This window comes from Lunatimonas sp. (genome assembly GCF_020832325.1).
In the GTDB taxonomy this organism is placed as follows: Bacteria; Bacteroidota; Bacteroidia; order Cytophagales; family Cyclobacteriaceae; genus Lunatimonas.
In genome coordinates this window covers 1-111,242 of sequence record NZ_JAFIEU010000010.1, presented here as the reverse complement: position 1 = coordinate 111,242, position 111,242 = coordinate 1, and the positions used below count along the sequence as shown (strand labels likewise).

Below are 111,242 nucleotides of genomic sequence, written 5' to 3'. Positions count from 1 at the left end.
GCAAGCAGGATATGTGTTCTTATCAGATTACTACCAAAAGGTTAGAGTCAAAACTTAAAGAACCGCCCTGTACCGAACGGTACGCAGGGTGGTGTGAGAGGACAGATAGGGAACTAATCCCTATCTTCCTACTCGATTGCTTAGAACCTTCGTTTGTTTGGGTTCAATACCGTGTAGCCGATGAGTTCATCGTAGCGCGAGCCCATGTCCCGGTAATAGAAGAAAATTTCGTACTCATTTTCCGTTTGAAAATGCGAACCTTCAAAAGGCTCCGTGTTCCAACCGTCCGCGGACTTCAACCCAAACTGATAGTCGTACCATCCCTGTTTGAGAAAAAGCGTTGCTTGGTAGTGCTGTTTTTGCCGATCATACGCCATCTGGGCATCCGGACTTGCACCCCACTGTGTCAATGCCCCCAAAATGTAAGGAGGCTGGGGTAATTCTGGTGATTTTAAGTGGAAGGTGACTAAAATGTATTCACTCTCCAAATGATGGTTTTGGCGCTCCACATTCATGATGACGAATTGACCATTTAGATCCAAATACTCCAAGTATCCCTGCCCCTTTCGGCTTTCGTCGACACCTGCCTCCGCAAATACCACGTCTTCCTCCATTTTAACCGAGGCGATGTTGCGTCCTCGTGTTCTGACATACCGTAGGTCTACGAACCGAAATTCATTTCCGGCCTGAAAAGTGTTGCTTCCGTCAAAAAGGCGGTAATCGATTTGCCTCAGGTCTTCCCGGATAAAGGTGGGCTTCAGCCCGTAGATAGCTTGGTCCCAGCGTTGGTTTTGACGGATCACGATCTTGGTATTGTTGGTCGGGTCCAAAAGTTCCCGATTAGAATAATTGACTACCACGTCGATTTGCTGGGAAGACTGTCTATCCGCAGTATTACTGGGTGGCACCACGCTGGCCCCGATATTTACCTGATTTTGAAAAACCATAAACCTTCTGGTAATTACGGTGTTTGACTCGTTTCGTCCGCGATACACTTTGACGATGTAATTGCCTGTCTTGGTTACGCGGGGTAACAGGAAGGTATAGTGGATGTAGGGAATGCGGGTATTGATCCCGTACTCGTATTCGTTTACGTTAAATTCATTGAACTGTGAGAGGTAGTCGGCCTCCCGGAGCCTGGACGGTGTCCAATCCACGTTGCAGTGAATGATCTTTGCGGAGTATAGATCGGCTTCATAGGCGATATCGTCAAAGGTCAACACCAAAGGTGCCGGTGCATTTAGGGAGATAACCGGTGGATTGGTTTGACTGGACACGTCAGCAGAGGCGGGGAAGAGCCTTACGGTCTGAATATTTTCGTCGAAGGTCTTGTCTTCAAAGGGTGTCTGCGCAACCGCACTGGCCTGTATCAGCAATACAATCAAATGAAGCATGAGGGCGCGTAGGACCATAGGTTTGTTGTTTTAGGTGGATTTAGGGTATGGTAGCCTCAAACGAGTTCAGCTTGTAATTTTTCAACCTCGCCGGCCAATTCTTCCCACGCATCGTTGAGGGTGGATTCTTTATCCAATAACGCCTGATACTCCTTGTTTAGTTTTTCGAGTTCGGTCGTTTTTTCGTAAATCTCAGGATCTGCCAGACGGCTTTCCAGTTTTACCTTGAGATTTTCCAGCGAACTGATGTTGGATTCTAGGGCCTCCAGTTCCTTTTCTTTCTGTTTCAGCGTTTTTTTCAGCTGATTTTGAACTACCTGATCGACGGTTTTTACCGGCTGAACTTCTTTTTTCTCTTTCTTGGGGGATTCTGTGGTGTTGGCAGGTTTGGAGGCCTGCTGTTCTGACCAGTAGATGTACTCGTCGTAGGATCCAGGATAGACCTTGATTTCCTGATCTTCTATGTACCAGATCTTGTTGGCTACACCCTTGATAAAGTGCCTGTCGTGAGATACGGTGACGAAAGTGCCCTCGTATTGCTGTAGTGCCTGTATCAGAATATTTACTGACTGCATGTCCAAGTGGTTGGTAGGTTCATCCAACAGCAGGAAATTAGCTTCTGAGATCATCGTCTTCGCCAATGCAACGCGGGATTTTTCACCACCGGAAAGGACTTTGATTTTTTTGAAGACGTCGTCGTTGGTGAAAAGAAAACAGCCCAATACGTTTCTTAGCTCGGTTTCTGATTTTTTGCTGCCGGACTGAGCCAGTTCCTGCAGGATCTCGTTGTTAATGTCAAGGGCCTCTAACTGATGCTGAGCGAAGAACGATTTGATGACGTTGTACCCTTCCTCTCGATCACCTTCGATTTTTTCGGATCCATCGATGATCCGCAATAGCGTAGATTTACCCTTCCCATTTGCTCCTATCAACGCAATCTTGTCGCCACGCTCGATTCTTGCGCTGGTGTTTTTCAGGATTTGTATGGCTCCGTAAGCCTTGGATACATTGTCCAAAACCACCACGTCCCTGCCGGATCGCTGGGTGAATTTGAATTTGAAATTTACCGAAACCTCATCACTTACTACTTCCGATACCCGGTCCATGCGTTCAAGGGCTTTGATACGGGACTGAACCTGGTTGGACTTGGTAGCTTTTGCCCGGAAGCGTTCGATAAACTTCTCGGTTTGCTTGATCATCTGTTGCTGATTCTCAAAGGCATTTTGCTGGATTTCTTCGCGTCCAGCCTTTTCCCTTTTATAATAGTCGTAATTGCCAGCGTAGCTTGTAAGGGTTTCCCTGGATACTTCGACGGTGATTTCCGTTGCATTGTTCAAAAAAGTACGGTCGTGAGAAACCACTACGACGGCCCCTTCGTAGTTTTTCAGGTAGTTTTCTACCCATTGAATGGACGGCAAGTCAAGGTGGTTGGTTGGTTCATCCAGCATCAGCAGTGCGGGTTTCTCCAAAAGCAGCTTTGCCAGCATCACCCGCATGCGCCAGCCTCCGGAAAAGGTTTTTAAGGGGCGGGACAAGTCGGATGTTGAAAAACCGATGCCTTCCAGTACCTCTTCCGCCTTGGCTTTGATCGTGTACCCCTCATGTGCTTCAAACCGATCTTGTAGGTTTGCTAACTTTTCAATGATCGCGTCCGAGTGGTCTGTTTCCATCTGCTCCAATACCCTATCTATTTCAGCTTGTAGGGCAAGTGTCTCCTTGAACGCTTCCAAGGCTACATCCAGGATGCTGTCCTCGGATTGATAGGACAGCAGGTCTTGGTTTAGGAAGCCGATGGTACAGTCATTGGATTTTTGTACTTCACCGCTGCTAGGGGCCAAATCCCCGTTAATGATCTTTAGGAGAGTGGATTTTCCGGTACCATTCTGGCCCACCAAGGCAATTTTGTCTTTTGGCCGGATATGTAGCGAGGCATTTTCGTACAGGGCTCGTCCTCCTATGAAATAGGACAGGTTGTTGATTGAAAGCATAGTGCAAATTTAGAAAAATCCAGTCATATATCCTTCCACCGCACCGTACACCATTCGGTCTGTATTGAAAAGTGGTTTTGATACGTTATTTTTGCATGGTGTTTTTGTTAAATAATGCTATAAAATTTTTGAATGAGGATTTTTATGTTAGAAAAATCTTATTCCATGGATAGATCAAGCTTTTTTCCGAATTTTATTCTTACTTTTGCACCTTAATAAAAAATCAACATGCAGAGTATCCGTAACATAGCGATCATCGCTCACGTAGACCACGGCAAAACAACACTCGTGGATAAGATCATCCACGCATCTAAGATCTTTCGGGAAAACCAGCAATTTGAGGACCTGATACTGGACAACAACGATCTGGAAAGAGAAAGGGGAATCACCATTCTTTCCAAGAACGTATCGGTCAGGTATAAAGACGTAAAAATCAACATCATCGATACTCCTGGTCACGCCGACTTTGGCGGAGAAGTGGAACGTGTACTGAAGATGGCGGATGGCGTAATTCTGCTTGTTGACGCATTCGAGGGTCCTATGCCACAGACGCGCTTTGTACTTGGCAAAGCCTTGGCACTTGGTTTGACCCCTATTGTGGTCGTGAATAAGGTTGACAAAGAAAACTGCCGTCCCGATGAAGTTCATGAGGCGGTGTTTGACCTGATGTTTAACTTGGACGCCACAGAGGAGCAACTGGATTTCCATACGCTGTATGGTTCGGCCAAGCAAAACTGGATGGGACCTGATTGGCAAAACCCTACGGATTCTATCCTTCCGCTCCTCGATGCCATTGTGGAGTGTATACCGGAGCCAAAGATTGAAGAAGGTACCCTACAGATGCAGATCACTTCCTTGGATTTTTCCAACTTTGTAGGCAGGATTGCCATCGGTAGAGTAAAAAGGGGTACGATAAAAGAAAATGCCCAACTGACACTGTGTAAATCAGACGGCAGCCTGAAAAAGGTGAAAGTGAAGGAATTACACGTGTTTGAAGGGCTGGGTAAGGTGAAGGTTTCCGAAGTGATGGCCGGAGATATCTGCGCTGTTACAGGTATCGATGATTTTGAAATCGGCGATACCTTGGCCGACTTGGAAAACCCGGAACCATTGCCGCGTATTTCCATTGATGAGCCAACCATGAACATGCTATTTACCATCAATAATTCGCCGTTTTTTGGCAAAGAAGGTAAGTTTGTAACTTCGAGGCACCTTAGGGATAGGTTGTTTAAAGAGACGGAAAAAAACCTGGCATTGAAAGTAGAGACTACCGACTCCGAGGATAAGTTTTTGGTGTACGGAAGGGGAATCCTTCATTTGTCCATATTAATAGAAACCATGCGGCGCGAGGGATACGAGCTACAAGTAGGGCAGCCGCAGGTGATTTTTAAAACCATCGACGGCCAGCGCCACGAGCCCATCGAAACCCTTTCGGTAGATGTTCCGGAGACCACCGCAGGAAAAGTAATCGAGTTGGCAACTCAGCGTAAGGGGGAATTGCTGGTAATGGAACCAAAGGGAGACTTGCAGCATTTAGAGTTCAAGATACCTTCCAGAGGATTGATCGGGCTGCGAAACAACGTGCTAACGGCTACGCAGGGGGAGGCGATTATGAATCACCGATTCACTGCCTACGAACCATACAAAGGAACGATACCAGGCAGAATCAACGGTTCTTTGATTTCTATGGAGGGAGGCGCATGTACCGCCTACGCGATTGATAAATTGCAGGATAGGGGTATATTCTTCGTCGATCCAGGAGAGGAACTTTACGGAGGTCAGGTAATTGGTGAGCATACCCGTGACAATGACATCGTGGTGAACGTTCAAAAAGGCAAAAAGCTGACGAACATGCGGGCTTCTGGCTCGGACGAAAATACCAAGATCGCCCCGGCGAAAAAGTTTTCACTGGAGGAGGCGATGGAATATATCCAAAAAGATGAATATCTGGAGATAACGCCCAAAAGTATCCGGATGAGAAAGATCTATCTGGATGAAAATGAACGAAACCGGAAATCGAAAGAGCAACAAGCCGTTTGACAACTGAAAGGATGATTTTAACCAATCATCCTTTTTTTGACGGCATGGGCGATTAACTAGCCTCCATTTTACGATCAAACCTAACTTAATTATGAAGAGAATAGCAGTTTTTACTTCAGGCGGAGATTCACCAGGCATGAATGCCTGTATTAGGTCCGTTGTACGTACAGGTATCTATCACGGGCTAGACGTGTTTGGAATATTATATGGGTACGACGGGATGATTGGTGGAAACATCAAGAAAATGGCTTCCCACTCGGTTAGTAATATCGTACAGAGAGGAGGCACCATTCTTAAGTCGGCGCGTAGTGAGGGATTTAGGACGAAAGAGGGGCGAAAGAAGGCCTTCGAGGAATTATCCAAGCACGGCATAGAGGGATTGGTGGCGATAGGTGGTGACGGCACCTTTACCGGAGCCAAGCTTTTTTTTGAGGAATACGGTATTCCGACCGTAGGATGTCCCGGTACCATAGACAACGACATCTATGGTACGGATTATACCATTGGGTTTGATACGGCGGTAAACACGGCCATGGAGGCCATTGACAAGATACGGGATACGGCAGCCGCGCACGATCGGATTTTTTTTATTGAGGTAATGGGTAGGGACAGCGGATATATAGGGATTGAATGCGGAATAGGTGGAGGCGCAGAACTGGTGATGGTCCCCGAAACCAAGACGACTATCGAAGATGTGGTCAAGTCGCTGAAAGGACTCCGAAAGTCAAAGACTTCCAGTATCATTATCGTTGCCGAAGGGCTTCCATGCGGCGACGCAGCTCAAATCATGGAAAGAGTAAAAGCTAGTTTTAACGACGAAGAAAAGGAGTTTAAAGTAACTACCCTGGGGCACATCCAACGCGGAGGTAACCCTACTGCCAAAGACAGGCTGCTAGGTAGCAGGATGGGGCTGGCTGCGGTAGAGGGCTTGTTGAAAGGGGAATCCAATTGTATGGCTGGAGTCATCAATGATCAGGTGGTGTATACGCCATTTGCTGACTGCATCTCTAAGGACAAGCCCCTTAAAAACGATTACCTGAGGTTGCAGGAAATATTGAGTATTTAAAAGATAGATTATGGGATTTGTGCCGATTTTCATTACACTGGGAGGATTCGTTTCGCTGTTTGCCCTACTTGTGCACTACAATATGGGGGTGAAAAAAAAGCGTTACTTGGCCATATTGGCAGATTTACACGTGCTGCTTGGCCATTCGCCAACCACACCGCTGCCCTTAGATCTTAAAGCGTTAGAAGGCCATTACCAGCGAATGAGAGTCGGTACAGCAATCCGTTCCGAGGATCTGGAGAAAGTAAGGTTGCTCCTACAGGACGCAAAACGGGAGCGCCACAACTATATGCAACTCATTCAGACGAAGCCCTATGCGTTTGTGGCAAAATTATTCGGTCACCGGGCTATCTGATTCAGGATAAATGACTCTATTTCATTCAATGCATCGGGGTGAAACCAATGGTAGTCCGGATCTTTTCTAAGCCAAGTGAGCTGCCGCTTGGCATACCTTCTGGAATTTCTTTTCAGTAATCGGATGGCTTCTTCCCGATCGTACAGCCCATCCATATATCCGAATATTTCGGTGTAGCCTACAGTTTGCAGCGCATTGAGGTGTCGGTAGGGATACAGTTCTTTTGCTTCTTCAAAAAGTCCTTCGTCTATCATTTGATCCATCCGCAGGTTAATCCGCTGATACAGTTCATCCCGGTCTCTAATCAGGGCTATTTTAAGGATATGAAAGGGACGTTCAGCGCTTTTTTTTATACGGAAGCTACTGTAGGGCTTGCCGGTTCCCATACAAACTTCTAGAGCCCTAATCACCCGTTGTGGGTTCTGAAGGTCCACGATGGCGTAGTAGTCTGGATCCATTGACTTCAGTTGATTTTGCAGGACAGATAATCCTTCCTTGCGAAACAAGTCGTTTAGCTCCTCTCTCCACTTGGGATCGATATCCGGCATCACGTCCAGTCCATAGACCACCGCATCGACGTAAAGGCCCGATCCTCCCGTTAAAATAATGGGATTGTAGGTGGGGAATTCCTGTTTCAGTAGTTCTAGAACCTCCGTTTCATAGCGCCGAACATCGTAGGAATCGTGAATAGAGTGGCTATTGATGAAATGGTGCGGTACCATTTCCAGCAGATTTGGGGCTGGTTTGGCAGTCCCTATATTCATTTCCCTAAAAAATTGTCTGCTGTCTGCGGATATGATAAAAGTATTAAATTTTTTGGCTAAATTTATGCATAAATCGGTTTTGCCTACTGCGGTTGGACCCGAAATGATCAAAAGTGTGTTTGTTTGCTGCTTCAAGCGGAAGGAATTATTAGGAGAAGTGCGGCTAAATTAATAAATTTTAGACATGAAAAATAAAATAGTCCTCATAGTAGATGATAATGCGTTGAATAGGAAGGTTTTTGAAAATATTCTCATGCATAATTATTCATTTGATTCTGCTGTAGACGGATTAGAAGCAATCGAGAAACTGAAGGCAGGCAAATACGACTTGGTGTTGATGGATATACAAATGCCGCGTTTGGACGGTATATCAGCCCTCAAGCAGATACGGGAAGATAACCTCACCCAAAAGCCGGTCATAGCGGTTTCGGCGTATTCAAACCAAGCTGATAGGGAGTATTTTTTGTCTACGGGCTTTGACGATTTCATTGCCAAACCTGTAAAGCCCAAAGATTTGTTGGAAACGATTCGCTTTCATTTAGAAGCGCAGGAACCCAGCGATTCCCTGACCGAAATGACACCTCAGACGACGGGTAGTTTGGACGACTCTGTGATTCGGCAATTGTTGAAATTTAATTCTTTGGAAAATATCCGTTCTGTTTACGTAGATTTCATAGAAGAAGCAGATAATTTAGTCGGAGAAATAAAAAAATTGCTAATTTTAAAGAATTTTAATGAAATTGGAGAAAAGTTACATATCATCAAAGGAAATTCGGGCACTTTGGGTATCAACGATGTTTTTGAGATATCAGCCAACTTTGAATCAGACATAAAGAGTTCGCGTTATGAAAACGCCGAGGAACATTATTTTTCCTTGGAGAAGAGTCTAGAGCGTTTTCGGGAAAAATTGTTAAACAATAAACTATTCGATAAATATGAGTGAATCCAAAAGAGTGTTGGTGGCGGAGGACAGTTCAGTAATCATCAATCTGACAAAGAATGTGTTGGCATTTGATAATTACATCATAACGTCCGTAAAGAACGGGAAGCAGGTCTTGGAAAAACTTCAGAACGAAGATTTCGATGTGATTTTAATGGATATCAACATGCCCGTCATGGACGGCATTACCTGCACCCAAGCGATTAGAGCGCTTCCAGATAAGAAGAAGTCCAAAATTCCTATTATTGCCATCACAGGCAACTACAAGAACTTCACGCTGGACGACTTTATCCAAGTGGGTATGGACGATTATGTGCAAAAGCCGCTAGATTATGATTTGCTGCTATCTACAGTAAGGAAATATGCCTATAAATAGGGTATGGCCATAAAGTATACCAAAACTTACTTGGACAAGATCGAAAACCTTTTCGCACAATCTGCCTATCACCTCAGATACGAAAAAGGTAATTTTAAGTCCGGCTATTGCATTTTAAAAAACACCAAAGTAGTCATCGTAAACAAATACTTCACCTTAGAGGGCAAGATCAATGCGCTGCTGGATATTATTAAAGAGTTGCAATTGAACCCTAAGTCATTTGAAGACAAAAAGGCCCAGGAATTCTTGGCAGAATTACAACAAACCGAATTAAAGCTTTGAAGGTTACTTTTCTTGGAACAGGGACTTCTCAGGGGGTTCCGGTGATCGGCTGTGACTGTGAGGTATGTAAATCACTTGATTTTAGAGACAAACGACTACGATCGTCCATTCATTTGGAGGTGCAGGGTCGCAGTTTTGTCATTGACACCGGGCCGGACTTTCGGGCCCAGATGCTGCGCGAATCAATCAGAAGGCTAGATGCGGTCATTTATACCCACGAACACAAAGATCACACGGCAGGTATGGATGATATACGTCCATTCAATTACAAGCAGGAAGGCGATATTCCCATCTATGGGACCGCCAAGGTAATCAATCAATTGAAAGAGGAGTTTTCCTACGTGTTTGCGGCTAAGAAATACCCCGGTGTACCAGGAGTACTGGTACATGAAATTACCAATCAGCCTTTCGACGTACAGGGGGTACGTATTACTCCGGTAGAAGTCATGCACCATCGGATCCCCGTCTTTGGCTACCGAATTCGGGATTTTGTGTATATTACTGATGCCAATAAAATAGCACCCACGGAGATTGAAAAGGTAAGGGGATGCAGGGTGCTTGTTCTAAATGCTCTTCAGATTCAGCCTCATATTTCACACTTTAACTTGGAAGAAGCTCTTCAAATGGTAGCGCTCATTCAGCCAGAGCGCACCTATTTTACCCATATCAGCCATCGACTGGGGACGGTGGGGCAAATCGAGAAAATGTTGCCAAGGGATATCTCTCTCGCTTACGATGGGCTTCAACTCACTCTTTGATTATGCACCTAAATTACCACTTTTTTAAGTTCCTCTGTCCTGCGCTTCATGCTCGGTTGGAGGGTTTACGGCTGACTGCCTGTTTTAGCCAAAACAAAGATGAGTTGGTGTTATCGTTTGAGGGAGCGGAGGTTCCGCCTTTCTACATGGTAGCACATCAATTGCCATCGGCTACCTGTATTTATTTTCCGATAGACTTTAAAAGGAGTAAGCGGAATAATGTGACATTATTTCCTGAGATTTTGGGACAGGAAGTTTCTTCGGTTCACCTCTTTGCTTTTGAGCGGTCGTTTGCGATACGATTTGAAGGAGAATCACAGTTGGTATTCAAGATGCACGGGAGTAGGAGCAATGTGCTTTATTATCCGACCGGGGCAAGCCTGCCGGCATCTTTGTTTAGAAACGCACTGAGAGACGATGCTACATTGGATGTAAGGACCTTGGATCAGTCACTTGCTTTAACCAAGGAGCGGTTTGACCAACTACAAGGCAACGCCGCCCAGTTTTTGCCGACCTTGGGAAAGCTGCCCAGAGCATGGCTGAAAGATAGGGGGTATCTGGAACTGGAGCAGGACCAGCGGTATCGGTTGATGCAAGAGGTAATAGACCTGCTGGAGGCTCCCTTATTTTCCATTTTTAGACAGGAAGAAAAGTACCTTCTTACGCTGCTGCCCTGTCCCGATGCGGAGTTTTCATCGGAGGATCCCTTAGCAGCCTGCAATGCCTATTTTCAGAAAGCGGTCATCCGGCAGGGCTTTGAAATGGAGAAACGGCAGCTCGTGAAAACGCTGCGGGACCACCTACAAAAGACTGAAAACTATCTTCGAAAGACCTATGATAAGTTGGGTGAGTTGGAGTCAGAAACCTCGCCTGGACAGTTGGCGGATATCATTATGGCCAATCTGCATCAGATTCCAGCTGGCACAGAACAGGTGGAGCTATATGATTTTTATCAAGATAAAACCATCATCATACATCTAAAGAGAGATCTTTCACCCCAGAGGCAGGCGGAAAACCTGTACCGCAAAGCAAAGAATAGGAAAATCGAGCTGCGGCAACTCGAGAAAAACCTGCAGGAAAAGGAGGCGTTGTTGGAAGTTTTAACCAAGGATTTAGGGGAGGCGTTGAAACTGGATCATCACAAAGCTCTGCGAGTGTTTATGAAGGAAAAGGGATTGCTGGCAGAATCAAAGCAACAGCAGGAGCCAATGCCTTTTAAGCGCTTTTCTGTGGAAGGCTATGACATATTGGTAGGGAAATCCTCCAAAGCCAACGACGAGATGTTGAGGAGGTTTGCTTGGAAGGATGATTTATGGCTTCATGCGAAGGGTGTATCCGGCTCGCACGTGATAGTAAAGCATCGGGCAGGGGCAGTTTTTCCCAAGTCGGTCATCGAGCGAGCAGCCGCATTGGCTGCATATTATTCTAAGAGCCGAACGGACAGTCTTTGTCCTGTCATCTATACACCCGTGAAGTTTGTGAGAAAAGTAAAGGGATCTGCACCGGGAGCGGTCATGGTCGACCGGGAGAAGGTGTTAATGGTACAGCCCCAAGGGCCAGAATCTGAGATATAAAAAAGGCAGCCCGATAAGAGGCTGCCTAGTAGCACAATACTTGGGAATGTGCATCAGGTTACTTGATGAATTTTTAGCATGTTGGTTCTACCCTTCGACTTCAATGGCATACTGGCTGTATTAATGATAATATCCCCTTCGGACACGTGATTGTTATCCTTTAGGATATCCTGAATATCCTGGAAGGTGGCATCCGTGGATATCTGGTTGTCGTAGAAAAAGGCCCGCACACCCCACACCAGGCTGAGCTGGGTGATCAGTGATGCATTGCTGGTAAAGATGAAGATATTGGCCGAGGGGCGATGCGAGGAAAGCCGGAACCCTGTGAACCCCGACGTAGTGATTCCTACGATAGCCTTTGCTTTTACGTTTCTGGAAAGCCTACTGGCCATCAGCAATAGGTTATTGCTTAGAAAGCTATCTGTGTCTTCCGGTATCTTGTAGAGGTTGTGGTAGATGTCTCCATTTTCTTCAATGTAACCGATTACGCTGGTCATGGCTTTCACCGCTGCAATGGGGTATTTTCCGGAGGCTGTTTCCGCGGAGAGCATCACCGCATCTGCACCGTCCAATACTGCGGTAGCGACATCGTTGGTCTCTGCACGGGTAGGACGAGGGTTGACGATCATACTTTCCATCATCTGGGTAGCTATGATTACCGGCTTGCTTGCTTGCTTGCATTTCTCTACCATGGTCTTTTGCCAAAGTGGCACGACTTCCATAGGTACTTCTACGCCCAAATCTCCCCGAGCTACCATGATCGCATCTGTCGCCGCAATAATGGCATCGATATTTTCCAGCGCCTCTGGTTTTTCGATTTTTGCTACAATCTTACAGTTTTTGCCCGCGCGCTCGATTCGCTCTCTCAAGTCTGTAATATCATCTGCAGATCGCACGAACGAAAGGGCTATCCAATCCACGTTGTTTTCCAGCCCAAATTCCAAGTCTTCCAAGTCTTTTTCCGTCAGTGAGGGGGCGCTGACTCTGGTGTTGGGCAGGTTGATTCCTTTTCTGGATTTCAAAATCCCACCATGCACCACGGTGCACATGACGTTTTTTCCATCGGTACTCAGTACGACTAGTTCCAGATTTCCATCATCGATCAGGATCCGGTCTCCAGGCACCACATCATTGGGGAGGTTTTGATAGACGGTACTTACTAGGCTGGGGGTTCCTATCACCGGGTCATTCGTGATGGTGATCTGCTCTCCCGGTTTGATAACTACGCCGTTATTTTCCACTTCGCCTACACGGATCTTGGGGCCTTGAAGGTCTTGTAGAATACCGATGGTCAGGTTGTGTTCTTTATTTATCTTGCGGATGATTTCTACGACATTTTTGTGTCCTTCGTGGTTGCCGTGCGAAAAGTTCAGCCTAAATACGTCGGCACCGGCCATAGCCAGCTCGGTCAACACTTCTTCATTATTACTCGCAGGCCCTACCGTGGCCAAAATTTTTGTTTTGTTGTAGATAGGTACTCTCATTTTACTTTTTTTAGTGTTTAATAAGTTAGTAGGTTATCCCTTGATTTCAGTTTGGTGATATCCAGTTTTACGACATTCTGAACGCCCCTTAATTTTGAAAGGCGCTCAATATACATATTTAGGTCCAACCCATCCGCCTTATCCTGAAATAACAGGAAGTAATCCATGATTTTCAGTTCCGGGACCAGAAATCGGGCCTGTCCTGCCAACGGATATGACTTATTTCGCAACAATTGGATAAAGCCGAAATCTTTTTCCAGTAGGTATTGAGAAATAATCAGCGTAGGCTGGTTGGTAAATTCCATGGTGTAATCCGCACTTTTTTTCAACTCCAAACCGAGGCAGTTATTGATCATCCAAGCCATCTTATAGTCCTTCAAGGGAGCTACAAGGCCTAAAAGATCAAAATCGTATGTTGACTCAATCAGGAGTTTGCTTTTCTTCATTTAGGAAGAATTTAAAAAAACAAAGTTAGAAATTTTATCTCAACTTCTATCTTTGCGGGGAAGTTCTTAAATTTAGTCTGTCTTTTTTTTTGACATTAAGGTTTTAAATAATTTTCTTTGCGGAGTGTTTTAACTAAACTGATCACAAAATGTCTGAAATTGCACAAAAAGTAAAAGCCATTATCGTTGATAAATTGGGCGTAGAAGAGTCTGAAGTTACTCCTGAGGCTAGCTTCACCAATGATCTGGGCGCTGATTCCCTAGACACGGTAGAACTTATCATGGAGTTCGAAAAGGAGTTCAACATTTCTATTCCCGATGACCAAGCTGAGCAAATCGGTACTGTGGGTCAGGCGGTTAGCTATTTGGAGGCTAACGTAAAATAATCCATACTTAAAATCATTCTATGAATTTAAGAAGAGTAGTTGTAACAGGTTTAGGTGCCCTCACACCTATCGGTAATACCGTTCCTGAATTTTGGAAGGGTTTGTCGTCAGGGGTGAGTGGTGCTGCGCCTATTACCAGGTTTGACGCCAGCTTGTTCAAGACGCAGTTTGCCTGTGAGGTGAAAAACCTTCATGTGGAGGACCATCTTGACCGAAAGGAAGCCAGGAAAATTGACCCATACGCTCAGTATGCGATGATTGCAGTGGATGAAGCCATGCAGGATTCAGCAATTGACTTGGAAAAAATCAACCTGGTGAGAGCCGGAGTGATTTGGGGTTCCGGAATCGGGGGACTGAAGACGTTTCAGGACGAAGTAACTTCGTTTGCCACCGGAGATGGAACACCGAGATTTAACCCTTATTTTATCCCTAAGATGATTGCAGATATCGCCGCAGGCTTTATCTCTATCAAGTACGGGTTTCAAGGGCCAAACTTCGCTACGGTATCTGCCTGTGCATCTGCTACCAATGCGCTAATTGATGCCTTCAACTACATCCGCTTGGGAAAAGCGGATATTTTCATCACAGGTGGGTCGGAAGCGGCCGTTACGGAAGCGGGAGTTGGTGGGTTCAACGCGCTCAAGGCGCTCTCCCAACGAAATGATTCTCCCGAAACTGCTTCCAGACCTTTTGACAAGGACAGAGATGGATTTGTGTTAGGGGAGGGTGCAGGAGCCATTATCCTGGAGGAATATGAACATGCTAAAGCCAGAGGTGCCAAAATCTACGCTGAACTCGTAGGAGGCGGTATGACAGGAGATGCTTATCACATGACCGCTCCCCATCCAGAAGGGAGAGGTGCGGCGAATGTGATGAAATTTGCCCTGGAAGATGCAGGGATGAATCCAGAGGATATTGATTATATAAATGTACATGGAACTTCTACTCCACTTGGAGACCTAAGCGAAGTAAGGGCTATACAGCAGGTTTTTGGCGAGCATGCTTACAACTTGAACATTAGCAGTACCAAGTCCATGACTGGACACTTGCTAGGTGCCGCAGGGGCTGTAGAGGCTATAGCAAGTATCCTTGCCATGAACAATAGTTTGGTACCCCCAACTATTAATCACTTCACCGACGACGACGAGCTGGATAACCAATTGAATTTAACCTTTAATAAAGCCCAAGAGCGCGTTATTAATGCTGCATTGAGCAACACGTTTGGATTTGGAGGGCACAATTGCTCGATCATCTTTAAAAAACTAACCGAGTAAATTTGAGGGTTTTACGTTTACTGCGGATTCACGAGCTTGGATATAGTAAACAAGATAAAAGGCTTGCTTCCGCTATCAAATTGATAGTGGGGAGCAAGCCTTTAAACTTATCCCTGTATCGGCTTGCACTCAGGCACGCTTCGGCGGCCGAAGAGCTGAAAAATGGTATAAAGATCTCTAACGAGCGCCTAGAGTATCTGGGAGATGCGGTATTGGGTACCATTGTAGCCGAGTATCTTTTTATGAAATTCCCGTACCGGGACGAGGGGTTTTTGACCGAGACACGGTCCCGGATCGTGAACAGGGAGTCTCTAAACCATGTGGGAATGAAGCTGGGCCTCCCTAGCCTTGTAGAATCAGGATCTGCGTCCAGAAATCCATTTGCATTTAAATCCATGTACGGAGATACATTAGAGGCATTGATCGGCGCCATTTATTTAGACCGAGGATATCGCTTTTGCCGTACTTTTGTCTGCCGCAGGCTGATATTGCCTCACTTTGACATCGATAATATCATCAACACCACTACCAATTTTAAGAGTAAAATCATCGAGTGGTCACAGCGCGACAACAAAGAAGTTGATTTTAAGCTAATTTCAGTGTCCGGCGCACAACGATTTAAGGAGTTTATTGTTGAATTACAGGTGGATGGGCAGTCGTTTGCGGAGGGCAAAGGCCCTACAAAGAAGAAAGCGGAGCAGGAGGCTGCTAAACTAGCCTGTGAGAAACTTCAAATGCCCATCTAACCTGCATTACCTATCCTAACTACCCATTACTTACCCCTATGGCATCTATCAAACTTGGCGGTGCGACAGTTAATCAAACGCCCTTGGACTGGGAAGGAAACCTGGGGAACTTGGTGTCCGCCATCCGAGAGGCCAATGAACACCAGGTGCGTTTACTTTGTTTACCAGAGCTCAGTATAACAGGATACGGCAGCGAAGATCTTTTTTTGAGCTACTGGTACCCTAAAAAGGCGCTTTCCAGCCTACGGAAGCTATTGCCCTACACGAAGGGCATTACCGTCTGTGTGGGCCTTCCTGTACGGGTAGGACAGCAGGTGTACAACTGTGTGGCAATAGTAGAAGACCAACAACTGATGGGGTTCGTTGCCAAACAATTCTTGGCCATAGATGGCGTACACTATGAGTATCGGTGGTTTACGCCTTGGAAGGCCGGAGAGGTTATTACTTTCGATTTTTTCGGGGAGGAAGTGCCTTTGGGTGACCTGGTGTTTACCGTGGATGGTTTTAAAGTCGGTTTGGAAATCTGTGAAGACGCTTGGCGTGGAGATCAACGTCCTGGGTTTCGTCTTAAGGATAGGAAAGTAGACATCATTCTCAATCCCAGTGCCAGCCATTTTGCTATGGGAAAAAGCCGGCAGCGGGAAACCTTGGTGAAGGAGAGTTCCCAAGCGCTGGATGTTATCTATTTTTATGTGAACTTACTGGGTAATGAATCCGGGAGAATGATTTTTGACGGAGAGGTTTTACTGGCTCAGAACGGTAAGTTGCTAATGAAAAATGAGCTCCTTTCCTTTTCTAGTCATCAACTGCTTACCTATCGGATTGAAAAAGGGCAAATGCCTAATGGCGGTTTAAAGCCCGCCCACCATAAGAACGAAGAATTCACCAGGGCTGCTGCCCTTGCGTTGTTTGATTATTTGAGAAAGAGCCGCAGTGGAGGGTTTGTTCTTTCCCTCAGTGGCGGGGCAGACTCCTCGTCCATTGCGGTACTGGTGGCAGAAATGGTCCGAAGGGGCGTGGCGGAATTGGGCATGGAGCGTTTCCTCCAAAAACTTCGTCTAGGGGCCCCATTAAATGCAAATAGTTCGATCCGGGAAGTGGTAAGCGTGCTGTTTACGGTAGCCTACCAGGGAACGGAAAACTCTTCCGAGGCCACACTGGCAAGTGCGCGGATGTTGGCGGAAAGCATTGGTGCAGTGTTTCATCAGTGGAGTATTTCCGAGGAGGTAGCCTCCTACACCCGAAAGATCGAGCATGCCCTAGGGCGCAAACTTACTTGGGAGGCAGATGATCTGGCCCTCCAAAATATACAGGCGAGGGCCAGATCGCCCATTATCTGGATGCTTGCCAATATCAAAAATGCACTTCTGCTGACCACATCCAATAGAAGCGAGGGAGATGTGGGCTATGCAACGATGGATGGCGATACCAGCGGTAGCATTTCCCCTATTGCAGCCGTAGATAAGCATTTCATCCTTCAGTGGCTTCAGTGGGCGGAAAAGGACTTAGGTTATGAGGGATTAATGGGCGTGAATGGGCTGCAGCCTTCCGCCGAACTTCGACCCTTGGAGAACAAGCAGACCGATGAGGATGACCTCATGCCCTATGCTGTAATCGTTGCGATAGAGCGGCTTGCGATCCGTGACAGACGCAGTCCCTTGGATGTGTACCTAATACTCAGCGAAGAGCTGGAGTTGGATTCCGCCCTGTTGAAAAGCTATGTAGCCAAGTTTTTCCGGCTCTGGTCCAGAAATCAATGGAAAAGAGAGCGGTTGGCCCCTTCGTTCCACTTGGATGAGTTTAACGTAGATCCAAAGACATGGTATCGCTTCCCAATTCTATCCGGAGGTTATGAGGAGGAATTGAAGGAATTGGACGGTTTAGACTGATAATAGTGTTATTTTAGCCAAAATTTAATGATCATGATGGAGTCGGTTTTATCGTATGTGGTGTGGAGTCCCCATCCCGCCGTTTTTTCTGGTTTTGAGCGTCTGAGGTGGTACAGCCTGCTTTTTGCGTTGGGATTTATTATATCCCAGCAGATTATGATGTATATCTACCGTAAGGAGGGACACGATGAGCGATTGGTAGACCGACTCACGATTTACATGGTCTTGGCTACAATTTTGGGTGCTAGGTTGGGCCATGTACTTTTTTATGAACCAGACAAGTATTTGAGTAATCCGATTGATATCCTGAAGGTATGGGAAGGAGGACTTGCCAGTCACGGGGCAGCTTTAGGGATCCTTTTTGCGCTTTGGCTATATGCCCGCAAGACCCCCGGGCAAAACTATCTCTGGGTGGTGGACAGGATTGTGATCGTTGTGGCGATGACGGGAGCAATGATCCGTGTCGGCAACCTAATGAACTCAGAAATTGGTGGTAAAGCAACCGGTACTGACAGTGGTTTTGTGTTTGCCCGTGATGCAGAGGAAATACTAGAGACACTAAAGCTTCCACTACAGGAAGTGAAGGCGTATAAGCCAACGGATCGTACCGATGAGCTACAAGGCAACGGGATCGTACCGGTAAATTTCGACCTTCGTGTGGCGAAGGGAGGATATGAGGAGGTTGAGTTGAATGAAGCGATCGCCCGGGACGTGAAATATGCCCTGACGCGCTTTAGAAGCTCGCAGAAATACTTGGCTGAGGATAGTGCTTCACCGTTGGATTTTTCGGTAGCCGACAAAGGGGATCATTACTTGGTGACCGTGCGGACTTTTGGAATAGCCAAATATCCCACGCAGATTTATGAGTCAATTTCTTATTTCGTCATATTCTTAGCCTTGTATTTCGGTTGGAGAAAGTATCAGGCCAGAATCCCGGAAGGGCTGTATCTAGGGATATTTTTGGTGTCCGTTTTTGGGATGCGGTTTATCTGGGAATTCATGAAGGAGGTTCAGGTTGATTTTGAAGAATCGCTCACTTTTAACATGGGGCAGGCCTTAAGTATCCCGCTGGTGTTGGCAGGCATCGCTTTGATCATTTACTCCATAAAAAAGGGTACACCTCCGTATGCCAAACCATCCGGCAGGGTAGAGAGTTAACAGGAAGATTCCGGATTCAGGGTACGGGGTCGTGCCCGTGTCCGCCCCAAGGGTGGCATTTGGCTATGCGCTTAATGCCCAACCAGCCTCCTTTGCGGACTCCATGTCTGGAAATGGCTTCCTTCATGTAATGAGAGCAGGTGGGCGTGAACCTACAGGAGGGTGGAAAAAGCGGGGAGATGAGGTATTGGTATACCAGTATCGGAAAGATGGCGATTTTCTTGATTACTTCTTTCAACTTTTGGCCGTTTGTATACTAAATCCTTTATTTGATGGTTTAGTTCTAGTATGTCCATAAAATAGGGATACGATTGAAATTTTATGCAGACCATATGTTGCTGAAGATCATTTGCCTGTTTGGCTTGGTTTCATTCCTTCCCCTGAGTGCGGCAGCCCAAATTCAGTCAGATTTGGAGGAGATAGACATTACTGTGCCCAAGCAGGTGACAGTAAATGCCATCTTTATCGTGGGCAACGAGAAGACCCGGAAAAACATCATTTCACGTGAGATGGACATAACCGAGGGAGTTACCTACGACTGGGAGGAGTTTGTGGCGATGCTCACAGCGGATCAAAAGAAAATTTACAACCTGTTGCTGTTCAATACAGTGGATATCAAGCCGTATTTTGTGGCAGACAATCAGGTAGAGGTGCTGGTGTCTGTTACAGAGCGTTGGTATATTCTGCCCAGTGTGATTTTTACGTTGGCCGACCGTAACTTTTCAGAGTGGTGGATCAACCAAAACAGGGATTTTTCCCGCGTCAACTACGGCATCAAGCTGGACCACAATAACGTGGGAGGAAGGAACGAAAAGCTGAGGTTGGTGGGGCAATTGGGGTTTACACAAGCCTTTGATATTCAGTATAGCAAACCATACATAGACAGAAAGCAGTTGCATGGGCTTTCTGCTCGTTTCAATTATTTCACCAATAAGACCATTGCCGTACGCTCCAGTGACAATCGACAGGTGTTTTACACCAACGATAACGAAGACGTACTCCGGAGAGCCATGAATTCGTTGCTGAGTTATTCCTATAGAGGCAGCTACTATAATTTTCATTCGGCAGCATTTGGATACCACCAAAGCACGATCCACGAAGACGTGCTGCTGCAAAACCCCTTCTATTTTCCCCAAAACGGAACCCGGCTCAGCTATTTTTTCGCTTCGTACAACTACCGTCACGATAAGCGGGACAACAATGCCTACGCCACAGATGGGGAATACTTGAGCATGGGTGTAAACAAATACGGACTCTTCTCCCGTGACAACATCAATGAGACGGAATTCACGTTAATCGCAAACCGGTATTTGCCGCTAGGAGGGAAGTTTCATCTGGCGAGCGGCCTTTCAGCCTCTGCTTTTTTGAGTCCACGGCAGCCTTACACGTTGGTTCGGGGTGTGGGTTACAAGCCCGATTTTATCCGGGGGTATGAGGTGAATGTGATAGAGGGACAACAGCTCGCTGTACATAAAAACAGCCTGCGTTTTGAACTACTCAACGTGGCATTTGACATTTCTTCCTACATGCCCATCGATGAGTTTGCCGTATTTCCCTTCAAAGCCTATATAAGTGCCAATTTTGACCATGGATATGTCAACGATCGGAATAGACTCCCAGAGAATCTTCGCCTCACCAACCGGTACCTGTATGGCTATGGGGTAGGACTTGACCTCGTGACGCTTTACGATACTGTAATACGTTTTGAATACTCCATCAATGACCAAGGTATGGGTAATTTCTTTATTAACATGAAGGCCCCCTTTTAATTTTCTCTTTTTTGGTTTTGTAAGCTATTTTTTTGTATTATATTTCATCTGGGTTTCCTTTTTTGACCAAACTTCATTTTTATGGGAAGTTTAAAGCTGGTAATATTTGGGTTGCTCTTAACTATACCGCTGGCTACCAACGGACAAAACGGGACTGAGGTGCTCCCGAGGGGTGCCAGGAGTCTAGGTATGGGCCATGCCCATGTGACACTGACCGACGCTTGGTCAGTATTTAACAATATTGGAGCTTTGGCGCAAGTGGACGATTCTCAGGTTTTTGTGGGATATGATCACCGCTTGGGATTGGAAGAGCTTACTACTTTGGGTGCGGGAGGTGTATGGAAGACCAATTCCGGCGCTTGGGGAATTGGATTAGGAACCTACGGGGCAGCGCACTTTAACCAGCAGATTATTGGCTTGGGTTATTCCAATACGTTGGGAATCGCTAGCTTGGGAGCGAAGCTTACGTATTTTCAAACCAACATTGAGGGTTTTGGCCGAGGCGCGGCGCCATTGATTGAGATGGGAGGAGTGGCAGAACTGGGACCTCAGGTGCTGTTTGGCGCACACATTTACAATCTTGGCAGGGCTAGATTAAGCAGGATCACCCAGGAATACCTCCCCACTATCGTGAAGGCAGGTATATCCTATCGTCCAACGGACTTTTTGACTATCAATGCGGAGACAGAAAAGGAAATCTATTTGGATCCGTTGATAAAGATTGGGTTGGAATACTCCATACAGGAGCGTCTTGATCTCCGTACAGGGGTGCACACCCATCCGGGACAGTTGTTTTTTGGTATTGGTTTTCGACCAGGGAGGTACCGCTTCGATTATGCGGTGAATCAGCATCATCAGTTGGGTTTTACCCATCATTTTTCCGTTAACTTACTGTGGAACGAACCATGAGAAGAGTTCTCTTGGGAATGGGCTGGCTGCTTCTGATCCTTCCATGCAGTCCGAAGGGGTATACGCAGCAGGTTTTCAGACCGGAAATTGATATGGAGGCTTTTGTGGAGGAGCTCTTTGCCATGCAGGAGGATGATATGGACTACGAAGACCTCTACGAAAATCTTCTCCAATTGTATTTGAACCCCATCTCGCTAAATAGGACTTATGCCGAAGAGCTCAGTTCCCTGTTTATTCTAAGTCCCCTGCAGATAGCCCGTTTTTTGGAATACAGAGAGCAGGTAGGCCCCTTGGTTTCCCTGTACGAGTTACAGACTATCCCGGATTGGGATCTCGAGACGGTGCAAAAGATGCTTCCCTTTGTGACCTTGGATCAAAGTGGGGTCAGCCGTGGAGGACCGCTATGGCAGCGCATTAAAAGCGAGCGGGATGCCTACCTGATCGTTCGGCACAGACGGGTTTGGGAGACCCGACGGGGTTTTACTCCTCCCGATACCCTGAGTGGGGGCAGGTTGAGCACGAGGTATTTGGGTGATCCAAACGATCTCTATTTGAGGTTTAGAGTGCAACATGCCAAAGATTTCAGCTTGGGCTTTACAGCGGATAAGGATGCTGGGGAATCCTTTGTCTGGGATCCAAACACAAAAAGGTACGGGTTCAACTTTCTTTCTTATCATTTCACTCGCTATCAATGGGGTAGATGGAAGACCCTGACATTTGGGGATTATCAATTGCAGTTTGGGCAGGGGTTAGTATTCGGTGCGGGTTTTGGTGTTGGCAAAGGGGCAGAGACTATCACGACCGTGCGCCGGAGTTCACTGGGTGTGCGACCGTATACTTCCGCTCTGGAGTTTGGTTTTTTCCGAGGTGCTGCGGCGACCTATCAGACGGGGCTTTGGGAGTGGACCGTCATGGTTGGCGACACGCCCCGGGATGCCAGACTTCAGATTCAAACGGATAGTTTGGACATGGAAACGGGTTTTTTCTCTTCTCTGCTACGAAGTGGGCTGCACCGGACACCCTCCGAAATAGCCGCAAAGGCGCAGGGAAGAGAGCGTAACTTGGGAGGGAATGTGCAGTACCGCAGCTTGGATCGCAACTTCCAGTGGGGGGTCAATGCCCTTCACACCAGCTACAGCCAGCCCTTTTTGCCCAATCCCAGGATTTACAATTCCTTTGAATTTCGTGGCCGTGAGAATCACGTGCATAGCACCTACTTTTCCTACAATTACCAGAATTACTTTTTCTTTGGTGAAACAGCCCTGTCCAAAAGTGGCGGAACAGGGTCCGTGCTGGGGCTGATGGCAAGCTTAAGCAGCAAGATGGATGCATCTTTTCTTTGGCGGAAGTATGAACGGCATTTTCACAGCTTTTATGGAAATGCCTTCGCCGAGGGGTCCCGCCCCATCAACGAATCGGGTATGTACCTTGGTCTACAGTACCGCCCCAGCCGGTTGTGGTCTTGGTCCTTTTACTATGACGCTTTCCGGTTTCCATGGATGCGATTTAGAGTCTATGCGCCCTCCAGCGGGCACGAGTGGCTGACACGGGTGAGCTTTAGGCCCGACCGGAATACCCAGGTGTTCCTGCAGTGGAGAGAGGAAGTGAAGGACCGAAACCTCCTGTCGGGAGATCAGGAAGAAAATCATTACCGGCTTATGGCCGGCACCAAACGAAACGGAGTGGTCAGTCTAGACCGACAGTTTAGTCGGGTATGGGGCATGAAGTCTAGGGTGCAGTTCAGCACCTTTGATTTTGCCGGGCGTAAGACAAACGGCTTTGTGGTGATGCAGGACATACAGGCTTCTTGGGAGCGATTCAGTCTTAGCGGGCGATTTGCACTCTTCGATACCGATGATTTTGACAACCGGCAGTATGTATACGAAAAGAACGTGCTCTGGGCATTTTCGGCACCCAATTATTTTGGTCAGGGGATGCGGTATTACCTGCTGGGGCAATGTCGCATCAACCGGCAGTTGACGGTATGGGGGCGATGGGCAAGAACAGCCTATACCGATAGAAGTCGTATCGGTACAGGCCTTCAGGAAATCGATGGAAACACCCTTTCAGAAACTACGCTGCAACTCAGGTATCAGTTTAACCGTTGAGTGCTGCCGGTGAATCCTTAGGAAGGGTTTTTGCTGGTTTTTAGCAAGTCGCGGATTTCCTCCAGTAAGACTTCTGTTTTGTTTACGGTTGGTGGCGGAGGCGTTGTGGCTTTCTCCTCTCTTCGCTTGAGGTTATTGATGAGTTTTACGATCATAAAAATCGCAAAGGCGATGATAGCGAAATCAATGATAACCTGAATAAAGGCGCCATAGCCCATGGTCACGGCAGCAACGGCTTCGCCATCCGCTCCTACCGTTGCTTCTTTGAGCACAATGGCCAAATCGGAAAAATCTACGCCGCCTACCAGCAGTCCGATTGGCGGCATGATGATGTCATTGACCAAAGATGTGACGATTCTGCCAAACGCACCGCCGATCACAACGGCAACTGCGAGGTCTACCACATTGCCACGGACGGCAAAATCTCTAAATTCTTTTAAAAGGCTCATATTTGCGGGCTTTTGGATTTCAATAAAGAATAAACTGACAGGTTTACCCAACAATATAGTGAAATCTCGCTTTTACTGGAGAGAATGGATGAAAATTTAATTTCTTTGTGGCTAGGAAAGCTAACCAAGTAAGAGCGATGATGACAGAAAACCACCCTATACCCCCAATAGCGAAAAAACAGGAGAAGCCCCTTGAGGTCCACGGCCACCTGCGGGTAGACGATTATTATTGGATGAACGACCGGGACAATCCCGAAGTGATCGACTACCTAAATGCCGAAAACGACTACCTCAAGGCGGTGATGGCACCGACTGAAACACTGCAAAATCAACTTTTTGAGGAGATGAAGGGCAGGGTCAAAGAAGACGATGAGTCCGTGCCCTACTTTAAAAATGGGTACTTTTATTATAATCGCTTCGAAAAAGGCTCGGAATATCCCATCTATTGCAGAAAGCAGGGACATTTGGACGCCGAAGAGGAAATTATGTTGGATGTCAACGAGCTGGGCAAAGACAGTGCCTACTACCAAGTGGGTAGTTTGGGTATTTCTCAAAACCAGCAGTTGTTGTGCTATTCCTACGATGCGGTGGGTAGGAGGATTTATAATCTGGCATTTAAAGATCTGGTTCGTGAGCAATTATTGGAGGACCAGCTTCAGGCGGTCACTGGAAACTTTTCTTGGGCCAATGACAATCAGACAATATTCTATGCCCAGCAGGACCCGGAAACCCTACGCTCATTTCGTATTTATAAGCACCGGTTGGGTACTTTTCAGGAGGATGATCTATTGGTGTACGAGGAGACAGACGACACATTTACCTGCCATGTACGTAAGTCGAAATCCCAAAAGTACCTGTACATCGTTTCCCAAAGCACGGTTTCCACTGAATACCGGGTATTGCCGGCTGATCAGCCAGAGGCGCAGTGGCTCTTGGTACAGGCTAGAGAAAGGGATTTGGAATATGAGTTGGAGCATGTGGAGGAGTATTTTTATATTTTGACCAATGCCTTTGGTGCTAAAAATTTCCAATTGATGCGGGCACTTGTGGGAGACTGTGCCAAATCGTCTTGGGAGGAGTATATTCCCCATCGTGAAAATGTGCTGCTGGAGGGAATGGAGGTTTTTAAGAATCATCTAGTGCTGGAAGAGCGATTTTTTGGACTGGGACGGTTGCAGATCAGGTCTTGGGATGGCTTGCAAAAGCATCACATCAAAATGGATGAGCCGGTCTATACCGTTTGGATTGGGCAAAATGCGGAGTATTACACAAATATTCTTCGGTTTGGGTACAACTCGCTGTGCACGCCCAGTTCCATATACGATTACGACATGGATTCGAAATCCAAGGTGTTAATGAAGCAGCAGGAAGTGGTGGGCGGATACAATGCGGCGGACTACCTGTCCGAGCGTTGTTGGGGTGTTGCCCCAGATGGAACAGAGATCCCTATTTCGCTGGTATACAAAAGGGAACTCTTTCGAAAAGATGGATCCAATCCTTTGCTGCTCTATGCCTACGGTTCCTATGGGTATAGTACCGATCCCACCTTCAGCAGTAATCGCCTAAGTCTACTGGATAGGGGGTTTGTCTATGCGATCGCCCATATCCGTGGCGGTCAGGAGATGGGGCGCTACTGGTACGAAGACGGTAAGATGCTAAAGAAGAAAAATACATTCAGCGATTTCATTGCCTGTGCGGAGTATTTGAAACGGGAGCAATACAGCGCCTCTGACCGTCTGTTTGCCATGGGTGGGAGTGCTGGAGGTTTGCTGATGGGTGCGGTAATCAATACAAGGCCTGAGTTGTTCAGGGGAGTTGTTGCTGCGGTTCCTTTTGTAGATGTGGTCACCACCATGTTAGATGAAAGTATTCCCTTAACCACAGGTGAATTTGACGAGTGGGGAAATCCCAAGGACAAAACCTACTACGACTATATGTTGTCCTATTCTCCATACGACAACGTAGCACGGCAAGCCTATCCAAATTTATTGGTTACTTCCGGTCTACACGATAGTCAGGTGCAGTACTGGGAACCCACTAAGTGGGTAGCGAAGCTAAGGGAATACAAAATAAATGACAACCTGCTGTTGCTCCATACCAACATGGTAGCAGGTCATGGAGGAGCTTCAGGTCGCTTTCGAGCACTCCGGGAGCTGGCAATGGAATATGCTTTCATGATTAGTTTGGTGGGGTCAAAGTGATCGGTCTATGCTAGGATCTTTTGATACCTTGTCACTTGCGCGAACATCCGGTTTCGTGCCGTATAGGGTATTGTATTGTCGAACGTTGAAACTATTGATTCGATTTGCTGAAATAGTTGCTTGGAGTGAATTGACCCGGCAGAGTTTTGGTTTTTTTGCGATTGGCAAAGGCACAATGACCAAATTTTGTTTTTGTCCTCGAAAAATGGCCTATGGGGTCTCTTTTCTTGGTCAAATCCATCAGGCGGTTGGGGAGTTGGGGCTATTAGATTTCGTTTTCATAAACATATTTCAGAATCAGAACCTAATCAAGACAATTCCTATAATGACAATTTCCATCCGTGCTATTTCTAACGGTAGGTGCTAGCGAAGTTGGTTTTTTGACAATATTTTGCTATGTTGGAGGTAGTCTAAGGTGTAGCTTAGACAAACGAGGCTTAAACCCAATTGGCCTGACCTAAAGAGCGATAAGGAAGAAGCCGCTGGCGTCTGTAAATGGTGCGTTCATTTACCTTTTTTGCTTTTTGATAACCATTACCAACCAAAAATTGACCCTATGAAGTTTGATTATGCGTATCCCGCGGATTTTTACGATGAGATGTATTTCCCTGATGGCACGCCCCGGCAGCAAGGTGCTGCTTTTCATGAATTGCTTGAAGCTACCCCTCAAAAGAAACTTTCCCGGTTACAGTTTTCTGCAGACAAGGCGCAGATGGCCATGGGCATGACGTTTAACGTCTACCACGACAAACAAGGCGTAGAAAAGATTCTTCACCTGGACATTATCCCAAGAATCATTTCAGCAAAGGAATGGGCACACTTGGACCGTGGTCTGAAGCAGCGCATTGAGGCCCTCAATCTATTTCTGCAAGATATTTACAACGAGGGCAGGATCATCAAAGACAAAATTGTGCCGGAGGATCTAATCTATGGGAGTAAAGATTACTTGCATGCATGTAAGGGATTGACTCCCCCGAAGGGAATATGGTGCCATATCACGGGTACCGACTTGGTGAGGGATCAATCCGGAGATTATTTTATTTTGGAAGATAACCTACGCTGTCCTTCCGGGGTGTCCTACATGTTGGAAAGCCGCGAAATTATCAAGCGAGCCTTTCCCACGTTGTTCAACAGGCTGGGTGTACGTCCTGTTTCCGATTATTCCGCCAAGCTGCTTTCCATGTTACAAAACCTCTCGGATAAAGCCAAGCCTGTAATTGGTGTGTTGACTCCCGGTATTTACAATTCGGCCTATTTTGAGCATTCCTATCTGGCCCAACAGATGGGGGTGGAGCTGGTATCCGGTATGGACTTGGTCGTAAAGGATAAAAAGGTATTTATGCGTACGACCAAGGGTCTGGAGCAAATCGATGTCATCTATCGCCGGATTGACGATGTGTTTATGGATCCTTTGGTCTTTAATCCAGACTCACTGCTAGGTGTCCCAGGCCTGTTTGAGGCGTACAAGGCAGGGAACATCGCACTTGCCAACGCGCCTGGCACCGGTGTGGCTGATGATAAGGCGGTATATGCCTACGTTCCCCGAATTATCAAATATTACCTCGGAGAGGAACCCATTCTGAACAACGTGCCCACTTATCTATGTAGAGAGGAGGCAGACAGAAAGTTTGTATTGGAAAACATCGCTGACCTGGTAGTGAAGGAAACGAATGCTGCCGGAGGCTATGGCATGTTGATTGGTCCGAAGGCCACGACAGAGGAGCACGAGAAGTTCCGGCAGTTGATTCAGGCCAATCCGAAAAACTACATCGCACAGCCCACCCTTTCCCTGTCTACAGTTCCTACCATCATCGAAAATAAGACCATAGAGCCTAGGCATGTGGATTTGAGGCCCTACATTCTGTACGGCAAAGAGATCCAAGTGATTCCCGGTGCCCTCACCCGTGTGGCGCTGAAAAAAGGTTCCTTGGTGGTCAATAGCTCCCAAGGCGGCGGAAGCAAAGATACTTGGGTATTATTTAACGACTAAACCACAACAACATGTTAAGTAGAGTAGCAGATTCGATTTACTGGCTGGGACGGTATCTGGAGAGAGCCGAAAATTATGCCCGGTTTATAGATGTTAATTTTAACCTCATGCTGGACCTACCCGGTGATCTAGAGGAGCAGTGGGAGCCTTTGGTGATGGCCACGGGTGACGATGCCCTATACCGGTCAAAACACGCTGCGTTTAACAAGAAGGAAGTGATGCACTTTCTGGCGTTTGATACCGACAATCCCAATTCGCTCATTTCATCGGTGACTTTTGCTCGGGAGAATGCCCGCATTATTAGGGAGAATCTCAGCAAGGAAACCTGGGAGAAGCTCAATGAGACGTACCATTTTGTGAAACGGGGAGCTGAAAAAAGGGAGTGGATGAAAGAGGATCCACGGGGTTTTTTCGAAAGTGTAAAATGCCAAATCCTCCTTTTGTATGGATTGGCAGACAATACTGTCGCCAGGACCGAAGGATGGTATTTTCGCCAACTGGGTCAGTTTCTCGAACGGGCCGATAAAACTGCCCGGATATTGGATGTGAAATACCACATTCTATTGCCCTCTACCGACGAGGTGGGCACTCCCTTAGATTTTCTCCACTGGATGGCCCTGTTAAAGTCCGTAACTGCATTCAACACCTATCGACGGCTTTACGGAAATATAGACCCGGCCCGTGTGGTAGAGTTTTTGCTACTCAACAAATACTTTCCCCGTTCGGTGTTTTATTGCTTAAAAGAGGCTGAGTCCTGCCTGAAAAAAATCACCGGCTCCAATGGTTCGGGGTATTCCAACAGCTCCGAAAAAGCGATCGGTGAGCTGCGCTCTAGGTTGGAATACGACGATGTCACCGAGATCATTCAGCGTGGCCTGCACGAATACCTCGAGCACCTGTTGGTTAAAACTAATTTCATTTCAGATCGTATCAATGAGAATTTTTTTCAAATAAAGGATACCTTTGCGAATCAAATAAGCACGCAAGGATGACATTTTGCATAGGAATCAAAACCAGGTATGGAATAGTAGGATTGGCAGATACGCGCATAACCTCGGGCAGCGATACGACCACATCCAAAAAGCTGTACACGGTGAATAGAAAGAAACACTCGTTCTTCATCATGACTTCTGGCCTTCGCTCGGTTAGGGATAAGGCGATCACCTATTTTGCCGAACTTATCGAAAAGGAAGACGCCTCCTTTGACAAAATGTACAAAGCAGTCAACGGCTTCGCCGATCAGGTAAAGCGTGTCGCTAAGGAGGACAAGGCTTCTTTGGCTGAATCAGGACTGGCGTTTAACCTGTATTCCATCATCGGCGGCCAATTGGAAGAAGACAAGGAGCCCAAATTATTCATGTTGTATCCAGAGGGCAACTGGATTGAAATACGTCAAGGTACGCCTTTTGTGATTATCGGAAACACGGGGTTTGGAAACCCCGTGTTAAGGCGATCCTTAAAGTTTGACGAGCCCTTGGATTTTGCACTCAAGAGCGCATTCCTCGCCTTCGATGCCACACGGATTTCAGCGAACGATGTGGACTATCCCATAGATACTGTTATCTTGGAGAATGACAGCTACAATATCATCGAAAACCGGTTTGAACAACACGAATTGAACCACATTTCTGAATTCTGGAATAACTGCTTGAAAGAAGCGATCAACCGACTCCCCTCCGAGGGATTGAAAAAGGCCTTTTCCCATGCGGAAATTGAGGATGGGGAATAAAATACGCCACTAAACTATGGACATCCGGATATACCACGAGACGATATACGCATACAGTTCACCGGTGTTCCTGAACCCCCACCAATTGTATTTGAAACCCCTGCAACGGGATTACCTAAGTATCCAGGATTACCGGATAGATGTGTTTCCCGAACCTATGGGGATCAGTGAGCGGTTTAGCTTGGAAGGAAATCCGCACTTTCAGGTCTGGTTTGGGGCACCCACAGCGGAACTTCGGATCATCCTGCACGCCCAGGTAGAGAGCAGGCCCTTTAATCCCTATGCGTTTGTGATGGAGTCTAGGTTTTTGAAAGCAGTAGATTTGGCGAGGGATATTCCCTTTCTTTACGAAGCAGAAGAAAGTCTTCTCCTTGCGCCATACCTCAGCTATACCCATTTCCCCGAGCTGACGGCCTTTGCCAAAGCTCACCTGAGATCAGTAGACCCCTTGCAGTTTATCAGTTTACTGAATGCCTCTCTTTACACAGACTGGGAACACTTGGTCCGACTAGAGGAGAATGTGTGGGACCCGGCATACACATTCGCGAAGAAGCAGGCATCCTGTAGGGACCTGGCTTGGATGATGATGGGCATGCTTCGGAACATGGGCATTGCTGCGCGCTTTGTCAGCGGATACGCTTTCAATCCCGAGCTGGACGAGGGCCATGAATTACATGCTTGGGTGGAAGCCTATCTCCCTGGTGCAGGTTGGGTTGGTTTGGATCCCAACTTGGGATTGCTCGCCGATAATCATTATATCCCACTAGCCACCGGCTACCACCCTTCCCGAACGTTGCCGGTACACGGATCGGTAGGAGGAGACCATTTGGTAGAATCTACCCTTACCAACCGCGTAGAGCTGGTACAAACGGGGCTAAATTAGGGTTTAGCTAAACCTTTTCTGGATTTTTTCGATTATTAAACAGCAAAAGCGTTATTCTATGAACAATCTCGGACCCATTATTTTTATCACTACCGTATTTTTATTTAGTTGTTTTTTAAACTGGTACACCTTTCAAGGCTTTAAGGCTCTCTTCCAAGGATGGGATCATCCGCGCGGGAAACTCCTGATTTTCGGAGCCTATTGGTTCGTGATGGTTGCTATCACGTTGTGGTTTCTGTACACCTTTATCAGGATATCCAGAGAAGGGGAAATTAGCAGAGATTCCCAGCAGGTGCTGAATGTGTTTTTGACCGTAACGGTCACCCAGATTACGACTATTCTTTTTCTTTTTGGCGAGGATATTTGTCGGGTGCTGATGAGTGGCTGGAACTATTTCTGGGGGGAGGCCACGGGTACAGGGGGATACCTACCCGATAGGCGGAAATTTGTCAGTCAAATCGCATTTGCTGTTGCTGCGATTCCCTTTGCCGGTTTCGTATACGGCATCACGCGGGGGAAGTACAATTTCCGGGTTATTCGTCAGGCGGTTTATTTCAAGGACCTTCCCGAGGCCTTTGACGGGTTCACCATCACGCAACTTTCAGATATCCATGCGGGTAGTTTTACGGATTACGATGCCGTTCAGCGTGGCATAGACCTAGCTGTAAAACAGCAGTCTGACCTCTTTGTGTTTACGGGAGACTTGGTAAACCACAAGGCGGAGGAAATTAGTCCGATGGCTGCGGGATTTGCCCAGATCAAAGCCCCCTATGGTCAGTTTTCAATTTTGGGAAATCACGACTACGGAGACTATGTCTCCTGGTCAAGTAAAGAAGAGAAAGCGCGGAATTTTCAACGCCTGAAGGAAATGCACGGAGAGATGGGCTATCGCCTACTGTTGGACGAAAGTGTCGTACTGGAAAAGGATGGGCAACACATCCGCCTGTTAGGTGTGGAAAACTGGGGCGTGGGTTTTCACGCGAAGGGCGACTTGGAAAAAGCGCTGAAAGACTGCGGACAGGAGGAGTTTAAGATACTCCTTTCCCACGATCCTTCCCACTGGGACGAGGAAGTCAAAAACCACCCCAAGCAGGTTCACCTGACGCTGAGTGGCCACACCCACGGCATGCAGTTTGGAATTGAGACTCCCCTGATTCGGTGGAGCCCCGCGCAGTTTCGCTATCCCAACTGGGCGGGACTGGCCGAGTATGCCGGAAAATACCTCTATGTAAACCGCGGTTTTGGTTTTCACGCATTCTCTGGCAGGGTAGGCATCTGGCCTGAAATCACCGTGCTAGAGCTTCGAAAGGGGTAGATGGAGAGGAGGTTTAGATTTTAGATCTATCTTAAATCTAATACTAATTTTCTCCTAGTTATAGCCTCCTGATCTTGATATTTCGGAAATAAACCTGATCTCCGTGGTCGGTAAGCAGGATATGACCACTTTCTAATTCTCCATAATTCAGGTCGTGCTTGAATTTGGTTTCCGCTTTTCGCTTTAAAAAGTCCTTGCTGCCTCTTTTGTAAGAAACCACTTTTACGCCATTGAGCCAATGCTCTACCTTTTTTCCTTTCGCTACTATCTTTCCGCTGTTCCACTGACCGTGGGGATATAGCGTTTTGTTCTTTGGCTTGTACAGGAGGTAGCCAGACGCGGTGGAACTCAAGCCATTCGGATCTTTTTTTATCTCCGGGTGGTTGAAATCGTCGATGATCTGATATTCCGGCCCATTGATCATGGTCGCTCCCGTTTCCTCATTCAGAATGGTGCCTACAAAATACTTGATACCGCTGTTAGCTTTCTCGGTTAGGTTAAACTCAAATACCAGTTCGAAATCGCCGTAGGTGTCCTTGGTGATGATATCCCCTCCTTTTCCCTCCAAATAGAGTATGTCGTCTTTGAATTTCCACGCATGACTGGGGAAAGCCGGGTCTGTTTTTCCGCGCCACTTATCCATGTTGGTTCCATCGAAAAGCACCTCCCACGCTTCTTGGGCTTGGACAGGTACGGCGGTTGACACGTACAAAATTCCTGCTAGGATGTAAAGTAGGGTGTTGGATTGTAATAGGTTGTTCATCTGAAAGTTATTGGTGTTTCAACAATTTAATGTTCCTCCGTTGTTAGGGGAGTCTCTTCGAAATTTACAAGATAATCTAACCGGTTTATGCCGAGTTCCTGCCCGATTGCAGACTTGTACCAGTCGTTTAGTCTGCTGAACGGGCGGGAACCATGCCTAGTTCCTCAGCCAGCCGGTCAAATGCACCCAGAATATGTTGTTCGATGCCTTTTTCCCAGGTACTGGGCAGCCCATAAACCATCTGAGAGGAATAGCCTTCGTATCCACCCTCATCCAAAATGATCTCTGACGGGATGTAGCCCATCACATCGTTGGAATAAGCCATCACGAAGCTGTCTTGCCCATAGGCTGCCTTCAGCTCATTGGCATAGGCCACGGTCACCTCTCCTCCCATGTTGAAAATCCGTTGATCACCGAGCTGCCAGATTTGCAGGGGGTAGGGGTACGAGGACAACGGCGTTTTTCCCATGGTTTGTTCGGTAAGCATGCGCTCCGCCCACCGCTGCATGTATCCCGACTGTTCGTTTGCCATTCGCGTAAGTTCGGCTTTGCTTGGCGGTGCTGCCAGTGCAAGGGGAATCTCCGTATAGGCGGTATGTATCGTTGCTTCCAGTGGTTTCATCTCTTCGTCCAGCACCCGCTCCACTGCGGCGGCTAAGGATTTACCGTATTGTTTGGCTAAGGGAAGGCTGCGGCGGGGGATGGGATTTTGGTCTCCGGACGCCCCTTGAAAGAAAAGAGCAACTGTCCCCGGGTACATTCTTTCCAGCTCAATCTGCGCAAAACCCGGATAGTCTCCCGACCACGAATAGTGATCCAGCACGGTGGGATGGCAGGCATACCCAAACACGATACCCAGCAGGTCTCCTTGTGGACTTTCGATCTTTATCACCGGAACGGCATGGTCATTGGGTCCAGCCAGCTCTATTTGATGCACGATATCTCGTTCCGAGTTATTTCTTCGGTTTACTTGAAAACGGGCCACTCCATTGGCGGAGGATAATCTCGCAGGTTCCATGGCTGCTTTTGCTTCATCGATAAGGGCTACCACTGTAGCTTCCAGCCAGCGGGAATAACTCTTGACCAAGCTGAGCTGCTCTTCATCCAATGGATAAATATCGTAAAGTGCCTCCTCTAAGACAGGGCCCGAATGGGTATGACTTCCGTTAAGGATAATTTGGCTATTTTCCCACCCGTATTTTTCTCGCAGCGCCTGGCGGATGCGGTCTGCCATCTTTTTGGGAAATCCCAAAATGTCTGCCGTTACCAAAACCGATTGCTTGCCGGATTGGTCTTCGAGCACGACTGCTTTGGCCCAGAGATCGTGGTACGTACCTGTGGCGGGCGTGGAACGGGCAGCATATCCCGCCATCCACATGGGTTTATCCGGCGTAATGACGGTCTTGCTAATGCCCGCTTTCCAAATCATCTTGGTTTGTGCAAAACTATGTGTGCCCATAAGCAGTAGGATGAAAATAACTACATGGATTTTATTCATTGGATAATCGGTTGGGTTTTAATGGCCAAATGGGTGTCAATAGGTAATTAGATGCGATTAATGTATCGTCCAATCAATGGCTTGATACAGCAATTGGATAAAAGGTGTTTTCGAAAAGTCCGTGGGGAAACCTAGCGAGGTATAAAAAACCTTGCTTTTCCCAGCACTTCGAATGAATGCCACCGGTTCCTGATGTTGGCCCGAAACACCCGCTAAAAGGATGTCGGTTTTAGGGTCAAGCATTGGGTTTACCAAGTAAATATTTCCCTGACTGATCCATTGGGTTACTGCCAGGTTTTTCACGATCGGATGTCGGCGGTTTTTACGATTCACGGTCACCTTTGTGGGGCTTTCGGCAGGACCATATCCTCGATTTTCATGCCCTAACACCTCTGGGACAAAATCCCACCAGGCCTCGTGCCCTTCTTCCAGGCTTTCGGGAGGGATAGAAAAGGCGTGATTTGCGGTACGAATTCCCAAGATGGGCTTTCCAGCTTTCAGGTGATTTTTGATCATTTCCAACTGTGCCTCGGGCAAGCCTACCCGACGGATAAATACTACGAGCAGATCCGCGTCGGGGATGATTTCGGTATTCGGGAGTTCGTAGCTTTCCCTTGGGCCGTTGCCTAGGAGTACCTGCGTACGATAGCCTCTGTTATCTTCTAATTGTTTGGCAAAGGCGGGGATGGTCCATGTTGCCTCGTAATTGTTCGGATCTTCACTGATAAGAAAGGTAACCAGCTTGCTTCGGTTTCCTACCTTTTCTTTTTCCGATAGATACGGAGGCTGCATACGAACCCGGCCTACTACGTTTAGCTGATAGTCTTTGTAGGTGGTGTAGCGTCCGCTAAGCCAAAGGACCACTTCCTTTTCCTGATCAGCCAGTACGATGGGACGAATGTTATCCGCGTTAGACTGATAGGTCACCGGTATCCACTCCCACTGTAGGTCTGTAGTGCGGATCCCCCGAAAGATCTCGTATCTGCGTTTCCCGTTTACTTCCAGTGGTTTCCCGTTTTTGGGGTCTACGTCCGAGGAGATATAGACGATATCTGCACGCAGCGGATGCAGGCTCACCAATCCAGTATATTCATTCTCGCCTGGATACAGACGGCTGCCCGCATAGGCAATTTCCTGTTCCACCCACCGGCTTCCATCCCAATAGGCGTGGTGATAGCGATGGTCAAAGCCTCCTAACGAGGTATTCCGGGTTTCCCCCCTGGTGATGGGGTCTTTGGTCACCGAAAAAACGATAAAAGGCCGTCCCTGTCCATCCAGCTTGATGTCGCTGGTCCAAGCTACATCGGCACGTGTAGAGGCATCTCCATCATAGACTTTGGTGAAATCGCTCGGTTTGTAGGGACTGTTTGCATTTCGGCTGATGGGGCCCACGTAGGTTCCATCGCTCTGATAGAGGTTCCCGCTTTCGTAATACCCGTGGTAAATGCTGTTATTGTAGTGGCGGGGGTGTTCTTCGGTTGTGATAAAATGAATCCGCTTCTTCCCGTCTGAGGCATACCGCAGGTAAGCCCTTCCGAAATCCTCAAAGAGCCTACCGCCAAACTCCCAACTGCTCCCGTCATTTTGGGAAACCAGGAAATGGGGGTTATTTTGATTCCCACGGTAAAAGTTAAAGGTTTCTCCCGTATCGCTAAGTCGGTACACATTCGAGTAACAGACCCGTCCGTTGGTTGCGACTGTTTGTTCTGGAGTCCAGGAACGAATGTCGCCGGGCTTTTCAGAAATGCGAAAGCGGACCAGTGAATCGATGGAGTGGCCTGCATAAACTGCCAGAAATCTCCCATCCGGGCGCTGCATCAAGGCACTTACGTTGTGATCATCTGCGGGAAGCAACCCCTCCGTAAGCTTGGCGGACTGGGTTTGGTTGGTCTTGAGGTCCCATTCCGTCACGGTATTATCTCCTGTAGACGTCACACCGGAAAAGATCACCCTGTCACCCAAAAGTAACGCACGATCGTCCTGAAACCAACACCAACTACCATCCTCGTGCAGCGTAATGTCTTGACCCTCCAGCAGTGGCGATGGATATTGGAAGGCCATCAGGCCGGTAGTGATACCCCAGTAAATCAGGGTAGAAAAAAGCACAAAATAACGTGGTGTCATGGGTTTAGCATTCGTTTCTTAAGGGGGTAATTGACCTATAAAGATTGTCTCCTACAGGAGGGTAAGTTTACAAAAATTATCCGTGTCATGCGACCAAAGTGTGTTGGGTGGCCTCAGGTGCGGGAAAAAGCCCTTTATAAAAGCTTTAAAGAGGTAGAGGCCTCACTTTTTGGTCACCTTGACATTGGAAAACCAAATGAACTTATCCCCGGATTCGTTCCTGTGGTCCAGCGTCAGGCTGATGCCTTCAAACTCTTGGATATTTTCCCAAGTGACCGCACGTCCATCGGGACCATTTCCCCGTCGAAACACCCATTCCACAATTTGCAGCTCGCTGTTCAGGTATAGATCGTAGGCATCTCCCGGAGTATACCCGTCCGCATCGTTGTAAATGATGGAAAGTTTGGTGCCCTGTATCCCCTGAATGGGAGAACGCTGATCTTCGGTCACCTCGTATCGATAACCCGTATCCCAGGCAAGCTGAAACGGGAACATGAGCCAATACTTGTCGTTGATAAAGCGCTGATCAATCGCATCCAGTTCGGCGGTTTTTTCGGCGATTAGGTAGGTAACCGTGGTATCTGGTCCGGCGTACCCTACTTCACCTTTGATCCTGTCCCAGGCCCAATCGCGGGTCAACACAGTGACGCTATCACGACGTACATTCCAAGTGTAGGAAATCTTCGCTACTTGCTCCAAGTTATCGAAACCGTAGGCTTTGGCTACCTGCATGGGCAGCGTCTGCTCCTCTGCGGGAGGGGCGCATTGTGCCAATAGAAAGGGCACAAGAAGGCATGTAAGTATCTTCTTCATCGGGGTAAATGTGTTATTTTAGTGGTTATGTATTTGGTATAACCAATTTTAGGAAATAGATCAGAAGCTGGCAAGTAACCGTCTACTGGCCTACCATCATTGGTTAGTGTAATTTTGTTTCCAGGTAGGGTATTTCGACTAGTCAGCCACATGGGGATGACCATGCAAGTAATGGTTTCCGAGCAAATCATTGCCAAAATCATTGTTCAGATCCCTCACGACCGTATGCACGTGATTGGCATTATTTTGAACGTTGTCGTACTCTATGAGTAGGGCGGGATTTTGAATCCGGTAGTAATGGGGCTCGCCGATAGCGTTCACGGTACTGCCCGCCCAAGCAAAATGGGTGTTTTCAATACCTGCTGCTCTAAACTTTTCCCATAGGCGGTCACGTACCTGATCGGTGTAGTTGCCCAAGTAAATTCCGATTAGCTCCTCCAGCATGTTTTGCTGGGAAGGGGTGAGCTGTCGGTAACTTAAACCCTCTGGCTGCTGTAGGGACGCCTTTCGGTCGTTGGCCGTTAGAATATCAAAGGGGGCTTTATCGGTGTAGATGGCTACTGCCTTTTGGGAGTCGGTCAGGCTTTCCAGAAAAGCAAAGCCTCTGTTCGTTTCCTGCTGAAGTACCTGCCTGCCGCGGTGTAGGTCCACCTGCACTATACTCGGATTGGAACCAAAGAAGGTAGGAGTGGCGGAAACGACAGTCCCCCGCTTGGAGGAAAAATTCAATGAAATGTGGTGCCCCTCAAATCGCCAACCCCATTCAGCCGATGCGTGGGGGCTCCCAAATACGGAAAAATAATAGTTCTCGGGATCCCGGTAGGTGTCGTTTGGTGGGCGGTTTTCGATGATCCGAAGTACGTTCTCCAGTTCGATGATTGCCTGTGTTTTTTGATGCCCCTGTTGACTAAGGGAAGCTTTTAGCAGTTCTATCCCGGCTTGGGTCTGTCTGTTGTTTAGGTCATGAAAATTCACCCCTTTCCGTTCCCTAGGGATGAAGTGCCAATTGAAGCGTTCCGAATGATCGAAGGGAAAGGTGGCTTTCTGCTGTAAGCCAGGATCCAGTGTTTCCAGAAAAGCCGTAGCTTTTTCGGAAAGGTCCTGGGCCATGATTCTGGGCGCAAAAAAAAGCAGTGAAATGCCGACGAATAAATAGGGGATAACGTTTTTTTGCATGGGATTTACGGTTGTGTATTGTAAGGTCCATGATTTTTCATGGGTTTTGGATTGGGTAAACAAATTTCCTATTCTACCGACAGTAGGATGGGAAATTTAGACCACTTACCTGTTCCGTGTTTGGAGTGGGCATTAGTGGCTTTTATTCCAGTAGATCTTTAAGTTGTTGGTCGCTCTACCGGCAGCAATGATATCCGGTTTCCCGTCTCCATTGAGATCGGCTACCTGCAAGTCCTCGCAGGCCATGCCTCCCTCGTCAATCCAGATCACTTCCCAATCGTTGGTGCCTTTGGGGATGTATAGCTGTACGCCTATTTCACCTGCCTGATTTTTCTCTCTCCATCCAACCACTAGTTGATCCTGTCCCATTTTTAAGAGATCAACAGCTGCTAATCCATGCCCTTGGTTCAATTGATCTGTTAGTACGGTACGCTCTAGATGTTCCTTTTTGAACGGTCCATTGGTAGGGATGTAGGTGGTTAGCAGGTTGCCGTGCAGCGGTTCTATTCCAGCGAGGAATTTTCGGCTATCCTTTCCGGTACCTATCCGCAATTCTCCGAAGGAATGTCCCTCAACCAGCCAAGCTCCGTCACGATGGGCCGTCCAGCGCCCCTCTGTGAACTGAAACGCTTTCACGCCTTCTTTTCCGCCAATGTACACCGCATCGCCGTGCTCGTCTGGAAAAACGTCCAAATTATGGGTGATGTGCATCGAATCGTCAATGACCGTATAAGCCCAAGGTTGGGTAGGGTCTGAGGGAACTTCGTAAGCAATGATATGGACGCCTACGCCCTCGCCGCCTTTATTGCCTCGGCCATGCAACGGGGCCATGATCAGCTGATACCTGTCACCCGCCTTGGCCCAGCGCATACGATGCACCGTGGGTTCGTGGTGCAGCCGCACGGGTGTCCACTTTTGGGTGGGGTCCGCCGGCCTGATCAAGTAATGTACAGAGCCGGATTTGACCGGATCGGTGGTTTCGCCAGGGTTCCACTGTGCCCCTACCGCTACTTCTACCTGCCCATCACCATTTATATCTGCTGCGGCTATGCAGACGTTGTCAGACTCCGTCAGGTTTTCCACCATCACAAAGCGCTTCCAGTCACCGTTTCGGTACCACACAAATTCATTCTTATCTACCAGTAGGATGTCCGGTTTGCCATCTCCGTCCACGTCGCCTATCGCAAGCCCATAGCCAATAGCTACCTTGTCATCCAGTAACTGTGCTTCAAAATGGGGAGTCAGGCTTGGGGAAGGGTCGGCAATTAGCCATTGAAAAAGCATCAAATACCACATGTATCAGGTTATGTTTGGTTTACTGCTAAATATAACCTTTTTTCTGCGGATTTTATAAGGTAGCTACAAATTACCATTTGGCCCGGTATCAAGCGGCCCACCTAGAGCCGCAGACTCCTCGCATTCTTCTGCCAGCAGGTATCAATTTCCCGGCAAATATGGGATTTGATGGACATCCATCTTTCCTAAAAACAACCTAGGCATGCACGATCGGCACCTCGCTTGTGACCGATCTGGACTTTTCCATATACAATTCAGGTAATACGATCAGTACTTCAGCGCCCCGTTCATCCTCGGTCCAGTAAACCATGAAATTAACTTTGGCTTCTTTTACTTCAAAACCGCTTGCGTTCCATTCTGCCATTTTTGCGATAAATCGCTTGGAAAACTTTAACACCCACTGCCCTTGCTTGTTTTTGCATCCCCCTTCGGATACAACGAGTGTGGCCCCACTATGCAAGGAAGTCACCCTCCGCTGCACAAACCGAAAATACCCGAGGTTCAAATCCCGACGTGAAAGGTGCCAGGTCACCCCCTCCGGAGCTTGGTTTTGTTCATGGCTTTTGATTCGGGTGATTCCCTCGGTTTGGATGCGATCCAGGTAGTTTCCGTTGAGGTGGATCGTCAGTGCCTTTTTTGCCCTCGTCATGGCTACATATAGCTGCCGTTTTCTCTCGTCATCTTTTGGTTCGAAATCTTCTAGGAGCAAAAAAACATGGTCAAACTCCCTGCCCTTCGCTTTATGGATGGTAGAGACAAACAACGTCTCACCGTTTGGACTGATAAAGTCTTCTAACTTCGACTCTCGGACGAATACCTCAAAATCAGATTTATACTTCTTCTTGGTATGGGTTCCTTCAAAATCTTGGATCAGGTTGTCGCATATATCATATTTACTGCTATGCCTGTACCTTTCTTTCAGTTTCCTTTTTGCCTGATCCCATACCTCGTTGCTCAGGACAAACACATCCTCGTCCAGCTCCAGCGCATGAAGAAAGAAACGGACCTCTGCGAGGTTGTACATGCTAAAACCATCGTTCGTTTGAATCAATTTAGTGGGTTGACCCTTTTTGGTCAACATACCAGCAATTTGAAAGGCTTGATGATTATTAGGCGTCAGGATGCAGGTAGTTCCCGAAAATTCGGTCGTGAGAATATCCTCCACCATGGGACAAATCAGGTGTTTGTGCTGATACCAAACAATCTTTATGCGTCCGATATCTTGCTGTTGCGCTTGAATCGGGATTTCTTTGAGACGTTCTGATATCGTTCGTACAAACTGATTGCTGAAGGCAACTAGGTTACTCTTGCTTCGGTAGTTGGTAATCAGCTCGTACTTGGTGGCCTTTTTGTCGTCGATCAAACTCAGCATGAATTTAGAATCTGCACCGCGCCACTCGTAGATATTCTGGTCATCGTCTCCCACGGCAATCACTCTCATGTCTTCGTTTTTTTGTATCAGGAGGCTTATCAGCTCGGATTCATCCGTATCCATATCCTGCGCTTCGTCGATGACGAGTACCGTCCGGGTAATTCGGCTGGTCTCTACCTCATTGCGGTGGATCCGCTCAATTGTCTTTCGGATGATATCAGAGGATTTGTCCAATGTGCCAACCTTCCCGAGCAGGTCAAAGCAAAAAGCATGAAAGGTCTGTATGTCTACAAAATTTGCCGCATTTCCGATTAGTTCGATCAGGCGCTTTTTAAACTCCGTGGCGGCAGCTCTCGAAAAGGTCAACATCAAAAGCTGCTCGTGCTTCACATCCTCCATCAAAAGCAGTGCGGCCAATTTGTGCACCAATACCTTCGTTTTACCGCTGCCCGGTCCAGCCGCCACCATGATGTATTTCGAATGCTTGTCATCGATGATTCTGCGCTGAACCTCGGAGAGGGATTCAAAAAGCTGCCTGTATTTTGCCGGGGTAATGTTTCGCTTGATTTCCAGTTCCCGGCTGCCTTTGAAATACTTGTTTATGAAGGAGCGAAAGTTTAACTGAAAGTAATCATCTACAAATTTCAACGCGTCTGCGTAGTCCCCTATCATTTTTTTAGCATATTCTCCCACTATGTGAATCTGCTGCACCCTTTGGTCGTAGTATTGACTCAGTTTTTGGTAATCCTGCTCCTTGTATTGCACCCGGTTGTTTTGCTCAAGCCGGTCTATGGTGAGTTTGTTATAGATCACCAAAAATCCGCCTTCAATCTTTAGCGCTTCGATGCGGGAAAGGTAAAACAGGGTATCTTCGATGTCTTCTAACGTGGTTTCGACCTGAAATAGCTGCATCTGCTTCCCAAAAGCCAGCTGTAGTTCCAAAACGGAAAATCCAACCAACCATTCATGGGTGGATTCTTCGTTGGCATCCGTCGGCCCTCTATGCTTGTCAAAAAGGTAATTGATGATAAAATCAGCTAGGAGGTGTCTTTTTTCGATATTCTTCTTTATTGTTTCCTTTGGCAGGAGGGTCATGGCCACCAACTGATTTTTGGCATAATCTTTACTTTGCCGTTTGATCCAGTTCTTGATTGCCCAAAAGTTGATGATCGTTTTTAGATGCTTCGGGGACACCTCTTGGCATCCCGCCAACTCCGCCTGTTCGTTTAGCGTCTTGATGTGGTAGGACTTTTCTTCTTGGTCAAACACCGTTGCCAGGAAGTTTTCAATCAATCCAAAGCTTTTTGTGATGGCCAAGGAGCGATTTTTGTTATCCTCTCCTTTTATAAAGGCTGTCAAATCCTTCGCGTCGGCAAGGATTTTCTCGTCACGGAGTAGGTTGACGACCGAGATCACATTTCGGATATCAAGCCCCAAGCTATCGGAAATGTAATCGACCCGCGACTCTGCCTCGTCTGTGTCCGACTGCCAACGATTTTTACTGGAAAACAGGTATTTGATGATTCGGGTAGCGACGATCTTTTGATCCTCGCTAAACCGGTGGGAGCGCATGATCCGGTCTATAGCCTCCTGTGCGGTCTTGGATAGGATGCTATTGGCAAAGACTCGGGGCATGTTTTGGTTTCGCTTTACATAGCCTGCATCTTCCAAGGCAGCGATGGCGGTGGTCACCCTGGTTTCGATCTCTCTCAGGTTGTCGTCCCACCCGGCTGCCCGGGCGATTTCCAGTGCCGATTTTTGGACACTGGACTTAAACTTGGTGATAAATTTGATCGCATTCCAGATTTGCTTGATCTCAAGTAAATTGAGTTTGGTCTGATTTAGCAGCAAAAAATGCTTACTCAAATCCTCCTCGTTGAATAACACGTAGCAATCCGCCGTGATGTTTTCGTCCCTCCCGGCTCTTCCGGCCTCCTGTACGTAGTTTTCCAACGAATCTGAAATCTCGTAATGGATGACCATTCCTACGTCCTTTTTATCGACGCCCATCCCAAATGCTGAGGTAGCTACCATGATTTGAACATCTCCTGCGATGAAGGCATTTTGGTTGGCGGTTTTTTCCTGACTGTCCATTTTGCCATGAAACGCCCGCGCATTATAGCCATCTTCGTTTAATCGCTTTGCGAGCGCAGCAGCTCGCCCCGTCCTGGATACATAGATGATTGTGGGGCAATTTTTCTCTTCGATTAAGTCGCGCACGGTGCTGTACTTTTCATCATCCCCTCCGCGCTCGAAAACCCGATAATGCAAATTTGTTCGGGATGCTTTGGATGGAAATATCTCCAGCCGGATACCCAACTTCTGCTTGAAATAGGCACAAATGTCTTCGATCACTTTTTGCTTCGCGGTTGCCGTAAAGCAGGAGACAGGAATGGGCTCTTCGAGGTGCTTGGCTTCCTGAAGGGACTTGATTAAATCTCCGATATACAAATAATCCACTCGAAAGTCCTGACCCCAGGCCGAGAAGCAGTGCGCTTCATCGATGACAAACCGGACCACTTTGCGATCAAGGAGCAATCGCTCGATGGTCTTTGAGCGGAGCGATTCCGGAGATATATACAGTAGGGAGGCGCTACCATCCCGAATCCGCTCGATCGATTTTGCCCGTTCGATGGGGTCGAGGAGGCCATTGATGGTGACAGCCTCGGTAATACCTATTTTTTCCAGATTATCTACCTGATCTTTCATCAGCGACTGCAAGGGCGAAATTACCACGCTGAGGCCCTTCATGCTTTCTCCTGCCATCAACGCAGGAACCTGAAAGGTGATGGATTTGCCGCCCCCTGTCGGAAATACAGCCAACAAGGATTTATTGTCCACGGCCGCTTTCACGGCGTTTTCCTGCAAAGGCTCTCCGGCGTAGGTTCGGTAGACATCAAATCCAAAGAACGTTTTCAGGCCCCGGTGTATGTCCAAGGCTTTGTTGCAATAGCCACAGCCGCTCAAACATGGTTTGGCTCTCAGCAGTGACATGATGTGAGCTACTTTCGGGTAGTTTTTCAATACCCAGGGAGGAGTGATAGAATACCGGTTTTTACAATCAATCAGTGCCAAGCAGTATGCCAAGGCAATCGGGTGATCTTTGATAAGGTACGGTAAAGGTGCCTGTTCGCATATTTCCGATCGGAAGATCTCCCCGATGAGCTCCTCCAAATCTGCCATCGGCCTTGTGAATCCTAGGTACCGGAAAAAAGCTTGGAACTCCCGTTGGTTATGCAGCAATAAAAAAAAGAGCTGTTGCCGTTTTTCCCCTGCCCGCTGAAACGCGGCCACCTCATCGTAGAACAGGTCTTTGGCTTTTATGGCGTCGTTGAGAGGGTTGTTGGTTTCTTCTGTTTGCAGTTTGTCGTCCTTGAGGAGGGCATGGTAGGGTTTTGTAGGAAACAGCAGTGGCGAAAGATATAGGGTATCAATGATGTTTTCAGTGGATATCGCGGCTTGATTGAGCGCTTTTTGGATAAAAGGCAGGTCGTGTGACAGAATATTGTGTCCGCATACGAAGGTGGCTCCGTGCAGGAATCGACTAAAGGATGCTGTGGCATTGGAGTGAAAAGAAACACCGTTGCCCCTTATGGCGCCAATGTCGAGAATTCTCCCACTTTTTGGCTCTATTTCCGTGTCAACAAATGCAATAGCGTCCATCCCGTGCTAAAATAGACAAAAAAGTGAAATTTAGGTCCATAGGAACGGGTTAGTTGATTCTTCCGTGAAATCGAGATTGTGAGATTGAGACTATGAGATTGTTAGATGTGGGATTGTTAGATGTTAGATGTGGGATTTGAGATTGTTGGATTTTGAGATGATTTTACAATGATACCCGTGAGGGAGCTCTAACGATTTTCCGGGGTGTAAGACAGGGATATTCAGCCAGTATAGGCCGAAAAAACTGCCTGCCGTGTCATCCCTTTCCCGCCAAAACCTTACTTCGAGAAAAAAAGGCGGGTGATAAAAATCCCCTGACCGTCATCTGCTCCAGCGTCACTTTCTACGCCGCTCGTGACAAATGTCAGCTTCCACCCATCCGCCAGCATGGCGTTGATCTTCGAGGAGATGATGGCATCGTTGGAGGCGATGTTTTGAAAATTGATACCTGTGGCGCTGAAGAAGTTTAGCAGCTTCGTTTCCTCAATTTCGTCTACTTTAAGATCCGAACGCCTGATTTCACGCTGATTACTCCTTCTACCGTCGGTTCGCTCTGTAGTAAACTCCTCGTAGTCGGCGGTGGCCTGATTATCTACAATTCTTGATCTGCCTATACCCATGGGTACGATGGATTCTACGATAGTAACAATCTTGAACTCCTGCTGTGCGGCAAGGTCTGCTGAAAATCCCAGCAGGGCTACGAGTAAAACGATAAATCTTTGCATTTGGTGATTCGTTGGTACGATGGTTAAAAACTGGTTTAAACGATACGATCCTACTTGTAATAATCAGCCATATCTGGGGCTTTCCCGACGCGTTTAACCTAAGGGTAACGTTGCGCGTCCAATACAATAAAGGAAATTTTTCCGGATAGTCGGTCAATTTTGTTGACGGGTTGAATTTAGTGCATTTTCTGGAATTTTGCATTAGTTTTTAAAAATCTGTTGCGAAGAGAAATCGCGCACCCGATGCACGGAGTAGTCTCCTCGTTTGTCAGGAGATGGTTACAGGGTGGTGTTTTGATCTGAGGCAAAAACCCCTTTCTTTGAAGGATAAAAAAAGACGAAATGAGCATAAAAATTGGCATTATCACCTCCTCCGACCGAGCGGCGGCAAACGTATACGAGGACATCTCCGGCAAGGAAATCATCCGTACACTTACAGAATACCTCCTTTCTCCTTGGGAACCGGTCTATCGGGTGGTCCCCGATGAGCGGGATCAGCTGGAACAAACCCTTATCGAGCTTTGCGACATTGAAGGCTGCTGCCTGGTAGTAACAACCGGGGGTACAGGGCCGGCGCTTCGAGACGTGACCCCGGAAGCTACCGAAGCAGTATGCCAAAAAATGATGCCGGGTTTCGGTGAGCTGATGAGGCAGGTCAGCCTCCAATACGTTTCCACCGCGATCTTGTCCCGACAGACAGCAGGAATCCGAAATCGGAGTTTAATTGTGAACCTTCCCGGAAAACCTACCGCGATACGGCAGTGCTTGGACGCGGTATTTCCCGCCATACCCTATTGTATAGACCTGATCGAAGGCCCTTACCTAGAGGCTAATCCGGAAGTGATCAAGGCTTTCCGCCCGAAGAAATAGCCTTTTACATACCGGAAGGAATTAACGGATCACCGATGTGGAGGGTTGAACCCTCAATGAGCAGCATGTTCTGCCCAAAAAGGACTTTCTCCGCGAATTTCCTGTAAGTTGACAAAGTGCGCAGGGGTTCTTTCCCTTTTTTGCCCGTGTCTTGATCCACAGTGGTCAGTACGCACCTTGCACAGGGTTTGGTTATCTTAAATAAGGCATTGCCTATTCGGATACTAGTCCAGCCATCTTCCACGTAGGGAGTTCCACCTGAAAACACCAGATTGGGCCTAAAGCGGTTCATAGGAACAGGGGTTTTGAGACGGCCATTAAGCTCGTCTAGCGATGCCTGTCCAATGAGCAAGAAAGGCATCGCGTCCGCATAGCTAACTGTTTCTCCGTTTTCGGCGTAGGTTGAATCCACTTTTCGTCGGACTTTTTCAGGCATCATCACCAATTCACAGGGCATTTCCAACCTTTCAGAAAACCATTTTCCTGCTGTTTCTGACACGACCTGACCAGCTACTTGATCATCCCAGATAGTGACTGGGATCATCCGGTCCGTTTCCGGTACGAAGGGAACCAAGTGCGACTGGCTCACGTCCATCTTATGGATAACCCGTAGCCCCTCTGGCCGCAGGCTTACCTCCAAAAGCGCCATGTGCGGATGAGATCGCTGGGAGAGAAAGCGACCCTGCGCATCTACGAGCATCCACCTTCGATCGTGCTGCAGTCCCCGTTCTTCCAATACGGCTGAATCCAAGCGGATGCCCCCTAACGACTTGATGGGATAGATATATATGTCCTGTAGCTTCATAGATGCAAGATATTAAGGAGGTTGGCGGTAAGCAACCAAGGGTGAAAAATCCCCCAACTGGGGGATTTCCTCAGCACACACTGCGCTCTAATTTAGCGCCCTGTATTCTTTTTACAAACGCTAACTTTTACTGACCTTGTATGAGACAATTTGACACAGCTTTATTAAACATCTTGATCGGTTGCCTTTTGCTAATTAGCAATGCCTCCTTTGCTCAATCCAGCAAAACGTTGCCCACAAAGGTCGTAGGATTTAATTTACCCGATGACCAGGCCAGTGGGCTGGTTTACTGTGGGTTTGAAATTACGCCAGAACTGAGTTTGTCTCGGGGAAACGAATTCAGTTCGCTGCACTTGAGAATAAAATGGCAGCCCTCCACCGCCCAAAGCCCAAAGGGAGGCTTTCAATACCGGTACAGGTACAACGGAAAGGAATACACGGACAAGATGATCGGTGCGCAGGCGTTTAACTCCGTCAGAGCAAGCTCTGTTTCCTTTGAGGTGGTGGTGTCCGGTGAATCCCAAATGATTACTACCCAAATGTCCGATATTGGAGGGGTGCTCAGAGATTCGAATGGCCAGATTATCCAATTCTCCAAAGAGGCCTCCATTGAGGGTTTCAATATTCAGGTGATTGGTCTCAAGCGGGTTGGTTTTAGGGGGACGCTAGAGATTATAGATAAGATTAGGGAGTACAACGTAGTTGAACAGACGAAAGCTATAGAGGCTTCGAAGGCTTCATCAAATTCGACAAACTCTTCGACCAACGTGGTTGCCAATTCAAACGGGAGTTCAACTACCAATAATACATATAGCAGTAGCTCAAATCAACATGCACTGAACCAAAACGAAAAGGCACTTAGTGATTTCTCCCGTGAACAACAACAGAAGACGGAGAAGTTTTTTCAGGAAAAGGAAGATTTTAACAGAAGTTTGGCGAGTCAAAATCATCTCTATTCACAAAGTTTTTACGCCTCTCAAATGGCTAGCCAAGCAAAAGATAATTTAGGCCAATTGACAAGTTTTCAAGGGAATTATAGCTCTGCAGAGGAACTGGAGGCGGATTTTAATGCTAAATTCTATGCCATATCTAGGGAAGTTGAAAACCTTAATTATGCAAGAAATGAAGCCTTAAATGCGAATGTCGCCATTGCTTTTCATGGAAGTGATGCATCAGGTCAGGCAGTAGGTGAATTGATTCACTCAATTGGTTCGTTGGTCAATCAAAATAAAGCTGAAAAAGAGAGAAAGCAAGCCATTGAAGCTCTCAGAAGGGAGAGGGAAAAGATGCTTGCAGAGATTGCTGAGAAGAAAAAATCCCTGACGAGGGAAATGAGAAAGGGGATAATCGATCGGTTTACCGAAGGTGGATTGCCAACATCTTCCCATCATATGGGGGCTTCTGTATATTGTTTCGCCTATTTTTTTGATGAATCTAAGATTGGGGACGACTTTCCATCGATTTCAATTACCAACGTTTTTGAAATTCAGAGGTATTCAGATGCTTCTTGGCCACTGAAGAGTTTAGTGATTTCGCAGTTGAAAAAACTGAATTCGGCAAAAGTTACGTTAGTCGGGTATTATTCGTCAGCAGCTGCCGCAGAGGAAATGAGAACGACCTTAATGAATATTGCTAAAAAGGGCGATATGAAAACGGGAACCAGTGTCTTTAAATTAACCGGTAATTCCTCAAATGTTGATTTCTGGGGCAATCAGAAAAATCTACCTATTTCTAAGGAAAAAAATAGGTTTGCAATCTTATCCTACGAGGAAGCAGAAGAAGCCTTTTATAAAAACAACTTCAACCAGACACTTACCAAGCTGGCCGAGGCAGAGAAAATGCTTGGCCAGGTCAATCCAAGAATAATGTACCTACGCATAATGAGCCAATTCAAGCTTTTTGAATCCGGAAGAGGAAGTGGATTTAGTTCCTTGGAGATAATTCGTGAAAATGTCGATACCTATCTTATGGATTACGAAGGCGTTGCTCTTAAGGACCACTACTTGGAAATAAAGCAGATATCCAAGAAGTTGGAATTTTATCCATCAAGTCATGCCGCCTTTGAAAAAAGGAAGCTAGTGGTTGAGTTTGAGAAACAGATTCGGTCTTTTAAAAAGAATGGTGACCAATCTTACAAAAACTATCAAGATTATCTTAAAGCTGATTCGATCGCAAGTTTTATTCTTTTAGAGTATACGCGGTCGGATATTGGAGCAGAAAAATATACAGAGATCTACCAATTGAGTAGAGAACTTAAAGAAAGGTATCGATGGAACAAAGAGTATCACGACAAATTGAATCAGATAAAGGAATGGGAAAGACTTGAGGCTGTGGTTCAATATCGTAAAAGAAAGTACGATAGAACTGTTTATCGTTTAACTTCTGATTCAAAGATAATGATACAAGCTGGATTACTTTCACTTGGCGCTTTGTCGGCTATGATTGGTGGTGGATTAATGTTTGATGAACAGGCTAGTTGGTCAGGAACAGAAGGCAGCTTAGTGAAATTCGGACTTGCAGGTGCATTAATTGGCGGGGGGTGGTTGTATTTTGACTTTAAATCTGTAGACAAAGCTGAAAGTGCATATATAGAAGCTAAATCCAATGCGGACGCAATGAAGAAACAAATCGGACCTTTAGTTGACAAAATGAACGAATCAATAAATGAAAGACCAATAGTGAATCGTAGATGATTGGAGTAAAGGAAGCAAAATCTGTATTTTTGCAGCTTGATGTATCCGTGTGTGTTCTGGGTTTAGAGGAAGAAAACTAAAATAAGGTCCTTTTTCCGAATAGTCAATTCTTCGACTGCACATCGACTCGAATGTTTATACCAATGCCCCAAAACCATTCATACTCATAGACTCCATGCCGTATTGTTCGTGCAATTGTAGGTAATGGTTCAATACCTTTCGAACCTCTACTAAAGTCTCTTCGAGGTAATGCCCGTGATTGTGAGGGTGCCACCATAGGTGGTAAACCTCTCCAAGATGAGCGGCCAAACTCATCTCCTGCATGATCCGCTGCAGCTTCATGTGGTTGATCCAGGGAACTTTTGGTTGGAACGGACGGAAAAATCGGGAGGCAGGTACTTTAAGTGGACCGCTGTCGAAACGCATCTTGTCCAACGGATAGGAAGTTTTGCGTCCAAGCGGAACCATAGAATCTCCCGTTCGGAACAAGCGCTTGGCCAGCTGATTATCATGGGGATCTCTCCAATACCAGTCCTCAGGGTTGGTACGTAAGAAATCGAAGCCTTCCTCTCCGGCGATACGGATGGTTTCCGGACTATATTGGTTGCGGGGAAATACCAGCGAACGCATTTTCAACCCCAGCTTTTCCGTTACAATGCATTTGGCCGCCTGTAGGTCTGCCCTGAAACTCTCATTGCAGGCTCCAGCTTCGCGGGTGTAAAAGTGAGAATGGGTATGGCACCCTATTTCCTGCTTTGGATAGCTGGCTATTCGCTTGGCCAAATCGGGTGCAAAAAGCAGGCTGTCTGGTGTCGTGTTACGTTCGTACCAACGGTAGGCCGAATAGGTTTCAGAATTAAAAAGTGGTTGAATACTAGGGTGATAGGTTCTCCATTCTTCTCGGTTTTCAGCCAGCAGCATACCCACTGTAGCCCAGGTAACGGAAAGGTCAAATTCGGAAAAGAGATCCAATAGGCGGGGTACAGCCTCACGCGCCCTAGCGTAATAAAGTTCTTGGCCCCTGGCGGATACTTTATCAAAGCGGCCCCAGTGCAACTCAAAATCAAGGGATATGACAAAAAAAGACTTCCTCAACGGGTCGGAGAGACATTAATGGGTAAAACAACTGTGTTCAATCAAATGTAGGGCGCTTTTTCGAAAATACGATACAATGCCAACAAAGAAATCCGATAAAAGGCATAAAAATACTTTTCATACGCACTAAAATACCAAAGTTGTTTAAAGTATAGGAGTACACAAGGAGTACGCAGCCTGTTAGCACCAAGCCTGTTACCAGAAAGTGGGGAAGCCGCAAGCTAGGTCGATTCCAAGAATAAAGCAAAGCGGCCATCGTGCAGGAGATTAACAGGAGCATATTTTCAATAGCGGCAGCCCACTGCCAAATGCCCTGTGCCTCCCAGGGTAGTGGTCGGAAAAGGACCGTCCAAATGCGCGCAGCCAACCCATATTCCTGCATAGGAATATAGCTTTTGGCCCCATGGCTTTCCAAGAACTGCTGCTGACTAGAAAGAAAATCGAGGACAGCATCCATGCTTAAGCTGCTCAGGTGGGTTTGTCGAAGTAGGATCACAAATGCAACGGTGGCCCCCAGCACAAGACCCGACCATAGGGTCCAGCGATAGCAGGAAGATTGAACTTTAGGTTCGATGATAAGCTGCGCCGATGCAATCAATAGCAGTAGAGCGCCGTGAATGGGACGGGTCATCAGCGTCAGGAATAGTCCCAGTAGCGCCCAATACCCTTTCGTCAGCGGGGCCATAAGGCCCTTCAGTACCCAAATGGTTCCGATCCACAACACGGCTTCTTTACCTATTCCGGCGGTCCAGAAGTGGACTCCGGGCAAAAACAGGGCGAGAACCCAGGAATTCTCCCAGATACGGCCCTCTTTCCACCCCCAATGTGCCAGCGCCAAGCGAAGAAGTTCCGCAAATCCTAGAAATCCCACCAGGCTGTAAATTAGATTTCCAACAAAGTACGGCAGCCCCCATTGCTGGGCAGGGAAGTAATTTAACCACTGCATGAAAAAATTACCGTATTCAAAGTAGTCCATCCATTGCGAAGCCGGTCGGTAGTTCACAATGGTAAACTCCCAATAGGCCCTTGAATCCCCCCCGTGCACCATCAGGTACTGGTGAAAAACCATCGTAAAGAACAGGTGGTAGAGCAGTAGAAAAATGAACAGGCGGGCAGGTATAGCGGGCATGATAGGTGATCCTAGAGTTGGCGCTTAATATAAGGCATAATGGCGGAAATCGGATACTTGCCTTTTGCTATTTGAAAATGAGGCCTGTCAAACGGCAGATAAAATGACCGAAATTGGGCAAAAAACCCGCCGGTATCGCTTCGACAATATTATATAAATGAAACCTTCAGTGGATAGGGGATATCTAGTATTGGCTTCTCGAGGTCTGATGGTTACGTTGTCTGTCTCGTCGTGAAAAGTTGGCATCCTGATAAACTGGGACAAGTTTTGGCCAAATAGTAATAACTTACAGACTTAAAAAAAAACTCCGCGAGGGAGTTTCCATATATCCGGAATTCCCCCGCGGAGTTTACTAAACCTAAAGTGCAAATTAAATCAGCCGCTTACCGCTACTGCTGTGCTCCAGTCTACCCATCCTCCTGCGTAGTTTTGCACGTTGTCAAATCCGTGCGCGCGCAGGATGGAGTAGGCGATCGCCGACCTTCCGCCACTCTGACAGTGAATGATCACCGGCTGGTCCTTACTTACTTTATCCAAGTTGTCGGGTAGTTTACCTACGAAGAGGTTATCTGATCCGTCTATGTGGCCTTTTTTGTACTCGGCCACACCGCGAACATCTACCACCTGTACGTCACCTTCTTCCAGTTTTGCTTCCACGGTTTCCCTTGTAATGGGCTGATAACTCTCCAAGTTGCCTGCCTCGAACTCTATCAATTGAGCCGGGGTGATGTATCCCTGGATATTGTCCATACCGATACGCATCAGCTTTCGGGTTAGGTCCTCTATCTCCTTTTCCTCGGCCACCAGTACAAAATAGGATTCGTAATCCATGTACCAGCCCATCCAGGTGGAAAAGGAGTTGTTGTTCGTGATATTATAGGCACCAGGTAAAAATCCTTCGGAAAATTGCTCTGGGGTACGCGTGTCAATGATGCGCAAACCGGATGTTTTGGCTTCTTGATAGGCCGCCTCAGAAAGGTTTTTGACCTTAGGTACCTCTGTGAGGAGTTTGCGGTCCACCTTATTGAGCTTCTTCATCATGGCAAAATACTTCGGTGGTTCCGGCTGATCGGCCAACAGTTCCTTGGCAAAGGCCGTTTTGTCGTTAAGCATTTGCAAGGCCCAGTTTCTGATTTTTTCGTATCCCACGGTGGTCATAGGGACCGCACCTAGCGCTTTGCCACAGGCAGAACCGGCACCGTGACCCGGCCAAACTTGGATATAATCCCCAAGTTGAACGAATTCGTTCAGTGAGTCGAACATCTGAGCTGCTCCTACATCTTGGGTGCCTTTGAGCCCTGCGGCTTGCTCTAACAAATCAGGCCTTCCCACGTCTCCTACAAACACAAAGTCACCGGTAAACAGCATGACAGGCTCGTGCGATGCAGGTTTGTCTGTTAGTAAGAAGCTTACATGTTCTGGAGTATGGCCAGGTGTATGCAATACTTCGAAGTTCAGATTGCCCAGTTTGATGTTGTCACCGTGTTTGATCTTGTTATGCGGAAATGCGTATTTCCAGTTTTCGTCTCCTTCGTCAGAAAGGTACAGCTCCGCGCCGGTCAGTGCAGCCAATTCTCTTGATCCGCTGAGGAAATCTGCATGAATGTGGGTTTCCAGGATGTGGGTGATCTTCATGTTGTTTGCCTTGGCAATTTGAAGGTAGGTATCCACATCTCTCTTTGGATCCACTACAGCGGCCACACCACCTGCTTGACATCCGATTACATAACTGGCCTGCGCCAAACTTTTGTCGTATACTAATTCGAAGAACATCTTTTTCTGTTTTAAATTTGGTTCGTTAATTGTTTCAATCCGGGAATATGCCCCTTTCGAAGATTATGCTCCCGTATCTTACTTTATGGACACAAATTTGGTACCTTTTGGGAGCAAATTCAGTGACAAAAATTACTAAAGGCCCCGATGTCGGGAAAAAATCATGAAATTGAGCCTACCTACCGGACAGGCATCTCGATAAACCGAGATAAGTTATGACCGCTGAAAAACAAGTATAGACACATGAAATCGAGCACGACGCAAGCGACATACGTAGGGAAGATTATAATTCGTGCGAGATTCCATGTGACCTTTGAAAAATCAATTATAGACACATGAATAAAACCCTGATTTTTGTGCTTTTTGGGACCTACTTTGCACTGCTGGTTTCCGCGCAGGCGCAGGTAGCCGGGCATCCGCATGCCAAAGTATTTGCGGTGGGAGAGGGGCGTGAAATCACCTTGGATCAAATCGTCGACAGGTTGATAGGGGCTAATGTGGTCTTTTTTGGAGAGGAACACAACGATAGCATAGCCCATGCCCTGCAGTACCAGGTATATAAGGCGCTTATACAGCGGTTGGGCAGGGTTACCCTCAGCATGGAAATGTTTGAGCGGGACGCCCAACTGGTAGTCGATGAGTACCTGCAAGGGCATATAACGGAAGCGAAGCTACAGGAGGAGGGTAAGGCATGGGGGAACTACTCAGACTATGCTCCTTTGGTGGACTTGGCCATGGAGTCTGGACAGCAGGTGATCGCAGCCAATGTCCCTACTCGCTACGCTAATCTAGTGGCGAGAAGGGGCTTGGCGGCATTGGAAGCATTGCCGAGAGCATCCCGTCCATGGATGGCAAAACTTCCGATCGATACACAGCGTCCCGTATATCAGCGTAAATTTGACGAAGCCATGGGCGGTCATGGCCATGGAATGGGGCCATCCGTCTTTCATGCTCAGCTGCTTCGGGATGCGACCATGGCAGAGAGCATTTGGCGTACGTGGAAAAAGGACCGGAGAACGCCAATCTTTCACCTAAATGGCCGCTTTCATAGCGACTACTTCCTGGGAACCGTGGAAGAACTGCGTCGTCTAAACAATCGGATCGAGGTGGTGACCATCAGTTGTTTCTCTTCGGATGATTTTGAAAACCCCGACTGGGCACCCTATGGGGAGCTTGCGGATTTGATCATCCTGACAGATCCGGCGGTTTTGGATTGACGTGACAAAGGAGGGAACCGACTCTGCCAACCAGAAAAGCTAATAAATCGCTTTTATCAAGGGCTATTGGATGTGTCTGTTCTATTTCCGCCATTCGAGCCAACTTGTTCTGAATTTTTATTTTTTGCTCAACAAAAAAGTTCTTTGTCAATGTGGTAGATTTTGCTGGTTCTAATCCCCACATCTCTTGTTTGTCCTTAAATGCATGGTCCCAAAATTCTGTCATTGTTACGTTGTGTCATGTTACAATGCCCGCTAACGGGATTCAGCTGGCGGACAAGTTGGTAAAGCCTGTTAGTCCCGCTAAGGCGGGAATTCCACTTCGCTCCAATAAGTCCCCTGTTTTTCACAGGGGTGGTTTGCCGTGAGAGGACCGAGCGTAAAGAAAACTTTCTGTGAAAGTTATTAGCGAGGGGCCGGGCAGTGTGTGGCAGCATACTGACGTCCAAGAGTGGGAAACCACCAAGTACCTGTAAGGTAGATCCAGTGGATATTGGGGGAAGGAATATGTCCTTACATGGAGGACTGAGCGTGAAGAAAATATACGGTGGATATTTTTAGCGAAGGGCCGGCCTGTAGGGTGGGTTGAAATAGATTCGGTTTCTATGTGGCAACAGTAGGTCATGGTAACTGGAGAAACGAGCGGGGACTGCGGAAACCATATTCCTGACGCGGGAAGGAGGAGACCCGTATCCCGATAGCTATCAGGAGTGGTGTGAGAGGCGCACTTCGTCAACTTAACGGTTGGCGAGCCCGTCTCGATGATTCCTGGTAATTATTTCCATTCCCATTTTTCATCCGTGTCGTATTTAATTTTCAAATGGTCAGCAAGTTCTTTTAGTTTTGCTTTCACTTTGTCAAAATCAGTTATCTTGTCTTTTGGTAAAATAAATGATTGTCCGCCTTTTAGCCTAACAAAAATTGTTGAAGGGATTTCGCATATTTCTTCTAATTCAGTTGTCAAAACTTTACTCTGACTTCCGTTGTCTTTTGCTAAGATATATTCATTGTTAAATTCCAAAGTTGCGGTTCGTCCAAGTCTGTCTTTGTAATTTTCTTTTATAAACCCCTTATAGTGTTTGATGTAGTGTCGTCTTTCCCAAATGGGGTAAATAAGAAACCAAAGAAGTCCGATAATGAAAAATATAATTGCCAATAAAACTTTGTCTTGATAGAGAAATAAAAGTCCAAAAGCAATGTATATTAATGGCAATATCACTTTGTTTCTTTGCCTTTTCTTTTTTATGCGGTCAGATTTTGACGCAACAAAAAGTTGATGTGTCAAAAAGTCGTTTTCGTCAATTTTATAGTCTATCGTCATTGTCGTTTATTATTGGGCATAACGTCTCGCGCGTAACATTAGTGGCGACTTAATATGCACTTTTTTTTCGGTTAAACTTTAAGTTGCTAAAAATACACAAAACACACGTTTCAGCACAAATCTCGCCATTTTTGTTATGCGCTGTGTGTGCCCAGCATGGGCATCTGGTATCGAAGATACCAAAGTATTCCAGAGGGTGAAAGTCTCCGCCGGCTGGCGGACAAGTTGGTGAAGCCTGTTAGCCCCGCTAAGGCGGGATTTCCACTTCGTTCCAGCCAGTCTCCTGTATTTCACAGGGCTGGTGGTCTTGCCGTGAGAGGACCTAGCGTATAGAAATAATCCGCTTCGGCGGATTATTTTAGCATGGGGCCAGGCCGCGGGGAGGACGAGCCCCGTATCCCCATAGCTATCCCGAGCGGTTTTAGAGCTCCATCCTGAGCTATTTAGCTCAGGTAGGGCCTCGATTGTCTGCAGTTTTTATAATTTATATTATTATGTAAATAATAATATATTTGATATAAATGAAATACAAACCCGTAAAATTTATTTGAATATATTGGTTTGTCAAATTGCACACAAAACCCGGCTGTATGTGGTCGGCCGGGGCTTTTCTGCCAATTACGAGATTTTCAGGCCAAGTGCGGCTGACTTGGGAGTACGAAGCACTCTATCTGCTATGGAGCCTTGGCTGCCGTATACAGCTTTCTTAGTGGTTTGCTATTATTAACTTCAAATAACTCTCCGGAGTCATAACCCCTAATGCACTGTTTTTAAAATCCTTAGTATTACGAGTGACTATTACATCGATGTCTCCGATTATTTCAGCGGAATAGTTCTGTAAAGCATCTTCAAAGTCTTTAAATGGTGAATTCAGAGCCCGCAATATTGTTTCTTTATCAGTGGTCAACACCTCAGTTATGGAGATTAACTGATTTAATTTATCAGTCACTTTTTCGTGCTTCGCAGTTTGTCTCAACAAATAGTATACATTGCTAATAATCATTGACGTAATATGGCCTGTAATTTTTTTAGATTCGCAAAGGGCTAATACTTTCGCTGCATTGTCTGAAAAGGGTTTTCTGTCGAAAAAGAAATCCAGAATAACGTCAGTGTCAATCAATATTCTTTTCATTCTTACAGGTATTTTTCAGCAAGTCTTTTTGAGAGTTCCGATTTATAATCAAAGTTTCGGGGTTCTTTAAATGTCCCCTTTAAAGATTTCACGATGGGAGTCAGTTCAACTTCCTTGGATTGTTCTTCTTTCGTAATGATTTTTAGGTAATTCTCTATTATGTTAGAAAGACTTTTGCCTTTTCCTGATGCGTACTTTTTAGCTTTTTCAATTACCGATTGCTCTATTGTAAGTGTCAGTTTAGTATTCATTTTACACTCCTCCTATTTTAAGTTCTTGTACGTGTAAAATTAAATCAAATTTATAGCACGTGCAAACAAAGTAGATTTCATACGTAGTTTTTTTTTGCCTGCCACTAACGGTCCGCGGCTAAGAAACGTGGTGCATTTCGAAGCGATTACCTTGCTGTTAGAACAAAGGTTTGCTCGGGGAACAAATCTTTCGGATACCATTGACCGCCCCATGTTTTCTTAGTTGCTGTGTGTGCCCGGCATGGGCATCTGGTATCGAAGATACCAAAGTATTCCAGAGGGTGAAAGTCTCCGCCGGCTGGCGGACAAGTTGGTGAAGCCTGTTAGCCCCGCTAGGGCGGGATTTCCACTTCGTTCCAACAAGTCAGTCGGGAGACCGAACATCAAGCGACACGAAAATTCGATACGGAGTGCCGATAGCTATCGGCATAGCCTTATCTTAAAAGTAGCGGAAAGGGATAGTCGGTGAAAAGAGCGGCTATTCTATGGTTGATGAACTGGGACTGAGCGTTAAGAAATAATCCGCCGAGGCGGATCATTTTAGCGAGGGGCCGGGCTGCGGGGAGGACGAGACCCGTATCCCGAGCTATCGGGAGTGGTTTGAGAGCCTCAACCAGAGCTATTTAGCTCAGGTCGGGCTACTCGATTGTGCTTTCGTTTTTCCTTTATCATAATAGAGCATGCAGGTAGTTTGCTGAATCAATCAGTCCATTTTTCCGAAATCGATCTAATATCTCAAATTCATCCAGATTGGGATTGGTTCTATTCAATACCAATGCTCTGAAAGCTTCTAATGCAAGGTCATTATTTAGGTCAATGGTATCTGTTATAAAGTCATCGGCTGTTTTTGCTGTTAAACCGAAGCTTGCTAAATATGCTGGTGGAAAATCCTTCAGGTTGTTTGTTACTATGATATTTGCATTCGTTTTAATTGCAGCAGCCAATACATGCCTATCTTTTTCGTCAGGCAATTCTAAAGAGTTAACAAGTGATTCATAATTATCAACCAACGCATCTGGAAATGCACGCAAGGCTTTGTCCAATCTTTTTTTTATCTCTTCTTCAGAAATACCCTTACGTTTCATCACGTTTTCCCATTCTATAAAAATTTGTTTACTCCATTTGGGAGTGAAAAGATCATATGAGGCAAACCAAAACAGAAGGTCTCTGATATCAATCGGGTAAATCACATTGGTATCAAGAACGCATGTAAATCTGACACTATGAATCATACAAACCTGATTCTTCGTCTGACTTCATGATTTCTATGAGCAATTTGCGCTGCTCTTCTTTCATTTTTCTTTTATAATTGATGATATCCTGATATTTGATTCTTCTGTGTTTACCAACTTTTGTAAAGCTGATTTCCCCGTTTTCAAGCAATTTCACCAAATGTGGCCTTGAGCATCCTATAAGTTCCGCTGCTGCTTGAGTAGTTATTTCAGTAGCAATAGGAACTATAGATACAGGTTTACCATTACTGGTCTCTTTTAGAATTTTGGCTAGAAGTTGCAATGCTTTCAAAGGAATTTTAATCCTATCATTGGTCTCTTCGATTTCAATTTCAGGGTATTCAGAATGAATTTGATCTAATGCAGCAGCTAAAGCATCATAGGATAACATGGCTGCCTTTTGTTCTTCTTTAGAAGGTCTTTCTATATTCTCAATGTTGTTCATATTAATCTGCTTTGTTACAGCAAACATACGAAACATTCAAAAGAATGTTCGTTTATTTCGATTATTTAAATGAAGCACAACTACTGGCTAACCGCAACCCCTTGCGGTTAGCTGTCCTATGTACCCAGTGGTTTAGACTTCTAAATTTAATGAAATTCCGATTATAGGCAACTAGCTTTTTCATTTCAATACCTGTTAGCTCTTAGGTATCGCCGCAACCGATCCAGGATGGCGACGGGCAATAGGGTATATCGGTCTTTTTTGCCTTTTGCCTGCCGTATACGGATCATTTTGCGGTCAACTTCTATATCGCTGGTCTTCAGGTTGAGTACTTCTCCTATGCGCAGTCCGCCGCCGTACAGCAGCATCAGGACAAGGTCAACGTGGTCACCTGGCAGACGTATATGAACCGCAACTTAAAGCGCCAAAACATCGATCCACCCGGAGAAGGCACCTAGCCCCACTTCCTGCCTACAAGCTTCTGATCACCTCGTGCAGTATCCGGGTCATCACCGGTTCGGCGGCCTTTGCCGCATCGATCACATCGGCCAACGCAATCTTTTTGATCTTGCCGGGCACCCCCAGGTCGGTGATGGCCGAGATCCCAAAGACCGGGATATCCATGTGCCGGGCCACGATCACCTCGGGCACCGTACTCATACCCACAGCATCTGCACCGATGGCACGGAGGTATTTGTATTCGGCAGGCGTCTCCAGCGTGGGGCCGGTCACTCCAGCATATACGCCGCTATGCAGCGTCAGTCCGTTTCGCTGCGCATAGTCCATCGCAACTTCCACCAGGTCCCTGGCATAGGGTTCGCTCATGTCGGGAAAGCGGGGACCCATGCTGTCGAGGTTTTTGCCGATCAGAGGATTTTCCGGAAAAAGGTTGATATGATCGTCGATGACCATGCAATCGCCGACCTGATAGGTGGGGTTTAGCCCACCGGAGGCATTGGAGATCAGCAGGTGTTTGATGCCCATTTGTTTCATCACCCGCACCGGAAAAGTCACCTCCTTCATGGTGTAACCCTCGTAATAGTGAAACCGCCCCTTCATTACCACTACAGGCTTTCCCTGGATTTTGCCAAATACCAGCTTCCCGGCGTGGGATTCTACCGTGGATACCGGAAAATTCGGGATGTCCTTGTAGTTTACCTCACAGTCCAGCTCCAGGTCGTCCATTAAGCTGCCCAGCCCAGTACCCAGGACGATGCCTATGCGGGGAGAGGATTCAAAACAGTCGCTGAGGTACTGAAAGGCTTCACCGATTTTCTGTATATGGGTTTGGGCAACTTGGTTGGTAGGCATGCGTCGAATAATTTAGGTGTAAAAAAGGTAAAAATAGGCTTTCCGGCGGATCTATTCCTCCGGTTTAGATAATTTATTCGCTTTTTAAAGAAACTTTACCCCTCGGTTGGTTGTAGTATTGAAGTTATAAAAGAATCCCCCAAGCACTCATGATAAAAATAATCGTTGGCACCAACCGCCAGCCCTCCATATCCGAACAGGTCGCTAATCAATACCAGGAACTGCTGCTGGGTTTGGGGCAATCCTCCGAGATCATCAGTCTCAGTGATCTGCCGGATGATTTTGTGTTTTCGGCGCTTTACGAAAACAATGGAAAAAACGCCGCCTTCAACAAGGTCCACGATCAAGTAAAGGCCGGTAGCAAATACGTGTTTATCGTACCGGAGTACAACCACTCCTTTCCCGGTATCCTGAAAGCCTTTATCGATGGCATGACCTACCCGAACAGTTTTCGGCATAAGAAGTGTGCACTGGTGGGGATTTCCTCAGGCGTCGGCGGTGGCAGTATAGCCATGAGCCACCTGACCGACGTTTTTCATTACCTGGGAATGCATGTGCTCGCCTTTAAGCCAAGATTGGCAAAGATCGAGGAAAACATGTCAGGCAATCTGCTCACCAACAGATTGTACCTTGACTTATTGCGAGAACAGGCAGAACTATTGATTGCTTTTTAGTCCACGTTATCGTGTAAAAAGCGGTTGTTGCTGATAATCTCGTTGTCGTCGTTTAGATTGAATTTGGAAAGGTTCCGCTCGGAACTGTGTCCTACTTCTTGCAATTGCACATTCTTGCGCAGGTAAGCAGGCACTTCCAGCTTCTCCTTAAATTCTTCTGGCGACTGATCTACGGAGCGCTTTTGCTTCAGTCGCTCAAACTTCTCGTATACCCTTTTGACGGCGGATTCCCGCATCTCGTTGTAATACGTCAGGTGCGGGTTGGTTTCGGCTTCCTGCTTTGGCTTGGGCGGCACGATTTCGTTGTCTGCCTTGTCAAATAGCGTGAGCACCTTTTTTGGTTCAGGTGTGGGAACAGTTTTTTCGAAGATAAACTCCTCGTCCCGATCTACTTTATCGTTCAGGTTATGGACGATAGGTGGCTCCGCTGATGCTTTAGGCTCCGGCTGGGGTTTTTCTTCCACCTTGGGTTGCTCCGGCTGTATGGGGGTGGGGGTCACAAACGAAAACTGCTGACCTGTGTGAGCACCTACTTCATCCACCTTAGAAGTTTTTCCGGACTCCAGGTCGATGACTTTTTTTGAGTCATCAGCCTTTTGGCCCATGATCTGATGCTTCTCGGTGATGGATTCGGGTTCAAAACCGGTCGCGATTACGGTCACGCGGATAGCTTTTTTCAGGTCTGAATCAATTCCCTGTCCGAAGATTACCTCTGCGTTGTCACCGGCTTTGCTGGTGATGAATTCGGTGATATCGCTCAGTTCGTCCATGGAGAGTTCTTCCTCCTCGCCGGACATGATGGAGAGCAGTACTTTTTGTGCGCCCCGAATGTCCACATTGTTGAGCAGGGGAGAGGATATGGCCTTCTCCGCGGCCTTGATCGAACGGTCCTCGCCTTCCTCCGTTGCGGAGCCCATTACGGCTGCTCCGGCGTCTTTCATGACGGTCTTGACGTCTTCGAAATCTACGTTTACGTCCTGGTGGATGGTGATGATCTCGGCGATGGATTTGGCTGCAGTGGTCAGGATATTATCCGCTTTGCCAAAGGCTTGCCGAATGGGCAGGTTGCCGTAGATCTCCCGCAGCTTGTCGTTTAGGATGACCAGTACGGTATCGCAGTTTTCGCGCAGGGTTTCTATCCCGATCTGGGCTGAGGACATTTTCTTCCTGCCTTCAAATACAAAGGGCGCCGTAACGATGCCTACGGTCAGGATATCCATGTCCTTGGCGATTTTGGCGATCACTGGCGCTGCACCCGTGCCGGTGCCTCCGCCCATCCCGGCAGTGATGAAGATCATCTTGGTATTGTCGGAGAGCAGCTCGCGGATTTCCTCCTTGCTTTCCATGGCGGCGTGTTTTCCCTTTTCGGGATTTGCTCCCGCACCCAACCCCTCGGTCAGGTGGGTGCCGATTTGTATCTTCAGGGGTACAGGGCTGCTTTTAAGCGCTTGTGCGTCCGTGTTGACGACCACAAACTCCACGTCTTTAATTCCCTGGTTGTACATGTGGTTTACGGCGTTGGAGCCGCCTCCACCCACTCCGATCACCTTGATGATGGACTTGTGGTTTTTGGGGATGTCAAATTGATAGTCTTTCATAATTTCTGACGTTTTCCTCGTTGTATGGTGAACGATGTATTGGCTACTAGTTTGCGTAAATGGAAAATGCGCTGGCTAACCGGACTGGGATCAGTAGCCCGGGGTTTCATCTCCTAAATCATCGGTGATGAAGTTTTTCAGTTTCTTGGTAATGCTGCTGAAAATGTCCTTGGATCCGTTTTCCGCACGACCGATTTTGTTTTTGCCATTTTGGGGTACTTGACTGTGGAGTTCCTTGGCCCGGTAGGTTTCTTCCCGGTCGTCCAGAGCCTTGAAGCCCGCAAGTACCAGCCCTACGGTGGTGGCGTACATGGGGCTTTTGATTTCTTCCACCTTGGACTTGCCCAAGTGTTCGTTGGGATAGCCAATGCGGGTATCTAACCCGGTGACATATTCAAAGAGCTGCGAAGCACCGTTTAGCAGGGATCCGCCGCCGGTAAGCACGATGCCACCCGCTAGCTTCTTGTAGGTGCCACTGGCCACGATCTCGGACTGCACCATCTCAATGATTTCTTCCATCCTGGCCTGAATGATGGAGGCCAAGTTCTTAACGGAGATTTCCTTGGGCGGTCTGTTTCTGAGCCCCGGTATGGAAACGATCTCGTTGGGGTTGGCCCGTTCGGCCAGGGCCTTGCCAAATTTGGTTTTCAGCAGCTCGGCCTGATTCTGCATCACCATGCACCCCTCTTTGATGTCGGTGGTGATGATATTGCCCCCGAAAGGGATCACCGCGGTGTGGCGGATGATGTTTTCGTGAAAGATGGCCACGTCGGTAGTGCCACCGCCTATATCTACCAGACACACACCGGCTTCTTTGTCTTCCTCGCTCAATACAGAAAGGGAACTGGCCAATGGCTCCAGGATCAGGTCCTTGGAGATCAGGTCGGCGCGCTTGACGCACTTGTTGATGTTGTGGATAGCCGAGCTTTGCGCAGTGATGATGTGAAAGTCGGCTTCCAGCCTTACTCCAGACATGCCCACGGGGTCCTTTACCCCGTCTTCGTAATCCACGGTATAGTCTTGGGGCATTACGTGGATGATCTTGTTGCCGGGAGGTACGATGATATTTTCCATGTCGTTTGCCAGGCGGCGTACGTCTTCCACGGTGATCTCGTCGTCCTGACTGTTGCGGATGATCACCCCGTGATGTACCGAACTACGGATATGCTGTCCCGCGATGCCTACGATCACCTCTCCGATGTCCACGTTGGACATCTCGGAGGCTTCGTTTACGGCCTTTTGGATGGCGTTGATGGTCTTGTCGATGTTGGTTACGATTCCCCGGGTTACGCCCTCCGACACGGCTTTGCCCATGCCGAGCACTTCCAGTTTTCCGTATTCGTTTTTGCGCCCGATAACTGCGCAGATTTTAGTGGTGCCGATGTCCAAGCCCACGACTAGTTTTTCATTTTCCATAGCGCTTTGTTTATTCACAAATGATCTGATCCTTATATTTCACATTGACCCGCTCGTAGGCATTCCAGCCCTTTTGCGGCACGATCTCGGTATAGTAAATACCGATTTTTTTAAATTTTTCTGCGATCTGTTCCGGTTTTCCGAATTCGATGACTTGCTTGCCTACCTGCTGCTGTAGTAGCACGTCGCCGTTGGCCAGAAGCTCCATTCCGCTGATTTGTGCCTGCCACATTTTATCGTCGTGGATGTAGTGGATCAGCTCCAGTAAGGCCTCCTGTTCGGGAGTCAGCGCCCCTTGTTCGAGGATACGCTCAGCCCCTCGGCCTTCCAGGGTGATCACCCTGGGGGTGAAGTTGTTGGAAGTGGGCAGGATTTTGCCTTCGGTGCTGATGTAGGCATCGGGAGCCATAGGGCGAACGATGCGCGCCAAGGGAATATGTTGGGCTACCTTCACCATGATCTTTCCTTTCAAGTCAGCAAATACGGCCGCATCCTTCACAAAGGGATGACTCTCCACTTTTTTCTCCAGCTCGTAGAGGGAGATATCGCTCAGCGCTGCACCCGGTCGCAGCTGCGCAAATTCGTTTTCCAGCATGCGCAGGATTTCCTTTTCCTCCACAAAGTAGAGTTCGCTGACGCCCTCCACATATACTTCGATGCCTTCGAAGGTCTTATGGCCCCCCCGGAACTCCACAAAGCCGATGTAAAGGGTCAGGACCAAGCCCAACGAGGCAAAAACTACCCATCGCTTAAGTTTCCAGTTTCTACCTTTTTCCATCGCTCAGCCAGTTAAATATCGAATGTACCAATCGGTCTATGTCTCCTGCCCCGATGGTTACTAGTACTTCGGGTTTTGCCTCCTGCAGGTAGGGGATTAGTTCTTCCTTGCTCTTTAGACTCTTTTCAGCGGACTGAATAGCGGGTAACAGCATGGAGGAGGTTACGCCTGGAATGGGAAGTTCCCGCGCTGGGTAAATGTCCAGCAGGATGACTTCATCGGCCAGGGAAAGGCTTTCGGAAAAGCCCTCTGCAAAATCCCGCGTTCGGGTAAACAGATGGGGTTGAAATACCGCGGTAAGCTTCTTGGAGGGGTAAATCGCCCGTACAGAACTCAAGAATGCCCTAATCTCCTCCGGGTGATGGGCGTAATCATCGATGTACACCCGCTCATCGTCTTGATACACAATCTCAAATCGACGTTTCACCCCTTTGTAGCTCAGCAAACCTGTTTTGATTTGTTCTGCGCTTACGCCAAAGTGCCGGGCAACGGCAATGGCCGCGAGGGCGTTTTCGATGTTGTGAAATCCCGGCATAGGCAAGTGCAACCCGGAGATGGTTTCGTTTGTATCTACATAGTCAAAGCTGAATCCGCGAATGCCGGCCACGATGTTTACGGCATGGATGCCTTGACTTTCTATGCCATAGGAGATCACCTTCGAGGAAATTCCCGTAAGATTCCCCAGTTTTTCCAATGCCCGGTATTGGCCGATCACTTTGCCTTCGGGGGCAGTGAGCGCCAGAAAGTTACTGAAGCCTTCCATGACCTGTGCCCCGTCACCATAGATGTCCAGGTGGTCCGGGTCGGCACTGGTCAGGATGCTGATATTGGGATGCAGGTGCAGAAAGGAGCGGTCAAATTCGTCCGCCTCCACCACGACGATGGGCGGTTCCTCACTACCCTCATCGTGCAGAATCAGGTTGCTTTGGTAATTCTGAGTTAAGCCACCCAAAAAGGCGGCAATGTTTTTTCCGGCCTGTTTGAGCAGGTGGGCTACCATGGAGGAGGTGGTGGTCTTGCCATGGGTACCCGCCACCGCTACCGAATACATGTCCCGGGTGATCATCCCCAATACTTCGGATCGTTTTTTGAGTGGATACCCTTTTTCCAACAGGTGGTTTTTCAGTACGGAGTCCTTGGGGATGGCAGGGGTCCAGATTACCAGCCGGTTTTCGGTACTCTCCAAAAAAGCTGCAGGCAACTCGCCGATATGATCGGTATAGGTGATCACCATACCCTCTGCCTCCAGAGAATGGGTGAGCGGGGAGGGCGTTTTGTCATATCCCCACACGGGTACACCGATGTAGTTGAACCAGCGGGCGATGGCGCTCATGCCGATGCCGCCGATACCCAGAAAATAGACGCTATGTAGGTTTTTCAAGTTCATTGGATCCATTTTTCCATGACCGCTACGATTTCTTCGGCTGCTTTTTCTTTGGCCAGTTTTCGTATGTTTTCGCCAAGCTGTTGGCAGGCAGCTTCGTCGTTTGCCAATTCTTCCAGAAAGCTGCCCAGTCGGGCGATTGCTTCCCCGTCCGGCAACATCCGTGCCGCCCCCGCCGAGACGTAGGTCTGGGCATTTTTGGTTTGGTGATCTTCAGCCACGTTTGGAGAGGGGATAAAGATCACCGGTTTTCCCACTAGGCTTAGTTCCGATACGGACAGGGCGCCCGCCCTAGATACCACAAGATCTGCGGCAGCATAGGCCAAGTCCATTTCCCGGATAAATTCCAAGGGATGGATATGCACGAGTCCGGACCGGTCTACCCGCTCGTTCATTTCGTTGAAATAAAATTTCCCGGTCTGCCAGAGCACCTGATAACCATTGTGTTCCCATTCACCCATGGCTGCGGCAACGGCCTCGTTGATGGTGCGTGCACCCAAGCTTCCGCCGAGTATTAAGAGGACTTTTCTGGTGGGGTCCAATCCAAACGCCGTTTTGGCAGGATCTGCTTTCCCCTCCAGCGCAAGGATATCGCTTCTAACCGGGTTTCCGGTATAGTGAATCCGTTCTGCTGGGAAAAAGCGCTCCATGCCGGGGTAGGCCACGCAGATTGCCCGCGCATGTTTGGCCAGTAATTTATTGGTCAGGCCAGCATATGAGTTTTGCTCCTGTATCACGGTGGGAATGCCCCGACGCTGCGCTGCAAAAAGCAGGGGACCACTCGCATAGCCGCCCACGCCCACCGCCAAATCCGGCTGAAAGCGCTGCAAAATCCCTTGGGCCCGGCGGATGCTGCCCCATACTTTGAAGGGAAAGCTGAGGTTTTTCAGGGAGAGGCTGCGTTGCAATCCGGCTATCTTCAGCCCTTCGATTGCATAGCCGGCCTCGGGTACTTTTTGCATCTCCATCTTTCCTTCGGCACCCACAAACAGGATTTCGCTCCCCGGATGTGCGGCCATCCACGCGTTGGCGATGGCAATGGCAGGATAAATGTGTCCGCCTGTGCCGCCGCCGCTGATGATGATGCGATATGTCCGGTGTTTGGTTGTCATATTAGGCTACTCTTGCCAGTTTTCGTTCCATAGGTGTTTCGGCCGCAAAGCTGTCCTCGTGGTCACCCCGGCTTACACTCAGGATGATGCCCAGTGAGATCCCCGTGAAGATCAGGGAAGTTCCTCCCATGCTGACCATGGGCAGGGGCAATCCGGTGATCGGTACCAGCCCCACGGCCACCGCCATATTGATCATGGCTTGTATGACCAGGGCAAAGCTCAACCCGGCCGAAAGCAGTCCGCCAAAGGGTCGGGTAGAAATGGCGACCACGCGCATGCCTCTATACAGCAAGGCCAAATACAAAAACAATACCGTGGCACCTCCGATCATGCCGTATTCTTCGATAATGATGGCATAGATAAAATCGGAATAGGGGTGGGGGAGTACGTTGCGTTGCTCGCTTTTGCCAGGACCTTTGCCGGCGATGCCTCCTGTGGCGATCGCGATGTAGGAGTGCTTGGCCTGATAAGGAAGGTCCTGATCGCTATCGCTCATAAACTTCTCGATGCGTTGGAAGAAGGTTTCCCCCCGTTGCCCCAGCAGAATGGCGGTGGTCAGGCTGAATACCCCCACCAGTACGACCATGGCCAGAAATTTCACAGGCACCCGCCCTATAAACATCAGCAGCAGGCAGGTAGCCAAAAGCATCACCCCGGTAGACATGTTTGCAAAGGCAATGAGCGTACAGATAATGCCGATCCAGATCAGAATAGGAATCACCGCACGTTTCCAGTCTTCGATGTTGCGCTGCCGCTTGGCCAGCATTCCTGCTACCGCAGAAATCAGCGCAAGCTTACCCAAATCAGAAGGTTGAAAGGCCTGATTGATCAGGGGAATGGTCAGCCAGCGGTTGGCTTCGTTGATGGTAGAACCGAAGAGGTAGGTGAACGCCAGCAGGGGAATGCTCACCCAAAGCGCCAACAGGCTTAGCTTGGCAAAGTATCGGTAGGGGATATTGTGAACCGCCCACATCACCACGAGACTGGCGATTACCAGTGCTCCGTGCTTGAATAGGTACAGTTCGGTATTGCCACCGGCGGTTCGGTATGCGAGGGACCCGGTGGCGGAATATACCACAAGGATACTGATCAGTGAAAGCAAGATCACGATACCCCAGATTATAGGGTCCCCCTTCAGATTTTCCTCCATCCAGTTTTTGATAGCTGTCACAATTGCCTCCTTTCTCCCATGCGTTTTACTGCTTTCCTGAATTGATCTCCGCGATCTTCGTAATTTTTAAATAGGTCGAAGCTGGCACAGGCAGGCGATAGCAGGGCTAAGTCTCCGCTTTGTCCAAAATCAACCGCCAGGCCGATGGCTTCTTCTATAGACTTGGTTTCGCTGATACGTGGGATCACCCCACCAAAAGCGTTTTTCAGTTTTTCGTTGTCTTTTCCCAAACAGATTAGGTGCTTCACCCGGTCCTTTACCAAGGGGATCAGCACGGAGTAGTCATTTCCCTTGTCCACGCCTCCGGCAATCCAGATCAGGGGTTCCTTGTAGGCCGCCAAGGCGTAGGCCGTTGCGTCTACGTTGGTGCCTTTGCTGTCGTTGATAAACCGAATGCCATCCACGGTTCCCACGCCTTCCATGCGGTGCGGGGCATTGACGAACGTTTGCAGTCCATGGCGTATCTGTGTTTCTGTCAGTCCGGCGATCAGTGCAGCTTGGATGGCAGCCAAGGCATTGATTTGATTGTGTTTTCCGCGCAGGTTGGTCTCCGATAGGTCAAAGCGCAGCGTTTCGTTGCCATGGACAATATGTAGCAGATCTTCCTGTACAAAATGACTGGCGCTATAGGTTGCATCCCATGCGATGGGGTAGCGGTGCTTGCTGTTCTCCCATGCTTCTACCCTGTTTCGGATGATATCCTGCTCGTTAAAGTAGATAAAGTGATCCTCCCTGTCCATGGCATCCATCAGTTTGAACTTGGCTTCTGCGTAGGCATCCAGTTGATAGCCGTACCGGTCCAGGTGGTCTGGGGTGATATTTAGTAAGATGGCGACTTTGGGTTTTAGTTTCCGAAATCCCTCTATTTGGAAGCTGCTCGTTTCCAAAACCCACCAAGCGTGGTCCCTTTGGACCAACTGTCCTGCCCAACTTTTTCCCACGTTTCCGGCCAAGCCCACGTCCAGCCCTGCCTCCTTCAGCAGGTGGAAGGTCAAAAGGGTGGTGGTGGTTTTTCCGTTGGTGCCGGTGATTGCAACGATATTTCCGTGGCTAAAGGAACTGGCAAATTCCAGTTCGTCTACTACGGGGACATCCCTGGTTAGCAGATCCTGAATCATGGGCAGGCTATAGGGAATTCCTGGACTCTTGATGACCAGATCCACCCGATCAAATAGGCCTGCGCTGTGCGTGCCTTCTTCGAAGGGAATCCCTGCTTTGGAAAGTAGCTCCTTGCGGGGCTCGGAAATGCTTCCCGCATCGGAGACCATCACTTGGTGGCCCCTATGTGCAGCCAACAAGGCTGCTCCTACGCCGCTTTCTCCTGCTCCCAATATGACTATTCGTTCCATCATTCTATCGCAGTTTTAGGGTAGCTAGGGCCATGATGGCAAATAATATTCCCAGTATCCAGAAACGCACGGTAATCTTGGGTTCTGGAATGTTTTTCTTTTGGTAGTGATGGTGCAGGGGAGACATCAAAAAGATGCGTCGGCCTTCACCGTATTTTCGTTTGGTGTATTTGAAGTAGCTGACCTGAAAGATCACCGAAAGTAGTTCGATCAGGAAGATGCCGCAAAGAAGCGGCAGCAGCAATTCCTTGCGTAGTGTCAGGGAAAGCACGGCGATTACGCCACCGATCATGAGGCTTCCCGTGTCTCCCATAAATACCTGCGCCGGATAGGCGTTGTACCAGAGGAATCCCACACAGGCACCGACAAAGGCCGCGCAAAAGATCACGAGCTCACCGGAGTTGGGGATGAACATCACGTTGAGGTATTGGGAGAAGATCGCGTTGCCGCTGATGTAGGCGTAGATGGCGATGGTCAGGCCGATGATGGCGGAGGTGCCCGCCGCAAGCCCATCGATCCCATCCGTGATGTTGGCGCCGTTGGACACCGCGGTCACGATAAAGATGACCAGGGCGATGTACAGAATGGGCGTAAAGAAATCTCCCATAAACCCAAATACCACATCGTAATTCAATTCGTTGTTTTTCAAAAATGGAATGGTGGTCTTTAGGGACTTGACATCCCGGAAGCTGGGAGTATCTACCACCCCTTCTTCCACGGAGACCGGTGTGTTGAATTCCCGAATGACGACGTCGTCGTGGAAATACAGGGTGGCGCCCACCACGATACCAATTACCACTTGCCCTACAATTTTAAACCGACCGGCCAGTCCTTCTTTGTTTTTGCGGAAAACTTTTATGTAATCATCCAAAAATCCGATACCACCCAGCCACACGGTAGTGCCCAGCAGCAGGAGAATGTATACATTGAAGATGTTGGCAAACAACAGGGTGGGTACGATAATGGCCGCCATAATCATCAGCCCGCCCATGGTGGGGGTGCCGCGCTTTTCCATTTGCCCTTGCAAGCCCAGTTCCCGAACGGTTTCACCGATTTGCTGTTTACGGATCCAGTTGATGATTCCCTCCCCAAAGGTGATGGTGATGATCAGGGAAAACAATGCCGCCATCCCTGCCCGGAAGGAAATGTACCGGAACACCCCGGCTCCCGGGATATCAAATGCTTGGTCCAGATAGTCAAAAATATGATACAGCATTAGACAGAATGGGTTAAAATCAATAATTCCTTCACGGTTTCTTTGTCGTCAAACGGATACCTGACTCCCTTGATTTCCTGGTAGGCCTCGTGCCCTTTTCCGGCAATGAGTATGATGTCTCCTTTTTGTGCGATGGCGCAGGCGGTTTTAATCGCCTCCCGCCGGTCGGCAATGGAAAGGGTCTTGCGCAGGTCCACCGGGTTGATGCCAGCTTCCATCTCCCGGATGATCTGCGTCGGGTCTTCGTCGCGGGGGTTATCGGACGTCAGGATGGTTTTCTCACTGTGCTGGCAGGCGATCTTAGCCATGACCGGACGTTTGCCTTTGTCCCGGTTGCCGCCACAGCCTACCACGGTGATCAGGTTTTCACCGCCGGTACGCAGATTTTGGATGGTCTTCAGTACATTTTCCAATGCATCCGGCGTATGTGCATAGTCGATAATGGCCGTGATTCCCTTATGCAGCACCTGCTCAAACCGCCCCTTGGCACCCCGTAATTGGGATAGCTGCATCAGTACTTCGTTTTGTTCTTCGCCCAGAATCAGCGCGGTACCCAGTACCCCCAGCAGGTTGTAGGCGTTGAATTCGCCGATCATCCGAAACCAAACAGACTGGTTGTCGATGTCAAGCTCCATGCCGTGCAGTGTATTGCTGATGATTTTGGCTTTGAAGTCACCCGGGTATTTCAATGCATAGGTGTAGATGCTTGCCTGGGTGTTCTGCACCATGACCATACCGCGTTTATCGTCTGCATTAACCAATGCAAATGCACCCTGTGGCAGCTCGTCAAAGAGCTTTTTCTTTGCTTTGATGTAGGCATCAAATGTTTCGTGGTAATCCAGGTGATCGTGGCTGATATTGGTAAAAATGGCGCCTTTGAACGCAAGGCCTGCCGTACGTTCTTGTACGATGGCATGAGAACTGGCTTCCATAAAGCAATAGGAGCATCCGGATTCTACCATCTGCACCAGAAGCCGATTGATGGAAAGTGCGTCCGGGGTGGTGTGGGTGGCAGGGACCACCTGGTCATTGATGCGGTTTTCTACCGTTGAGAGTAGGCCCGCCATATAGCCCATTTCCCGATACAACTGATGCAGGAGCGTGACCATAGTGGTCTTGCCGTTGGTGCCTGTTACAGCCACTAATTTTAGTTTTTTGGATGGATGGTCGTAGAAGTTGGCTGCCATCCAAGCCAAGGCCCGCGAGGAGTCCGTGACCTGTACGTAGGTGACCGCTTCGACGAGTTCAGCGGGCAATTGCTCGCAAACAACTGCCACGCAGCCCTTTTCGATGGCGGTCGGGATATAGTCGTGCCCGTCGGTTTGGGTTCCCCGAATGGCCACAAACAGATCGCCCACGCCAATCGCGCGGCTGTCGAAGGCAATCTGAGATATAGGCGTTTCCATGTCTCCCTTTGTGGAGATCAAGGATACCTTATACAATATGTCTTTCAAAAATTTCATCAACCCAATATCAGTTTTATGATTTGGTCTTTGGATATCGCGGCCCCGGCTGCCAGGGATTGGTTTTTTACGCGCCCCTTGCCGTTGTACTGTACCCTAAGACCGGCATTTTCGAGGATATGAAGCGCATCCCTCAGCGTCATGCCCGTCACGTCCGGCACCTGCTGATTGTCCACCTTATTGGATACCCATTGGATGGACTTATTGCTTACCCGGGATTTTACCCAGGGCTCTTGTTCTTGGTAGTGGTTGGAGATGCCAAACTTGTTGCATAGCATCTGAAGCTCCTCGGTCAATCCAGCCTGTATATAGGGCAGGTCCCCGGCGTAGGGTTGATCGTTTTTGACCACCTTTTTCTGAAGGTCAAGTTTTAGATCCTGCGCATGGATCTTATCAGCAATCTCCTTGAATACCGGCGCGGAAATATCACCTCCATAGGCTTGAAATCCCTTTGGGCTATCGATGATGACGATGGCGCTGTATTTGGGGTTATCTGCGGGGAAGTATCCGACGAAGGAGGTGTAGTAGGTCTGTGTATACCTTCCATCTACCAGCTTCTGGGCCGTACCGGTCTTTCCGGCGATCTTGTAATTTTCATTTTTGATGTTTCGCGCCGTGCCGTTTTCCACTACACCTTCCAGCAGCGATTGCAGTTGTTGAATGGTTTTTTTGGAGGCGATTTGCTTGTTGATCACCTCGGTGTCGAAGGATTCCTTTACCGTATTCCCTCGGGAAATGCGCTGTACGATCATCGGTTTGACCATGCGGCCGTTATTGGCCACGGCATTGTAAAGGGTTAGGGTTTGTAGTGGTGTAACCTTTACCTCATACCCTATAGACATCCAAGGTAAAGTGGTGCCGTACCAGGTCTTTGTGCCAGGTTTTTTGAAAAAGGGGACCGCTTCTCCCTTCAGCTGAAAGCCTAGTGGTTGATCTAACCCTGTCTTGGATGCATATTGGAGATACTTAGAAGGAGCGGCTCCAAAGTGCTCGTTCACTAGGCGGGATACGCCGATATTGGACGACTTCTCAAAAACCTCCCTGACGGTAATTTTTCCAAAGCCTCCCGTTTTTGCATCCCGCATGGAGCGGTCATAAAATTTATATACACCGTTTCCGGTGTCTATACTGTCGTTTAGGCTGATTTTTCCCTCTTCCAATAGGGCCATCATAGATAGCAGTTTGAAGGTAGATCCGGGTTCGGTCAGGCCCTGTTCGCCTACGGCATAGTTATAGTATTCCCCGTAGCCGTAGCTGTTTTTATTTTTCTCCAGGTTGGCCAGCGCTTTGATGTGTCCGGTAGCCACCTCCATGACAATGACGGAGCCGAACGCCGCATCCTTGTTCATCAGCTGCCGCAACAGGGCCGACTCGGCCACGTCCTGAATATTGATATCCAAGGTAGTGGTGATGTCGTATCCGTCCTCGGGTTTGAGGTCTTCGGCGTCATGTAGGGGTTTCCAGCTTCCACCCGCAATTTTTTGAAAGAGAGCTTCTCCGTTTTGCCCTTGCAGGTATTCGTTAAAACTGTATTCGATTCCTACGCCGTACTGATCCTCGTTTAGAAATCCGATGGTACGGCCTGCCAGGTTTTTGAAGGGGCGGTACCGTTGATCCACCTTTTCGAAGATTACGCCTCCTCCCAAGCGTCCGTCACGCAGAATGGGCCATTTCATCAGGGCTAGCTTTTCTTGGTAACCGATGTGTTTACGGTTAAGGATCAAATATTTCTTACCGCTGTTTTTGGCATCCAAAATCATCCGCTTGTAGGCGGTGGCGGATTTGTCTTTATAAAAACCCGCCAAGAGAACAGAAAGAGAGTCTATACCCGAGCGGAATTTTTCGTCATTGGCGATGGATGGATCCAACACCACCCTGTAAAAGGGTAGACTCGTGGCGAGGAGGTTGCCGCCACTGCTGTAAATATTCCCTCTCGTAGCTTTTACCGGCCGGTATTGTAGGTGAATATCTTCGGAGATCTCCTGCCATTTTTCACCATCCACGAGTTGTATGGTGCTGATCCGGTAAAAGATAGCGCCACCGATCAGGGTAGTAAGTAAAAAGGCAATTCTTACCCGAAATAATATGGACCGTTTGATGTTCACTTTTTAACGATAATTTTAAATGGAGGCCTATCAATTTCTTCGATTCCCATTGGGGCAATTTTCTTTGCTACTTCCGACTGTTTGCCGGCATACATAAACGCTGCTTCCAGCGTGGTCACATCTGCCCGGATGTCTTCCACTTCCTGCTGCAATGCTTCAATTTTTCGGATGGTGTTTTCTGCTTTGTGGTTGCTCCAGATGTAAATCAGCGCCAACAGCGCGGCATACAGAAATGGAGGAACCAGTCCGACCGGGATCCCCTCACCAAAGATTCCGGTAAGGGCGAGCTTGCGTTCGATCAAGGCAAACAGGTTGTATTTTCCCTGTGGCTTGGCCGCACCGGGCTTGGCCCTCATCTTTTGTTTGAATGTGTTGCTTGCCATACCTATATCTTTTTTGCAATCCTAAGCTTTGCACTTCGGGCCCTGCTATTGGCCTTTACTTCTGCTTCGTCGGCAGTGACTGCCTTTCGCGTGACCGGATCCAAGGGACGTTGGATGTTTCCGTAGAAATCCTTTTCCACCTCTCCATGAAATTTCCCCTTTTGGATGAAATTTTTCACCAAGCGGTCCTCTAGGGAGTGATAGCTCATCACCACCAGCCTGCCGCCCGGCTTTAGCAACTCCGCGCTTTGTTCCAGCATGTCTTTCAATGCCCCCAGTTCGTCGTTTACGACAATGCGCAGGGCTTGAAATACCTGGGCGAAATATTTGAATTGCTTGCCACGTGGGGCAAACTTTTCCAGCAAGCTTTTCAGGTGTTCCACCGTCTGTATGGGCTTGTTGGCCCGCTCGGAAACGATGGCCCTGGCCAAGCTTTTGGCATTTTTTACCTCTCCGAACTGACCGAACAGCTTGTGCAGCTCGTTTTCGTCGTACGTGTTGAGAATGATTGCGGCGGTAATGTCACCGGATTGATTCATCCGCATATCCAAGTCCGCGTCAAAGCGGGTGGAAAATCCCCGTTCCGGCTCGTCAATCTGATGAGATGAGATACCTAAATCGGCCAGTATACCGTCCACTTCAAAGACATCGTAGAGTTTCAGGTAACGCTTCAGGTCACGGAAATTTGCCTGCACAAAGGTGAAGCGGTCGTCATCTGGTACGTTGGCCACCGCATCGCTGTCCTGGTCAAATCCATACAGGTGACCTTCCTCCAAGTGGGCCAATATGGCCCGTGAATGCCCTCCACCCCCAAACGTGAGGTCCAGGTAGATCCCGTTTGGCCGGATGTTCAGCCCTTGGATGCACGCTTCGAGCATGACGGGGATATGGTAGGAGGTGTTATCCATTTTTTCCTAAAAGTGCTTTGTTTAACTTGGGATAGTCGACTAGTATTTCTTCTTCTTTCGCATCCAACAGTTCGGTGTTCCAAATTTCGATGTGGTTGCCAATTCCCACTACACTCACAGCATCTTCCAGTTTGGCGTAAGCGAGCAGGTTCTTAGGGATGAGTATGCGTCCCGCACTGTCCATCTCTACGATGATCTCCCTTCGGAAATAGGCCCGCTTGAAGTTTCGTACGTCTTCATCGGTATCGTCCAGGTTGGCCAATCGGCTATATTCTTTCTTTGCTTCCAAGTGCGTCCGTAAAATCAGGCAATTCTCCAACCCCTTTCTAAGGTAAAGTTCGTTGTTGGGTGACTCTGGAAGCGCGGATTTTAATCTGGCAGGGAGAACCAGCCGCCCTTTGGCGTCAAGTTTACATAAATAGTCTCCCATGAAAACTCCCATACCTTTTTAAAAATTTCCGCAATGACAAAAGTAATAAATACTCAAACACTATCTACCACAATCCCCCACTTTTTACCACTTGCATATAAAAGTATCTAAAAGTTTGGTTCAACGCAATCTTTTTGTAAAAAAAATAAACCTACTACCTGCTGAAATTCATAGGGTTAATGGCGTGTAAACAGTGAGCGGAAGCCACTAAAAACCCATTCAAATGGCATTTTAGAATTGGTATCAAGCAATTTGGTATTCGTGGATAGGAAATTGGATTTCAATTTTTTGGGCAAAGTGGGAGAAAATCCCATGGATTTTCCGATTTCAGAAAAAAATGATGCAAAGTGGGATTATTTTTTTCGCTCAATGGTATAGGTTACCAGTGCGGCAAGGGAAGACTTGTAGTCGGATGGAGGCATTTCATTCAGGATATCCATCGCTTCCTGGTAAAAATTATTCATAATCGTCTCCGAATAGGCCAAGCCACCGGATTCCTTGACAAAGGAAATCACCTCATTTACGGCCTTCTTGTCTTCGTTCTTGTTGCGGATTAAGTAAATGATACGTTTCTTGTCCAGCCAAGAGGCGTTGTTTAAGGAGTAAATCAGGGGAAGGGTCAGTTTTTTTTCTTTGATGTCTATGCCAACGGGCTTACCCACCACATCTTGACCGTAGTCAAAGAGGTCGTCTTTGATTTGGAAAGCCATACCTACTTTTTCACCAAATAGCCGCATCTTTTCGATCAGCGCTTCGTCCCCTTGCGCCGTAGCGGCACCGACCGAGCAACAGGAAGCGATGAGACTTGCTGTCTTTTGACGAATGATCGTGTAATATACCTCCTCGGTGATGTCTAGGTTCCTTGATTTGGCAATCTGCAACAGTTCTCCCTCGCTCATTTCCCGCACTGCGTGCGATACGATCCGAAGCAGGTCAAAGTCTCCGTTGTCCACGCTTAGCAGAAGTCCCCGAGATAAGAGGTAATCTCCTACCAGCACAGCGATCTTATTTTTCCACAGGGCATTGACGGAGAAAAATCCGCGGCGATAATTCGCATCATCTACCACGTCGTCGTGTACGAGCGTGGCAGTATGTAGCAGCTCAATGAGTGCGGCACCTCGGTAGGTGGACTCGGTGATGCCTCCGGAAACCCCGGCTGTTAGAAACACAAACATGGGGCGCATCTGCTTGCCTTTTCGCTTCACGATATACGAGGTGATATGATCCAGAAGTTTCACCTTGCTTTTCATAAAAGCACGAAACTTTTTCTCAAAATCAGCCATTTCCGTGGCAATCGGTGCTTGAATCTGTGTTAAATCTTGCTTCATTTGGCCTATGGTGGTGCAATAATACGACCTATTCGGTCATTGACAAAACTGCATTCCTGAATATTCTGTTTATCGTTTGCGGAAAAATCCAATTCTTGGTAAAAAATACATACTTTGCTTTTCAATCCCCGTCCTGTGGATGTTTTTTAAGCGGAGAGGGGAATGGATTTTGCTATCTTTGTCTAAATAAACTTCTGACAACTTGACTGACGATTATATTAAGCGTGCTTATGCGCCCATTCTTCCCCGCAAGGATGAGTGGCCAGTGGTGAAGCTTGCCAAAGACCGGAAGGCGTTTATCAAGCAGGTGACCGATGCCAGCGTTGCCCGGATTTTGGAATCTACAGGCAATCAACTCCACCTCTTGAAGGAGGAGCTGGAGACGGTGCTTTACCGGGAAAGAATGCGCCTGAAGCAAAATCCCTGGCTGGTGGACCCGGATGATGAACCCTTGTTTTGGGCCAAAATCAAAACCTCGCTGCTGGCGGTGGAAATCGAGCATCAGCTCTCTGTGGAAGAAAAGCGGACCGCCTACCTAGAAATTCTGGAAACCATCGTTCGGCGTTACGTGGAGGAGATCGCCGGTAACTTCAAGCACGCCCATTACAAAATGACCCGGAGCTTGGCCACCTTTGGATTCTCCAGGTTGCTCAATGCGGCAAGAGTGAAGGGTGTCAAGTCCTTTTTTAGCAATCAATATAGCTTACAGGACAAAATCCAAATCATTGGCGAAACGGATCAGTTGCGCGATTTAGCGTCTAAAGGAACCATTGTAATGGTGCCCACGCACTTTTCCAATTTGGATAGCATACTGATTGGGTGGACGATCAGCACGCTGGGGTTGCCTCCATTTATTTATGGCGCCGGGCTAAATCTCTTCAACATCCAGATTTTCGCTTATTTCATGGACGCTCTTGGGGCTTATAAGGTAGACCGGCGAAAAAAGAATTTGGTGTATGTGGAGACGCTGAAGACCTATTCCTGCGAAGCAATACAGTTTGGATGCCACAGTTTGTTTTTTCCGGGAGGTACCCGGTCCAGGAGTGGCAACATCGAATCAAAGCTAAAACTGGGCTTGCTCAGTACGGCCGTGGAGGCGCAGCGGATCAATTTTCAAAACGATATTCCGGATGTTTCCGGAAAAATCTTCATTGTTCCGGTGACCATCAACTACCATTTTGTGTTGGAGGCACCCAGCCTTATCCACGAGCACCTGAACCTGACGGGGCAGGAACGCTACTACAAAGAGTCGGACGAATTTTCCACTTCCTATAAGATCTCCAAATTTCTGGTGAAGTTTTTCACAAAGGGGTCCGATATATCCGTTTCCATCGGAAAAGCTATGGACATTATGGGGAATTATGTGGACGCAGAAGGGAGGAGCCTTGACAAGCATGGCCGGGTGGTGGAGTGCCGGGATTATTTTGTATCCAACGGTCAGGTGACTGTGGACACACAGCGGGAAGAGGAATACACCAAGGCGCTTGGCGAGCGAATCGTGGAGGAATTTCACAAGATCAACCGCGTCTTTAGTAGTCATTTGGTGGCCTTCACGGCCTTTAACCTGATCAAGCGGGCCAACCGAAAGCTGGACTTGTTCAGTTTGCTGAAGCTTCCGGAGGAGGATATTTCCATCCCCTACGAGGACTTCAGAGAATCCTGTGAGCGGGTGTTGAACCGAGTTCGCCAGCTAAAAGGAGAAGGGAAGCTGCATATGGCCCCCCACCTGAACGAAGACATCGATCGTATCATTCAGCATGGTCTGGAAAACGTGGGCATGTACCACGCCAAGCGGCCTTTGGTGCGGAGCAATTCGAACGAGATCCTTACCGAGGATATGAATCTTTTATACTATTACCACAACAGACTGTTAGGTTATGAGCTCGAGAAGCTTTTCAAGGGATAAACCGGTGGGAGTGATCGGCGTGGGCAGCTTTGGTGTTGCCATTGCCAATCTGCTCGCGGAAAAAAACCGGGTCATTGTTTATGCGCGGGATCCAGAGGTGGTGGCAGAGATCAATGCGACCCACACGGCGAGGGGGAGGGTGCTAGCCCCGTCCATAGTGGGTACCAATGACCCCGAACTGATCTGTGACCGCTGCGATACCCTGTTCCCAATGATTCCTTCGGTGGGTTTTCGGGAGGTGATGCGGATATTCGCACCCTTTCTACATCCCTACCATTTTCTCATTCATGGTACCAAAGGCTTGTCGCTTCACCTTCCCGAAGGACAGACCATGGAGGACGTGACCCGTATCAACCGGGATAATATTTCCACCATGAGTGAGTTGATCCTCGATGAGACGGTTGTGGTCAGGGTAGGCTGCTTGGCCGGCCCCAATCTGGCAAAAGAGCTCATGCTCAAACAGCCCGCCGCCACCGTGATTGCCAGCAGATATAAAGAGGTTATTCTGGAAGGGCAACGGTTGCTTCGGTCCGATAATTTTCAGGTGTATGGAAATTCCGATATCATAGGCGTGGAGCTTAGCGGTGTACTCAAAAATACCATCGCCATCGCTGCAGGTGCCCTGTCCGGCCTGGGGCTAGGCGAAAACGCCAAGGGGCTGTTGGTTTCCCGTGGAATGGTGGAACTGATCTATCTGGGAAAAGCTCTGGGAGGCAGTACCAAATCCTTTATTGGCTTGGCAGGAATAGGAGACTTGGTGACAACCTGTAACTCCACCCTGTCTAGAAATTTCACCGTGGGGTACCGGCTTGCCAAAGGTGAACAACTGACCGATATCGTAGCCGATATGGAAGAAGTGGCCGAAGGGATCAACACGGTGCGGCTGATCAAACTGTTTCTCGAAAGTACAGATCTGCGGGCTCCCATTACAGAAAATCTATACAAGGTTCTTTTTGAGTCCTTCAAAGTAGAAACTGCCTTGCAATACCTGATGAAATACCCCTTTCATGTGGATGTCGATTTCCTCTGATTGGGTGTCATTTTCGGAAGTTTAGGACTTGACTTTCAACGGGCCGAACCTCCAGTTGGTGGGTTCGGCTGAGCGTTCACCCTACATCTAAAAGGGCAGCACCGGGCTCTCCGATGCGCTTCAAGGTTTCCGGCTTCAAGTAGCGACGTTGATCACTTTGTTGGGGCTGGTCTCTGCGACAGAAGTAACTGTGGATCGCACGTCGGGGATTAGAAGTGTGGTTCTGGGTGCCTCCATGCCAGGTGTGGGAGTTGAAAATTACCACCGAACCGGCCTCAGCTTCGATGACCTGTTCCTCTGGGTGGGGATCCATGGGGTTTTCCATCACGTCCTGAGGCAGGTGCTGACTCAGGTGGGTACCGGGGACAATCCGGGTTGCGCCGTTGGCTACCGAAAAGTCATCGAGCAGCCAAATGGAATTGCAAACTCGGTAATCGCCTGAGGGAACTGCATCCGGGTAATCTGCATGGAGTTTTTGCAGGCCCGCTCCGGGTTTGGCCGCCCGGTAGTTTAAGGACGAGAGTTTCACCTCCGAACCCAATACGTGTTGGATAGCTGCCAGTACCCGTGGATGGGTATAGAATACGTCGAATTCCTTTCCTTTGTTGACCAAATCTCCCAGCCTGTCTGCCCCCGCCTCTTTGGGGTGCCGGATAAAAGGGGATTCCGCTAGCTCGCTACCGGCCTGATCTCCTTCGGCTTCCAAAAGTGCCTGTATTTTTTCGCGAACCGCATTCAATTGCTCGTCACTCAGTATTCTACCTAGGTTGAGGTAACCATTTTTGTCCAGAAAGTCTTTTTCTTCTTGGGTCAAAAGGCCTTCTTTAACGCCGAGTCGGGTAAGTGCAGATTTGCTGTCCATAGTAGGAATGGGTTGTTGTTGATTGGAATGCCTTCAAAATTAATCGAAAATCTGCTAAATTAACAAGGAGATTCAGCGATTTATACGGTACTTTCCAGTCGTTCCAGCCGCTGCAATATGGGTGGATGGGAGTAATTTACGAATACGTACCAGGGGTGTGGATTTAAGTTGGAAAGGTTGTTTACGGAAAGCTTTTTCAGCGCTGAGGCAAGGGGCTGTCCCGAAAATGTGGCCCGCGCAAAGGCATCCGCCTCAAACTCGTGCCTTCTACTGAGCATGTTCATCGCCACGCCGATCATGCCGGAGAGCGGAGAAAACAGCATGGTAAATCCCACCAGGTTTAAGTGCACAGCCATCTGAGAGCCTCCCAAAGCGAGGCTGAGCGATTCACTGAAGATCATGAGGGAAAGCACATAGAGGATGAGGCCGGTTTGGAGTATGCCAAGGGCCATGTTCAGCAGGATGTGCTTCTTTTTAAAGTGGCCGATTTCATGGGCCAGCACGGCCACGAGTTCTTCCGTGCTGTGCTGTGCGATCAGCGTATCGTAGAGAACCACTTTTTTGCGTTTGCCGAAGCCTGAAAAAAAGGCGTTGGCCTTGGAGGATCTTTTACTCCCATCGATCACAAAGACGTTGTCCAATGGGAAGTCAGTGGAGGTTGCGTAGGAAAGGATCGCTTGCTTGAGTTCACCCTCCTCCAAGGGGGTAAGTTTATTAAAAAGTGGCAGGATATAGCTTGAGAAGAAACCGTTTACCAGGACCATAAATACACCGATTACAATCCAAAATTGCCACCAGAAATTTGTTCCCACGTAGTTGACCAGGGCGAGAAAGGTAAGCAAAAGTAGCCCACCTATCAGGATGGACAGGAAGTACCCCTTAAGTTTGTCCATCAAAAAGGTTTTTGCAGAAGTCTTGTTGAAGCCGAAGCGTTGCTCGATCACGAAGGTGTGGTAATAATCGAAGGGAATGCCCAATAGATCAGAACCCAAGTACAGAACGGCAAAATAGCAGGCTGGAAGCCATAATTCGTGGGTAGTGTATTGGCTTAGGTAGGAGTCCAGCCACCCAAAGAAGCCGGATGCTAAAAAGAGCAGCGTGAGTCCGAAGGAGAAAGAGCCTGCCAGTAAGGAGAACTTGAAATTTGCCCGCTGATAGGCTTTTGTAGTCGCCAACTTTTCGATCGTCACATACGCTTCCAATGTATCTGGTATGGAGTCCTCTCGCTGTCGAATATTGAGCCAACTGAGCCATTTGGAGAAAACAAAATTAACCGTTAGAATACCTATCAATAGGTATGTTATCGTCGTTGGGTCCATGGGACGGTACGTTTAAAATTTAGGGCAAGGAAGGATCGTAGACCTTTTTAGGGGAGCTCCTGGGTTTTTTGGCGGGAACACATAGGAGATGCTGATCTCGTGTGCCCCACCGGACTGAATGCCAAGCTGTGATACGGTATAGTCAAAACTATACCCAATGTTCAGGCCTGTAGGCAGATTGAAACCAACCATCATAACCAGGGCGTCCCGGTTGTTTTGCTGTTCCACTGGCTTGTAGGGAAGTCCCCGATACCACAAGCCGAATAGAACAGGCTCCATGTAAAAATACGCGCCGAGGTCCAATTGTTCAAAAGGACCCTGCTTTTTAAAGTTCACGGTAGGGGTAAAGTACCGTTCCCGATACGTATGTGTAAAATCCCGCTTCATGGGTCCCTGTCCCAGAGAAATCCGGTATCCTGCGTGAAAGGAATACTTCATGGGCAGGTTGCTGATGCCGTCTCGAACAAAGCTTTGATTGGGCTGGTTAATGTGATGCCCGGTAAACCCTACCCAGAAATCCTCGGTAAAAAAGAGACCGCCCAGGGAAAGGGATAGTAGATTGACGGGCTCACCAAATCCCGCCAGCTCGGTTCCAGGCAGTAACGGGCCGAAGGGGTTGTTGGGATTGATTTGGTTGGCAAAGACGAGGTTTTCGTAAAACCCAATGTCCCGTCGCATGTAGGTGGCTTGAAATCCAGGTCGGAAATAAGCGCCATCTGCCACGCGCAGTTCGTAAGACACCAAACCGGACAGGGATGTAGAGTGCAACCCGGCAGCACCTTCCACGTCATTGGTGGCGAGAAAACCCACCCCTACATTATAATCTTCTACGTAGGTGTCTACATAGGCAGAAAAGGTATTGAAGTTTGCGTCTAGTCCTGGCCACTGGGTTCGGTAATTCACACCGATTCGCGTCGCCAATTCGGACCCGGCAAAGGCAGGATTGAGAAATAAAGGTGCAGCATAGTACTGACTGTAATGGGGGTCTTGGGCAAAGGAATTGGATGCCAATACCATAAACAGGATGCTGAAAAAAACTCTATTTAATTGCGACTTTAACAAAGATTTATTCGTTAATTGAATACTTAACAGCTAATAAACGGATTGCAGCTTTAAAGCGTATTTAAAGCAGCTGGTAAATTATGAAATCTCTTCCTAACTACATAAATCATGCTATTTTTGTTTCCATAGCATTGATCTTATTACTTTTTGAGAGCCATGTTGGTTACGGTCAGGGATTTAATAACAATGAATGGATTTTTGGGTACTGCGAAGGGGGTGAAAACAACTACCTTTCCTTCGGAAAAGATGGCACGGCACGGGTAAGGAGCCTGTCACCAAACATCGTCCTAGGCAAAGGTAACACAGCCATGGCTGTAGATCCCATTTCAGGAGAGATTCTTTTTTATACCGATGGAGCTTTGGTTTACAATTACCTGAATGAGCCCATGCAGGGGATTATCGGGGAGCTCGGAGGTGACGAAACTGAGCGACAGTCGGTGGCTATCGCGGTACAAGACTTTAACCCAACGGTGGGAGGCAGCCGTACCTTTTACCTTTTTTTTATCAACCGGAACGGTGAACTGGAATACGATATCGTAGATATGGATAACCAAGGCGGGGCGCCGGCGAATCAGCCCCCAGCGGGTGCCGTATCTCCCGGAGGCAGCTTGGGCGCGGCGCAAGGGGCTATCATTGTCATCAAGACGCCTACCTCCGCCAGCCACTTGGTAAGCTTTAACGATGGAAACCTGCTCGTTAACCGGATTGAAGATCAAAGCGGACAATTCACGTTGCTTCAAAACCTCCCCATAGACATCGTTCCAAAGTCCTTTGTATTTGACGAGGACGCCGCCAAATTGGTTATTATTCCGCAGGGGGTAGGAGAGGATTTGTTGGTGTTTGATTTTGATGCCAACTCTGGAACCTTGGGGGAGCCTTTGGTGCTGGAAAATACCGGAGGGGATGAATCTATAGAAGGAGTAGCTTTTTCTCCAAATGGAGAAATGCTTTATTTTTCAAGGGGAAATCAGCTCTTCCGCATCGGATCCGACGGCAGCTACGCAGATGAACTTCCAGAAGAGGATGAAGAGGAGGAAGGGGATGATGAGAATGACGACGAGGAGCAGGTTCCTGTACCGACCGGACCTTTGGCGATAGACCTAGGGCACGAAGTGTATAGGATCTATGATCTACGGGTAGGTCCGGATGGGCAACTGTATTATATCTACGAGGAAACCGAGGGTGGACCCCAGTTTTTGGGCAGAATCGGTAATCCAGACGAGGAGGTCCTGGGCGACTTGGAAGTAGAATCTGATCCCTTTGAGGGGGCAGACTTTTGCGGAAGGGTCTTTACCGTTTTTACACCCACCATCGATGTGGGCGCCGAGGTGACCTTTACCTGGGAGCCGTTTGACCCCTGTATGAACAATCCGCTGTTGCTGACCAGTCAGATAAGTCCCCTTAACTACCGTCCCGTAAGTTTTGATTGGGAGATTTTGCCTCCGTTGGTAGATGAAGAAGGGGAGGAAATCGAGATAGATCTGACCAAGGAACACCTGTTATTGCCAAGGGAAGCCACCGCAGAGCAGCAGGTTACCGTTAAATTGACTGTAACCTTTGCCAACGGAGAAACCAGGGAAGTAACAGAAACCATTAGTTTCCAAGAAAATGACCTACAGGTCCAGTTTAAGCCTGCGGACACGACGTTGTGTGACCCGGCTTGTATTGATTTGATGCCGCTGGTGGATGTGCAAAGTGGTCAGGACCAAGGTGGCCAACCTGGAGTAGGGCAACCTGGAGTAGGTCAGCCCGGATTTGGTCAGCCGGGGTTTGGTCAACCCGGCGTCGGTCAGCCCGGTGTTGGTCAGCAGCCCGGACAGGGTGGCAACTACGAGTATTTCTGGTCCAACAAGCGGGACCAAGGCTGGCAGCAGGAAGCTCCGAACGAGGTTTGTCGTCCCGGGTACTATTGGGTTTTGGTACGTGAGGTGGGATCTTCCTGCTACTCCTACGCCGGAATACGTATTCAAATGTGGGATGTAGACGATCAAACGAATAATATCTGGTACTTCGGAAACGGTGCGGGACTGGACTTCAACCCGGACCCCAATGATCCGGAGGCGCCGGTACCCAGGCCTATACAAAATCCCCATCCTCAAAACATCCCTGCCGGGGTTACCACAGTTTCCGATCAAGCAGGCCAGGTTCTTTTTTACACCGACGGGCAAACGGTTTGGGATCTCAATGGAAATCCCATGCAAAATGGATTGGATATAGGAGGCGATAATCTCTCTGCCGGAAGTGTGTTGGCTGTGCCCGTCTCCTCGGATGAAACCCTCTTTTATCTCTTTACCACCCGGACGGGAGCAGATGGCACGAGCGAGGTGAAGTTTTCCATGGTGGATATCAAGGGAGACAATGCCGAGGGAATCGGGAATGTAGTCACTAAAAACAATTTTCTCTTTAGCTCCAGCACCGAGCATTCCGCCGCACTTAACGCGGGCGATACTACTTGGGTAGCCTTTCACGAGGCTGGTAACAATACCTTCCGCATGTATCCCGTGTCCGGACAAGGGATCGGTCAGCCAGTATTTAATTCAGTGGGGGGCGTGCATGGATTTGGTGCCAGTACCGGTGTGATGAAGTTTGCCGGAGATGGCTCCAAGTTGGCGGTTACTTACGTGGATGGGGGTGTGAATAAGCTTCAGATTTTTGATTTTGACCAAAACACGGGCGAGTTAACCGAATTTGCGCTGCTCGACCTAGGCACCGATGGACAGGTGTACGGCTTAGAGTTTTCTTCGGACAATTCCAGGGTATTTGTCTCTTATCGAAACGGAGGCCCGGGAGTAGAGGAATTTTACCTTCAGAGTGTGGAGGAGACGGATGATACGGACCCGGACAACCCCGTCACTACCCGATGTCAGGAGTGCTTTGATAGCGCAGTGGGCAGATCAGCGATTGAGCAGTGTATCCTGGAAAGCCGCGAAACGGTACCTCAAACCAGTGGGCTGGATCTAGGGGCATTGCAAGTGGGACCGGATGGGCAGATCTACGTGGCGGTGGTCGGTTCCAACCGCATTGGCCAGATTTTGCCGGGTAGGGGCTGCAATCCGAGTACCTTTAATCAGGATGCGGTAGAACCTATGCCGGGAACCACCAATCTAGGGTTGCCTTCTTTTGTGCAGCAGTCCGGTTCGAATATACCAGATCCAAGCCTATCGGGTCCGGATCGACTCTGTTTGGGCGCCGAGGAAGGCGCTTTTGGTCTTTTTGAAGGCGGGGGAGAGCCTGATATAGACCTGTACAATTGGACGATTTATAATGAACAGGGCGAAATTGTAGATCAGTTTCTGAATGGAGGCGAAGATTTGCAGAATTTGGAGTATCAGTTTCAGACGGTCGGCATATTTACGGTAGAGCTGGAGGTGAACCGCTGTGGAGAGCCTTGGGAGGAGATCTTCCGCATGGAGGTAGAGGTGGTGGATTCGCCGGAATTGATCCTGCCTAGCGACATCGCGCTTTGTGGGGATTCCGTGCTGGAACTGGTAGCAGTGGACCCCGACGATCCGCGTATAGACGAGTATGTGTTTCAGTGGGTCAATGCGGCGGGTGAAATTCTGGGAGACCAAAACATCCTGGAAGTGACTGAAGAGAGTATTTATACCGTCACCGTAGCCTATCGGGTTCCGGAGGACGTGGATCCAGAGATGTTTCAGGCATGTCCGGTGACCGGCTCTGTTTTTGTTGGACCTCCATTTGAATTTGAAATCGATCAGTCTGCCGAGGAAGTTTGTTTGGGCGAAACGGTCAGTTTTACCCCAAATACGCCCGTTTCAGGTTCCTGGTCCATTCAGCTGCAAGGATCTACCGATCGCATTGCCCTTTCTGACACGTTGGCGTTGACCTTGGATACGCGTATTTTGGAACAAGCAGGAGACTACGAGCTATTTTTCCTCACTGCTGACCCGTTGGATAGTACCTGCGTATTTGAGCGTTCGGCTTTCTTGCGGGTGAACGGGGGACCCGCCTTTGATATCCTTGCGATTTCTCCCGCCCAGAGCTGTGAGGTAGGAGATGGCTCTCTGGAGGTTCAGCCACAGGTCTTATTGGACAGTTTGCTGGTGCCTGAGTTGGACCTGATATTCTTTGTTGTTTTGGCAAATGATATACAGGTGTTGGATGGACTGGAGCCCGGGGTTTATACCTTGATTGGCTACGCCAATGGCTGCTCAACATCGCAAGTAGCCATAATCGAAAATGCCAACCCGCCCTCAGATATCACCTTTGAGGTGGAGGTAAGGGACGAAGGGTGCGGTCCAGACGGCACTTTTTTGGGCGGCATCGATTTGGTATTTCCCAACGGGCCGGCAACCGGTGTCTATGAGGTGCTAGGGTTGGACGATGGACAGGTGTATTCCGAGCCCTTTGAGGCCCAGGCTACGCTGTCTATCGATTTACCGGCAGGGCGGTATACCCTAGAAGTACGGGATGTAGGGGGATGTGCAGTTCCTGCTCCAAGCGAGGTGGAAGTTAGGGAGTTTTCAGATATCGTGGAGGTGGAGCTTTTCAGTCCCAACCTATGTGGCGAGGTGCTTTCTACCAGCATTACCGCATCCGGCGATTTTCTGTCGGTTGACCGCTTTGGATGGTTTCGCGAGGTGAATGGCGAACTGCTGGAGATAACGGGAGAGACCGATATGGTCATTACCGTTTTCGAACCGGGCAGGTACGAAGTCAGGCTGTACAATGAATTTGACTGTATCCTCGGCAGTGAGACCATCGAAATTGTTCAGTCTAGTACTACCGCACCGATCTTGGATTCCAGGTACGTGATTTGTCCTTTAGACGGGAATTTGGCCGAGCTGAATGCCGGTGAGTTTGTTTCTTATTCCTGGACATTGGATGGGCAGGAGTTGGGGGTAGAGGCTCGTTTCGTCCCGACCCTTCCGGGGCTGTATGAGTTGCGAGTTTGGGATGAAGTAGGTTGTGAGTTTGTAGTGCCGTTTGAGGTGGAAGAGGATTGTGAGATCAATGTGACCTTTCCCAATGCCTTGGTGCCGGGAAGTACCGTCAGAAATTTTGTGGTATATACCAAAGGACCCATTGATCAGATGGAGGTGTATATTTTCAATCGCTGGGGTGAGCTAATCTATTACTGTGAGGAAACCAACCCTAGTCCGGAGGTTGCGCTCTGTACGTGGGATGGCTACGTCAACGGGCAAAAGGTGCCTGTGGGAACATATCCTGTCGTAGTGAGGTTTAGTAGTGAACAACAACAAATCGATAGAACCATACGAAAAGCAATCGTCGTAATAGAATAAGCTATGTTGATTTTAATTTCGCCAGCCAAAACGCTGGACTTGAGTGAGAGCCCTATTGAACAGCGATCCAATCCGGATTTTAAAAGAGAAATCAAGGAATTGGTATCGATTATGAAAAAGAAAAAGCCGAAGGACATCAAGGAATTGATGCACGTAAGTGATAATTTGGCCACACTGAACCATGAGCGCTACCAACGCTTTGAGGACGATTTTTCGGTAGAGAATGCCAAGCAGGCGCTACTGGCGTTTAAGGGGGATGTGTACACCAAAATCGATGTGGATAACTTTTCTTCGGAAGATTTTGAGTTTGCGCAGCGTCATTTGCGTATCCTTTCCGGGCTGTATGGCTTGTTAAAACCATTGGATCTGATACAGCCCTACCGATTGGAGATGGGCGTAAAGCTAAAGAATAAGAAAGGCAAAGACCTTTACAGTTTTTGGGGCAGCAAGATTGCCCGTGCCATAGACGAGGTGGCGGAAGACGGGGTAGTCGTAAATCTGGCTTCTCAGGAATACTTTAAGGCGGTTGACCGAAGTACCTTACAGGCCAAGGTAATCACACCCACTTTTAAAGAATACAGAGACGGGACCTACAAGGTGATAGGGCTCTTTGCCAAGCAGGCTAGGGGATTGATGACCGATTTTGCCATCAAAAACCGGTTGACCAATCCGGAAGCATTGAAGACGTTTCAGGCAGAGCGCTACGAGTACTCCGACACGCTCAGCAGTGAGGATGAATGGGTCTTCGTGCGGTAAAATCGATGTTCGTGTATTGGTCGTATCGATTTTCTAAATGGGTTATTTTTTTGCACGACCGATGGGGATTGCGCTTTGGGTATAGATTTTGTTTAGGCTGTTGAAATAATCGTGCTGCATGAAATTTGGATTTGGTATCGGTCTCTTAACGATCTTTCTTTCCCTTGGCTTTACATCTTTGGTTACAAATTGGCGTTCTTTCTGGAGCATTCCCGAATCAATCGAGCAACGGTACGACCAAGATCCGGAGCTTATCGGTCCGTCATCGGCCTGTTTGACCAGTTCGGCGGTGTTTGGAACGTTTTTCGGAGCAGGAGATCCCACGATAGATAGGTACGTGTGGTCCATTACCGATGCTTCGGGGGAGGAAGTCTACTATCAAACGGGAGGAGCGGATAGGCAGGAGATAGAGTTTCCTTTTACTTCCGCGGGAACCTATACAGTCAGCTTGCAGGTAATTCGCAATGGCGACCAGAACTTTTACCGTTCCTCGCAGCAGGTGAGGGTGGAGCGCGGCCCAAGATTTGTGCTTCGTCCAGATTACGTATTCTGTGACAATCAACCTGTGCAGCTTACGGCGATTGATCCGAATGAACCTAATTTTGCGAACTTTTCCTTTGAGTGGTACCGGAATCCTGGTCAGGTGTTGGGTACGGGAAATACGTTTACAGCCACGCAGCCGGGCCGGCATTACGTACGGGTTATTTCGCAGGCCTGCGAGGTAACGGCCAGTGCCTTTGTTGGACCGTCCATAGAAGTGCAGGTACGGGCTTCTACACAGAGAGCCTGTTTGGGGCAAACGGTAAACTATACACCCGATATTCCCGTGTTGGCCCGGTGGGCTTATCAGAAGCAGGGAGAAACGGCCACTACGTCATTAGGGGATTCATTTGCGTTGGAACTGAATACGAACGCTTTGGACGGTCCAGGGTTGTATACTGTTTTTTTTAATGTGGACGACCCCGACCGGCCAGGGTGCTCCGTAGAGCAGCGGTTTAATCTGGAGGTGCAGGAAGGGGCCGGGGATTTTTCACTGACGAAAGTGCAGGATTCCGATGGGTGTGAAGTGGCCAACGGCGCCTTTGAAATAGCGGCTATGGACGCATTTGACGCCATAGCGGTATCGGATGGCCTAGGCACCTTCAACAACCTAGTATCCGGAGATACCCGCACGGTTCAAAATCTAGCGCCCGGAATCTATTCTGTGACAGGCCGAGTGGGCAACTGCACGTTTACCAGAAACATACAAATCGGAAACTCGGACTTAGAAGAAGCCATTCCATTTACGGTAACAGCCAATAATCAGACCTGTTCCGCTACCGGAATCAACCTAGGTTCATTGGTGATAGATTTTGAGGGAAGTGTACAATCTGGGCGGTACCGCGTAATCAGTGCCCGTGGAACGGAATACAACGGTGCCTTTACGGGGGAGACGGAGCTGACTATCGACGTACCGGCAGGGTCCTACCAAGTGGAAATAAGCGACGGGGCCAACTGCAACAGCACCAATGCGGTGGTGTATGAGGTGGAAGGAACCGGGCAGGTCAATTTTTCAGTCCCGCCAGATCTTCGGGTATGTGTTTCCTACGAACTGGTACCAGATAGTTCTCAGGAGCTGATGTATACACTGACCCGGCCGGATGGATCGCAAGTGAATGGGGCGACTGGGGATGGATTTGTTATTGACCAGAGCGGTACCTACCGGATGACCGCGGTGGCTGCAGATCCTGCCTCAACCAATTGTCCCCGCACCCGGACATTTGAAGTGGAGGTCAGCCAGCCGGTGGAGTTTGAACCGGTATTTCAGCAGATAGATTGTTCAGGCAGACAAATGTACACCGCCGAGTTGTTTGGTAGAAGTGCCAATGAGGTGATAATTCGTTGGTTTTCAGCGGATGGCACCATTGTCGGGCGTAGTACCCAGTTTTTTCCCCCTTCTCCCGGAAATTATTCACTGGGAGTTCAGCCACGCGCCAGCAGTGCCTGCGAGGTAACTCCCATTCCCTTTGAGGTAGTGGTTCCGTTAAGGTCAACGGAGGTAGAACTTTTGGCCACACCTTTTTGCGACGAAGACGCCTTTACCACGCTCACGGTGGAGGTAGCTCATCCCAATGAGGTGACCGCCATTCAATGGTTTGTGAGGGATGCCAATGGGGATTGGGATTGGCTGTTGGAATTCAATGACGAGCAGTCTATTGATGTGGCGGATCCGGGGATGTACCAAGTGGTCGTGCGAAACCCTATCGGCTGTAGGTTAGGCGATGCAGAACTGCAGCTAGAACGTGTAGCGTCGGAGGAGGTTACTTTGGAGGATTCCTATTTTATTTGTACGGAAGACGGTGTTTTCCCCACTCTGTCGCCCGGTAATTTTTCGGCAGTCACTTGGTATTTGGATGGAGTAGAGGTCTCCGATGAGCAAACCTACCGGGTTACGGCGCCTGGAAACTACGAGTTCATGGCTGTGAGCGAACTCGGATGCGAACAGCGAGGCGAATTTGAAGTGCTGGAGACCTGCCAAACCTTGATCCGAATGCCGGATGCCATGATTGTCGGAGATGCAATGCGGGATTTCAGGGTATTTGCCAATCCGGATTTAGATGAAGTGGAGGTATTTATCTACCAACGAACGGGCGAGCTGATTTTTTATCGCAAAAACAACGTAGCCAATGAGGCAGAGCCGGTTTGTACTTGGGATGGGGTATTGCATGGTAAGCCGCTGTCCGTGGGGACCTATCCGGTGGTGGTGCGTTATAGGAGTGAGCGCTTGGGATTGGAAGAGGTAATTAAGCGTTCCTTGGTGGTGGTTCAGTAATTTTTTTCGTTTGGTGGCCGATTGGTTTAGTAGCCTGTTTTTTTATTCGTTAATGGTACTCAAAAATCCCCCAAACGGGGGATTGACCCAAAAATAGGTAGTGGATACTTTTGTAAAGTGATTTTCAGTAAGGGGGGGCGCGTGTGTTCTTTTCCGGCTGTTAGCCGGATTCGATTTTTTGCTAGTTAGCCGTTTTCTTCGATTTTCACAGGAGTTTAATTGGTGGATAAACAAATCAATTTTTCAAGCCAATTCATTGGGTTTTTCTGGGGTTTTCGCGCCCTCTGCTAGGATTAGCATGGATCAGGGCCAGGATTGCTTTCAGATGAATGTGGGGATTATCACTGCCACTGTCGGTGTGGCTGTCATGTTGGCAAATGCGATTCCGGGGATACTGGCTGCCGGTGCGAAGGCGGGAGTTCTTACGGCTTTAATGGGCAAGCCGATGCTGATTGCCATGGGTGCCATGGTCGTGACCTACTATGCAACCAAAACAGTGGTCGGATCGGCTCAGAACAAACTGTTAAACGAATGTTTCTTTCCTTTTGAAACCATGATTCAGGGTACAAATGGGTCGAGAAACGGCTTCTCTTTCAAAAATCAATCCGAGCAACGATTTATCGTGATTAACCGGGTGAGGTCGCTAAGCCTACAGGAAGTCGATAGCCCCAATCCATACCTGTCGAGAGCGGCAAACAACTTTCGATTGATCGGAAATAAACTTACGTCGGTTGTTCGCGGAGTCAATTCAGTGTTAAATAGTACATCCAATTGGTTTTACAAATGGTTTTCCAAGCCCAAATCGGAGTTCGAGTTGTTGACGGAAGATTTTGACGATTTGCCGTCTACCTCTTTTGAAGCGGAAGACGTGGGAAATAGTCAATATATATCGTTCGTAGATTTTCCCGCCGATGTGGAGGTGGTGTCGGTCGTTGAATCAGACCACACGGTCAAGCTGAAAGTCCGCGCAGAAGAAGAAACACTTCCAAGGAAGGTCACCGGAAAAGTAAGGTACGATGATGGAGTTTTTTCCCATGAGACGGAGGTGTCAATTGACATTGAACCGACGGCGGACATTCCTTTATTAGAGGGATATTATCTGGTCACTTATGCGTGGGGAGAGCAAATTCTTTTGCACATCAATGTACCGTATTTTAACTACTCGTTAGGTGACGTTCTCTATTTTGACCCCAATGAAAACAAGTGGTTTCACCCTATTGGATTTAGAGCAACGGTTTTTGCCGCGTATATGGATGTAATTGACGGAGCTACGGAAATCTCGGTTACGATTTCTACAGAGGGATGTTTATCTGAAAGTTTCCGGATTTATCATCTTGATCCAAGCAAGCAGGCCTTTTCCGGGAAGTATGAAAACAACCGATGCTACCATGACCAATATGTGGGTTCGGAGGTAAGCTTGGTTTATGTGGGAGAGAGTATGCCTTAACCTTAATAGGAGGAAAAGTTGCATTTTGGGCAAGCCACCGGGATCTAGGTAGGCTCCAAGCGACAGGAAGAGGTTGCCTTAACGTAATACTGACAGTTGATTTCTGCATTCGCGATTGTTGTTGTTTTGAATTCACTGATTTGAAAAAAAAAATGGTTTTTTTTCAAATCAGTGAATTTGTTTTTTAAACGTTATATTTAGTTTTTAACGGATGATATTCCCGGTTTTTGCTTTTTTGTGGACTAGTTTCAGTAGGTGCAGGTTTTGGTAAATAGGGGGGATTTTATTTTTTTGGCCTTTGGTTCATTGAAAGACGCCAGAAACAGTGCTTGTCTTGGATTTAGCGGAGACGTTACGCGCGGGGATAATAATTGAAACATGAGAGATGGAATTGAGAAAATGCACCAGGTTTGGGAAAGCTTGGTGTTAGAGGAGCGGGTTCAGACGGAATTGCCGGAAATAGACTTTAATCAGATCGTAAGTACGGTTTTCGCGACTGGCCCATTTTACTATTATTTGATCGATTTTTTTGATTTCAGTGTTTCCCACATTAGCAATGGATTTACGCAGGCACATGGTGTCAATCCCCAGGAGATCTACACGGTAAACGATATCTTGGCACTGGTGCACCCGGACGATTTGTCCTTGGTAAACAAAGCAGAAGAAGGAGCATCGGCTTATATGCAGGCCCATGTCGGTTGGGAAAGCATAAAGTCCTACAAGTTCTCCTACAATTTCAGGTTTAGAAATTCAACTGGAGCCTACGACATGTACAATCACCAATCTTTGGTGTTGACTACCGATGAGCACAATAATTTTGTCAAGGCACTGAACATCCATACCAATATCTCCCATCTGACCACCAAAAACAGTTATACCTTTTCAATTATTGGCCTAAATGGACTGCCCTCTTATCTCAATTTGCCGATTTTTGATGAAAGGCAGACTGAATCGTTGGGGATCAATAATTTTTCCCAGAGGGAAATAGATATCATCAAAATGATTGCAGAAGGGATTGACACGAAGCAAATCGCTGGCCGACTTTTTATCAGTCCTGAAACCGTCAAGTCACACCGAAAGAATATTTTCCGGAAAGCAGGCTGTACCAGGGCCGCCGAATTGGTTGCCAGAAGTATCAGCGAGGGGTGGATATAAGATTCGTCATCGTATAGATTCCTCTTTAATTCCATTTGGAATTAAGATCAGCCGAAACGGTGGTTTAGGACGCTAGAACGTATAGCCGATGGAAATCACCATCCCGTAGTCAAAATTTTCACCCATTTCAACGGGGGGTTGGTTGTCGTAGTTGTTGTAGAAATTCAATCCTATATCCAAGTTGTTCACCACAGTCCAGCTTAATCGGGTGTCGCCGTCGTTTCGGTACCTGCCTGACTGGGTTAATCCTACAAATAGGGTTTGGGTCGTGTTAAATCGAATTTTGGGTTTTTTTAGTTTGAATAGTGTGACGTCCAGCATGATGGGCCACTCATATAAGCTGTTGTTTCGAGTGCCTTCCAGGTTAAATTCCTGGTTGATGACCGCCCCGGTGCGTAACCGGGTAATCCCTCGCTTATGCTGGATCAAATGGACACCCATGCCTAGGCCCTGCTGTAGGCGGCGGCTTATTCCGAGTTGGAGGTTTCGCTGGTAATTTACCAAGCCAAAGCCATACCAGGTAGGATTCAAGTAATAGTTGCCCAGAAGCTGTAGGCTTTCCCGTTCGCGGCTAAGCCTGCCTTCCTCTTGCGTGAGAATTACCGATCCGCGAAGATCTACATCCAGCCGTTCGGTATCGTATTCGAGTACAAAGTCACCGTTCCACCTACCGATTTCGCTGCTGCGCGAGAAGCTGTACCCAGCCCCGGCCCTTCCTTCCATTCTTCGAAAAAAACGTTGATGTATAAGCTGTACCTCGTTGAGGTTTCTGACCTCAAAATCCCTGTTTTCAAAGCCATCGTATACCGTTACTTTTCCCGGTTCCCCGTGGGGAATAAAGACCCCAACAACAAACTGGCGCTGAGCGGTCTGAATTCGGTAGCCATATCCGTAGGCCCGTATGGTTTGTACATGGGTTAGGTCGATTTCTAGGTTTCCGAGGTTTTCGCCCTTGAAATGGAGGGTGCCGTACCGGATTCTCCTAAGCTCTCCGACAATAGGGGCTTGCCCGGCCAAAAATACCGTATCCATGGTCTGCGCCAGTCCATCAACGAGCAGCAGGGCAAGCAAAAAGGTTCCGAACCACCCTTTCATGGTTATTATAAATTTTTTTTATAAGTCATAGATCATCAATTTTTTTGGTAGTGTAAAACCGGGGCTGCACTCGAATGGGACGATTGATTGATTAAAACCTTATTCACGGTAATCAATAGGTTTGTCATTGTTTTTGGGTGGATGGATATCAATCTTCGGGCCAGTTGGTCGATTGGGTCCGGCGATCCGTCTTTTGAAGTGATCGTGGCGGAGTTTATTTTGGATGATCATTTTACCAGCAAATCAAGGATCGATTTGATCGTTCGGTGGATTTTTGTGATTGGATTTTAATGATCGATTCTGTATTTTGGTTTTGCCAATGAAAAATTGACAACTCACTAACCATGAATGACCTAAGCTTTTTTCCGGTACTCCCTGCCTTGCGCCCCTTTGTGAGTGGGTACATGTTGTTCCAATACGATTACATGGCCCCCGATAGACCGTTTTTTTCGCCTAAGGGTACAGCGGCGTTGACGATCCCCATAGAAGTATCCAAAGGGAATTATCTTGCCTATCCCACCCCTTTGGATAGACATTATTTTGAAGCAGGTGTTCCACTCCTTTTTGGACAGATGAGCCGGGTGGGTTATGCCTACAGTGTGGGCCGATTTTGTTCATTTATCATCGTATTTACGCCTACCGGACTTTTCCATTTTTTAGGAGAACCTACAGACAAGCTGACGGACAACATTGTGGATTTGGAACAGCTCGGGTTGCATGGATTAAAAGAGCAACTAGGGATTTTGTTTACTTCCACCCAGTGTCCGAACGATTGGGCCAAACGTCTAGATACCTTGTTGTTGGATTGGTTCGCCCAAGGTGGGCAGCGCAACCTGTCCGTAGATGTCTCTTCCGTATGCGATGAAATAGTTCGTAATAAAGGCCAATTTGCGCTCGACAATATGCTATGTGGAGCGCGCATATCGAAACGAACCTTTCAAATTCACTTTAAGCAGCAAGTGGGCATCTCGCCAAAGCTATTCTGTCGCATCGTGCGGTTCAATGCACTGATCAATGCCATGCATGCTGCACAGAAGTTTGATCTATTGGAGCTGGTAGTTGATCATGGGTATACCGACGGCTCCCACTTGCACAAGGATTTCAAGGATTTCTCCGGTCTTACCCCTAGGCAGTACCTAAAGACTCATTTTGAGGTAAACCTTCGGGTAGAGCGAGTTTTGTTAAAAAATCACGGCAGGTTTAGCAGCGAAGGCTAGCTACCGCATCTTGTCGTTCGTGAAGTATATTTTTTTGAATATAATACCGGTCGCTTCGCTTTTTTACAATTTTTCCATCAGTCAAATGGTTATTTTACCTGCTGATTATTTCATAAGCTGTTTTTATCCAAAATTAATTTGGTATGGGCGTATCTGTTTTGTTGGCCGATGATCATACATTGACGGCCTTTGGTAGTTGGTCGCGTGAGAGTTTTTTTGCTGTATCCGATTATGTTTGAAACAGGTATCTTTTAACTTCAAGGCTAAGCGACTACTGGCGCCACCTTGAGCCTTTTTCGGTTCGTCTGGTTTCAGTACTTCCGCGCAAGTGGGAGTCCATTATCGTTTGTCGATCGAAAGCACGTAGGTGGCCATGGCTTGGGCATCCTCAAAGGCCACATCCGGGTGTGGAATCATCACCGGGTAACCCCAGGAACCGGTGCCCCCAGAGATGATTTTCCGCGCCAGCAGGTCAATGTACACCTGTCGCCGAGGGTAGCGTTTGGCGACATCGGCAAAGGACGGTCCCTTGGAGCGGCTGTCCCGCTTGTGACATTCGTAGCAGTTGGCATAGGCTACCAACACCTCTCCCCGATGGATGGCCTCCAGGGGTACTTCCTCGTCTTCACCAGGAATAGCCCGGATGTAGTCTTTTACAGGGGGTTTTACTTGCTCTTTATTTCCTTCCCGCCACTCGCCGCATCCGGCGAGCATCAGTGCACAAAAAATAAGAAAAAGAAAGGGCTGAGAGATTGGGGGCATGCAGTTTCCGTTCGTATAGCTATTTTTCCCTGCTAAATTACTTATAAAAGATTAAAGTATCCTTTAATAAACGTAAAATAGTTGAAGGAAATTACTGGATCAATACGTAACTTTCCTCATAAACAGATGCAACGCTTTATGAGAACGAGTATATACCGATTTACTTTTTTATTGCAGGTGCTGCTACTAGCGAGTGCCGATTGGGTCCGTCCGGCGCTGGCCCAGCAGGCCTTAGGGACCGCGATCGACCAAAAAGCCGAGGCCCTGGAAGCGCAGGTGATTGCTTGGAGACGGGATTTTCACCAACACCCCGAATTGGGTAATCAGGAGCTGCGTACGGCGTCGATTGTGGCGGGACACCTGAGAGCCCTGGGCTTTGAGGTCACCGAACAGGTGGCTGTAACGGGTGTGGTAGGGGTACTCAAGGGAGGAAAGCCCGGCCCAACGGTCGCCTTGCGGGCGGACATGGATGCCCTGCCGGTGACTGAGCGGGTGGATGTACCATTTAAATCCACCAAGACGGCTAGTTACAATGGACAGGAAGTAGGTGTGTCCCATGCCTGCGGCCACGATTCCCACGTGGCCATATTGATGGGGGTAGCGGAAACCTTGGCCTCCATACGCAACGAGCTCCCGGGTACCGTGAAGTTTATCTTTCAACCCGCAGAAGAAGGGATGGATGATCTGGACACCTGGGGCGCCAAACAGATGGTGGAAGAAGGGGTGATGGAGGATGTAGACGCCATTTTCGGGTTGCACATCAATTCCCAGACTCCTGTAGGAACGATCAAATACCGATCCGGGCCGGCCATGGCCGCCGTGGACAATCTCGAAATACAGGTAATCGGCAAGCAGGCCCATGGGGCCTACCCCTGGTCTTCGGTGGATCCCATTGTGACGGCATCTCAGCTCGTGGTTGGGCTACAAACTATCGTAAGCCGAAGCGTGAATGTGACCGAGATACCGGCGATTGTCACCATTGGATCCATTCACGGAGGGGTTCGGCACAATATCATTCCGGAAGAGGTGGCTATGATCGGCACGATCCGTACCTATAGTGCGGCCCAACAGGAGTTGGTTCACCGGAGGATTTTTGAAATTGCCGCTGGCATTGCCCAAAGTGCCGGTGCGCAGGCAAAAGTGAACATCCGCAAAATGTATCCGGTCACTTACAACGATCCAAGCCTGACGGCAAAGATGTTGCCCACCTTGGAGCGTGTGACGGGATCGGGAAGATTGGTGGAACATGAATTGATCACGGGGGCAGAGGATTTTAGCTTTTACCAGCAGGCCAAGCCAGGACTTTTTGTGTTTTTGGGGGGTATGCCGGCAGATGGGGATCCCTTAAAGGCGCCCGCGCACCACACGCCGGATTTTTACCTGGATGAGAGTGGATTTGTGCTAGGGGTCAAAGCCTTAAGTCACCTGGCTCTGGATTACCTACAAGGCGGAATTTGATTGTAGCACCTTTGGTGCTTACTGGGATTCGGATGACAGGTGCACATAGCCCTGGCAGGCCATGTTATTGATTACTGCACCGTTGGTGCTAATGTGGAGGTGGCCGCATGGTTCCCTAGTCCCAAAGGCCATGCTAGTTTCCGTAGCTTCGTTGGTGCTTATTTGACTTTAAGCACCAAAGGTGCAAAATCATTAGCCTTGGGCAACGCCCAAGGAAGATTGCGAATACACCACCCAAGCGCCAAAGGCGCGGAATCATTCGAATACGACTTCGGGTTCTACCACGTCGACCACACCTCTTTTGTTGATTTCGGTAAGGGTGACGGTTTTGATCTCATTGATCAGTAAGGGATCGTATTTGGCCGCAACACGCACATAGTTTTCGGTAAATCCGTGCATCATGCCATCTTCGATATCCTCTTCAAAGAGCACTTTCCAGGTTTTTCCCAGGTTCTCTTCGTAGAATTTCCGCTTTTTCTTTTCCGAAAGAATACGCAGCATCTTCGAGCGCTCGTTTCGTTTTTTCATGGGCACCACGTCCTCCATATCTATGGCACGGGTATTGGCCCGCTCGGAATAGGTAAAGACGTGGAGGTAGGAGATGGGGAGCTCGTTCAAAAACTGGTAGGTTTCCAGAAACAGTTCGTCGCTTTCGCCCGGAAAGCCCACAATTACATCCACGCCTATGCAGCAGTGCGGCATCAGTTGTTTGATCTTCGCTACACGGTCCTCGTACAGTTCACGAAGGTAGCGCCGTCCCATTTTTCGTAAGATGGTATTGCTGCCGGATTGCAGCGGAATGTGGAAGTGCGGCACAAAACGGTTGGAACGGGATACGAATTCGATGATCTGATTCGTCAATAGATTGGGTTCGATCGAGGAAATCCGGAACCGCGGGATGCCATCCACCTCGTCGAGTGCTTTGACCAGGTCCAGCAGTCGTTCTTTGCGCTTTCCTTCCTGAATACCGAAATCCCCGATATTCACACCTGTCAATACCACCTCTTTGACGGTGGAGTCAGCGATGGCCTGGGCGGTGGCAACGACTTGGGCAATGCTGTCGCTACGGCTTTTTCCCCTTGCCAAAGGGATGGTGCAAAAGGCGCAGCCATAGTTGCACCCGTCCTGTACCTTCAAAAAGGTCCGGGTACGGTCATGCATGCTGTGGGAGGCGTGAAAAGTATCCGCTTCGTGGATTTCAGAGGCCAGTACCTTGGTTTCCTGGGCATGCGCAAAGCCATCGAGCAGCTCGATCAGTCTAAACTTCTCTGCGGCGCCTAATACGGCATCTACCCCCTTTATTTCTGCAATTTCCTGCGGCTTTAACTGGGCGTAGCAGCCGATGATGGTTACGTAGGAGTGGGGGGATATCTTTTTTGCCTCTTTGACGATCTTTTTACACTTTTTGTCGGCATTTTCCGTCACCGAGCAGGTGTTTATGATAAAGATGTCGGGGTTTTCTTCGAATCCGACCTTCAGATACCCCTTTTGCTCAAACATCCGGCTGATGGTGGAGGTCTCGGAGTAATTTAATTTGCAACCCAGCGTATAGAAGGCGACTCTTTTCATCTGTTTATAATTTGTTCTTTAGCGGTCAGATGGAATCTCGCACGTATTACAATCGTTCCTCCGTGTGTCGCTTGCGTCGTGCTCGATTTCATGTGTCTATAATTGATTTTTCAAAGGTCACATGGAATCTCGCATGGTTGACAGTGATCCCAGAGTGTGACGGTAACGTCATGCTCGATTTCAAAACAGATTGATTTATAAACCGGTTGCAAAGGTAAGCATTTCGACGAAGTTTTCAATTTTCGCAATTTTTCGGAAACCCCCCTCGAAAAACGGGGGTTGGTTCGGTTTTAGGCGGTATTTTTTTGCAAAAAGTGTAAATTTGGAGAAAATCACCTCGAATTTTCACCAACTAACTTGTTTTATGAGATATTTTTCTACTTTTGTGTATCGATTTTAAACCACAAATTTCAACGATGGCAACATTAAGACAATTAGCGCTTATGAAGGTGCAGGAAAGGTCCTACGTGACCTCTGAAGCGCCCTCTTTAAAGATTTCTGATTACTTCGGATCTCAGGTATTTGGTCTGAAAGAAATGCGAGAAGCATTGGCTCCTTCCGTGTACCAGCGAGTTGCCGGTGCGATCGAAAAGGGAGCAAAAATTGACATGTCTACGGCTGAAGAAGTCGCCACCGCAGTGAAGAGTTGGGCGATGGCCAAGGGTGCTACGCACTATACCCACTGGTTCCAACCGTTGACAGGCTCCACCGCTGAAAAGCACGATACCTTTTTCGATGCCCTCTCCGGAATGGAAAAATTCAAAGGGACCGCTTTGGTTCAGCAGGAACCCGATGCGTCCTCTTTCCCTAGTGGAGGTATTCGTACGACCTTTGAAGCCCGAGGTTATACCGCTTGGGATCCTAGTTCCCCCATATTTATCTACGACAAAACCCTTTGCATTCCTACCATCTTCGTTTCCTACACAGGCGAAGCATTGGATTTCAAAACACCCCTGATCCGCTCTTCCGAGGCCATTAACCAAGCCGCGGTGGATATTTGCCAGTTTTTTGACAGAAATGTGAAGAAGGTGACCCCTTCACTGGGTGTGGAACAGGAGTATTTTCTAATCGATAAAGCACTTTATGCTACCCGACCCGACTTGGTAATGTCTGGCAGATCAGTATATGGGCACAATCCTGCCCGTGGACAGCAGTTGGACGACCATTATTTCGGTTCAATTGCTCAGCGGGTAAAAGAGTACATGAAGGATTTCGAAATCGAAGCCTGGAAGCTGGGCATACCGGTGTCTACCCGCCACAACGAAGTGGCACCCGGTCAGTACGAAGTAGCTCCCCTTTTCGAAGAAATCAACAAGGCTTGTGATCACAACCTGTTGTTGATGGACCTGATGGAGAAGGTAGCGGACAAGCACGGATTCAAGGTATTGTTCCACGAAAAGCCATTTGCCGGACTTAACGGTAGTGGTAAGCACAATAACTGGTCATTGATTACCGATACCGGTGTCAACCTGTTCCAGCCCAGCAATTCGGCTAGGGAGAATTTGCAGTTCCTGTGCTTCTTGGTAGGTACTATCAAGGCGGTGTACGTCTATGCCGACCTACTTCGAGCCAGTATTGCTTCTGCAAGTAATGATTACAGACTTGGTGCAAACGAGGCGCCTCCTGCGATCATCTCCGTATTCCTAGGTTCTACATTGAGTTCCGTTTTGGACGAATTGGAGCAGAATGGAAACGTGAAAATCGAGAAAGGCGACAACATGTACATGAAGCTCGGTCTTACCAAAATCCCGGAAATCATACTGGACAACACCGATAGAAACCGAACTTCGCCGTTCGCATTTACCGGAAATAAGTTCGAGTTCCGCGCTGTAGGATCAAGCGCCAACTCTGCCGGCCCGATGACAGCGCTGAACGTGATCGTTGCGGATGTACTGAAGGAAATGAAAGTCGACATCGACAAGGAGATGGAGGCAGGTAAGGAGAAGAAGATTGCCATTGTCGATGTATTGCGTAGATACATCAAGGAGAGCAAGAATATACGCTTCGAAGCAGACGGTTACTCTGATGAGTGGGCCGAAGAAGCTGCTCGAAGAGGTCTATCCAACCTGAAGAGCACGCCGTTTGCCTTGGATACCTTGGTAACCAAGAAGACCGCTGATCTCTACAAGCGCCATAAGGTTCTTAACGAGAAAGAGCTTCACGCAAGGCACGAAATCCGCTTGGAAAACTACATCATGCGGGTACAGATTGAATCCAGGGTAATGGGTGACTTGGCGCTTAACCATATCATTCCAACAGCGATTCAGTATCAAAACAAGCTGATCGAAAATGCCAATGGCCTCAAAGGACTTGGACTGGATCATCGCGCAGCAATCGAGACCATCGAGCAGGTGAGCAAGCACATCGAGTCTTTGAAACTGAACGTAGGTGAGATGATCGAAGCCAGAAAGCGTATCAACAAGGAAGAGGATATCGCTAAAAAGGCGAAGCTGTACAGCACCGATGTGAAGGAAGCTTACTTTGACAAAATCCGATATGCAGTGGACAAGCTGGAATTGTTGGTAGACAACGAATCCTGGCCACTCGTGAAATACCGCGAGATGCTGTTCATCAAGTAATGAAATGTAATGACCCGGCCGAGCAATCGGCCGGTTTTTTTTGCTTTAGCCTAGGGTGTTTCCAAACGCACTGCCTGTGGAAGTGGCGCTTCCTGCGAGCTACAGCAGGCAATTTTTTCGGTCGGATGGTTCGTGCAGAAAAATATTCCTATATTGGGTTTTTAGGAGATACCCTATATTATCCATTAAACCCAAAAACGATGAACGAACTACGTTGCCTCGCGGCATTGCTTTTTGCAGTCTTGCCTTTTTTGCCGGCTCTTTCTCAGGAGAGCAGGGTATATGACAACCTGACCCTTCCAAGTGAGCGCTTACAGATGGAGCGCAAATACGCCATATACCTGCCTCCCGGCTACGAGCACTCCGAGCGCAGTTATCCAGTATTATACCTGCTGCACGGTGGGGGAGACGACCAAACCGGTTGGGTGCAATTTGGAGAGGTACAGCACATTACCGATAAGGCACTAAAAGAAGGAACTGCCACGCCGATGATCATCGTGATGCCGGACGCCAATACTGAGCGAAGGGGCTACTTTAATGACGTGAACGGCGAATGGCGCTACGAGGATTTTTTCTTTGAGGAATTTATCCCATTTATTGAATCTACTTATCGGATCAAGTCGGAGAAGCGATACCGCGCCGTGGCAGGATTGTCCATGGGAGGGGGAGGCTCCTTCTTTTATGCGATGCACCGGCCGGACATGTTCTCGTCTGCTGCCCCACTGAGTGCTGCGCTGCGTAGTCAGACAAAAGAAGAATACCGGCAGGCCTTGGAAAACAGCGGTACCACGGTGAAAAATCCGGCATCCTTAGATGCCTACTACGACCGGCATCAGGCGTTGCGGCAGATCGAGTTGAATTCGTTGGACGATATGAAGTCTGTCAGGTGGTACTTTGACTGCGGCGACGACGACTTTTTGTACGAAGGCAATAGCTTGGTGCACATAGCCATGCGCAAAAAGGAGGTGCCCCATGAGTTCCGCATACGAGACGGAGGACATACCTGGGGTTACTGGCGAACCTCGCTGCCCGATGTCCTGGGGTTTGTGTCAGAGGCTTTTCATCAGCGGTAGCTTGTTACATGGTTATGCCTTTATCTATGAGAAAAACGATCCACCTGCAGCTCTTTTTGGTGTTTGCGTTGCTTCCATTTTTTGGGGAGGCGCAACAGCAGAACAGCGCCTACGATGAGGCACTTGCCAAAGCCCTCGGTGCCGACGATTATGGCATGAAGATGTACACCTTTGTGCTCTTGACCACTGGCGAGCATACTCCGGAGGATCAGGCGGTGGTAGCTGCGGCCTTTGCCGGCCACATGGCCAATATCAACCGGTTGGCCCAGGAGGGTAAGCTGCTGGTAGCTGGCCCCTTTGGTCCAAATGGGGACGCTATGCGTGGGATCTTTATTTTTGACAGTGCAGATACCGATGAGGTAAGGACTTGGCTGGCAGACGATCCCGCCATTTCGGAGGGGTTGTTAAAGGCCTCGCTGTATCCCTGGTACGGCTCAGCGGCGCTACCTCTGTACCTGGAGACATCCGAAAAGATCTGGAAAGTTAAGCCCTGATATAGGTGTAAGTGAGGACTGCATGGCAAGGAAAAGACAAAAGCGAAAACTAAAGGCCGGGCTGGCTCCCGGTACGTTACTCTTCACCGGGGAGCAGAAGATGGAACGCCTGGAAATGTCCGTGCTGAGGTACGACGCAGATTTGTATGAAGAATCGTTTCCCGGCACTCTGGAGGAAGTGATATCGGAGCTGCGACTGGGCGGGCCGGTGACCTGGATCAACCTGGACGGCCTGCACGAAGAGCATGCCGTGGAGCGGATCTGTCAGGGGTTGGATATCCATAAGCTCACCATGGAGGATATCCTCAGCGTGGGGCAGCGGCCCAAGGTGGAGGAACATGCCGACTACCTGCATGTGGTGTTGCGGATGTTTATGATGGATGAGACGAACCGGGAAGCTACGGATGAGCAGCTCAGTTTTATCTTGAAGGGCAACCTGCTGCTTACCTTTCAGGAGCGCAAGGGGGATGTATTTGACGGGGTGAGGAAGCGGCTGCGGGAAGCCAAGGGGCAAATTCGTAAGCGGTATGCGGACTATTTGCTGTATGCGCTTTTGGATGCGGTGGTGGACAATTACTACCCCATATTGGAGACTTTGGGTGAGCACTACGAGGAGTTGGAGTCCGAGCTTCTGGACAATCCCACACGGGCGGCGCTGGGTCGCCTTCATATCCTACGCCGGGAGACCATTCTGCTGCGCAGGTCGGTGTATCCGCTGCGGGAGGTGGTGGGCCGGTTTGAGAAGATGGAGGAGCCTTTTGTCAGCGAGGGTACCCGGGTATTTATCCGGGATCTGTATGACCATACCATACAGGTGATCGAAAACATCGAGGTGCTGCGGGATATCGCCACGAGTTTGCTGGACCTATACATGAACAGCGTCTCAAACAAGATGAACGAGGTAATGAAGGTGCTGACAATCATCGCGACGTTGTTTATTCCGCTTACCTTTATCGTGGGCGTTTATGGGATGAACTTCGACTACATGCCGGAGTTGCGGTGGCGTTACGGGTATTTTATCGTGATGGGGCTGATGTTTGTGGCCGTGCTGGGCATGCTGTACTTTTTCAAGCGCAGAAGGTGGCTTTAGGAGATTAGGGTCTGTATAGGAGGGTTTCGGTATAATATACATTGTAAAAATACCCCGATCGGGGTATTTTTTACTATGGAAGAAAGCCTTAATTTTAAGAACGAGTTTTTCTTGGATAAAGCCGGTGTTTTGGCATTTAGGATGTGCCTCGGTAAAATAGGCTACCGGTCAGCGAAGTGGAGAAAAATGACAGAAAGCTAAACCGGAAACCGTGGTATCCCGGATTGGCTTTTGGGATTTCCCAAATTGCCTTTGGTCATCAAGGGGTTGCAGGATGATTCCGTTTGCAAACGCTTACATTCGAATAGCCGTGAAATCAAGAAAAGTGCCTGGAATGGCCTTTATGCGGCTTTTGTACGGGTGTAAAAGGTAGCTAACCGCAATGGGGTGAGGTTAGCTGGTAGTTGTGGAGAATAATAAGGATACAAACGAAAACCATAAATTTAAATAGAATGAAAAATATTAAGGATTTTAAAAGAGAAGATTTCCTAGGATTTTGGAAAAGTACCAATCCTAAGATTACATTTTTTCTGGACAAAACACAAGCAAATCTAGTTTTACCAAACAAACAGATATATGGTGATTTTATTGTGAATTATGTGTTAAGCTGTGAAGAGTGTACTAACTGCTTAGAAATAGGAGTTAATAATGATCTATTCTTTATTAAACAAATTACTGAAAATGGCTTTTTTTTAACAACAGAATATGGTGAAATTCTATTGACAAAAATTGTTCAAGAACAAATGTAGAAATGAAATATAACTTATTAGAGCCACATACCATTTATCCTCTAGTTCTGTTACCTGATGAAATAATCTCATTTTTAAGGAAGGATATTTCTTTTTCAGACTTATGTAAAGAAAATGGAGTGATTTTTCCGGAAATGATAGAGAAAGCTCATTCCAAACGGATAGAATACCTCTATATGGATTTTAACAAATCAAAGTTGGAAATTGTTAATCATCGAAGTATTCAAGAAATAAATGATTTAACCCACGAATCTCGTGATCAGGAATTAGAAAAGTATGATTTTTATTTTGGAACAAAGAGACTTCCCAAAAAACCTATTTTTCATCGTGAGGTTAAGGTAAGATCTAAAATAGACTATTTAGATAATTTTGGAGTATTAGCTTTTTTTACAGTTTGTGCATGTATAGGATACATAACTATTGGAGGATATTTCATTAAACCTATCTCAGACTTTTTTAATATTTCCTTTTGGAGTACATATTTGACTTTGGTATTAACCACATCGATTAGTTATTTTTTATATGATGTAATAAAAAATAAAAATGAAATTATACAATATCATTTAGAGGACGTTTTAGAAGGATCGGACGAAGAAAGATTATTGAAGCTTAGCGAGTACAAAAAATCAGTTAATGCTTTATTTAAACAAGCCAACATAGAAATTGAAAAAGAAAGAAAAAGGATTAAAGATTTAATTGAAAGTGAAAGAGAGGAAATTCAAAAAAAAATATTGAAGAAAAGACTTACATTTAATCAATTAAATATAGAGCCAATAAATAATATTAGAAGAGGCAAAACAGAGCTTTTTTTCCTACAATATCTTTATATATCTTTCAAATCCGATGTTAAAATTGATGTCGCTCCAATAATGAAAAAAGCATTTTTGCCAGATTTTGTTATAGTTTGTTCTGAATTAGGACTGTATGTTGATATTGAAATAGATGAACCCTATGCATTAGAATCTGGAGAAATAATTCATCATGATAGAAGTAAAGATTGTACAAGAAATCAATTTTTCATTAGCCATAATTGGATTGTAATTCGGTTTTCTGAAAAGCAAATTGTTCAGAGTCCAGACGAATGTGTGTTTTTTATAAAAAATATCTTGTCAGCAATTGGGCAAAAAAATAATTTGATTGAAACAAATATTAAATCAGAATCACTATGGTCTTATGAAGAAGTTAATTTAATGAAGTTTAGAGATGAAAGAAGTAAGTATTTAAGTCTCCTGAAAATATAATTACTCTCCGCAACATCACCTTGGATCCAGCGGGCGGAACGGAGTAAATTGAAAATTCAGTATCTTTAAGAAGCTAGGAGATAGTAGGAAGAGAACGACTCCGAATGCCCGGCGTCTCCAAGCTGAATCACGTGTGTGACTTAAATCAGCCCCTTGGGGCTGATTGCTTTGAAATGGATGGAGGAACTATTGGGCAACCAATAGATAGGCCCTCCGATGCCCTGACTGCGTCAGGGGGCAGCCATCAAACTACCTTGCGCTGCATATCTGGGAAACCAATGTGTGGTGAGCGGTTAAGGAAAAACGGGAACAAAGATTCCCGTAGGTGGGTACTGTAGAGCTGAACCCCGAAAGCTTTCGGGGTGAACCAACGACGAAGCCTCGAGAAAGCAAATCTCGATGTGAAAAATGGGTAGTTATCCCGAGGGCTATCTGGATAACTATGAAAAAGTGTGGCGGACGATTGGATCCCGATAGCTATCTGGAGGCCAGACTGCATCCGGGGTAAAGTTGGCAGAGCCTGTCCCGAGTATCGGGAAACGCTGTAGATCATTGGTGGCAAGCCTGCCCTGACGCAGTCAGGGTGAACGCTACATCGCTCTGTAAAATCGAAAGAGGAAGCAGACTTTCAGGGAATGTGGAAGAGATGTAGGGGGCAGACTCATTCGTAGTAGTGATGAAGCTCCTGAAATGCGATAGCATTCACGAACACCGATTAGAGTAATTTCTTAGTGAGTAAATGGGAGTGGAGCACGGCAAATGTCCGGGAGGACATTTGAGCGAGGTATGAGGGGAGGGAGCATACCATGTTTCGCCTTCATTTACAACCTTGATTATTCAGGGGATGATTTATGGAAAAGAAGCAGAACCACCGCTACCTAATGAAGCTAGCGCATTACCTTTAAGTGGTTGTTGGTATGAAGAGCCCCGATGTATCGGGGTGAGAGTCTCACGCACAGCCTGTCCTGACGCGTCAGGAGTTCTGTGGGAAGGTAGGGGTGAAATTCCCCCGCCTGACCCGATTAGCTGTAATGCATAGACAAACGACAAAAGAATGAAGAATACAACAAAGAACATATTAATCATTATAGCAATTCTAGTTTTAGTAATATTTTCATATTGGCTAATGATATCTATACTCAAGAGTCATTTTATTTCAAATATTGAAAAAGGCGGGACATTTAAAAATAATGAATTTGGTGATTATCTTGGAGGATTAATAAACCCACTGTTTACATTGCTTTCAACTGTTGCAATTATTTTCCTGACATATATAATAGCAAAAAATGAGGACGTTAAGTCAGACAAGGCAATTGAAACACAAAAAAGAATTACCCTTAATCAAATGAGGCAAACGGCATTCGAAAACCTAGTTCAAAAAACAAATTTATATGTATATGAACTTGATAAACTCTCAATTCATGAAGCCAAAAATAAATTTACTCAAATGGTTTTGACTTATATGATAAAAGAAAAAACTGGTGAACAAACTAACGCAGTTTGGTTAATCATAATGAGTGAATTAGAAAATTTCACTCAATTTAATTATCTATTCTCAGGTCTCTTCAAATTAGACGACTTTAAGACAAAGCACGAAGAAATGATTGATATCACATCTAAACTTGCTCAGGAACAAAACAATTTTAAGTTTGTAAAAAGTGAAACAATTCAGAATTATATTAATATACAAAAAGACTACCTAAGATATGTTGGTGAATATATATATTCTGAATTTTAAATCAAGCACTACAGCTAACATAGGAGGGCTAAACCGAAGTGGAGCGTAGCGGAATTTCGGGCTTAGCCTGTGTTGACAGAAGCGTAGCGGGTTTTTTTGAGGAGAGGTATCTATGGGGATTGAAAAGTTTCGGTGATTTCTGTCGGATGAAAAAAGGTGCTGGTTGGCGTTGGTTTTGCAGCATTTTGCGTGGTTGTTTCTTTTCTGTATACTTTCTGAGTGGTTTTGTTTTTTGATTTTCCGTTTGTTTTTGGTGATTTGGCTGTTTTTGG

At 47.7% G+C, this 111,242-nt stretch carries 90 protein-coding genes; 43 read left to right on the top strand and 47 right to left on the bottom strand.

The window, feature by feature from the left end; all coding sequences use genetic code 11:
- Positions 1 to 140 precede the first annotated feature (140 nt).
- Together JJU34_RS03235 and abc-f are read right to left on the bottom strand one after the other, a co-directional pair.
- On the bottom strand, positions 141 to 1,412 hold the full coding sequence (locus JJU34_RS03235; protein ID WP_228690890.1) for a DUF5103 domain-containing protein: 1,272 nt from the start codon (positions 1,410 to 1,412) through the stop codon (positions 141 to 143).
- Positions 1,413 to 1,450: 38 nt separating this feature from the next.
- Positions 1,451 to 3,382, bottom strand: a complete 1,932-nt coding sequence (gene abc-f / locus JJU34_RS03230) for a ribosomal protection-like ABC-F family protein (RefSeq protein WP_228690889.1) — start codon at positions 3,380 to 3,382, stop codon at positions 1,451 to 1,453.
- Positions 3,383 to 3,610: 228 nt separating this feature from the next.
- Here abc-f and typA point away from each other — a divergent pair, with 228 nt between their 5' ends.
- From typA to JJU34_RS03215, 3 genes are all read left to right on the top strand, one after another.
- Positions 3,611 to 5,422: a translational GTPase TypA gene (gene typA / locus JJU34_RS03225; RefSeq protein ID WP_228690888.1), complete on the top strand. Its 1,812-nt coding sequence runs from the start codon at positions 3,611 to 3,613 to the stop codon at positions 5,420 to 5,422.
- 91 nt (positions 5,423 to 5,513) lie between these two features.
- Complete coding sequence (gene pfkA, locus JJU34_RS03220; RefSeq protein WP_228690887.1) at positions 5,514 to 6,488, top strand: 6-phosphofructokinase; 975 nt, start codon at positions 5,514 to 5,516, stop codon at positions 6,486 to 6,488.
- A gap of 10 nt (positions 6,489 to 6,498) precedes the next feature.
- The gene (locus JJU34_RS03215) at positions 6,499 to 6,843 is read left to right on the top strand and encodes a hypothetical protein (RefSeq protein WP_228690886.1); all 345 of its coding nucleotides are present in this window, start codon (positions 6,499 to 6,501) and stop codon (positions 6,841 to 6,843) included.
- Here the strand turns inward: JJU34_RS03215 and miaA are convergent.
- Entirely contained in the window at positions 6,828 to 7,742 is a 915-nt protein-coding gene (gene miaA / locus JJU34_RS03210) for a tRNA (adenosine(37)-N6)-dimethylallyltransferase MiaA (RefSeq protein WP_228690885.1), read from the bottom strand. The genes JJU34_RS03215 and miaA overlap by 16 nt on opposite strands.
- Positions 7,743 to 7,791: 49 nt before the next feature.
- Here miaA and JJU34_RS03205 point away from each other — a divergent pair, with 49 nt between their 5' ends.
- The 5 genes from JJU34_RS03205 to JJU34_RS03185 are packed head-to-tail and all read left to right on the top strand — an operon-like array spanning position 7,792 to position 11,537.
- A complete protein-coding gene (locus JJU34_RS03205; protein WP_228690884.1) occupies positions 7,792 to 8,550 on the top strand; it encodes a response regulator in 759 nt (252 codons plus the stop codon).
- Positions 8,543 to 8,923 (top strand): response regulator, encoded by a 381-nt coding sequence (locus JJU34_RS03200; RefSeq protein ID WP_228690883.1) that lies wholly within the window; start codon positions 8,543 to 8,545, stop codon positions 8,921 to 8,923. The genes JJU34_RS03205 and JJU34_RS03200 overlap by 8 nt, the downstream gene beginning before the upstream one ends.
- A 3-nt stretch (positions 8,924 to 8,926) precedes the next feature.
- The gene (locus tag JJU34_RS03195; RefSeq protein ID WP_228690882.1) at positions 8,927 to 9,205 is read left to right on the top strand and encodes a hypothetical protein; all 279 of its coding nucleotides are present in this window, start codon (positions 8,927 to 8,929) and stop codon (positions 9,203 to 9,205) included.
- Positions 9,202 to 9,963 carry an MBL fold metallo-hydrolase gene (locus JJU34_RS03190; RefSeq protein ID WP_228690881.1) on the top strand — a complete coding sequence of 254 codons (762 nt, stop codon included), beginning with the start codon at positions 9,202 to 9,204 and terminating at the stop codon, positions 9,961 to 9,963. The genes JJU34_RS03195 and JJU34_RS03190 overlap by 4 nt, the downstream gene beginning before the upstream one ends.
- 2 nt (positions 9,964 to 9,965) lie before the next feature.
- The gene (locus JJU34_RS03185) at positions 9,966 to 11,537 is read left to right on the top strand and encodes an NFACT RNA binding domain-containing protein (protein ID WP_228690880.1); all 1,572 of its coding nucleotides are present in this window, start codon (positions 9,966 to 9,968) and stop codon (positions 11,535 to 11,537) included.
- Positions 11,538 to 11,590: 53 nt separating this feature from the next.
- Here JJU34_RS03185 and pyk read toward each other — a convergent pair whose 3' ends face one another.
- Entirely contained in the window at positions 11,591 to 13,021 is a 1,431-nt protein-coding gene (gene pyk, locus JJU34_RS03180; protein WP_228690879.1) for a pyruvate kinase, read from the bottom strand.
- Between the two features lie 17 nt (positions 13,022 to 13,038).
- Positions 13,039 to 13,467 (bottom strand): IPExxxVDY family protein, encoded by a 429-nt coding sequence (locus JJU34_RS03175; protein WP_228690878.1) that lies wholly within the window; start codon positions 13,465 to 13,467, stop codon positions 13,039 to 13,041.
- 149 nt (positions 13,468 to 13,616) lie between these two features.
- On the opposite strand from JJU34_RS03175, the gene JJU34_RS03170 reads away from it, so the two are divergent.
- Genes JJU34_RS03170 through JJU34_RS03150 form a run of 5 tightly spaced genes read left to right on the top strand, consistent with a single transcriptional unit; the run spans position 13,617 to position 18,920 of the window.
- The gene (locus JJU34_RS03170; RefSeq protein WP_010855324.1) at positions 13,617 to 13,853 is read left to right on the top strand and encodes an acyl carrier protein; all 237 of its coding nucleotides are present in this window, start codon (positions 13,617 to 13,619) and stop codon (positions 13,851 to 13,853) included.
- 20 nt (positions 13,854 to 13,873) lie between these two features.
- The gene (gene fabF / locus JJU34_RS03165) at positions 13,874 to 15,127 is read left to right on the top strand and encodes a beta-ketoacyl-ACP synthase II (RefSeq protein WP_228690877.1); all 1,254 of its coding nucleotides are present in this window, start codon (positions 13,874 to 13,876) and stop codon (positions 15,125 to 15,127) included.
- Positions 15,128 to 15,129: 2 nt separating this feature from the next.
- A complete protein-coding gene (rnc, locus tag JJU34_RS03160) occupies positions 15,130 to 15,873 on the top strand; it encodes a ribonuclease III (RefSeq protein ID WP_228690876.1) in 744 nt (247 codons plus the stop codon).
- A 38-nt stretch (positions 15,874 to 15,911) separates the two neighbouring features.
- Complete coding sequence (locus tag JJU34_RS03155) at positions 15,912 to 17,762, top strand: nitrilase-related carbon-nitrogen hydrolase (protein ID WP_228690875.1); 1,851 nt, start codon at positions 15,912 to 15,914, stop codon at positions 17,760 to 17,762.
- A 33-nt stretch (positions 17,763 to 17,795) separates the two neighbouring features.
- Positions 17,796 to 18,920, top strand: a complete 1,125-nt coding sequence (locus JJU34_RS03150; RefSeq protein WP_228690874.1) for a prolipoprotein diacylglyceryl transferase — start codon at positions 17,796 to 17,798, stop codon at positions 18,918 to 18,920.
- A 16-nt stretch (positions 18,921 to 18,936) separates the two neighbouring features.
- Here the strand turns inward: JJU34_RS03150 and yidD are convergent, their stop codons facing one another.
- Positions 18,937 to 19,158, bottom strand: a complete 222-nt coding sequence (yidD, locus tag JJU34_RS03145) for a membrane protein insertion efficiency factor YidD (RefSeq protein ID WP_228690873.1) — start codon at positions 19,156 to 19,158, stop codon at positions 18,937 to 18,939.
- A 73-nt stretch (positions 19,159 to 19,231) separates the two neighbouring features.
- On the opposite strand from yidD, the gene JJU34_RS03140 reads away from it, so the two are divergent.
- The 3 genes from JJU34_RS03140 to JJU34_RS03130 all read left to right on the top strand — a co-directional run bounded on the left by JJU34_RS03140 (position 19,232) and on the right by JJU34_RS03130 (position 23,706).
- Positions 19,232 to 20,689: a BamA/TamA family outer membrane protein gene (locus tag JJU34_RS03140; RefSeq protein WP_366512669.1), complete on the top strand. Its 1,458-nt coding sequence runs from the start codon at positions 19,232 to 19,234 to the stop codon at positions 20,687 to 20,689.
- 81 nt (positions 20,690 to 20,770) lie between these two features.
- On the top strand, positions 20,771 to 21,598 hold the full coding sequence (locus tag JJU34_RS03135; RefSeq protein ID WP_366512668.1) for a hypothetical protein: 828 nt from the start codon (positions 20,771 to 20,773) through the stop codon (positions 21,596 to 21,598).
- A complete protein-coding gene (locus JJU34_RS03130) occupies positions 21,595 to 23,706 on the top strand; it encodes a helix-hairpin-helix domain-containing protein (protein WP_228690872.1) in 2,112 nt (703 codons plus the stop codon). The genes JJU34_RS03135 and JJU34_RS03130 overlap by 4 nt, the downstream gene beginning before the upstream one ends.
- 17 nt (positions 23,707 to 23,723) lie before the next feature.
- On the opposite strand, the gene mscL is transcribed toward JJU34_RS03130, so the two are convergent.
- Positions 23,724 to 24,155 (bottom strand): large-conductance mechanosensitive channel protein MscL, encoded by a 432-nt coding sequence (gene mscL / locus JJU34_RS03125; protein WP_228690871.1) that lies wholly within the window; start codon positions 24,153 to 24,155, stop codon positions 23,724 to 23,726.
- 107 nt (positions 24,156 to 24,262) lie between these two features.
- Here mscL and JJU34_RS03120 point away from each other — a divergent pair, with 107 nt between their 5' ends.
- The 6 genes from JJU34_RS03120 (at position 24,263) to JJU34_RS03095 (ending at position 32,273) form a co-directional block, all read left to right on the top strand.
- Positions 24,263 to 26,356: a S9 family peptidase gene (locus JJU34_RS03120; RefSeq protein WP_366512667.1), complete on the top strand. Its 2,094-nt coding sequence runs from the start codon at positions 24,263 to 24,265 to the stop codon at positions 26,354 to 26,356.
- A gap of 556 nt (positions 26,357 to 26,912) precedes the next feature.
- A complete protein-coding gene (locus JJU34_RS03115) occupies positions 26,913 to 28,346 on the top strand; it encodes a circularly permuted type 2 ATP-grasp protein (RefSeq protein WP_228690870.1) in 1,434 nt (477 codons plus the stop codon).
- An 11-nt stretch (positions 28,347 to 28,357) separates the two neighbouring features.
- Positions 28,358 to 29,338, top strand: coding sequence for an alpha-E domain-containing protein (locus JJU34_RS03110; RefSeq protein WP_228690869.1), 981 nt, complete (start codon positions 28,358 to 28,360; stop codon positions 29,336 to 29,338).
- Positions 29,335 to 30,075 carry a peptidase gene (locus JJU34_RS03105; protein WP_228690868.1) on the top strand — a complete coding sequence of 247 codons (741 nt, stop codon included), beginning with the start codon at positions 29,335 to 29,337 and terminating at the stop codon, positions 30,073 to 30,075. Before JJU34_RS03110 ends, JJU34_RS03105 begins: the two co-directional genes overlap by 4 nt.
- Before the next feature lie 16 nt (positions 30,076 to 30,091).
- Positions 30,092 to 30,958, top strand: a complete 867-nt coding sequence (locus JJU34_RS03100; RefSeq protein WP_228690867.1) for a transglutaminase family protein — start codon at positions 30,092 to 30,094, stop codon at positions 30,956 to 30,958.
- A gap of 58 nt (positions 30,959 to 31,016) precedes the next feature.
- A complete protein-coding gene (locus JJU34_RS03095; protein WP_228690866.1) occupies positions 31,017 to 32,273 on the top strand; it encodes a metallophosphoesterase in 1,257 nt (418 codons plus the stop codon).
- Positions 32,274 to 32,331: 58 nt separating this feature from the next.
- Here JJU34_RS03095 and JJU34_RS03090 read toward each other — a convergent pair whose 3' ends face one another.
- From JJU34_RS03090 to JJU34_RS03055, 8 genes are all read right to left on the bottom strand, one after another.
- Entirely contained in the window at positions 32,332 to 33,036 is a 705-nt protein-coding gene (locus JJU34_RS03090; RefSeq protein ID WP_228690865.1) for a DUF1080 domain-containing protein, read from the bottom strand.
- Positions 33,037 to 33,163: 127 nt separating this feature from the next.
- Complete coding sequence (locus JJU34_RS03085; RefSeq protein WP_228690864.1) at positions 33,164 to 34,534, bottom strand: neutral/alkaline non-lysosomal ceramidase N-terminal domain-containing protein; 1,371 nt, start codon at positions 34,532 to 34,534, stop codon at positions 33,164 to 33,166.
- A gap of 57 nt (positions 34,535 to 34,591) precedes the next feature.
- The gene (locus JJU34_RS03080) at positions 34,592 to 36,658 is read right to left on the bottom strand and encodes a BNR-4 repeat-containing protein (protein ID WP_228690863.1); all 2,067 of its coding nucleotides are present in this window, start codon (positions 36,656 to 36,658) and stop codon (positions 34,592 to 34,594) included.
- Positions 36,659 to 36,820: 162 nt separating this feature from the next.
- Positions 36,821 to 37,471 (bottom strand): hypothetical protein, encoded by a 651-nt coding sequence (locus tag JJU34_RS03075; protein ID WP_228690862.1) that lies wholly within the window; start codon positions 37,469 to 37,471, stop codon positions 36,821 to 36,823.
- 138 nt (positions 37,472 to 37,609) lie between these two features.
- The gene (locus JJU34_RS03070; protein WP_228690861.1) at positions 37,610 to 38,647 is read right to left on the bottom strand and encodes a DUF3500 domain-containing protein; all 1,038 of its coding nucleotides are present in this window, start codon (positions 38,645 to 38,647) and stop codon (positions 37,610 to 37,612) included.
- A 132-nt stretch (positions 38,648 to 38,779) separates the two neighbouring features.
- The gene (locus JJU34_RS03065; RefSeq protein WP_228690860.1) at positions 38,780 to 39,943 is read right to left on the bottom strand and encodes an FG-GAP-like repeat-containing protein; all 1,164 of its coding nucleotides are present in this window, start codon (positions 39,941 to 39,943) and stop codon (positions 38,780 to 38,782) included.
- A gap of 196 nt (positions 39,944 to 40,139) precedes the next feature.
- Positions 40,140 to 44,978, bottom strand: coding sequence for a RecQ family ATP-dependent DNA helicase (locus JJU34_RS03060; protein WP_228690859.1), 4,839 nt, complete (start codon positions 44,976 to 44,978; stop codon positions 40,140 to 40,142).
- A 278-nt stretch (positions 44,979 to 45,256) separates the two neighbouring features.
- The gene (locus JJU34_RS03055; RefSeq protein ID WP_228690858.1) at positions 45,257 to 45,703 is read right to left on the bottom strand and encodes a hypothetical protein; all 447 of its coding nucleotides are present in this window, start codon (positions 45,701 to 45,703) and stop codon (positions 45,257 to 45,259) included.
- A 342-nt stretch (positions 45,704 to 46,045) separates the two neighbouring features.
- Here JJU34_RS03055 and mog point away from each other — a divergent pair, with 342 nt between their 5' ends.
- Entirely contained in the window at positions 46,046 to 46,573 is a 528-nt protein-coding gene (mog, locus tag JJU34_RS03050) for a molybdopterin adenylyltransferase (protein ID WP_228690857.1), read from the top strand.
- 4 nt (positions 46,574 to 46,577) lie between these two features.
- Here the strand turns inward: mog and JJU34_RS03045 are convergent, their stop codons facing one another.
- Complete coding sequence (locus JJU34_RS03045; protein WP_228690856.1) at positions 46,578 to 47,378, bottom strand: MOSC N-terminal beta barrel domain-containing protein; 801 nt, start codon at positions 47,376 to 47,378, stop codon at positions 46,578 to 46,580.
- 140 nt (positions 47,379 to 47,518) lie between these two features.
- Here JJU34_RS03045 and JJU34_RS03040 point away from each other — a divergent pair, with 140 nt between their 5' ends.
- The gene (locus JJU34_RS03040) at positions 47,519 to 50,071 is read left to right on the top strand and encodes a hypothetical protein (protein WP_228690855.1); all 2,553 of its coding nucleotides are present in this window, start codon (positions 47,519 to 47,521) and stop codon (positions 50,069 to 50,071) included.
- A 135-nt stretch (positions 50,072 to 50,206) separates the two neighbouring features.
- Here JJU34_RS03040 and JJU34_RS03035 read toward each other — a convergent pair whose 3' ends face one another.
- The 3 genes from JJU34_RS03035 to JJU34_RS03025 all read right to left on the bottom strand — a co-directional run bounded on the left by JJU34_RS03035 (position 50,207) and on the right by JJU34_RS03025 (position 54,068).
- The gene (locus JJU34_RS03035; protein WP_228690854.1) at positions 50,207 to 51,166 is read right to left on the bottom strand and encodes a polysaccharide deacetylase family protein; all 960 of its coding nucleotides are present in this window, start codon (positions 51,164 to 51,166) and stop codon (positions 50,207 to 50,209) included.
- A gap of 37 nt (positions 51,167 to 51,203) precedes the next feature.
- Positions 51,204 to 52,295, bottom strand: a complete 1,092-nt coding sequence (locus JJU34_RS03030; protein ID WP_228690853.1) for a hypothetical protein — start codon at positions 52,293 to 52,295, stop codon at positions 51,204 to 51,206.
- A 375-nt stretch (positions 52,296 to 52,670) separates the two neighbouring features.
- Positions 52,671 to 54,068 carry an MBL fold metallo-hydrolase gene (locus JJU34_RS03025; RefSeq protein WP_228690852.1) on the bottom strand — a complete coding sequence of 466 codons (1,398 nt, stop codon included), beginning with the start codon at positions 54,066 to 54,068 and terminating at the stop codon, positions 52,671 to 52,673.
- Between the two features lie 335 nt (positions 54,069 to 54,403).
- On the opposite strand from JJU34_RS03025, the gene JJU34_RS03020 reads away from it, so the two are divergent.
- The gene (locus tag JJU34_RS03020) at positions 54,404 to 55,285 is read left to right on the top strand and encodes a ChaN family lipoprotein (RefSeq protein ID WP_228690851.1); all 882 of its coding nucleotides are present in this window, start codon (positions 54,404 to 54,406) and stop codon (positions 55,283 to 55,285) included.
- Here the strand turns inward: JJU34_RS03020 and JJU34_RS03015 are convergent.
- From JJU34_RS03015 to JJU34_RS02980, 8 genes are all read right to left on the bottom strand, one after another.
- Positions 55,254 to 55,511: a hypothetical protein gene (locus tag JJU34_RS03015; protein WP_228690850.1), complete on the bottom strand. Its 258-nt coding sequence runs from the start codon at positions 55,509 to 55,511 to the stop codon at positions 55,254 to 55,256. The two genes, JJU34_RS03020 and JJU34_RS03015, sit on opposite strands and share 32 nt — an antisense overlap.
- A 549-nt stretch (positions 55,512 to 56,060) precedes the next feature.
- Entirely contained in the window at positions 56,061 to 56,606 is a 546-nt protein-coding gene (locus tag JJU34_RS03010; protein ID WP_228690849.1) for a YcxB family protein, read from the bottom strand.
- A 706-nt stretch (positions 56,607 to 57,312) separates the two neighbouring features.
- Entirely contained in the window at positions 57,313 to 57,738 is a 426-nt protein-coding gene (locus JJU34_RS03005; protein WP_228690848.1) for a PIN domain-containing protein, read from the bottom strand.
- A gap of 2 nt (positions 57,739 to 57,740) precedes the next feature.
- Positions 57,741 to 57,989 carry a DUF6364 family protein gene (locus JJU34_RS03000; protein ID WP_228690847.1) on the bottom strand — a complete coding sequence of 83 codons (249 nt, stop codon included), beginning with the start codon at positions 57,987 to 57,989 and terminating at the stop codon, positions 57,741 to 57,743.
- 668 nt (positions 57,990 to 58,657) lie between these two features.
- Positions 58,658 to 59,221: a PIN domain-containing protein gene (locus tag JJU34_RS02995; RefSeq protein WP_228690846.1), complete on the bottom strand. Its 564-nt coding sequence runs from the start codon at positions 59,219 to 59,221 to the stop codon at positions 58,658 to 58,660.
- Positions 59,211 to 59,666: a helix-turn-helix domain-containing protein gene (locus tag JJU34_RS02990; RefSeq protein ID WP_228690845.1), complete on the bottom strand. Its 456-nt coding sequence runs from the start codon at positions 59,664 to 59,666 to the stop codon at positions 59,211 to 59,213. Before JJU34_RS02990 ends, JJU34_RS02995 begins: the two co-directional genes overlap by 11 nt.
- Before the next feature lie 185 nt (positions 59,667 to 59,851).
- Positions 59,852 to 60,034 (bottom strand): tyrosine-type recombinase/integrase, encoded by a 183-nt coding sequence (locus JJU34_RS02985; RefSeq protein ID WP_228690844.1) that lies wholly within the window; start codon positions 60,032 to 60,034, stop codon positions 59,852 to 59,854.
- Between the two features lie 103 nt (positions 60,035 to 60,137).
- A complete protein-coding gene (locus JJU34_RS02980) occupies positions 60,138 to 60,977 on the bottom strand; it encodes a purine-nucleoside phosphorylase (protein WP_228690843.1) in 840 nt (279 codons plus the stop codon).
- Positions 60,978 to 61,126: 149 nt separating this feature from the next.
- Between JJU34_RS02980 and JJU34_RS02975 the strand changes: the two genes are divergently transcribed.
- Complete coding sequence (locus tag JJU34_RS02975) at positions 61,127 to 61,651, top strand: NAD(P)H-dependent oxidoreductase (RefSeq protein WP_228690842.1); 525 nt, start codon at positions 61,127 to 61,129, stop codon at positions 61,649 to 61,651.
- Here JJU34_RS02975 and ftsZ read toward each other — a convergent pair.
- From ftsZ to JJU34_RS02905, 14 genes are all read right to left on the bottom strand, one after another.
- Positions 61,648 to 63,249 carry a cell division protein FtsZ gene (ftsZ, locus tag JJU34_RS02970; RefSeq protein WP_228690841.1) on the bottom strand — a complete coding sequence of 534 codons (1,602 nt, stop codon included), beginning with the start codon at positions 63,247 to 63,249 and terminating at the stop codon, positions 61,648 to 61,650. The two genes, JJU34_RS02975 and ftsZ, sit on opposite strands and share 4 nt — an antisense overlap.
- A gap of 90 nt (positions 63,250 to 63,339) precedes the next feature.
- A complete protein-coding gene (gene ftsA / locus JJU34_RS02965; protein WP_228690840.1) occupies positions 63,340 to 64,665 on the bottom strand; it encodes a cell division protein FtsA in 1,326 nt (441 codons plus the stop codon).
- A 10-nt stretch (positions 64,666 to 64,675) separates the two neighbouring features.
- Positions 64,676 to 65,443: a cell division protein gene (locus tag JJU34_RS02960; protein ID WP_228690839.1), complete on the bottom strand. Its 768-nt coding sequence runs from the start codon at positions 65,441 to 65,443 to the stop codon at positions 64,676 to 64,678.
- Complete coding sequence (murC, locus tag JJU34_RS02955; protein ID WP_228690838.1) at positions 65,430 to 66,830, bottom strand: UDP-N-acetylmuramate--L-alanine ligase; 1,401 nt, start codon at positions 66,828 to 66,830, stop codon at positions 65,430 to 65,432. Before murC ends, JJU34_RS02960 begins: the two co-directional genes overlap by 14 nt.
- Complete coding sequence (gene murG, locus JJU34_RS02950) at positions 66,827 to 67,939, bottom strand: undecaprenyldiphospho-muramoylpentapeptide beta-N-acetylglucosaminyltransferase (RefSeq protein ID WP_228690837.1); 1,113 nt, start codon at positions 67,937 to 67,939, stop codon at positions 66,827 to 66,829. Before murG ends, murC begins: the two co-directional genes overlap by 4 nt.
- A gap of 1 nt (position 67,940) precedes the next feature.
- Positions 67,941 to 69,110 carry an FtsW/RodA/SpoVE family cell cycle protein gene (locus JJU34_RS02945; protein ID WP_228690836.1) on the bottom strand — a complete coding sequence of 390 codons (1,170 nt, stop codon included), beginning with the start codon at positions 69,108 to 69,110 and terminating at the stop codon, positions 67,941 to 67,943.
- On the bottom strand, positions 69,107 to 70,462 hold the full coding sequence (gene murD, locus JJU34_RS02940) for a UDP-N-acetylmuramoyl-L-alanine--D-glutamate ligase (RefSeq protein ID WP_228690835.1): 1,356 nt from the start codon (positions 70,460 to 70,462) through the stop codon (positions 69,107 to 69,109). The genes JJU34_RS02945 and murD overlap by 4 nt, the downstream gene beginning before the upstream one ends.
- 1 nt (position 70,463) lies before the next feature.
- Positions 70,464 to 71,675, bottom strand: coding sequence for a phospho-N-acetylmuramoyl-pentapeptide-transferase (gene mraY / locus JJU34_RS02935; protein ID WP_228690834.1), 1,212 nt, complete (start codon positions 71,673 to 71,675; stop codon positions 70,464 to 70,466).
- Positions 71,675 to 73,138 (bottom strand): UDP-N-acetylmuramoyl-L-alanyl-D-glutamate--2,6-diaminopimelate ligase, encoded by a 1,464-nt coding sequence (locus JJU34_RS02930; protein WP_228690833.1) that lies wholly within the window; start codon positions 73,136 to 73,138, stop codon positions 71,675 to 71,677. Before JJU34_RS02930 ends, mraY begins: the two co-directional genes overlap by 1 nt.
- Entirely contained in the window at positions 73,138 to 75,243 is a 2,106-nt protein-coding gene (locus tag JJU34_RS02925) for a penicillin-binding transpeptidase domain-containing protein (protein WP_228690832.1), read from the bottom strand. The genes JJU34_RS02930 and JJU34_RS02925 overlap by 1 nt, the downstream gene beginning before the upstream one ends.
- A complete protein-coding gene (locus JJU34_RS02920; RefSeq protein ID WP_228690831.1) occupies positions 75,240 to 75,626 on the bottom strand; it encodes an FtsL-like putative cell division protein in 387 nt (128 codons plus the stop codon). The genes JJU34_RS02925 and JJU34_RS02920 overlap by 4 nt, the downstream gene beginning before the upstream one ends.
- 2 nt (positions 75,627 to 75,628) lie before the next feature.
- Positions 75,629 to 76,534 (bottom strand): 16S rRNA (cytosine(1402)-N(4))-methyltransferase RsmH, encoded by a 906-nt coding sequence (rsmH, locus tag JJU34_RS02915; RefSeq protein WP_228690830.1) that lies wholly within the window; start codon positions 76,532 to 76,534, stop codon positions 75,629 to 75,631.
- Complete coding sequence (gene mraZ / locus JJU34_RS02910; RefSeq protein ID WP_228690829.1) at positions 76,527 to 76,964, bottom strand: division/cell wall cluster transcriptional repressor MraZ; 438 nt, start codon at positions 76,962 to 76,964, stop codon at positions 76,527 to 76,529. The genes rsmH and mraZ overlap by 8 nt, the downstream gene beginning before the upstream one ends.
- A 353-nt stretch (positions 76,965 to 77,317) precedes the next feature.
- Positions 77,318 to 78,292: a polyprenyl synthetase family protein gene (locus tag JJU34_RS02905; RefSeq protein ID WP_228690828.1), complete on the bottom strand. Its 975-nt coding sequence runs from the start codon at positions 78,290 to 78,292 to the stop codon at positions 77,318 to 77,320.
- A gap of 202 nt (positions 78,293 to 78,494) precedes the next feature.
- On the opposite strand from JJU34_RS02905, the gene JJU34_RS02900 reads away from it, so the two are divergent.
- On the top strand, positions 78,495 to 80,198 hold the full coding sequence (locus JJU34_RS02900) for a 1-acyl-sn-glycerol-3-phosphate acyltransferase (RefSeq protein WP_228690827.1): 1,704 nt from the start codon (positions 78,495 to 78,497) through the stop codon (positions 80,196 to 80,198).
- Positions 80,170 to 81,228, top strand: coding sequence for an NAD(P)H-dependent glycerol-3-phosphate dehydrogenase (locus tag JJU34_RS02895; RefSeq protein ID WP_228690825.1), 1,059 nt, complete (start codon positions 80,170 to 80,172; stop codon positions 81,226 to 81,228). The genes JJU34_RS02900 and JJU34_RS02895 overlap by 29 nt, the downstream gene beginning before the upstream one ends.
- A gap of 76 nt (positions 81,229 to 81,304) precedes the next feature.
- Here JJU34_RS02895 and JJU34_RS02890 read toward each other — a convergent pair whose 3' ends face one another.
- The 3 genes from JJU34_RS02890 to JJU34_RS02880 form a co-directional block, all read right to left on the bottom strand.
- Positions 81,305 to 82,090: a phytanoyl-CoA dioxygenase family protein gene (locus tag JJU34_RS02890; RefSeq protein WP_228690824.1), complete on the bottom strand. Its 786-nt coding sequence runs from the start codon at positions 82,088 to 82,090 to the stop codon at positions 81,305 to 81,307.
- Between the two features lie 80 nt (positions 82,091 to 82,170).
- Complete coding sequence (locus JJU34_RS02885; RefSeq protein WP_228690823.1) at positions 82,171 to 83,409, bottom strand: M48 family metallopeptidase; 1,239 nt, start codon at positions 83,407 to 83,409, stop codon at positions 82,171 to 82,173.
- 12 nt (positions 83,410 to 83,421) lie between these two features.
- On the bottom strand, positions 83,422 to 84,471 hold the full coding sequence (locus JJU34_RS02880) for a type IX secretion system membrane protein PorP/SprF (RefSeq protein WP_228690822.1): 1,050 nt from the start codon (positions 84,469 to 84,471) through the stop codon (positions 83,422 to 83,424).
- Positions 84,472 to 84,551: 80 nt separating this feature from the next.
- On the opposite strand from JJU34_RS02880, the gene JJU34_RS02875 reads away from it, so the two are divergent.
- The 5 genes from JJU34_RS02875 to JJU34_RS02855 all read left to right on the top strand — a co-directional run bounded on the left by JJU34_RS02875 (position 84,552) and on the right by JJU34_RS02855 (position 95,905).
- Positions 84,552 to 89,735 (top strand): gliding motility-associated C-terminal domain-containing protein, encoded by a 5,184-nt coding sequence (locus JJU34_RS02875; protein WP_228690821.1) that lies wholly within the window; start codon positions 84,552 to 84,554, stop codon positions 89,733 to 89,735.
- A 3-nt stretch (positions 89,736 to 89,738) separates the two neighbouring features.
- A complete protein-coding gene (yaaA, locus tag JJU34_RS02870) occupies positions 89,739 to 90,491 on the top strand; it encodes a peroxide stress protein YaaA (RefSeq protein WP_228690820.1) in 753 nt (250 codons plus the stop codon).
- Positions 90,492 to 90,609: 118 nt separating this feature from the next.
- Positions 90,610 to 93,303 (top strand): gliding motility-associated C-terminal domain-containing protein, encoded by a 2,694-nt coding sequence (locus JJU34_RS02865; protein ID WP_228690818.1) that lies wholly within the window; start codon positions 90,610 to 90,612, stop codon positions 93,301 to 93,303.
- Between the two features lie 298 nt (positions 93,304 to 93,601).
- Complete coding sequence (locus tag JJU34_RS02860) at positions 93,602 to 94,750, top strand: hypothetical protein (RefSeq protein WP_228690816.1); 1,149 nt, start codon at positions 93,602 to 93,604, stop codon at positions 94,748 to 94,750.
- A 378-nt stretch (positions 94,751 to 95,128) separates the two neighbouring features.
- Positions 95,129 to 95,905 (top strand): LuxR C-terminal-related transcriptional regulator, encoded by a 777-nt coding sequence (locus JJU34_RS02855; protein WP_228690815.1) that lies wholly within the window; start codon positions 95,129 to 95,131, stop codon positions 95,903 to 95,905.
- Between the two features lie 72 nt (positions 95,906 to 95,977).
- Here the strand turns inward: JJU34_RS02855 and JJU34_RS02850 are convergent, their stop codons facing one another.
- Positions 95,978 to 97,000: a DUF481 domain-containing protein gene (locus JJU34_RS02850; protein ID WP_228690814.1), complete on the bottom strand. Its 1,023-nt coding sequence runs from the start codon at positions 96,998 to 97,000 to the stop codon at positions 95,978 to 95,980.
- An 87-nt stretch (positions 97,001 to 97,087) separates the two neighbouring features.
- On the opposite strand from JJU34_RS02850, the gene JJU34_RS02845 reads away from it, so the two are divergent.
- Positions 97,088 to 97,291, top strand: coding sequence for a hypothetical protein (locus tag JJU34_RS02845; RefSeq protein ID WP_228690812.1), 204 nt, complete (start codon positions 97,088 to 97,090; stop codon positions 97,289 to 97,291).
- A gap of 53 nt (positions 97,292 to 97,344) precedes the next feature.
- A complete protein-coding gene (locus JJU34_RS02840; protein WP_228690811.1) occupies positions 97,345 to 98,217 on the top strand; it encodes a helix-turn-helix domain-containing protein in 873 nt (290 codons plus the stop codon).
- Between the two features lie 339 nt (positions 98,218 to 98,556).
- Here JJU34_RS02840 and JJU34_RS02835 read toward each other — a convergent pair whose 3' ends face one another.
- On the bottom strand, positions 98,557 to 98,979 hold the full coding sequence (locus tag JJU34_RS02835) for a c-type cytochrome (RefSeq protein WP_228690810.1): 423 nt from the start codon (positions 98,977 to 98,979) through the stop codon (positions 98,557 to 98,559).
- A 138-nt stretch (positions 98,980 to 99,117) separates the two neighbouring features.
- On the opposite strand from JJU34_RS02835, the gene JJU34_RS02830 reads away from it, so the two are divergent.
- Complete coding sequence (locus JJU34_RS02830; RefSeq protein WP_228690809.1) at positions 99,118 to 100,437, top strand: amidohydrolase; 1,320 nt, start codon at positions 99,118 to 99,120, stop codon at positions 100,435 to 100,437.
- A gap of 255 nt (positions 100,438 to 100,692) precedes the next feature.
- Here JJU34_RS02830 and mtaB read toward each other — a convergent pair whose 3' ends face one another.
- The gene (gene mtaB, locus JJU34_RS02825) at positions 100,693 to 102,006 is read right to left on the bottom strand and encodes a tRNA (N(6)-L-threonylcarbamoyladenosine(37)-C(2))-methylthiotransferase MtaB (RefSeq protein ID WP_228690808.1); all 1,314 of its coding nucleotides are present in this window, start codon (positions 102,004 to 102,006) and stop codon (positions 100,693 to 100,695) included.
- Positions 102,007 to 102,422: 416 nt separating this feature from the next.
- On the opposite strand from mtaB, the gene JJU34_RS02820 reads away from it, so the two are divergent.
- The 7 genes from JJU34_RS02820 to JJU34_RS02790 all read left to right on the top strand — a co-directional run bounded on the left by JJU34_RS02820 (position 102,423) and on the right by JJU34_RS02790 (position 110,970).
- Positions 102,423 to 104,585, top strand: coding sequence for a glutamine synthetase III (locus JJU34_RS02820; RefSeq protein WP_228690807.1), 2,163 nt, complete (start codon positions 102,423 to 102,425; stop codon positions 104,583 to 104,585).
- A gap of 200 nt (positions 104,586 to 104,785) precedes the next feature.
- Positions 104,786 to 105,658, top strand: coding sequence for an alpha/beta hydrolase-fold protein (locus tag JJU34_RS02815; RefSeq protein WP_228690806.1), 873 nt, complete (start codon positions 104,786 to 104,788; stop codon positions 105,656 to 105,658).
- 26 nt (positions 105,659 to 105,684) lie between these two features.
- The gene (locus tag JJU34_RS02810) at positions 105,685 to 106,152 is read left to right on the top strand and encodes a YciI family protein (RefSeq protein ID WP_228690805.1); all 468 of its coding nucleotides are present in this window, start codon (positions 105,685 to 105,687) and stop codon (positions 106,150 to 106,152) included.
- A gap of 22 nt (positions 106,153 to 106,174) precedes the next feature.
- On the top strand, positions 106,175 to 107,242 hold the full coding sequence (corA, locus tag JJU34_RS02805; protein WP_228690804.1) for a magnesium/cobalt transporter CorA: 1,068 nt from the start codon (positions 106,175 to 106,177) through the stop codon (positions 107,240 to 107,242).
- Between the two features lie 452 nt (positions 107,243 to 107,694).
- Complete coding sequence (locus JJU34_RS02800) at positions 107,695 to 107,991, top strand: hypothetical protein (protein WP_228690803.1); 297 nt, start codon at positions 107,695 to 107,697, stop codon at positions 107,989 to 107,991.
- 2 nt (positions 107,992 to 107,993) lie between these two features.
- Positions 107,994 to 109,232, top strand: a complete 1,239-nt coding sequence (locus JJU34_RS02795; protein WP_228690802.1) for a hypothetical protein — start codon at positions 107,994 to 107,996, stop codon at positions 109,230 to 109,232.
- Between the two features lie 1,054 nt (positions 109,233 to 110,286).
- The gene (locus JJU34_RS02790) at positions 110,287 to 110,970 is read left to right on the top strand and encodes a hypothetical protein (RefSeq protein WP_228690801.1); all 684 of its coding nucleotides are present in this window, start codon (positions 110,287 to 110,289) and stop codon (positions 110,968 to 110,970) included.
- Positions 110,971 to 111,242: the final 272 nt, after the last annotated feature.

What these genes read in the sequence shown, in the direction of transcription:
- JJU34_RS03235 (WP_228690890.1), bottom strand. Translation starts at nt 1,412, where the DNA reads ATGGTCCTACGCGCCCTCATGCTTCATTTGATTGTATTGCTGATACAG.
- abc-f (WP_228690889.1), bottom strand. Translation starts at nt 3,382, where the DNA reads ATGCTTTCAATCAACAACCTGTCCTATTTCATAGGAGGACGAGCCCTG.
- typA (WP_228690888.1), top strand. Translation starts at nt 3,611, where the DNA reads ATGCAGAGTATCCGTAACATAGCGATCATCGCTCACGTAGACCACGGC.
- pfkA (WP_228690887.1), top strand. Translation starts at nt 5,514, where the DNA reads ATGAAGAGAATAGCAGTTTTTACTTCAGGCGGAGATTCACCAGGCATG.
- JJU34_RS03215 (WP_228690886.1), top strand. Translation starts at nt 6,499, where the DNA reads ATGGGATTTGTGCCGATTTTCATTACACTGGGAGGATTCGTTTCGCTG.
- JJU34_RS03205 (WP_228690884.1), top strand. Translation starts at nt 7,792, where the DNA reads ATGAAAAATAAAATAGTCCTCATAGTAGATGATAATGCGTTGAATAGG.
- JJU34_RS03200 (WP_228690883.1), top strand. Translation starts at nt 8,543, where the DNA reads ATGAGTGAATCCAAAAGAGTGTTGGTGGCGGAGGACAGTTCAGTAATC.
- JJU34_RS03195 (WP_228690882.1), top strand. Translation starts at nt 8,927, where the DNA reads ATGGCCATAAAGTATACCAAAACTTACTTGGACAAGATCGAAAACCTT.
- JJU34_RS03185 (WP_228690880.1), top strand. Translation starts at nt 9,966, where the DNA reads ATGCACCTAAATTACCACTTTTTTAAGTTCCTCTGTCCTGCGCTTCAT.
- pyk (WP_228690879.1), bottom strand. Translation starts at nt 13,021, where the DNA reads ATGAGAGTACCTATCTACAACAAAACAAAAATTTTGGCCACGGTAGGG.
- JJU34_RS03175 (WP_228690878.1), bottom strand. Translation starts at nt 13,467, where the DNA reads ATGAAGAAAAGCAAACTCCTGATTGAGTCAACATACGATTTTGATCTT.
- JJU34_RS03170 (WP_010855324.1), top strand. Translation starts at nt 13,617, where the DNA reads ATGTCTGAAATTGCACAAAAAGTAAAAGCCATTATCGTTGATAAATTG.
- fabF (WP_228690877.1), top strand. Translation starts at nt 13,874, where the DNA reads ATGAATTTAAGAAGAGTAGTTGTAACAGGTTTAGGTGCCCTCACACCT.
- JJU34_RS03155 (WP_228690875.1), top strand. Translation starts at nt 15,912, where the DNA reads ATGGCATCTATCAAACTTGGCGGTGCGACAGTTAATCAAACGCCCTTG.
- JJU34_RS03150 (WP_228690874.1), top strand. Translation starts at nt 17,796, where the DNA reads ATGATGGAGTCGGTTTTATCGTATGTGGTGTGGAGTCCCCATCCCGCC.
- JJU34_RS03135 (WP_366512668.1), top strand. Translation starts at nt 20,771, where the DNA reads ATGGGAAGTTTAAAGCTGGTAATATTTGGGTTGCTCTTAACTATACCG.
- JJU34_RS03130 (WP_228690872.1), top strand. Translation starts at nt 21,595, where the DNA reads ATGAGAAGAGTTCTCTTGGGAATGGGCTGGCTGCTTCTGATCCTTCCA.
- mscL (WP_228690871.1), bottom strand. Translation starts at nt 24,155, where the DNA reads ATGAGCCTTTTAAAAGAATTTAGAGATTTTGCCGTCCGTGGCAATGTG.
- JJU34_RS03115 (WP_228690870.1), top strand. Translation starts at nt 26,913, where the DNA reads ATGAAGTTTGATTATGCGTATCCCGCGGATTTTTACGATGAGATGTAT.
- JJU34_RS03110 (WP_228690869.1), top strand. Translation starts at nt 28,358, where the DNA reads ATGTTAAGTAGAGTAGCAGATTCGATTTACTGGCTGGGACGGTATCTG.
- JJU34_RS03105 (WP_228690868.1), top strand. Translation starts at nt 29,335, where the DNA reads ATGACATTTTGCATAGGAATCAAAACCAGGTATGGAATAGTAGGATTG.
- JJU34_RS03100 (WP_228690867.1), top strand. Translation starts at nt 30,092, where the DNA reads ATGGACATCCGGATATACCACGAGACGATATACGCATACAGTTCACCG.
- JJU34_RS03095 (WP_228690866.1), top strand. Translation starts at nt 31,017, where the DNA reads ATGAACAATCTCGGACCCATTATTTTTATCACTACCGTATTTTTATTT.
- JJU34_RS03090 (WP_228690865.1), bottom strand. Translation starts at nt 33,036, where the DNA reads ATGAACAACCTATTACAATCCAACACCCTACTTTACATCCTAGCAGGA.
- JJU34_RS03085 (WP_228690864.1), bottom strand. Translation starts at nt 34,534, where the DNA reads ATGAATAAAATCCATGTAGTTATTTTCATCCTACTGCTTATGGGCACA.
- JJU34_RS03080 (WP_228690863.1), bottom strand. Translation starts at nt 36,658, where the DNA reads ATGACACCACGTTATTTTGTGCTTTTTTCTACCCTGATTTACTGGGGT.
- JJU34_RS03075 (WP_228690862.1), bottom strand. Translation starts at nt 37,471, where the DNA reads ATGAAGAAGATACTTACATGCCTTCTTGTGCCCTTTCTATTGGCACAA.
- JJU34_RS03070 (WP_228690861.1), bottom strand. Translation starts at nt 38,647, where the DNA reads ATGCAAAAAAACGTTATCCCCTATTTATTCGTCGGCATTTCACTGCTT.
- JJU34_RS03065 (WP_228690860.1), bottom strand. Translation starts at nt 39,943, where the DNA reads ATGTGGTATTTGATGCTTTTTCAATGGCTAATTGCCGACCCTTCCCCA.
- JJU34_RS03060 (WP_228690859.1), bottom strand. Translation starts at nt 44,978, where the DNA reads ATGGACGCTATTGCATTTGTTGACACGGAAATAGAGCCAAAAAGTGGG.
- JJU34_RS03055 (WP_228690858.1), bottom strand. Translation starts at nt 45,703, where the DNA reads ATGCAAAGATTTATCGTTTTACTCGTAGCCCTGCTGGGATTTTCAGCA.
- mog (WP_228690857.1), top strand. Translation starts at nt 46,046, where the DNA reads ATGAGCATAAAAATTGGCATTATCACCTCCTCCGACCGAGCGGCGGCA.
- JJU34_RS03045 (WP_228690856.1), bottom strand. Translation starts at nt 47,378, where the DNA reads ATGAAGCTACAGGACATATATATCTATCCCATCAAGTCGTTAGGGGGC.
- JJU34_RS03040 (WP_228690855.1), top strand. Translation starts at nt 47,519, where the DNA reads ATGAGACAATTTGACACAGCTTTATTAAACATCTTGATCGGTTGCCTT.
- JJU34_RS03030 (WP_228690853.1), bottom strand. Translation starts at nt 52,295, where the DNA reads ATGCCCGCTATACCTGCCCGCCTGTTCATTTTTCTACTGCTCTACCAC.
- JJU34_RS03025 (WP_228690852.1), bottom strand. Translation starts at nt 54,068, where the DNA reads ATGTTCTTCGAATTAGTATACGACAAAAGTTTGGCGCAGGCCAGTTAT.
- JJU34_RS03020 (WP_228690851.1), top strand. Translation starts at nt 54,404, where the DNA reads ATGAATAAAACCCTGATTTTTGTGCTTTTTGGGACCTACTTTGCACTG.
- JJU34_RS03015 (WP_228690850.1), bottom strand. Translation starts at nt 55,511, where the DNA reads ATGACAGAATTTTGGGACCATGCATTTAAGGACAAACAAGAGATGTGG.
- JJU34_RS03010 (WP_228690849.1), bottom strand. Translation starts at nt 56,606, where the DNA reads ATGACGATAGACTATAAAATTGACGAAAACGACTTTTTGACACATCAA.
- JJU34_RS03005 (WP_228690848.1), bottom strand. Translation starts at nt 57,738, where the DNA reads ATGAAAAGAATATTGATTGACACTGACGTTATTCTGGATTTCTTTTTC.
- JJU34_RS03000 (WP_228690847.1), bottom strand. Translation starts at nt 57,989, where the DNA reads ATGAATACTAAACTGACACTTACAATAGAGCAATCGGTAATTGAAAAA.
- JJU34_RS02995 (WP_228690846.1), bottom strand. Translation starts at nt 59,221, where the DNA reads ATGATTCATAGTGTCAGATTTACATGCGTTCTTGATACCAATGTGATT.
- JJU34_RS02990 (WP_228690845.1), bottom strand. Translation starts at nt 59,666, where the DNA reads ATGAACAACATTGAGAATATAGAAAGACCTTCTAAAGAAGAACAAAAG.
- JJU34_RS02985 (WP_228690844.1), bottom strand. Translation starts at nt 60,034, where the DNA reads ATGCTGCTGTACGGCGGCGGACTGCGCATAGGAGAAGTACTCAACCTG.
- JJU34_RS02980 (WP_228690843.1), bottom strand. Translation starts at nt 60,977, where the DNA reads ATGCCTACCAACCAAGTTGCCCAAACCCATATACAGAAAATCGGTGAA.
- JJU34_RS02975 (WP_228690842.1), top strand. Translation starts at nt 61,127, where the DNA reads ATGATAAAAATAATCGTTGGCACCAACCGCCAGCCCTCCATATCCGAA.
- ftsZ (WP_228690841.1), bottom strand. Translation starts at nt 63,249, where the DNA reads ATGAAAGACTATCAATTTGACATCCCCAAAAACCACAAGTCCATCATC.
- ftsA (WP_228690840.1), bottom strand. Translation starts at nt 64,665, where the DNA reads ATGGAAAATGAAAAACTAGTCGTGGGCTTGGACATCGGCACCACTAAA.
- JJU34_RS02960 (WP_228690839.1), bottom strand. Translation starts at nt 65,443, where the DNA reads ATGGAAAAAGGTAGAAACTGGAAACTTAAGCGATGGGTAGTTTTTGCC.
- murC (WP_228690838.1), bottom strand. Translation starts at nt 66,830, where the DNA reads ATGAACTTGAAAAACCTACATAGCGTCTATTTTCTGGGTATCGGCGGC.
- murG (WP_228690837.1), bottom strand. Translation starts at nt 67,939, where the DNA reads ATGACAACCAAACACCGGACATATCGCATCATCATCAGCGGCGGCGGC.
- murD (WP_228690835.1), bottom strand. Translation starts at nt 70,462, where the DNA reads ATGATGGAACGAATAGTCATATTGGGAGCAGGAGAAAGCGGCGTAGGA.
- mraY (WP_228690834.1), bottom strand. Translation starts at nt 71,675, where the DNA reads ATGCTGTATCATATTTTTGACTATCTGGACCAAGCATTTGATATCCCG.
- JJU34_RS02930 (WP_228690833.1), bottom strand. Translation starts at nt 73,138, where the DNA reads ATGAAATTTTTGAAAGACATATTGTATAAGGTATCCTTGATCTCCACA.
- JJU34_RS02920 (WP_228690831.1), bottom strand. Translation starts at nt 75,626, where the DNA reads ATGGCAAGCAACACATTCAAACAAAAGATGAGGGCCAAGCCCGGTGCG.
- rsmH (WP_228690830.1), bottom strand. Translation starts at nt 76,534, where the DNA reads ATGGATAACACCTCCTACCATATCCCCGTCATGCTCGAAGCGTGCATC.
- mraZ (WP_228690829.1), bottom strand. Translation starts at nt 76,964, where the DNA reads ATGGGAGACTATTTATGTAAACTTGACGCCAAAGGGCGGCTGGTTCTC.
- JJU34_RS02905 (WP_228690828.1), bottom strand. Translation starts at nt 78,292, where the DNA reads ATGAAGCAAGATTTAACACAGATTCAAGCACCGATTGCCACGGAAATG.
- JJU34_RS02895 (WP_228690825.1), top strand. Translation starts at nt 80,170, where the DNA reads ATGAGCTCGAGAAGCTTTTCAAGGGATAAACCGGTGGGAGTGATCGGC.
- JJU34_RS02890 (WP_228690824.1), bottom strand. Translation starts at nt 82,090, where the DNA reads ATGGACAGCAAATCTGCACTTACCCGACTCGGCGTTAAAGAAGGCCTT.
- JJU34_RS02885 (WP_228690823.1), bottom strand. Translation starts at nt 83,409, where the DNA reads ATGGACCCAACGACGATAACATACCTATTGATAGGTATTCTAACGGTT.
- JJU34_RS02875 (WP_228690821.1), top strand. Translation starts at nt 84,552, where the DNA reads ATGAAATCTCTTCCTAACTACATAAATCATGCTATTTTTGTTTCCATA.
- yaaA (WP_228690820.1), top strand. Translation starts at nt 89,739, where the DNA reads ATGTTGATTTTAATTTCGCCAGCCAAAACGCTGGACTTGAGTGAGAGC.
- JJU34_RS02865 (WP_228690818.1), top strand. Translation starts at nt 90,610, where the DNA reads ATGAAATTTGGATTTGGTATCGGTCTCTTAACGATCTTTCTTTCCCTT.
- JJU34_RS02860 (WP_228690816.1), top strand. Translation starts at nt 93,602, where the DNA reads ATGGATCAGGGCCAGGATTGCTTTCAGATGAATGTGGGGATTATCACT.
- JJU34_RS02855 (WP_228690815.1), top strand. Translation starts at nt 95,129, where the DNA reads ATGAGAGATGGAATTGAGAAAATGCACCAGGTTTGGGAAAGCTTGGTG.
- JJU34_RS02850 (WP_228690814.1), bottom strand. Translation starts at nt 97,000, where the DNA reads ATGAAAGGGTGGTTCGGAACCTTTTTGCTTGCCCTGCTGCTCGTTGAT.
- JJU34_RS02840 (WP_228690811.1), top strand. Translation starts at nt 97,345, where the DNA reads ATGAATGACCTAAGCTTTTTTCCGGTACTCCCTGCCTTGCGCCCCTTT.
- JJU34_RS02835 (WP_228690810.1), bottom strand. Translation starts at nt 98,979, where the DNA reads ATGCCCCCAATCTCTCAGCCCTTTCTTTTTCTTATTTTTTGTGCACTG.
- JJU34_RS02830 (WP_228690809.1), top strand. Translation starts at nt 99,118, where the DNA reads ATGAGAACGAGTATATACCGATTTACTTTTTTATTGCAGGTGCTGCTA.
- mtaB (WP_228690808.1), bottom strand. Translation starts at nt 102,006, where the DNA reads ATGAAAAGAGTCGCCTTCTATACGCTGGGTTGCAAATTAAATTACTCC.
- JJU34_RS02820 (WP_228690807.1), top strand. Translation starts at nt 102,423, where the DNA reads ATGGCAACATTAAGACAATTAGCGCTTATGAAGGTGCAGGAAAGGTCC.
- JJU34_RS02815 (WP_228690806.1), top strand. Translation starts at nt 104,786, where the DNA reads ATGAACGAACTACGTTGCCTCGCGGCATTGCTTTTTGCAGTCTTGCCT.
- JJU34_RS02810 (WP_228690805.1), top strand. Translation starts at nt 105,685, where the DNA reads ATGAGAAAAACGATCCACCTGCAGCTCTTTTTGGTGTTTGCGTTGCTT.
- corA (WP_228690804.1), top strand. Translation starts at nt 106,175, where the DNA reads ATGGCAAGGAAAAGACAAAAGCGAAAACTAAAGGCCGGGCTGGCTCCC.
- JJU34_RS02800 (WP_228690803.1), top strand. Translation starts at nt 107,695, where the DNA reads ATGAAAAATATTAAGGATTTTAAAAGAGAAGATTTCCTAGGATTTTGG.
- JJU34_RS02795 (WP_228690802.1), top strand. Translation starts at nt 107,994, where the DNA reads ATGAAATATAACTTATTAGAGCCACATACCATTTATCCTCTAGTTCTG.
- JJU34_RS02790 (WP_228690801.1), top strand. Translation starts at nt 110,287, where the DNA reads ATGAAGAATACAACAAAGAACATATTAATCATTATAGCAATTCTAGTT.